This window comes from Fluviibacterium sp. S390 (assembly GCF_049800695.1).
Classification (GTDB): Bacteria; Pseudomonadota; Alphaproteobacteria; order Rhodobacterales; family Rhodobacteraceae; genus Meridianimarinicoccus.
On record NZ_JBNAFN010000015.1, the window covers coordinates 1 to 111,720 of the forward strand.

At 64.5% G+C, this 111,720-nt stretch carries 106 protein-coding genes, 2 tRNA genes, 1 rRNA gene and 1 pseudogene (1 of these 110 only partly in view); 63 read left to right on the forward strand and 47 right to left on the reverse strand.

Going from position 1 to position 111,720, the window contains the following annotated elements; translation table 11 throughout:
• Window positions 1-125: 125 nt before the first annotated feature.
• Window positions 126-293 (reverse strand): annotated as a pseudogene (locus tag ACP15K_RS12585) (transposase); the annotation flags it as partial.
• A 182-nt stretch (window positions 294-475) separates the two neighbouring features.
• Here ACP15K_RS12585 and ACP15K_RS12590 point away from each other — a divergent pair.
• The 4 genes from ACP15K_RS12590 (at window position 476) to ACP15K_RS12605 (ending at window position 3,930) form a co-directional block, all read left to right on the forward strand.
• Window positions 476-1,504, forward strand: a complete 1,029-nt coding sequence (locus ACP15K_RS12590) for an endonuclease/exonuclease/phosphatase family protein (protein WP_424990676.1) — start codon at window positions 476-478, stop codon at window positions 1,502-1,504.
• Window positions 1,505-1,636: 132 nt separating this feature from the next.
• Complete coding sequence (gene leuB / locus ACP15K_RS12595) at window positions 1,637-2,740, forward strand: 3-isopropylmalate dehydrogenase (RefSeq protein ID WP_424990677.1); 1,104 nt, start codon at window positions 1,637-1,639, stop codon at window positions 2,738-2,740.
• Between the two features lie 78 nt (window positions 2,741-2,818).
• Complete coding sequence (locus ACP15K_RS12600) at window positions 2,819-3,787, forward strand: DMT family transporter (RefSeq protein WP_226926066.1); 969 nt, start codon at window positions 2,819-2,821, stop codon at window positions 3,785-3,787.
• Between the two features lie 66 nt (window positions 3,788-3,853).
• Window positions 3,854-3,930, forward strand: a tRNA-Pro gene (locus tag ACP15K_RS12605).
• A gap of 264 nt (window positions 3,931-4,194) precedes the next feature.
• Here the strand turns inward: ACP15K_RS12605 and ACP15K_RS12610 are convergent.
• Window positions 4,195-4,773: a cupin domain-containing protein gene (locus ACP15K_RS12610; protein ID WP_193143123.1), complete on the reverse strand. Its 579-nt coding sequence runs from the start codon at window positions 4,771-4,773 to the stop codon at window positions 4,195-4,197.
• A gap of 85 nt (window positions 4,774-4,858) precedes the next feature.
• Here ACP15K_RS12610 and gabT point away from each other — a divergent pair, with 85 nt between their 5' ends.
• From gabT to ACP15K_RS12630, 4 genes are all read left to right on the forward strand, one after another.
• Window positions 4,859-6,199, forward strand: coding sequence for a 4-aminobutyrate--2-oxoglutarate transaminase (gene gabT, locus ACP15K_RS12615; protein WP_226926068.1), 1,341 nt, complete (start codon window positions 4,859-4,861; stop codon window positions 6,197-6,199).
• A gap of 13 nt (window positions 6,200-6,212) precedes the next feature.
• Window positions 6,213-7,427 (forward strand): acyl-CoA dehydrogenase, encoded by a 1,215-nt coding sequence (locus ACP15K_RS12620; protein ID WP_193143125.1) that lies wholly within the window; start codon window positions 6,213-6,215, stop codon window positions 7,425-7,427.
• Window positions 7,428-7,513: 86 nt separating this feature from the next.
• The gene (gene buk / locus ACP15K_RS12625) at window positions 7,514-8,617 is read left to right on the forward strand and encodes a butyrate kinase (RefSeq protein WP_424990678.1); all 1,104 of its coding nucleotides are present in this window, start codon (window positions 7,514-7,516) and stop codon (window positions 8,615-8,617) included.
• The gene (locus ACP15K_RS12630) at window positions 8,617-9,522 is read left to right on the forward strand and encodes a phosphate acyltransferase (RefSeq protein ID WP_424990679.1); all 906 of its coding nucleotides are present in this window, start codon (window positions 8,617-8,619) and stop codon (window positions 9,520-9,522) included. The genes buk and ACP15K_RS12630 overlap by 1 nt, the downstream gene beginning before the upstream one ends.
• A gap of 78 nt (window positions 9,523-9,600) precedes the next feature.
• On the opposite strand, the gene ACP15K_RS12635 is transcribed toward ACP15K_RS12630, so the two are convergent.
• Window positions 9,601-10,455 (reverse strand): carbon-nitrogen hydrolase family protein, encoded by an 855-nt coding sequence (locus ACP15K_RS12635; protein ID WP_193143128.1) that lies wholly within the window; start codon window positions 10,453-10,455, stop codon window positions 9,601-9,603.
• Between the two features lie 46 nt (window positions 10,456-10,501).
• On the reverse strand, window positions 10,502-11,590 hold the full coding sequence (locus ACP15K_RS12640; RefSeq protein ID WP_193143129.1) for a C45 family autoproteolytic acyltransferase/hydolase: 1,089 nt from the start codon (window positions 11,588-11,590) through the stop codon (window positions 10,502-10,504).
• A 134-nt stretch (window positions 11,591-11,724) separates the two neighbouring features.
• Between ACP15K_RS12640 and ACP15K_RS12645 the strand changes: the two genes are divergently transcribed.
• Window positions 11,725-12,060: a hypothetical protein gene (locus ACP15K_RS12645; protein ID WP_193143130.1), complete on the forward strand. Its 336-nt coding sequence runs from the start codon at window positions 11,725-11,727 to the stop codon at window positions 12,058-12,060.
• Window positions 12,061-12,133: 73 nt separating this feature from the next.
• Here the strand turns inward: ACP15K_RS12645 and ACP15K_RS12650 are convergent, their stop codons facing one another.
• The gene (locus ACP15K_RS12650) at window positions 12,134-13,588 is read right to left on the reverse strand and encodes a biotin carboxylase (RefSeq protein ID WP_193143131.1); all 1,455 of its coding nucleotides are present in this window, start codon (window positions 13,586-13,588) and stop codon (window positions 12,134-12,136) included.
• Window positions 13,589-13,928: 340 nt separating this feature from the next.
• Here ACP15K_RS12650 and ACP15K_RS12655 point away from each other — a divergent pair, with 340 nt between their 5' ends.
• From ACP15K_RS12655 to ACP15K_RS12665, 3 genes are read left to right on the forward strand one after another with little or no spacing between them, the layout of a single operon-like run.
• Complete coding sequence (locus ACP15K_RS12655; RefSeq protein WP_424990680.1) at window positions 13,929-14,951, forward strand: TRAP transporter substrate-binding protein; 1,023 nt, start codon at window positions 13,929-13,931, stop codon at window positions 14,949-14,951.
• A complete protein-coding gene (locus tag ACP15K_RS12660; RefSeq protein WP_193143133.1) occupies window positions 14,951-15,571 on the forward strand; it encodes a TRAP transporter small permease subunit in 621 nt (206 codons plus the stop codon). Before ACP15K_RS12655 ends, ACP15K_RS12660 begins: the two co-directional genes overlap by 1 nt.
• A gap of 41 nt (window positions 15,572-15,612) precedes the next feature.
• The gene (locus ACP15K_RS12665; protein ID WP_193143134.1) at window positions 15,613-16,926 is read left to right on the forward strand and encodes a TRAP transporter large permease; all 1,314 of its coding nucleotides are present in this window, start codon (window positions 15,613-15,615) and stop codon (window positions 16,924-16,926) included.
• 62 nt (window positions 16,927-16,988) lie between these two features.
• Here ACP15K_RS12665 and ACP15K_RS12670 read toward each other — a convergent pair whose 3' ends face one another.
• From ACP15K_RS12670 to ACP15K_RS12700, 7 genes are all read right to left on the reverse strand, one after another.
• Window positions 16,989-17,666, reverse strand: coding sequence for a type 1 glutamine amidotransferase (locus ACP15K_RS12670; RefSeq protein ID WP_424990681.1), 678 nt, complete (start codon window positions 17,664-17,666; stop codon window positions 16,989-16,991).
• A 68-nt stretch (window positions 17,667-17,734) separates the two neighbouring features.
• A complete protein-coding gene (locus ACP15K_RS12675) occupies window positions 17,735-18,538 on the reverse strand; it encodes an ABC transporter permease subunit (RefSeq protein ID WP_193143136.1) in 804 nt (267 codons plus the stop codon).
• On the reverse strand, window positions 18,538-19,443 hold the full coding sequence (locus ACP15K_RS12680; RefSeq protein WP_226926089.1) for an ABC transporter permease subunit: 906 nt from the start codon (window positions 19,441-19,443) through the stop codon (window positions 18,538-18,540). Before ACP15K_RS12680 ends, ACP15K_RS12675 begins: the two co-directional genes overlap by 1 nt.
• Before the next feature lie 47 nt (window positions 19,444-19,490).
• Window positions 19,491-20,627, reverse strand: coding sequence for an ABC transporter ATP-binding protein (locus tag ACP15K_RS12685; protein ID WP_193143138.1), 1,137 nt, complete (start codon window positions 20,625-20,627; stop codon window positions 19,491-19,493).
• A gap of 66 nt (window positions 20,628-20,693) precedes the next feature.
• The gene (locus ACP15K_RS12690; protein ID WP_424990682.1) at window positions 20,694-21,776 is read right to left on the reverse strand and encodes a polyamine ABC transporter substrate-binding protein; all 1,083 of its coding nucleotides are present in this window, start codon (window positions 21,774-21,776) and stop codon (window positions 20,694-20,696) included.
• A gap of 36 nt (window positions 21,777-21,812) precedes the next feature.
• Complete coding sequence (locus tag ACP15K_RS12695) at window positions 21,813-23,123, reverse strand: NAD(P)/FAD-dependent oxidoreductase (protein WP_193143140.1); 1,311 nt, start codon at window positions 23,121-23,123, stop codon at window positions 21,813-21,815.
• On the reverse strand, window positions 23,123-24,457 hold the full coding sequence (locus ACP15K_RS12700) for a glutamine synthetase family protein (protein WP_424990683.1): 1,335 nt from the start codon (window positions 24,455-24,457) through the stop codon (window positions 23,123-23,125). The genes ACP15K_RS12695 and ACP15K_RS12700 overlap by 1 nt, the downstream gene beginning before the upstream one ends.
• Before the next feature lie 142 nt (window positions 24,458-24,599).
• Between ACP15K_RS12700 and ACP15K_RS12705 the strand changes: the two genes are divergently transcribed.
• Both ACP15K_RS12705 and ACP15K_RS12710 read left to right on the forward strand, forming a co-directional pair.
• Window positions 24,600-25,307, forward strand: a complete 708-nt coding sequence (locus ACP15K_RS12705; RefSeq protein ID WP_193143142.1) for a GntR family transcriptional regulator — start codon at window positions 24,600-24,602, stop codon at window positions 25,305-25,307.
• Window positions 25,308-25,452: 145 nt separating this feature from the next.
• Window positions 25,453-26,958 carry an aldehyde dehydrogenase gene (locus tag ACP15K_RS12710; protein ID WP_394355484.1) on the forward strand — a complete coding sequence of 502 codons (1,506 nt, stop codon included), beginning with the start codon at window positions 25,453-25,455 and terminating at the stop codon, window positions 26,956-26,958.
• 101 nt (window positions 26,959-27,059) lie between these two features.
• On the opposite strand, the gene ACP15K_RS12715 is transcribed toward ACP15K_RS12710, so the two are convergent.
• Genes ACP15K_RS12715 through ACP15K_RS12745 form a run of 7 tightly spaced genes read right to left on the reverse strand, consistent with a single transcriptional unit; the run spans window position 27,060 to window position 35,616 of the window.
• A complete protein-coding gene (locus ACP15K_RS12715; protein ID WP_319022498.1) occupies window positions 27,060-28,235 on the reverse strand; it encodes an ABC transporter substrate-binding protein in 1,176 nt (391 codons plus the stop codon).
• Window positions 28,236-28,246: 11 nt separating this feature from the next.
• A complete protein-coding gene (locus ACP15K_RS12720) occupies window positions 28,247-29,311 on the reverse strand; it encodes a branched-chain amino acid ABC transporter permease (RefSeq protein ID WP_193143143.1) in 1,065 nt (354 codons plus the stop codon).
• A gap of 1 nt (window position 29,312) precedes the next feature.
• Window positions 29,313-30,227, reverse strand: coding sequence for a branched-chain amino acid ABC transporter permease (locus ACP15K_RS12725; protein ID WP_193143144.1), 915 nt, complete (start codon window positions 30,225-30,227; stop codon window positions 29,313-29,315).
• Complete coding sequence (locus ACP15K_RS12730; RefSeq protein ID WP_193143145.1) at window positions 30,224-30,964, reverse strand: ABC transporter ATP-binding protein; 741 nt, start codon at window positions 30,962-30,964, stop codon at window positions 30,224-30,226. Before ACP15K_RS12730 ends, ACP15K_RS12725 begins: the two co-directional genes overlap by 4 nt.
• Complete coding sequence (locus ACP15K_RS12735; RefSeq protein ID WP_319022499.1) at window positions 30,964-31,668, reverse strand: ABC transporter ATP-binding protein; 705 nt, start codon at window positions 31,666-31,668, stop codon at window positions 30,964-30,966. Before ACP15K_RS12735 ends, ACP15K_RS12730 begins: the two co-directional genes overlap by 1 nt.
• A gap of 48 nt (window positions 31,669-31,716) precedes the next feature.
• A complete protein-coding gene (locus tag ACP15K_RS12740; protein ID WP_193143147.1) occupies window positions 31,717-33,837 on the reverse strand; it encodes a hydantoinase/oxoprolinase family protein in 2,121 nt (706 codons plus the stop codon).
• A gap of 27 nt (window positions 33,838-33,864) precedes the next feature.
• A complete protein-coding gene (locus ACP15K_RS12745) occupies window positions 33,865-35,616 on the reverse strand; it encodes a hydantoinase B/oxoprolinase family protein (RefSeq protein ID WP_193143148.1) in 1,752 nt (583 codons plus the stop codon).
• Between the two features lie 273 nt (window positions 35,617-35,889).
• Between ACP15K_RS12745 and ACP15K_RS12750 the strand changes: the two genes are divergently transcribed.
• Window positions 35,890-36,852, forward strand: coding sequence for a helix-turn-helix domain-containing protein (locus ACP15K_RS12750; protein WP_193143149.1), 963 nt, complete (start codon window positions 35,890-35,892; stop codon window positions 36,850-36,852).
• Window positions 36,853-36,948: 96 nt separating this feature from the next.
• Here ACP15K_RS12750 and ACP15K_RS12755 read toward each other — a convergent pair whose 3' ends face one another.
• Complete coding sequence (locus ACP15K_RS12755; RefSeq protein ID WP_193143150.1) at window positions 36,949-37,449, reverse strand: L,D-transpeptidase family protein; 501 nt, start codon at window positions 37,447-37,449, stop codon at window positions 36,949-36,951.
• The gene (ribA, locus tag ACP15K_RS12760; RefSeq protein WP_319022500.1) at window positions 37,446-38,537 is read right to left on the reverse strand and encodes a GTP cyclohydrolase II; all 1,092 of its coding nucleotides are present in this window, start codon (window positions 38,535-38,537) and stop codon (window positions 37,446-37,448) included. The genes ACP15K_RS12755 and ribA overlap by 4 nt, the downstream gene beginning before the upstream one ends.
• A 143-nt stretch (window positions 38,538-38,680) precedes the next feature.
• Here ribA and ACP15K_RS12765 point away from each other — a divergent pair, with 143 nt between their 5' ends.
• Together ACP15K_RS12765 and ACP15K_RS12770 are read left to right on the forward strand one after the other, a co-directional pair.
• On the forward strand, window positions 38,681-39,367 hold the full coding sequence (locus tag ACP15K_RS12765) for a response regulator transcription factor (protein WP_193143152.1): 687 nt from the start codon (window positions 38,681-38,683) through the stop codon (window positions 39,365-39,367).
• Window positions 39,368-39,484: 117 nt separating this feature from the next.
• Window positions 39,485-40,324, forward strand: a complete 840-nt coding sequence (locus tag ACP15K_RS12770; RefSeq protein ID WP_424990684.1) for a hypothetical protein — start codon at window positions 39,485-39,487, stop codon at window positions 40,322-40,324.
• 3 nt (window positions 40,325-40,327) lie between these two features.
• Here ACP15K_RS12770 and ACP15K_RS12775 read toward each other — a convergent pair whose 3' ends face one another.
• On the reverse strand, window positions 40,328-41,047 hold the full coding sequence (locus tag ACP15K_RS12775) for a lysophospholipid acyltransferase family protein (RefSeq protein WP_424990685.1): 720 nt from the start codon (window positions 41,045-41,047) through the stop codon (window positions 40,328-40,330).
• 192 nt (window positions 41,048-41,239) lie between these two features.
• Here ACP15K_RS12775 and ACP15K_RS12780 point away from each other — a divergent pair, with 192 nt between their 5' ends.
• The 4 genes from ACP15K_RS12780 to ACP15K_RS12795 all read left to right on the forward strand — a co-directional run bounded on the left by ACP15K_RS12780 (window position 41,240) and on the right by ACP15K_RS12795 (window position 43,867).
• Window positions 41,240-42,028 carry an exodeoxyribonuclease III gene (locus ACP15K_RS12780; protein WP_193143155.1) on the forward strand — a complete coding sequence of 263 codons (789 nt, stop codon included), beginning with the start codon at window positions 41,240-41,242 and terminating at the stop codon, window positions 42,026-42,028.
• Between the two features lie 73 nt (window positions 42,029-42,101).
• A complete protein-coding gene (locus tag ACP15K_RS12785; protein ID WP_424990686.1) occupies window positions 42,102-43,019 on the forward strand; it encodes a tetratricopeptide repeat protein in 918 nt (305 codons plus the stop codon).
• 27 nt (window positions 43,020-43,046) lie between these two features.
• Entirely contained in the window at window positions 43,047-43,691 is a 645-nt protein-coding gene (locus ACP15K_RS12790; protein WP_193143157.1) for an LON peptidase substrate-binding domain-containing protein, read from the forward strand.
• Window positions 43,688-43,867 carry a Trm112 family protein gene (locus ACP15K_RS12795; RefSeq protein ID WP_193143158.1) on the forward strand — a complete coding sequence of 60 codons (180 nt, stop codon included), beginning with the start codon at window positions 43,688-43,690 and terminating at the stop codon, window positions 43,865-43,867. Before ACP15K_RS12790 ends, ACP15K_RS12795 begins: the two co-directional genes overlap by 4 nt.
• 166 nt (window positions 43,868-44,033) lie before the next feature.
• Here ACP15K_RS12795 and ACP15K_RS12800 read toward each other — a convergent pair whose 3' ends face one another.
• The gene (locus ACP15K_RS12800) at window positions 44,034-45,260 is read right to left on the reverse strand and encodes an FAD-dependent monooxygenase (protein ID WP_424990687.1); all 1,227 of its coding nucleotides are present in this window, start codon (window positions 45,258-45,260) and stop codon (window positions 44,034-44,036) included.
• Between the two features lie 166 nt (window positions 45,261-45,426).
• Here ACP15K_RS12800 and ACP15K_RS12805 point away from each other — a divergent pair, with 166 nt between their 5' ends.
• The 3 genes from ACP15K_RS12805 (at window position 45,427) to ACP15K_RS12815 (ending at window position 50,257) form a co-directional block, all read left to right on the forward strand.
• Window positions 45,427-46,617, forward strand: a complete 1,191-nt coding sequence (locus ACP15K_RS12805; RefSeq protein ID WP_424990688.1) for an aminotransferase class I/II-fold pyridoxal phosphate-dependent enzyme — start codon at window positions 45,427-45,429, stop codon at window positions 46,615-46,617.
• A 2-nt stretch (window positions 46,618-46,619) separates the two neighbouring features.
• Entirely contained in the window at window positions 46,620-49,442 is a 2,823-nt protein-coding gene (locus tag ACP15K_RS12810) for a DNA translocase FtsK (RefSeq protein ID WP_424990689.1), read from the forward strand.
• A gap of 209 nt (window positions 49,443-49,651) precedes the next feature.
• Window positions 49,652-50,257, forward strand: coding sequence for a LolA family protein (locus ACP15K_RS12815; RefSeq protein ID WP_424990690.1), 606 nt, complete (start codon window positions 49,652-49,654; stop codon window positions 50,255-50,257).
• A 15-nt stretch (window positions 50,258-50,272) separates the two neighbouring features.
• Here the strand turns inward: ACP15K_RS12815 and ACP15K_RS12820 are convergent, their stop codons facing one another.
• Window positions 50,273-50,851, reverse strand: coding sequence for a transglycosylase SLT domain-containing protein (locus ACP15K_RS12820; RefSeq protein ID WP_424990691.1), 579 nt, complete (start codon window positions 50,849-50,851; stop codon window positions 50,273-50,275).
• Between the two features lie 269 nt (window positions 50,852-51,120).
• On the opposite strand from ACP15K_RS12820, the gene hspQ reads away from it, so the two are divergent.
• Window positions 51,121-51,447, forward strand: coding sequence for a heat shock protein HspQ (gene hspQ, locus ACP15K_RS12825; RefSeq protein WP_193143164.1), 327 nt, complete (start codon window positions 51,121-51,123; stop codon window positions 51,445-51,447).
• Window positions 51,448-51,475: 28 nt separating this feature from the next.
• Here hspQ and ACP15K_RS12830 read toward each other — a convergent pair whose 3' ends face one another.
• The 3 genes from ACP15K_RS12830 to ACP15K_RS12840 are packed head-to-tail and all read right to left on the reverse strand — an operon-like array spanning window position 51,476 to window position 53,918.
• A complete protein-coding gene (locus ACP15K_RS12830) occupies window positions 51,476-53,056 on the reverse strand; it encodes a gamma-glutamyltransferase family protein (protein ID WP_424990692.1) in 1,581 nt (526 codons plus the stop codon).
• 24 nt (window positions 53,057-53,080) lie between these two features.
• Window positions 53,081-53,557: an ATP-binding protein gene (locus tag ACP15K_RS12835; protein WP_193143166.1), complete on the reverse strand. Its 477-nt coding sequence runs from the start codon at window positions 53,555-53,557 to the stop codon at window positions 53,081-53,083.
• Between the two features lie 16 nt (window positions 53,558-53,573).
• Entirely contained in the window at window positions 53,574-53,918 is a 345-nt protein-coding gene (locus tag ACP15K_RS12840) for an STAS domain-containing protein (protein WP_193143167.1), read from the reverse strand.
• A gap of 102 nt (window positions 53,919-54,020) precedes the next feature.
• Here ACP15K_RS12840 and ACP15K_RS12845 point away from each other — a divergent pair, with 102 nt between their 5' ends.
• The 4 genes from ACP15K_RS12845 (at window position 54,021) to ACP15K_RS12860 (ending at window position 56,648) form a co-directional block, all read left to right on the forward strand.
• Window positions 54,021-55,199 carry a thiolase family protein gene (locus ACP15K_RS12845; RefSeq protein WP_424990693.1) on the forward strand — a complete coding sequence of 393 codons (1,179 nt, stop codon included), beginning with the start codon at window positions 54,021-54,023 and terminating at the stop codon, window positions 55,197-55,199.
• A gap of 3 nt (window positions 55,200-55,202) precedes the next feature.
• A complete protein-coding gene (locus tag ACP15K_RS12850) occupies window positions 55,203-55,655 on the forward strand; it encodes a GAF domain-containing protein (RefSeq protein ID WP_193143169.1) in 453 nt (150 codons plus the stop codon).
• Complete coding sequence (locus ACP15K_RS12855; protein WP_424990719.1) at window positions 55,655-56,302, forward strand: pseudouridine synthase; 648 nt, start codon at window positions 55,655-55,657, stop codon at window positions 56,300-56,302. Before ACP15K_RS12850 ends, ACP15K_RS12855 begins: the two co-directional genes overlap by 1 nt.
• 124 nt (window positions 56,303-56,426) lie before the next feature.
• Window positions 56,427-56,648: a DUF1127 domain-containing protein gene (locus ACP15K_RS12860; protein WP_193143170.1), complete on the forward strand. Its 222-nt coding sequence runs from the start codon at window positions 56,427-56,429 to the stop codon at window positions 56,646-56,648.
• A 72-nt stretch (window positions 56,649-56,720) separates the two neighbouring features.
• Here the strand turns inward: ACP15K_RS12860 and ACP15K_RS12865 are convergent, their stop codons facing one another.
• Entirely contained in the window at window positions 56,721-57,374 is a 654-nt protein-coding gene (locus ACP15K_RS12865) for a peroxiredoxin (protein WP_424990694.1), read from the reverse strand.
• A gap of 134 nt (window positions 57,375-57,508) precedes the next feature.
• Window positions 57,509-58,300, reverse strand: coding sequence for a glycosyltransferase family 25 protein (locus ACP15K_RS12870; protein ID WP_193143172.1), 792 nt, complete (start codon window positions 58,298-58,300; stop codon window positions 57,509-57,511).
• On the opposite strand from ACP15K_RS12870, the gene ACP15K_RS12875 reads away from it, so the two are divergent.
• On the forward strand, window positions 58,217-58,471 hold the full coding sequence (locus ACP15K_RS12875) for a hypothetical protein (protein WP_193143227.1): 255 nt from the start codon (window positions 58,217-58,219) through the stop codon (window positions 58,469-58,471). The genes ACP15K_RS12870 and ACP15K_RS12875 overlap by 84 nt on opposite strands.
• Here the strand turns inward: ACP15K_RS12875 and pnp are convergent.
• The 6 genes from pnp to rbfA all read right to left on the reverse strand — a co-directional run bounded on the left by pnp (window position 58,429) and on the right by rbfA (window position 64,284).
• Window positions 58,429-60,561 carry a polyribonucleotide nucleotidyltransferase gene (gene pnp, locus ACP15K_RS12880; RefSeq protein WP_193143173.1) on the reverse strand — a complete coding sequence of 711 codons (2,133 nt, stop codon included), beginning with the start codon at window positions 60,559-60,561 and terminating at the stop codon, window positions 58,429-58,431. The genes ACP15K_RS12875 and pnp overlap by 43 nt on opposite strands.
• A gap of 183 nt (window positions 60,562-60,744) precedes the next feature.
• Window positions 60,745-61,014 (reverse strand): 30S ribosomal protein S15, encoded by a 270-nt coding sequence (rpsO, locus tag ACP15K_RS12885; protein WP_193143174.1) that lies wholly within the window; start codon window positions 61,012-61,014, stop codon window positions 60,745-60,747.
• A 390-nt stretch (window positions 61,015-61,404) separates the two neighbouring features.
• Window positions 61,405-61,920: a DUF1643 domain-containing protein gene (locus tag ACP15K_RS12890; RefSeq protein ID WP_424990695.1), complete on the reverse strand. Its 516-nt coding sequence runs from the start codon at window positions 61,918-61,920 to the stop codon at window positions 61,405-61,407.
• A gap of 41 nt (window positions 61,921-61,961) precedes the next feature.
• Complete coding sequence (locus tag ACP15K_RS12895) at window positions 61,962-62,819, reverse strand: DUF2189 domain-containing protein (RefSeq protein ID WP_424990696.1); 858 nt, start codon at window positions 62,817-62,819, stop codon at window positions 61,962-61,964.
• Window positions 62,820-62,969: 150 nt separating this feature from the next.
• Window positions 62,970-63,875: a tRNA pseudouridine(55) synthase TruB gene (gene truB / locus ACP15K_RS12900; RefSeq protein ID WP_193143177.1), complete on the reverse strand. Its 906-nt coding sequence runs from the start codon at window positions 63,873-63,875 to the stop codon at window positions 62,970-62,972.
• 4 nt (window positions 63,876-63,879) lie between these two features.
• Window positions 63,880-64,284: a 30S ribosome-binding factor RbfA gene (gene rbfA / locus ACP15K_RS12905; RefSeq protein WP_193143178.1), complete on the reverse strand. Its 405-nt coding sequence runs from the start codon at window positions 64,282-64,284 to the stop codon at window positions 63,880-63,882.
• A gap of 102 nt (window positions 64,285-64,386) precedes the next feature.
• On the opposite strand from rbfA, the gene dapB reads away from it, so the two are divergent.
• Entirely contained in the window at window positions 64,387-65,199 is an 813-nt protein-coding gene (gene dapB, locus ACP15K_RS12910) for a 4-hydroxy-tetrahydrodipicolinate reductase (RefSeq protein WP_424990697.1), read from the forward strand.
• 48 nt (window positions 65,200-65,247) lie between these two features.
• Complete coding sequence (locus tag ACP15K_RS12915; protein WP_424990698.1) at window positions 65,248-65,610, forward strand: dihydrodipicolinate reductase; 363 nt, start codon at window positions 65,248-65,250, stop codon at window positions 65,608-65,610.
• A gap of 171 nt (window positions 65,611-65,781) precedes the next feature.
• Here the strand turns inward: ACP15K_RS12915 and ACP15K_RS12920 are convergent, their stop codons facing one another.
• Window positions 65,782-65,964 carry a DUF1674 domain-containing protein gene (locus tag ACP15K_RS12920; protein WP_424990699.1) on the reverse strand — a complete coding sequence of 61 codons (183 nt, stop codon included), beginning with the start codon at window positions 65,962-65,964 and terminating at the stop codon, window positions 65,782-65,784.
• A 77-nt stretch (window positions 65,965-66,041) separates the two neighbouring features.
• On the opposite strand from ACP15K_RS12920, the gene ACP15K_RS12925 reads away from it, so the two are divergent.
• The 9 genes from ACP15K_RS12925 (at window position 66,042) to ACP15K_RS12965 (ending at window position 77,676) form a co-directional block, all read left to right on the forward strand.
• Entirely contained in the window at window positions 66,042-67,346 is a 1,305-nt protein-coding gene (locus ACP15K_RS12925) for an RsmB/NOP family class I SAM-dependent RNA methyltransferase (protein WP_424990700.1), read from the forward strand.
• Window positions 67,347-67,420: 74 nt separating this feature from the next.
• A complete protein-coding gene (locus ACP15K_RS12930; protein ID WP_424990701.1) occupies window positions 67,421-69,160 on the forward strand; it encodes a heparinase II/III family protein in 1,740 nt (579 codons plus the stop codon).
• 13 nt (window positions 69,161-69,173) lie between these two features.
• Window positions 69,174-70,763, forward strand: coding sequence for a bifunctional phosphoribosylaminoimidazolecarboxamide formyltransferase/IMP cyclohydrolase (purH, locus tag ACP15K_RS12935; RefSeq protein WP_193143184.1), 1,590 nt, complete (start codon window positions 69,174-69,176; stop codon window positions 70,761-70,763).
• Window positions 70,764-70,767: 4 nt separating this feature from the next.
• Window positions 70,768-71,235: a signal peptidase II gene (gene lspA / locus ACP15K_RS12940; RefSeq protein WP_193143185.1), complete on the forward strand. Its 468-nt coding sequence runs from the start codon at window positions 70,768-70,770 to the stop codon at window positions 71,233-71,235.
• Window positions 71,236-71,293: 58 nt separating this feature from the next.
• On the forward strand, window positions 71,294-71,818 hold the full coding sequence (locus ACP15K_RS12945; RefSeq protein ID WP_424990702.1) for a DUF3035 domain-containing protein: 525 nt from the start codon (window positions 71,294-71,296) through the stop codon (window positions 71,816-71,818).
• 79 nt (window positions 71,819-71,897) lie between these two features.
• On the forward strand, window positions 71,898-73,259 hold the full coding sequence (locus tag ACP15K_RS12950) for a M16 family metallopeptidase (RefSeq protein ID WP_424990703.1): 1,362 nt from the start codon (window positions 71,898-71,900) through the stop codon (window positions 73,257-73,259).
• Window positions 73,256-74,569: a M16 family metallopeptidase gene (locus tag ACP15K_RS12955; protein WP_424990704.1), complete on the forward strand. Its 1,314-nt coding sequence runs from the start codon at window positions 73,256-73,258 to the stop codon at window positions 74,567-74,569. Before ACP15K_RS12950 ends, ACP15K_RS12955 begins: the two co-directional genes overlap by 4 nt.
• Before the next feature lie 42 nt (window positions 74,570-74,611).
• On the forward strand, window positions 74,612-76,486 hold the full coding sequence (gene mutL, locus ACP15K_RS12960) for a DNA mismatch repair endonuclease MutL (protein WP_424990705.1): 1,875 nt from the start codon (window positions 74,612-74,614) through the stop codon (window positions 76,484-76,486).
• Entirely contained in the window at window positions 76,486-77,676 is a 1,191-nt protein-coding gene (locus ACP15K_RS12965; protein WP_424990706.1) for a DNA recombination protein RmuC, read from the forward strand. Before mutL ends, ACP15K_RS12965 begins: the two co-directional genes overlap by 1 nt.
• A gap of 3 nt (window positions 77,677-77,679) precedes the next feature.
• Here the strand turns inward: ACP15K_RS12965 and ACP15K_RS12970 are convergent, their stop codons facing one another.
• From ACP15K_RS12970 to ACP15K_RS12980, 3 genes are read right to left on the reverse strand one after another with little or no spacing between them, the layout of a single operon-like run.
• A complete protein-coding gene (locus tag ACP15K_RS12970; RefSeq protein WP_193143190.1) occupies window positions 77,680-78,615 on the reverse strand; it encodes an AEC family transporter in 936 nt (311 codons plus the stop codon).
• A 42-nt stretch (window positions 78,616-78,657) separates the two neighbouring features.
• Window positions 78,658-79,299 carry a ChrR family anti-sigma-E factor gene (locus ACP15K_RS12975; RefSeq protein WP_424990707.1) on the reverse strand — a complete coding sequence of 214 codons (642 nt, stop codon included), beginning with the start codon at window positions 79,297-79,299 and terminating at the stop codon, window positions 78,658-78,660.
• Between the two features lie 9 nt (window positions 79,300-79,308).
• Window positions 79,309-79,815, reverse strand: coding sequence for a sigma-70 family RNA polymerase sigma factor (locus ACP15K_RS12980; protein WP_193143225.1), 507 nt, complete (start codon window positions 79,813-79,815; stop codon window positions 79,309-79,311).
• A gap of 256 nt (window positions 79,816-80,071) precedes the next feature.
• Between ACP15K_RS12980 and ACP15K_RS12985 the strand changes: the two genes are divergently transcribed.
• The 7 genes from ACP15K_RS12985 (at window position 80,072) to fdhF (ending at window position 88,005) form a co-directional block, all read left to right on the forward strand.
• Window positions 80,072-81,364, forward strand: a complete 1,293-nt coding sequence (locus ACP15K_RS12985; RefSeq protein WP_424990708.1) for an NAD(P)/FAD-dependent oxidoreductase — start codon at window positions 80,072-80,074, stop codon at window positions 81,362-81,364.
• Entirely contained in the window at window positions 81,361-82,116 is a 756-nt protein-coding gene (locus tag ACP15K_RS12990) for a DUF1365 domain-containing protein (protein ID WP_193143193.1), read from the forward strand. Before ACP15K_RS12985 ends, ACP15K_RS12990 begins: the two co-directional genes overlap by 4 nt.
• Window positions 82,113-83,360: an MFS transporter gene (locus ACP15K_RS12995; protein WP_424990709.1), complete on the forward strand. Its 1,248-nt coding sequence runs from the start codon at window positions 82,113-82,115 to the stop codon at window positions 83,358-83,360. The genes ACP15K_RS12990 and ACP15K_RS12995 overlap by 4 nt, the downstream gene beginning before the upstream one ends.
• The gene (locus ACP15K_RS13000) at window positions 83,357-83,938 is read left to right on the forward strand and encodes a DUF3833 domain-containing protein (RefSeq protein WP_193143195.1); all 582 of its coding nucleotides are present in this window, start codon (window positions 83,357-83,359) and stop codon (window positions 83,936-83,938) included. Before ACP15K_RS12995 ends, ACP15K_RS13000 begins: the two co-directional genes overlap by 4 nt.
• Window positions 83,935-84,678 carry an SDR family NAD(P)-dependent oxidoreductase gene (locus tag ACP15K_RS13005; protein ID WP_193143196.1) on the forward strand — a complete coding sequence of 248 codons (744 nt, stop codon included), beginning with the start codon at window positions 83,935-83,937 and terminating at the stop codon, window positions 84,676-84,678. Before ACP15K_RS13000 ends, ACP15K_RS13005 begins: the two co-directional genes overlap by 4 nt.
• A gap of 78 nt (window positions 84,679-84,756) precedes the next feature.
• Window positions 84,757-85,122 (forward strand): DUF3775 domain-containing protein, encoded by a 366-nt coding sequence (locus tag ACP15K_RS13010; protein ID WP_193143197.1) that lies wholly within the window; start codon window positions 84,757-84,759, stop codon window positions 85,120-85,122.
• A 108-nt stretch (window positions 85,123-85,230) separates the two neighbouring features.
• Window positions 85,231-88,005: a formate dehydrogenase subunit alpha gene (gene fdhF, locus ACP15K_RS13015; protein WP_424990710.1), complete on the forward strand. Its 2,775-nt coding sequence runs from the start codon at window positions 85,231-85,233 to the stop codon at window positions 88,003-88,005.
• A 12-nt stretch (window positions 88,006-88,017) separates the two neighbouring features.
• On the opposite strand, the gene ACP15K_RS13020 is transcribed toward fdhF, so the two are convergent.
• Window positions 88,018-88,179 carry a hypothetical protein gene (locus ACP15K_RS13020; RefSeq protein WP_424990711.1) on the reverse strand — a complete coding sequence of 54 codons (162 nt, stop codon included), beginning with the start codon at window positions 88,177-88,179 and terminating at the stop codon, window positions 88,018-88,020.
• Window positions 88,180-88,345: 166 nt separating this feature from the next.
• Between ACP15K_RS13020 and ACP15K_RS13025 the strand changes: the two genes are divergently transcribed.
• The 9 genes from ACP15K_RS13025 (at window position 88,346) to ACP15K_RS13065 (ending at window position 97,722) form a co-directional block, all read left to right on the forward strand.
• A complete protein-coding gene (locus ACP15K_RS13025) occupies window positions 88,346-90,319 on the forward strand; it encodes an AMP-binding protein (RefSeq protein ID WP_424990712.1) in 1,974 nt (657 codons plus the stop codon).
• On the forward strand, window positions 90,316-91,137 hold the full coding sequence (locus ACP15K_RS13030; protein ID WP_424990713.1) for an ABC transporter ATP-binding protein: 822 nt from the start codon (window positions 90,316-90,318) through the stop codon (window positions 91,135-91,137). Before ACP15K_RS13025 ends, ACP15K_RS13030 begins: the two co-directional genes overlap by 4 nt.
• A 101-nt stretch (window positions 91,138-91,238) precedes the next feature.
• Window positions 91,239-92,225, forward strand: a complete 987-nt coding sequence (locus ACP15K_RS13035) for a branched-chain amino acid ABC transporter permease (protein ID WP_193143201.1) — start codon at window positions 91,239-91,241, stop codon at window positions 92,223-92,225.
• Window positions 92,226-92,363: 138 nt separating this feature from the next.
• Complete coding sequence (locus tag ACP15K_RS13040) at window positions 92,364-92,612, forward strand: hypothetical protein (protein WP_193143202.1); 249 nt, start codon at window positions 92,364-92,366, stop codon at window positions 92,610-92,612.
• A 299-nt stretch (window positions 92,613-92,911) separates the two neighbouring features.
• Entirely contained in the window at window positions 92,912-93,988 is a 1,077-nt protein-coding gene (locus tag ACP15K_RS13045) for a branched-chain amino acid ABC transporter permease (protein ID WP_193143203.1), read from the forward strand.
• Window positions 93,989-94,052: 64 nt separating this feature from the next.
• Window positions 94,053-95,330, forward strand: coding sequence for an ABC transporter substrate-binding protein (locus ACP15K_RS13050; protein WP_193143204.1), 1,278 nt, complete (start codon window positions 94,053-94,055; stop codon window positions 95,328-95,330).
• Window positions 95,331-95,433: 103 nt separating this feature from the next.
• Entirely contained in the window at window positions 95,434-96,261 is an 828-nt protein-coding gene (locus tag ACP15K_RS13055) for an ABC transporter ATP-binding protein (protein WP_193143205.1), read from the forward strand.
• Between the two features lie 17 nt (window positions 96,262-96,278).
• Window positions 96,279-96,482 carry a GDCCVxC domain-containing (seleno)protein gene (locus ACP15K_RS13060; RefSeq protein ID WP_424990720.1) on the forward strand — a complete coding sequence of 68 codons (204 nt, stop codon included), beginning with the start codon at window positions 96,279-96,281 and terminating at the stop codon, window positions 96,480-96,482.
• A 13-nt stretch (window positions 96,483-96,495) separates the two neighbouring features.
• Window positions 96,496-97,722, forward strand: coding sequence for a phenylacetate--CoA ligase family protein (locus ACP15K_RS13065; protein WP_193143206.1), 1,227 nt, complete (start codon window positions 96,496-96,498; stop codon window positions 97,720-97,722).
• A gap of 65 nt (window positions 97,723-97,787) precedes the next feature.
• Here the strand turns inward: ACP15K_RS13065 and ykgO are convergent, their stop codons facing one another.
• Entirely contained in the window at window positions 97,788-97,913 is a 126-nt protein-coding gene (gene ykgO / locus ACP15K_RS13070; protein WP_133343857.1) for a type B 50S ribosomal protein L36, read from the reverse strand.
• Between the two features lie 70 nt (window positions 97,914-97,983).
• Window positions 97,984-98,058, reverse strand: a tRNA-Val gene (locus ACP15K_RS13075).
• A gap of 136 nt (window positions 98,059-98,194) precedes the next feature.
• Between ACP15K_RS13075 and ACP15K_RS13080 the strand changes: the two genes are divergently transcribed.
• A complete protein-coding gene (locus ACP15K_RS13080) occupies window positions 98,195-99,049 on the forward strand; it encodes an N-formylglutamate amidohydrolase (RefSeq protein ID WP_319022502.1) in 855 nt (284 codons plus the stop codon).
• 4 nt (window positions 99,050-99,053) lie between these two features.
• Here ACP15K_RS13080 and ACP15K_RS13085 read toward each other — a convergent pair whose 3' ends face one another.
• The 3 genes from ACP15K_RS13085 to pyrF form a co-directional block, all read right to left on the reverse strand.
• Complete coding sequence (locus ACP15K_RS13085) at window positions 99,054-99,692, reverse strand: hypothetical protein (RefSeq protein WP_424990714.1); 639 nt, start codon at window positions 99,690-99,692, stop codon at window positions 99,054-99,056.
• A 9-nt stretch (window positions 99,693-99,701) separates the two neighbouring features.
• Complete coding sequence (locus ACP15K_RS13090) at window positions 99,702-100,958, reverse strand: DNA polymerase IV (RefSeq protein ID WP_424990715.1); 1,257 nt, start codon at window positions 100,956-100,958, stop codon at window positions 99,702-99,704.
• Window positions 100,959-101,298: 340 nt separating this feature from the next.
• Window positions 101,299-101,994 (reverse strand): orotidine-5'-phosphate decarboxylase, encoded by a 696-nt coding sequence (pyrF, locus tag ACP15K_RS13095; protein ID WP_193143210.1) that lies wholly within the window; start codon window positions 101,992-101,994, stop codon window positions 101,299-101,301.
• Window positions 101,995-102,184: 190 nt separating this feature from the next.
• On the opposite strand from pyrF, the gene clpB reads away from it, so the two are divergent.
• Complete coding sequence (gene clpB, locus ACP15K_RS13100) at window positions 102,185-104,800, forward strand: ATP-dependent chaperone ClpB (RefSeq protein WP_193143211.1); 2,616 nt, start codon at window positions 102,185-102,187, stop codon at window positions 104,798-104,800.
• Between the two features lie 54 nt (window positions 104,801-104,854).
• Here the strand turns inward: clpB and ACP15K_RS13105 are convergent, their stop codons facing one another.
• Window positions 104,855-105,340 carry a fasciclin domain-containing protein gene (locus ACP15K_RS13105; protein WP_424990716.1) on the reverse strand — a complete coding sequence of 162 codons (486 nt, stop codon included), beginning with the start codon at window positions 105,338-105,340 and terminating at the stop codon, window positions 104,855-104,857.
• Window positions 105,341-105,626: 286 nt separating this feature from the next.
• Between ACP15K_RS13105 and ACP15K_RS13110 the strand changes: the two genes are divergently transcribed.
• From ACP15K_RS13110 to msrQ, 3 genes are all read left to right on the forward strand, one after another.
• Window positions 105,627-107,120 carry an FMN-binding glutamate synthase family protein gene (locus ACP15K_RS13110; RefSeq protein ID WP_424990717.1) on the forward strand — a complete coding sequence of 498 codons (1,494 nt, stop codon included), beginning with the start codon at window positions 105,627-105,629 and terminating at the stop codon, window positions 107,118-107,120.
• Window positions 107,121-107,205: 85 nt separating this feature from the next.
• Entirely contained in the window at window positions 107,206-108,117 is a 912-nt protein-coding gene (msrP, locus tag ACP15K_RS13115) for a protein-methionine-sulfoxide reductase catalytic subunit MsrP (protein ID WP_193143214.1), read from the forward strand.
• 79 nt (window positions 108,118-108,196) lie between these two features.
• Window positions 108,197-108,805, forward strand: coding sequence for a protein-methionine-sulfoxide reductase heme-binding subunit MsrQ (gene msrQ / locus ACP15K_RS13120; RefSeq protein WP_193143226.1), 609 nt, complete (start codon window positions 108,197-108,199; stop codon window positions 108,803-108,805).
• On the opposite strand, the gene ACP15K_RS13125 is transcribed toward msrQ, so the two are convergent.
• Window positions 108,802-110,205: an arylsulfotransferase family protein gene (locus ACP15K_RS13125; protein ID WP_424990718.1), complete on the reverse strand. Its 1,404-nt coding sequence runs from the start codon at window positions 110,203-110,205 to the stop codon at window positions 108,802-108,804. The genes msrQ and ACP15K_RS13125 overlap by 4 nt on opposite strands.
• A 772-nt stretch (window positions 110,206-110,977) precedes the next feature.
• On the opposite strand from ACP15K_RS13125, the gene ACP15K_RS13130 reads away from it, so the two are divergent.
• Window positions 110,978-111,720: ribosomal RNA gene (locus ACP15K_RS13130) — 16S ribosomal RNA — on the forward strand (it continues 723 nt past the right edge of the window).

Here is a 111,720-nt window from a genome sequence, read left to right on the forward strand (position 1 = left end):
GCCCCATCAGAACTTCAACCTGCCGTAACTTCACGACAATCTCTTCTGGCTTAGGTCTCTTGATCGCCATACTTGGTCCTCCGCTTTCCTAACTATAGGGGCGGACCACTTCAAAGGGGGAGGCTCATCCGCGCCATCAGACTGGCATCCATAGCGCCATACTTTGAGCGCCACTTGTAGAAGCTTGCGCTGCTCATCCCATGCTCGCGGCAAAGATCAGCAACCGGCACGCCGTTCTCTGCCTGCTTCAGGATCGCCATGATCTGCGCGTCGCTGTACTTCGATTTCTTCATCAGAATCTCCTCTTTGATCTTCGAGAAAATTCTACTTCCGCACACCCCTAATTTTCGGGGGGATTACCGATGCACTCCCTGCTTTCACGGCCTGTTAACCCGCCCTGATGCTCCCTGTCGGCATGGCGCACGTTCTTTTCCTTTGCCTGATGTTGTGGGCCGGCTTGGCCGGGGCCGCGCCTTTGCGTGTAGCCATTTTCACGGTCGAGCTGGATCGTGACGGGCCGGGGGTGTTGCTGCGCGATATTCGAAAGGACGATGCGCAGGTTCTGGCCGTGGCCGGGGTCATCGCGGCGGCGGATCCGGATGTAATTCTGTTGACGCGCTTTGACTGGGATTTCGAAGGCCGGGCGCTGACGGCTTTTGCCGAGGTTCTGGCGCGATCCGGGGCGTCCTATCCGCATCGCTTCGCCCCGCGGCCCAACACGGGCTGGCTGTCGGGGGTGGACCTGAACGGCGATGGGCGTGTGCGGCTGCCCGAAGACGGGCAGGGCTGGGGGCGCTTTGCGGGTCACAAGGGCATGGCGTTGTTGTCGAAATGGCCGATCCTGACCGACCATGCCCGTGATTTTTCCGGTCTGCTCTGGGCTGATCTGCCCGGGGCAACCTTGCCGAAAACCGCCACGGGAGCGCCGTTCCTGTCGTCCGAGGCGCTGGCGACGCAGCGGTTGTCCACCACGGGCCATTGGGCGGTGCCGGTGGACACGCCAGAGGGCAAGGTGACCCTGCTGGTCTGGCACGCCACGCCGCCGGTGTTCGACGGGCCCGAGGATCGCAATGGGCTGCGCAACCGCGATGAGGCCCGTGTCTGGTCTTTGCTGATGGGCGGGCAGATTGACGGAGAGCCCCCGCCCGACGCGCCCTTCGTGTTGTTGGGCAATGCCAATCTGGACCCGCAGGCTGGGGACGGGCATCGCGCCGCGATGGCCGAGCTGCTGGCACATCCGGCCCTGCAAGACCCGCGCCCAACCAGTGCGGGCGCTGCGGCAGAGGGGCGGGCCAGCGATACGGTGGCCTGGGATCAGGCCGGAGAACCCGGCAACATGCGCGTCGACTATGTGCTTCCGCAGGCAGGGCTGGAGGTCTCTGGCGCCGGTGTGCTCTGGCCGGTGCAGGGCGATCCGGCGCGCGCGCTGTTGGGCAAGGACGGGCGTGGGGCCAGTCGGCACCGGCTGGTCTGGGTCGACCTGGTGCTTCGGGCCGGATCCTGACGCGGCCTCGATCCGTTCCATCCCCAAGCCTGTCTGACGCGCTCCCAAGGCCAGGGCTGCACCGCGCGCCACCTTGACCCTTCCCCGAGGGCGGGCTACGCCCCCGCGCAAGTCTTTCAAGGAGATGCCCCCATGACGAACCCCTCCCTGCTCATCCTGCCCGGCGACGGGATCGGTCCGGAAGTTATGGCCGAGGTCCGCCGCATCATCGACTGGTTCGGTGACAAGCGCGGCCTGACCATCGATGTGTCCGAGGATCTGGTGGGCGGGGCGGCCTTTGACAAGCACGGTGTGCCGCTGACCGACGAGACCATGCAGAAGGCGCAAGAGGTGGACGCGGTTCTGCTGGGCGCCGTCGGTGGCCCCAAGTACGACGACCTGGATTTCAGCGTGAAGCCCGAGCGCGGCCTGCTGCGCCTGCGCAAGGAAATGGATCTGTTCGCCAACCTGCGCCCGGCCCAGTGCTTTGACGCACTGGCCGATTTCTCGTCGCTGAAGAAAGACGTGGTGGCCGGTCTGGATATCATGATCGTGCGCGAACTGACCTCGGGCATCTATTTCGGCGAGCCGCGCGGCATCATCACCGAGGGCAACGAGCGTGTGGGCATCAACACCCAACGCTACACCGAAAGCGAGATCGACCGGGTGGCGCGCTCGGCCTTCGAACTGGCCATGAAGCGCGACAGGAAGCTGTGCTCGATGGAAAAGGCCAACGTGATGGAATCGGGCATCCTGTGGCGCGAAGTCGTCACCAAGGTGGGCCGGGATTATCCCGAGGTCGAGCTGTCGCACATGTACGCCGATGCCGGCGCCATGCAGCTGTGCCGCTGGCCCAAGCAATTCGACGTGATCGTCACCGACAACCTGTTCGGCGACCTGCTGTCAGATGCCGCCGCGATGCTGACCGGCTCGCTGGGGATGCTGCCCTCAGCCAGCCTTGGCGCACCGATGGCCAATGGCCGCCCCAAGGCGATGTACGAACCGGTACATGGCTCGGCCCCGGACATCACCGGGCAGGGCAAGGCCAACCCCATCGCCTGCGTGCTGAGCTTCGCCATGGCGCTGCGCTACAGTTTCGATCAGGGGGCCGAGGCCGACCGCCTTGAAGCCGCCATCGAGCAGGTGCTGGCCGACGGCGTGCGCACCGCCGATCTTCTGGGCGAAGAGGGCGTGACACCGGTCACGACCAGCGAGATGGGCAGCGCGATTCTGGCAGCGCTGGACGCATCGCTTTGAAATTCCACGGCGCGGGTTCTTGATCCGCGCCGTTGACAGCGCTAACGGTTGAGGCATCCCCGTATAGGATGCCCCAAGATGCTTCGTTCCCTGTCCGCCAACGCGCAAGGCGCCGTTATCGCGCTTGCGGCGTTTGCCGTTTTTTCCGTCCATGATGTGCTGGTCAAGCTGCTGGGTGGCACCTATGCGCCTGTTCAAGTGCTGTTCTTCACGGTGCTGTTCAGTTTTCCCCTGTTCACGCTGGTCCTGATCCAGAAACAACGCAGCGGATCCCTGCGCCCGCACAGACCATTGTGGACCGGGCTGCGGACCGTCAGCGTGGCCATTACTGGTCTGTCGGCCTTCACCGCCTTTTCCCTGCTGCCGCTGACCCAGGTTTACGCGATCCTGTTCTCGATGCCGCTGTTGATCACCCTGATGTCGATCCCGGTACTGGGCGAAAGGGTCGGCATCCATCGCGGCGCGGCGGTTCTGGTCGGCCTGTGCGGGGTTCTGATCGTGCTGCGTCCGGGGACAGAGCCCCTGTCGCTGGGGCATCTGGCGGCGCTTCTGGCGGCGGTCTGCGGCTCGTTCGCCTCGGTGATCGTGCGCAAGATCGGCCAAGAGGAACGCAGCGCGGTGCTGCTGCTGTACCCGCTGTTGACCAATCTCGTGGTGATGGGGCTGGCGCTGCCGTTCTATTATACCCCGATGCCGGTGGCGGACCTTGGTGTGCTGGCGGCCATCGCGGCGCTGTCCCTGACCGGCACCGGGCTGATGATTCTGGCCTATCGCACCGGTGAAGCCGCCGTGGTTGCCCCGATGCAGTATTCCCAGATCGTGCTGGCGACCCTGTTTGGTTGGGCCCTGTTCAATGAAACCCCGGATCTGGGCACCATCATCGGCGCTTCGATCGTGATCGCCTCGGGGGCCTATGTGGTCTGGCGCGAAAGCGGGGTGCGCGACGACGGCAATCAGCCCGTGCTGCGCACACGGTCGCGCGTCGAAACCGGCGCAGCGCCCCGTGTCAGCGCGCTGATGAACGAGCGGCGAAATCCCGAGGATTGAGCGATTTCCTGTCGCTTCCCCCCTTGCAAAACTTGGTCAAAGTCAATATTGCCGCCGCTACACGGTCGGAGTGTAGCTCAGCCTGGTAGAGCACTGTCTTCGGGAGGCAGGGGTCGGAGGTTCGAATCCTCTCACTCCGACCATGTAAACAATCACTTACAAGTCATTTCCCACGAACCGCTTTGGCGCGGACTGTCTGCGCGCGTTCGGATTGTCTTGGGGGTGGTATCCTGTGCGGGCGGTGGCGACATTAGACGCCGACTCAAGCCGTATCGCACATGCTGCCGGGCGATTCAGGATATTTGTGGCCGTTCCGAAAACGACGACGGTCCGCCGGGTCGAGCACGGCGCATCGCCGCCGGTCCCCGCCCCGGCAGCAGCGCGACGCGGACCGGGGCGTCAGGCCATCAAAGATAGGGCGGGGTGCAGGCGGAAATCACGGTCGCGGCACGGTCGCCGATATTGCGAAACCGGTGCGGCTCCTGCGAGTTGAAGAGATAGGAATCCCCGGCCTTGAGAACTGCCACCCGGTCGCCCACCGTCAACTCGATTTCGCCCGACACGACGATGCCGCCTTCAGTGGACACATGTTCCAGCATGTCCTCGCCGGTGTCGGCCCCCGGCTCATAGGTCTCGTGCAGAATCTGAAGATTGTGTGCGCGGGCGTCCCCGACCTGCTTCAACGAGACCTTGCCTTCCAGCCCCTGCGCTTCGGAATAGATGCGCGAGGTCAGATCGCGCAACTGCTGCGGCGTGAAGAAAATATCAGTGTCCGGCGCATCTTCCGGCTCAAAAAATTCGGACATTCCAATGCTCAGGCCGCCCAATATCTTGCGCAACGATGCAACGGATGGGCTGCTCTTGTTCGTCTCGATCATCGAGATCTGCCCATGGGGCACGCCGGCCACATCTGCTAGCTGACGTTGCGAAAGGTCGTGCCGAAGGCGAAGTTCCTTCAGCCGCGCGCCGACGTCAAAATCGTTCATCTGAGCCTCCTTGGTCGGTTCCTGCCTACACAACATGGCGATTATGCTCAATATAGTAAAATTATGTTGCTCAATATTATGAGCGATGGTAAGCGTACCCCCGAAATCAATAAGGAGCGCAACTGTGGACAAGAACGAAGAACTCAAGGCGCGTCGTGATCTCGCGGTTGCCAATGGGGTGGCGACGCGCGGAATCTATGCCGCACGCGCTCAGAATGCCGAGCTTTGGGACGTTGAGGGCAAGCGCTATATCGACTTTGCCGCCGGAATCGCCGTGAACAACACCGGCCACCGTCATCCCAAGGTGATGGCAGCCGTGGCGGCCCAGTCCGAGGCCTTCACGCACACCTGTTTCCATGTCTCGCCCTACGAGACCTATATCCGTCTGGCCGAGCGCCTGAACCAGGCCACGCCCGGCGATTTCGCCAAGAAGACGATGCTGGTCACCACCGGTGCGGAAGCCGTCGAGAATGCCATCAAGATGGCGCGGGCCTATACCGGACGGTCCGGTGTGATTGCCTTTGCAGGCGCGTTCCATGGGCGGACGCTGATGGGTATGGCGCTGACTGGCAAGGTCGCGCCCTACAAGCGGGCGTTTGGCGCCATGCCCCCCGAGGTCTATCACGCCGCGTTCCCGAACGAATTCCACGGTGTCACCACCGAGATGAGCCTGGCGCATCTTGACCAGATGTTCCGGTCGACCATCGACCCCGAGCGCGTGGCGGCCATCATCGTCGAGCCGGTGCAAGGCGAGGGCGGGTTTGTCGTCGCGCCGCCCGAGTTCCTGCGGGCCCTGCGTGAAATCGCCGACCGGTACGGCATCGTGCTGATCGCCGATGAAGTCCAGGCCGGCATGGCGCGCACCGGCAAGCTGTTTGCCTTTGAACATTCGGGCGTCGAGGCGGATCTGGTGACCATGGCGAAGGGTCTGGCCGGGGGCTTCCCGCTGTCGGCCGTGACCGGGCGCGCCGAGATTCTCGATGCGGCACCTGTGGGTGGCATTGGCGGCACCTATGCGGGCAACCCGCTGGGGATTGCGGCCGCGAACGCGGTGCTTGATGTCATCGAAGAGGAAAACCTCTGCGCCCGTGCACTGGAAATCGGCGACAAGATCAAGGCACGCCTGATCGCACTGTCCGAGCGTCAGGGCATGGAGGCCATCGGCGAGGTGCGCGGGCTTGGGGCAATGGTCGCCTTCGAACTGGTCACCGACCGTGACAGCAGGTCGCCCGACCCGGCCCTGACCCTGGCAATCATCGCCGAAGCCGAGGCACGCGGCCTGATCCTTCTGCCTTGCGGGACGCGCGCCAACGTTGTCCGCCTTCTGCCGCCGCTGACCACGCCCGATGCGCAGGTCGACGAGGCGCTCGATATCATCGAATCCGCTTTCGAGGCGGCAATCTCCAAAACCGCCGCAGCTGCCTGAAGGGACCACGAGCATGGCCAAAGACCTGAAAGCCAAGAACTCCCCGGGACTGTCTCGGTTTGATTGGGAAGATGCCTTCCGGCTGGAAGACCAGCTCTCGGAAGAGGAAAGGATGCTGCGCGATGCTGCGCGCAGCTACGCACAGGAAAAGCTTCAGCCCCGCGTGATCGAAGCCTACCGCGAAGAGCGGACAGAGCCCGAGATCTTTCGCGAAATGGGGGACATGGGCCTTCTGGGCGTCACCATCCCCGAAGAATACGGCGGGCTGGGGTCGTCCTATGTCGCCTACGGGTTGATTGCGCGCGAAGTCGAGCGGGTCGATTCCGGCTATCGGTCGATGATGTCTGTGCAGTCGTCGCTGGTGATGTACCCGATCTATGCCTACGGTTCGGAAGAGCAGCGCAAGAAATACCTGCCAAAGCTGGCATCGGGTGAATACATCGGCTGTTTCGGTCTGACCGAACCCGACGCCGGATCGGACCCCGGCGGCATGAAGACCCGCGCCACCAAGACCGAAAACGGCTATGTGCTGAACGGCACCAAGATGTGGATCTCGAATGCACCGATTGCCGATGTTTTTGTCGTCTGGGCCAAGTCCGACGCGCATGACGGCAAGATCCGGGGTTTCGTGCTCGACAAGGGCACGCCGGGCCTCTCGGCGCCGAAGATCGGTGGCAAGCTCAGCCTGCGCGCGTCGATCACCGGCGAGATCGTGATGAAGGATGTCGAGGTTGGCGAGGACGCCCTGTTGCCCGATGTCGAAGGTCTGAAGGGGCCGTTCGGATGCCTTAACCGCGCGCGCTATGGCATTTCCTGGGGTGTTCTGGGGGCCGCCGAAGCCTGTTGGCATGGCGCGCGCCAGTACGGTCTGGACCGCAAGCAGTTCGACCGGCCGCTGGCACAGACCCAGCTTTTCCAGAAAAAGCTGGCCGACATGATGACCGAAATCTCGCTTGGTTTGCAGGCCAGCCTGCGGGTCGGTCGTCTGATGGACGAGGGCAAGGCCGCGCCCGAGATGATCTCGCTTGTCAAACGCAACAACTGTGGCAAGGCGCTGGATATCGCGCGGGCCGCACGCGACATGCACGGTGGCAATGGTATCCACGAAGAGTTCCAGGTGATGCGTCATGCGATGAACCTGGAGACCGTGAACACCTATGAAGGCACCCATGATGTCCATGCGTTGATCCTTGGACGCGCGATTACCGGGTTGCAGGCCTTCTACTGAACGCGCAGCCGCAGGATGTGCCCGTCCTTTGCGGGCGCATCCTGCGCAGCGTTTGACATCCCAATTGCTTTCGCGAGGCCAATGCCATGGCGAATGACGCAATTCTTGCGATCAATCCGGGGACAACCACGACCCGCTGCGCGCTGTACGGTGTCACCGGGGACGGTCTGCGGCTGATCGCCGAACAGAATCTGGACCACGACGAAGGCCAGATGGCCGGCTTTGCCGGCATTCCCGACCAGTTGGATTACCGCGATTCCTGTGTGTCGGCGTTCCTGTCCGATACGCTCGATGCGCATCGGTTGGTGGCGACAGCCGGGCGGGGGGGCATGCTGACCCCGGTGCCTTCCGGCGTGATCGCGGTGAACGACGCGCTTGTCGATTTCGCCCTGCACCGTCCGGTCTATCACCACGCCAGCAACCTTGGCGCGCCGCTCGCCAACCGGATCGCGCAGAGGCACGGCATCCCGGCCTATATCGTCGACCCGGTCAGCGTGGACGAACTGCCGCCCGTGGCACGGGTGTCGGGGGTCGAGGATCTGCCGCGATTCAGTTTCGTTCATGCGCTGAACATCCGGGCCTGCGCCCGCAGGCTGGCCGATGACCTTGGCAAACCCTTCGAGGCGCTGCGCGTGGTCGTGGCGCATCTGGGAGCCGGGTTTTCCATCGCCGCGCTGATCGATGGCAGGATCGTTGACAGTTCCAACCGGATGGAGGTTTCGCCCTTCTCGCCCGAGCGCGCGGGGGGCTTACCGCCCTTGCCGCTGATCGAGCTGTGCTTTTCCGGCAAATATAGCAAGACAGAGCTTCTGGCGAAACTCTATGGCCGCGGCGGGGTCTACGGCTATCTCGGCACCAAGGACATGCGCAAGGTCGAGACGATGATCGCCGAAGGCGACACGCGGGCGGAATTGATCCACGACGCCATGCTCTACCAGACGGCCAAGGCCATCGGTGCCATGGCCGCCGTTGCCGATTTCAATCTCGATGGCATCATCCTGACCGGCGGGCTGGCCAACAGTTCGCGCGTCGTCGACGGCCTGACCCGCAAGGTTGCGCGGATTGCTCCGGTGCACGTGCATGCGGGCAGCAACGAATGCCTTGCGCTGGCCGAGGGGGCCTTTCGGGCCCTGTCGGGAACCGAAACGCCGATGCAATGGCCGATTGAACCGCGGGCAGACGTCGCGTGATGCCGGTGCGAAGCTTTGCGGACATGCGCGCGCAAGTGCGGGCGCGGGGGGCCGTGCGCCTTGCCGTGGCCGGGGGCAACCATCCCAGCATCGTCGCGGCACTTGTCCGGGCGATAAAGGATGGGCTGGTCTCTGCCGTCGAGGTCACGGGCGACAGCGCGGCGATCATGGATGCCATCCCGGCGCCCCTGCGTGCGGCGGTCACGTGCCACGAGGCCGGTGACCCCAAGGCCTGTGCCGACGGCGCTGTTGCGGCAGTGCGGGACGGTCGGGCCGATATCCTGATGAAGGGGCATGTGGACAGCACCGCCTATCTTCGCGCCATCGTTGACCGAGACACCGGTATTCGTGCGGGTGGCGTTCTGTCCAATGTCACAGTTGCGGCAATGCCGAGCTATCCCAAACTGATCGCGGCGACGGACAACGGCATTCTGCCGGCGCCCGATCTGGCCCAGAAACGGCAGATCATTCTGAACACCGCGCCGCTGTTTCGCGGGCTGGGGATAGATCCGGTCAAGGTCGCGGCCCTTGCGGCAACCGAGAAGGTTTCGGACAGGCTTCCAGCCACGGTCGATGCCGCCGCGCTGGCAAGCGAGAGCACGTCAGGTGCGCTGCCGGGGTTCGTGGTAGACGGCCCCTTCGGATACGATGTGGCCGTCAGCCGTGATGCAGCACGGGTCAAGGGCTTGGCGGGGTCCACGGTTGCGGGGGACGTGGACCTGCTGTTGTTCCCCAATATCGACGCGGCCAATTCGGTTGCGAAGGCCTGGAAATTCCACGGTCAGGCCGAGACCGGCTCGATCGTGCTTGGGGCTCGGGTGCCGGTGCTGCTGAACTCGCGCGCGGACAGCGCTGATCGCCGGATAAATGCGCTGCTTCTGGCCATGGTCTGCAAAGGCGCGTGATACCTGCCGATCCGCGGGCAGAGATTGCCTGTATCCAAATACGTGGGGCAGGGCGGGGCAGTCTGCCCCGCCGTTGGGTCAATGGCCAGGCCGACCCGGTTTGACCAGGGGGCCGAGGCTTTCCAGATAGCCTTTGTCGAACCCCGGTTCATAGACCGGGAACTTGACCTGGTTGTCGCGGAAACTCTTCAGCGGCTGGCCCATTCTCAAGACACCTTCACGGCGCTGACGGCGGACCAGTTCGAAATCAACCTCGATGGGGATCATCTCTTCCATCACGTTGCCGCGGTGCAGGATCTGTCCGGCGGGATCGATCACCATCGAATAACCGTTGCCTCCCGCCACAAGCCCGTTGATGTGGAAGATATAGCTTTGGAACATCGCGGCGGAGCCTTGCGCGATGGCAAGGTCGGCCGGACGGTCGACAAAGCTGGCCAGTACCGGGTTGATGATAACTTCGGCACCCATCGCAGTCAGCGTCCGGGTCACCTCGGGGAACCAGAGGTCATAGCAGATCGACACACCGAACCGGCCCGCGCCGGGCACGTCGAAGACGCAGAACTCGGTGCCGGGTGTGACGTCCTGTTCATAGGGCGTGAACGGGAACATCTTGCGATACCGGGTGACCACTTCCCCTGCCGGGTTGAACACCGGGGTGGTGTTGAAGATCTGGTCGCCGTTCTTTTCGAAATAGCTGCCGGGCACCAGCCAGCAATCGAACTTGCGGGCAAGCTCGGCCATCTCGGTTTCGATGGATCCGCCCATGGGCTGGGCTGCGGGCTTTGACGGGCCGTGCGGCGCAAGTTCGCTGAACACGACCATCTGAACCCAGGGATAAAGGTGGAACAGAACCTCCATGCGCTTGCGCATTTCGGCAATGTTGTTGTGCATGGTTATCGACATCTGGATGCCGGCAATCGAAAAACGGGACATGAGGTCTCCTGTTTGACTGGATCAATCTGCTGATCGGCTTTTGGGATCAGGCTGGCTTGTTCTGGTGCAGCTGGGGCAAGCCGAAGCCCAGCCGCCGGGCGGGTTCACCGGACCCTGCTTGTGTCGCGTCGGCCGTGACGGAAACGGTTCTTGAGCCATCTGCCGTGAATGCCACAACCCGCTCGCCGGGGGTCACGGCACCAAGGCCGTGGTGTTCGCCCGAGCCATCCATCCAGTGCAGCGAAAGCCGCTGCTGGGCGGGGCGATAGGCGGCGGTATAGACGGTTCCAAAACCGCGGTCATAGCGGGTGCTGGCCAGTGGCCGGCTGAGAAATTCCTGCAACAGCCGGTCGGCGGTCAGCTTGCGGTCGTCCAGCAGTCTTTCAAGATGATCCGACCGGCCCTTGGTGTTGGAAAACCTGCCATGCTGGGGCCACTCGACGCCCAACTGGTGGTTTGTCGTGTAGGGGGTGGCGGTCACGATCGCCGGGCGGTCCGGTGCCAGATAGACCGTCGCGAAATTGCCCCGCGCGTCCGCCACAGTGACATTGTAGGACATATGCGACGGCACGGCGCGCAAGGCCTCGACCGCCTGTTGCACGTCGACACACATCTCAAGGATGTAGCGGATGATGATGGGGATGCCAAAACCCGCGGCCCTGACCGTCCGGCCGCCGAAGGTCAGCGACGCGGCAAGCCCGGCATCGTTCATCCCATCCGCCAGACCGGAAATTCCGTCGACCATCCCGGCCACCCGACGCCCGCGCCAGTTGGTCGACAGCAGGGTCGATTCATTCAACTGGGGATCAAGGTCGTAGTTGCGGATCAGCAGTGGCCCGTCGTCGTCGACAAGTACGGCCTGAGAGCAGTTCACCAGGTAACGCGGCGGCGACCAGAAGCTCAGGAACCGGGCCGCCTCGTCATCGCCGTCACAGACATCGACCCAGGTGTCCCACAGGCGTTCGAACTCCGGCATGTGGCGGCGCAGCGACAGGCGGGCATCCCGCAGATCAGTCGTATGGGTGCCGCGCCGCTTGCGCAGCCACTTGGACCAACCCGGCCAACCATGGTTGAAAACCTGGCGCAGCGCCGGACCGGGACGGTCTTCGACAAGGCTTCGAAATCTGAGTTGCATGATGGGTCCGCGTGCTCTTCCTTGAGTGCAGTGCCTGCGACGTGCAAGACATTCCCATTCCCGTCAGGGGAGGAGAGCACCATGGCGCATGGTGTGAATATTGACTTTCACCTGCATTTTGTCAAGATCCGCCCATGTTGAAGTCGCCTACGCCCACTGGTGTCATTCGTCAAAGCGATATTCCAGGCTTGATCGATTCCCAGAGAATTACACAGTATCCGACCGTAGTTCGGGTGCGCCGGACCAAGCAGGGCGGCGGCTTTGGGGATCAGGACCGTAACCCCTATACTTGGACAGTGTTTTTCCTGGTCGACGGGCTTTGGATGTCGCTGGAAAGTGCGCGTGGCATGCCGCTTGAATGGGGCAGCCTGGACCGGCTTGAGATCTGGCTGCGCGGCAAGGGGTTTGCGTTTTTCTGGGTCCGGAACGATATCGACCTGGTCGGGGAGCCAAACGGCGACGCTGAATAGTCCCATGTTGTGCTGAATACGGCACAGTCGAGGGGTCAGGAGGCGCTGAAAACGCCTCCTGAGAGATGTCAGATCAGAACCATTTGCCGGCGGTCATGTCGGCCGGCATGGTCACTTCGGTCTCGGCGGTCAGCGGAACGCTCTTGAACTGGGCCTTGATCGCCTTGTTCCAGTTCTTGGCCCGATCCAGAAGTTCGCGATCGTCCGATTGCATCCGCCCGCGCGCCAGGATGCAGCCAAGGTCGGCACCGTGATAGCAGTACTCGCCCTCGCCATAGACCCGCAGGTAGAAGGCTTCGTGTTCGTCGCCCAACGCATTGATGTTGTGGCCGGCCCGCACGAATTCGATCTCGCCGTTTTCATCCATGCTCCAGATGCCCGAACGGGGCGCCTGGGTGATCAACTCCACCTTGTCCTCGGTCTGTTTCAGGATCAGCTGGGTCCAGAAATCGTAGTCGTTCCAGCGGCTCTGCACTTCTTCAATGTCGATCTCATAGTCGACATCCATGAATTCCAGCAGGTGGAACAGGAACATCGGACAACCGCCATAAGTCGAGGTGATCAGGTTGGTCGGCGGGGAGGCTCCTGAAATCCGCGGGTTGATTTCACCCAGGTAAACTTCGTTGGTGTCGGTATCGAGCAGGAAGTCGGTGCAGAAAACGCCCTTGTAGCCTTCCTGATAAAGCTGATCGCCCAACTTGCGCGCCATTTCGCGCACCTTGTCCGGCACGCCGTCCGGCAGGATCGCGGGCGAGATGTCGTTGCCGCACCAGCCGCCCTTGTAGGGGGTGATTTCCTCGAAACCGGTGATGTCGGTCATCACTGGCCCGACCAGCGTGCCGTGCCGTGTGGCGCAGGCCTCGATGGTGCCGGGCAGGTGGTTGATGCGTTTCATCACCTTCAGCTCTTCGCCGATGATCTTGCTGGAGAACTTGTCCCACTCCGCCTCGGACTTGATGAAGAAGGTCGTCCGCCCGCTGTCGCCATAGGGGGTCTGCACCACGAGATCCGAGCCCAGCTTTGCCCCTTCGGCCAGCTTGCTCAGTTCCTCATAGCTGTCGGCCCGCCCCATGACGTTGGGCGCGCTTTCAACCCCGGCTTCGTTGCCGATGCGGGTGGTTTCGATCTTGCTGTCCAGCCGGTGCCGCAACTCGTTTGAGGGCAGCGCGATTTTCAGGCCGACATCCTTGCACAGTTCTTCGGTCTTCTCGTCGAACATCACGAATGCCGCCAGACCGGGCGGGCGTTCCTTCACCCGCGCACGAAACTCCGGGTGATCGACCAGATAGTTGGCCACGTCTTCCATCGACTGGAATACCGGGGCGTCCGCCACGTTCGGGACGAACACCCGGGGATGCTGGCCGTCGAAGACGTCGAAGAAGTTGACGAACTCCAGCCCACCGACCCATTGATCCAGACCCATAAGGTTGAACGGCGTTGGCATGACGACGTAGATCGGCGTCTTGTTCCGCCTCAGATAGCGGTAAATTTCGGTAAGCCCGGTTAGTTTCTCGCTTTGGTCGGCCATCTTGGGCGCTCTCCCGATGTTGTGTTCTTGGTTGTTGCTCGGGGTTCGTGACGCTTCCCCGGTTGCCGCTTGGTTTGGACGAGTCCCACCCAGGAGTCGCCTTTTGGTTGCCGCGAACAGGGCAAGTGACTTCTGCCACAAGTCCTGCAAACCCTTCTTATGCGAAATTATCGGCATGATCACAGCCGGTTATTAACATTATTATTGCTCACAGTATAGTCCATGATGTAAGGAGGTTTTCAAGCCTTGGAGGCCGTCGAGGCCAGGGTTGGAGAATGAGACCTGTTGGCGTTGCAACAAGGGTCTTGCGAAGGCAAAGTAAACCTAAAGGAACAATGGTATGACAAGCATCCCTTTCACACGCCGACTTGCGATGGCCGCCATGACCGGTGCACTGGCGCTGACATCGATGGCGACGGTTGCGTCGGCTGATACGACACGGCTGAGGTTTCATACGTTCTATGGCACCGAGATCGATCCGATCCTGAAGAAGTTCCGCGACACCGTCAAAGAAAATTCCGGGGGCGACCTGCGAATTCAGACATTCCACGGCGGCGAGCTTGTCGCCAGCGACCAGTTGCTGGAAGCCGCCAAGAAGGGATCGATCGACATCGCCCATGGTCACGGCGGCTATTGGTCCGGCCAGGTGGACATCGGCAACATCGAAGCCGGTCTGCCCGGTGGCTGGACGAGCCTCGACGAAGCCCGCGCGTTCTTTGACAGCGAGCCGGTGGATGCCCTGCTGACCGCGGCCTATGACGAGGCCGGCGTCGTCTATCTGGGCAAGGGCTATGGCCACGACTACGATCTGCTGACCAAGGAGCCGGTCACCTCGCTCGACGATCTGAAGACGCGCAAGATCCGCGCCACGTCGAATGTTGCGAAGGTTCTTGAGTACTTCGAGATCCCGACCGTCTACCTGCCCGCGGGCGAGCTTTACATCGGCATGTCGACCGGCGTGATCGACGGTGCCATCTACGGCGGCCCCATCGAATACGAGCAGCTCAAGCTGAACGAGACCGCGAAACACTATACCCGTCTCAACATGCTGATGCCGGGCTGGACCGAAACCTTCCTTGCCAACAAGGAAAAGTGGGACGGCCTGTCGGACGAGCACAAGGCGATCATGGAAGAAGCGATTGCCCAGTTCGCCGCAGACATCACCGGCTGGCTGGCCGAGGGCAACCAGTCCGTGGTCGACAAGGGCGACGTCTTCGAATTCGCGGTCCTTCCGGATGAGGATTCCAAGCAGCTGACGGTTGCAGCACAGGCGGTCTGGCAGGAAGAAGCCGAACGGTCCGCGCGCAACGCCGAGCTGATCGACCTTCTGGTTGCGAACGCCAAGGCGCAAGGGCGTCTCTGATGGCCTGGGTGACAAGATATCTTGTCGCCCAGGATGGCCTGTCCGAATTCGTCGGGCGGGCCATTTCCTGGCTTACGCTGGGGATGATCGGGGTTCTCGTCATCGAGATCGTGTTTCGGTACTTTCTCGATTCCCCGACCCTCTGGGCGCATGAAACCAGCACCATGCTGTATGGCGGTTTCTGCATGCTGGCCGGCGCCTATACCCTGCGCCACCGTGGCCATGTCCGCAGCGAGGTGATCTGGGGGGCATTGCCCAAGCGGGGCCAGGCGATCTGCGATGTCGTGATCTTTTCGACCGGTGCCGTCGTTCTGGTGATGTTCCTGAAGCTGGCCATTGGCTTTGCCGCCGAAAGCTGGGCTGTTCGCGAATACTCCAACAAGAGCATGTGGCAACCGCCGCTGTATCCGATCAAGACGGTGATCCCGATCGCTGTCGGACTGGTCTTGCTGCAGAACATGGCCGAATTGCTGCGGGCCGTTTTGACCGCGCTCGGCATCGAGTATGACGATCCGCGCGAACGCGAGTTCGAAAGCGACATTGATCCGGAACTTCTGCCCACCATTCTGGATGCCGATGTCACCGAGGCCGTGGACACCTCCAAGCCCAATGACCGCTGATCATGCGCGTGCATCCCGCGGCTGCTCTTAAGGACCTGTAAATGGAAAATCTGGATCCGCTCGCCATTACGGGCATCATGTTCGCATCCATGCTGGGGTTGATGGCGCTTGGCGCGCCGCTGGCCTGGGCGCTGACCATCTGCGGCATCGGAAGCGCCATGGCGATCTTTGGCGACGGGGGGCTTGATCTTCTGATCTCGTCGACCTTCAGCGCCATGGACAACTTCCTGCTGGTGGCGCTGCCGCTGTTCATCTTCATGGGGCTGGTCCTGCAACGGTCAGGCATCACCGACGATCTGTTCGAGATGATCCACAAGCTGATGGGCCGGTTGCCCGGCGGGCTTGGCATCGGGACGGTCATCATCTGTGCCCTGATCGCCGCGATGGCCGGGGTCTCGGGCGCGGCGACGGTCAGCCTGGGCATCATCGCCCTGCCTGCGATGCTCAATCGCGGCTATGACAAACGTCTGGTCACCGGCACGATCATGGCCGGCGGCGCGCTTGGCTTTCTGATCCCGCCCAGCGTCCTGATGATCATCTACGCCTTTCTCAGCCGCGATTCCGTCGGCAAGCTGTTCGCTGCCGGGCTGATGCCGGGACTGATGCTGGCGGGGATCTACATCGCCTACATCCTGATCCGCTGCCGCATCAATCCGTCGCTCGGCCCCCCGGCCGAAGAACAGTTCACGGCGATGGAGAAGTTCAAATCCCTGCGCTTCCTGATCGCGCCGGGGCTTCTGATCTTCACGGTTCTGGGGTGCATCATCGGCGGTATCACTTCGCCCTCCGAAGCCTCTGCCATCGGTGCCTTCGGGTCGCTGGTGATTGCCGCGATCCAGGGCCGGTTAAGCTGGGACACCCTGCGCTATGTCATGCTGTCCACGACCAAGCTGATGGGCATGCTGATGTGGATCACCATTGCCGCCGTGTTCTTTTCCAAGATCTACGTCGGTGTCGGTGCGGGCATGGTCGTCGGAGAGTTGATCGAGGATTACGCGCTGTCGCCGAACCTGGTCATCCTGTCGATGCTGCTGGCCTACTTCGTCCTGGGCATGTTCCTGGATGATTTCGCCATCGTGTTCATCACCGTGCCGCTGTTCGTGCCGATCGTCCGCGATCTGGGTTTTGACACCACATGGTTCGCGGTGCTCTTCATCCTGAGCATGCAGTCGGCCTATCTGACGCCGCCGTTCGGCTACAACCTCTTCTACATGAGGTCGGTGGCGCCAAAGGATGTGACGATCATCGACATCTACTGGGCGGCCATACCCTTTGTCGGATTGCAGATCCTGGGCCTGGCGCTGGTCTTCATGTTTCCGCAGATCGCGCTTTGGCTTCCAAGCGTCCTGTTCTGAGGAATGTCTGAAACGCAAAGGGCGCGCCACTGGCGCGCCCTTTGTCGTTTTCGGGAACTGGTTTACCGGTCAAGCTTGAAGAACGCCTCGAACTTGTCGGCAAGATCGCCAGAGGTCAGCGGAGCGTTGACACGGGCCATCGCCGCCTCGGCAATATGCTCTGGCAACACCGACCGGCGGGCCGCCATCAGATCGGTCAGAAACTCTGCCGTGAATTCCGGATGCGGCTGAACGGTCAGCGCCTTGTTCCCATAGGCCAGCATCGCGTTGGCACAAAAATCCGAGGATCCGATGACCTCTGCCCCCTCGGGCAGTTCCGTCACCTGATCCTGATGCCACGCCATGACGCAATCCGTCGTGCCCGCTGCACCGGCATACTCGGTCGGACCGACGGACCAGCCGCCCGCGAACTTCTCGACCTTGCCGCCCAGGGCTTGCGCCAGGATCTGATGCCCGAAGCACACGCCGACAATCGGCACTCCGGCGGCAAATGCCCGGCGCAGGAAATCCTCCAGCGGCGGGATCCAGTCATGGCCCTCGTAGGTGCCGAATTTCGACCCGGTGATCAGCCAGCCGTCAGCATCTGTCACCGCATCCGGAAAGACGCCGTCCAGCACCGGATAGGTCACGAACTCGAACCCGCGACCATCCAGCAACCGCTTGAACAGGTCGTCGTAGTCGCCGTGCCTGGCGCGAAGTTCTTCCGGCGTCCGACCGGTCTGCAAAATCCCAATCTTCATCCCTGCGTCCTTGATCTCTGCCAATGCAGGCAGTCGTGATGTGATGAGTGTCTGACCCGCAGCGCGGGTCAGAGACGTCGCTTGCTTCGGCTCATCTGCAAGGCCGACACGATGATCCCCAGCGACACAAGCCCGATAATGACCGTGGCCAGCGCGTTGACATCGGGGCTGACCCCAAGCCGCACCTTGGAGAATATGACCATCGGCAAGGTCGAGGCACCGGGGCCGGAGACGAAGCTTGCAACCACCAGGTCGTCCAGGCTGAGCGTGAAGGCCAGCAGCCAGGCCGAGACCAGCGCCGGGGCGATCACCGGCAGGGTAACGTCGAAGAAGACCCGCACCGGTTTGGCGCCCAGATCCTGCGCCGCCTCTTCGATGGACATGTCCATGTCCACCAGCCGCGACTGGATGACAACGGCCGCATAGGCCGCCCCGAAGGTGGAATGGGCGATGATGATCGTCATGATGCCACGGTTGCCCGGCCAGCCGATCAGCCCCTGCATGGCAACGAACAGCAGCAGCAGCGACAGGCCGATGATCACCTCGGGCATGACCAGCGGTGCGGTGATCATCATGCTGAGCAGCGACTTGGTGCGGAACTTCGCGAACCGGATCAGCACGAAGGATGCAACGGTTCCGATGGTCACCGCCAGCGACGCCGAGACGAATGCAATCTTGGCACTGACCCACGCGGCTTCAAGGATCTGCGGATCGCGGAGGAGTTCGCCGTACCACTTGGTCGAGAACCCGCCCCAGACCGTCACCAGCTTGCTTTCGTTGAAGCTGAAGATCACCAGCGACAGGATCGGCGCGTAAAGAAAGACAAAGCCGAGGACGCCGGTGATCTTGAGGAATTTGGACCTGCGCTGCATCAGCTTGCTCCTTCATCTGCGGATTGCGCCTTGCGCAGCAACATGATCGGGATCACCAGCACGAAAAGCATGACAATGGCCACCGCCGAGGCAATCGGCCAATCCCGGTTGGAGAAGAATTCGTCCCAGAGCACCCGGCCGATCATCAGCGTGTCGGGTCCGCCCAGAAGCGCCGGGATCACGAATTCGCCGACGGCGGGAATGAAGACCAGCATGCAGCCGGCAATGATCCCGCTGGCGGACAGCGGCAGCGTCACAGTCAGGAACGTGGTGGCAGGCCGCGCGCCAAGGTCTGCCGAGGCTTCCAGATAGGATTGGTCCAGCTTCACCAGGTTGGCGTAAAGCGGCAGGATCATGAACGGCAGGTAGCTGTAGACGATGCCGATATAGACCGCGAAATCGGTCTGCAGCATGATCAGCGGCTCGTCGATGATGCCGGTCCACATCAGGAAATTGTTGATGATGCCGTTGGCCTTGAGAAACCCGATCCAAGCGTAGACCCGCAACAGGAACGAGGTCCAGAATGGCAGCACCACCAGCATCAGCAGCAGGTTGCGCTGGTTTTCCGGCGAACGCGCGATCAGATAGGCCATGGGATAGCCGATCAGCAGCGCGATGAAGGTCGAGATCCCGGCGATCTTGATCGATTCGATATAGGCCGACAGGTAAAGCGGGTCTTCCAGCAGGAACAGGTAGTTGCCGAAGTTCAGGTTGACCGAAAGAACGCCGTCCACCCATTCCCAGACCGGCAGGTACGGCGGTCTGGCGATGGCGGCTTCCGACAGGGAAATCTTGGCGACCACTAGGAACGGGATGAGGAAGAACAGCAGCAGCCAGAGCGTCGGGATCGCGATGACCAGCCCACGTCCGCCCAGGCCCAGCCGTTCCAGCACGCGGCCGATCATCGGGCCGCCGGGCAACCGGCTGCTGGGGCCGGTATCGGGGGCCGCGCTCATGACGCCACCACGACGCCGGCATCGTCGGCCCAGCCGACGAAGACCCTGTCATCCCAGGTCAGGTCGTCGTTGTCGCGGGTCAGGTTCGATTGGGTCACGCGGACCCGTTTGCCGCTGTCCAGGCGCACCTGAAACACCGATGAGTTGCCCATGTAGGCAATCTCGTCGATGGTGCCGGTCACCTTGTTGCGCAGGTCGCTGAGGTTGGATTTGCTGATCCGTACCTTCTCGGGGCGCACGGCAACGGCAAGTTTCTGACCTTCAACACCGCTGATGCCATGCGGCACAAAGATGTCGGCACCCAGCTCCTTTGACGAAATGACCACGTGGTCCTTGCCGTCCTCGATCACCCGTCCGTCGAAGATGTTCACCGACCCGATGAAATCGGCCACGAAACGCGATTGCGGGTATTCGTAGATCTCGTGCGGGGTGCCGGTCTGAACGATCTGGCCTGCGGTCATGACGCCGATGCGGCTTGAAAGCGTCATCGCCTCTTCCTGATCGTGGGTGACCACGACGAAGGTGACGCCAAGGCTTTCCTGGATCTTGATCAATTCGAACTGGGTTTCCTCGCGCAGCTTCTTGTCCAGCGCGCCCAGAGGTTCGTCCAGCATCAGCAGCTTGGGTTTCTTGACCAGCGACCGGGCCAGTGCCACCCGCTGACGCTGACCACCGGACAGTTGGTGCGGCTTGCGGGCCGCGAACTGGTCCATTTGCACCAGGGACAGCATGTCTGTCACGCGCGTGGCGATCTCGTTTTTCGGCAGGCCGTCGCGTTTCAGTCCATAGGCGATGTTCTTTTCCACCGTCATGTGCGGGAACAGCGCGTAGGACTGGAACATCATGTTGGTGGGGCGGGCATACGGCGGGATGCCGGCCTGATCCTGGCCGTCGACAATGATCTGGCCGGATGTGGGGGTTTCAAACCCCGACAGCATCCGCAGAAGCGTGGACTTGCCGCAGCCGGACCCGCCCAGAAGGCAGAAGATCTCGCCCTTGTAGATATCGAGCGAGACGTTGTCGACGGCCGTGAAGGCGCCGAACTTCTTGGTGACATTCTTGATCTGCAGGAATGGCGTCGCGTTGGGATCGGCCCAAGGCTTCACGTCGGTGGTCGGTCGGCCTTCAGACATGGCAGCCCCCTTGGAATTCTGAAATGAGGTGCCGGAGCCCGGTATGGCAAGCTCCGGCAGATGGCATCACTTGCCGGTCTTGATCGTCGTCCAGGCGCGGGTCAGCGACCGGTCATAGCGCGACGAATGCGGCTTGACCGAGAACAGCTTGGCCCGGATGGCATCCGGAGGATAGATGCCGGGATCGTTCTTCACGTCGTCGATCACGAACTCGGTCGCTGCCGTGTTGGGGTTGGCGTAGTAGACGTAGTTGGTGATGTCCGCCACGATCTTCGGCTCGAGGATGAAGTTGATGAACTTCAGCGCATTCTCGGGGTTGGGGGCATCGTCCGGGATCGCCATCATGTCGAACCCGACCTGACCGCCCTCGGCGGGAATCGCGTAGGTCAGGTTGATCCCCTGACCGGCTTCGTTGGCGCGGTCGCGGGCTTGCAGTACATCGCCGGAATAGCCGACCGTAACGCAGATATCACCATTGGCCAGGTCGTTGATATACTGCGACGAATGGAAATAGCGGATGTGCGGGCGCACCGACAGCAACAGTTCGGTGGCCTGTTTCAGATCGCCGCTGTCTTCGGAATTCGGGTCAAGGCCGAGATAGTGCAGCGCGGGCGCCATGATCTCGGACGGGCTGTCCAGAACCGCAATCCCGCAATCGGCCAGCTTGGCGGCGGTGTCCGGGTCGAAGACCATGTCCCAGCTGCCGATCTTATCGGCGTCGATGCGCGATGACACCTCGTCGATGTTGTAGCCCAGACCCACGGTGTACATCATGTACGGCACGCCATAGGTGTTGTCCGGATCGTTGACGGCGATGATCTCCAGGATCTTCGGATCGAGGTTGCCGTAGTTGCTGAGCGCCGCCTTGTCGATTTCCGCATAGACACCGGCCTGCGCCTGACGCGCCAGGAATTCGACCGACGGCACCACGACGTCATAGCCGCTGGAGCCGGTCAGCATCTTGGCTTCCAGAACCTCGTTGCTGTCATAGACATCGTAGTTCACCTTGATGCCGGTCGCGGCTTCGAAGTTCGCGATGGTGTCTTCGGCGACATAGTCCGACCAGTGATAGACGTTAAGCTCGCCTTCCGCCAAGGCCGCGCTGGCGGTCAGGGCAAGTGCAGAGCACGTGATTGCAAGGTTCTTCATAGGTTTCCTCCCTGGAATTCTGAAGATTTCGGTGTCTTAAAGTCCCAACTTGTCGCGCGCCGCGTACCACCACGATCCGACCATCGAATAGGGAACGCGGAACATGCGCCCGCCGGGGAAAGGATACCATGGCACGTTCTCGAAGACGTCGAAACGGGTCAGGTCGCCGTCGATGGCTTCGGACAGGATGCGCCCGAACGTGTGCGATCCGGTGACACCGTGGCCGGAATAGCCATGTGCGAAATAGGTGTTGGCACCGATCCGGCCCATCTGCGGCACGCGGCTGAAGGACAGCGCGAAGTTGCCGCTCCAGGCATAGTCGATCTTCACACCCTTCAGTTGCGGGAACACCTTGTCCATGTTGCCACGCAGTTTGGCTTCGATATCGCGCGGGTCGCTGCCGCCATAGACCGTGCCGCCGCCGAAAAGCAGCCGCTTGTCGCCGGACAGGCGATAGTAATCCAGGATATAGCGGATATCCTCGACACAGACGTCGGTCGGGATCAGCGCATTGGCGCGGTCCTCGCCCAGCGGTTCGGTCGCCATTACCTGCGTTGACACCGGCATCACACGCGATGTCAGCGTCGGGACCACATGGCCGAGATATGCATTGCCACACAGCACCAGCGTCTTGCAGGTCATCGTGCCCTTGGCGGTTGTCACCACAGGCCGGGCGGCCTCGGTATCGACATCCGTGACCGGGGACATCTCGTAGATCGTGCCGCCCAGCTTTTCAAAGGCCGCCGCTTCGCCCAGGGCCAGGTTCAGCGGGTGCATGTGACCCCCGGAATGGTCGATCAGTCCGCCGGCATAAAGGTCGGAATCGATGTGCTTGCGCAGTTGATCCTTGTCCAGCATCTCCTGGTTCTTGATGCCGTAGCTGGCCCAGAGGTTCATCCGGTCTTCCAGCTCGCGCATATGCGCCTTGGTCAGGCCGGTGAAGATGTTGCCATCTTTCAGATCGCATTGGATGTCATAGGTCTTGACCCGCTCGCGGATAATCTCGCCGCCTTCCTGCACCAGACCGGCGACAAAGGTGGCGGTGTCCTGACCATAGCGTTTCTTGATCGTTTGCAGGCTGGCGTTCAGCCCGTTGACGATCTGGCCGCCATTGCGCCCCGACGCGCCCCAGCCGACGCGGGCGCCTTCGATGATCGCGACCTTGTAGCCTTTTTCAACAAGGTGAAGGCCGGTCGACAGCCCGCTGTAGCCCGCGCCGATGATGCAGACGTCGATCTCGTTGCTGCCGGACAGTTCCGGGCGGTCGGGCGAGGCATTGGCCGACGCCGCGTAGTAGCTTGTGGTATGGCTGCCGTCGCCGGCATAGGGGTGCGCCATCGCGTTCATCACACGACCTCCAGATAAGAGTGAATTTCAAAGTCGGTTACATGGCGCGCGAACCGCTGGAGTTCCTGCGCCTTGCATTCCACCAGCATTTTCTGAAGCCGCTTGGAAAAGACCTGGGGCACGTGCTGCCCGCGCTTGAAGGCATCAATCGCACTGGCCCAGTCCAGCGGCAGATACGGCAGATCGCGCTGGTAGACATCGCCGACGATCGGGTCGGCGGGGACCATCTTCTGTTCGATCCCAACAAGCGCGCCGCCAAGAACGCTGGTCAGCATGAGATAGGGGTTGGCGTCCGCGCCCGCGACCCGGTGTTCGATCCGGCGCGCCTTGTGGTTGCCGCCGGGAATACGGATCGCCGCGGTGCGGTTCTCATAGCCCCAAGCGACGCTGGTCGGCGCATGCGCCCCCGGCATCAGGCGACGAAACGAATTCTCGTGCGGTGCGAAGGTCAGGCTGTTTTCCTGCATCGTCGCCAGCAGACCGGCAACGGCATTCAGCATCACGTCGGTGCCCTCTTCGCCGCCGTTGTCAAAGACGTTCTCGCCGGCCTCGTTCACCAGCGAGAAATGCACATGCATGCCGCTGCCGGCCCGGTTGCCATAGGGTTTGGCCATGAAGGTCGCCGCAAAGCCGTGCTTGCGGGCGACGCCGCGCACCAGCCGCTTGAACAGGATCGCATCATCCGCCGCGCGCAGCGGGTCGGCGACATGCATGAGGTTGATCTCGAACTGCCCGGCGCCGTTTTCCGAGATCGCCGCATCGGCGGGAATGCCCTGGGCCGCGCAGGCGTCATAGACATCGTTCAGAAAGCCGTCGAAATGCTGCAACTCGTCGATGGACAGGACGCCATCGGAATCCAGCCGTTTGCCGGTGACCGGCGACAGCGGCGCTTCGGGGCGGTCGCTTGTGGGATCACAGAGATAGAATTCCAGTTCGGTGGCCACCACGGGCGTCAGCCCCAGGGCCTTGTAGCGGTCGACCACGTTCCCCAGCGCGCGGCGGGGATCACCCGCAAACGGCGTGCCGTCCTCTTGCCGCATCCACAGCATCGCCATCGCGGTCGGGCGGTCGGTCCATGTGATCGGCAGAAGGTCACGCCCGGTGAAGTCGCACAGGCCATCGCTGTCGCCGGTTTCGAAGACCAGTTCGCTGCCCTCGATATCCTCGCCCCAGATATCCACGCCGGTGACCGACAGCGGCATCCGGATGCTGCCGTCGATGACCTTGTCGGCCTGATCCACCGGAACCCGTTTGCCGCGCAGGGTGCCGTTCAGATCGCAGACGCAGGCAAAGATCGACTCGATCTCGGGGCGTTCTGCCAGCCATTGGGTCATGTCTTGGTTTGGCATCTTCGGTCCTCGGCGATGGGGCGGGTAATTTGTGATATCATTTATATCTTTTAGATTTCCTTTAGGCCTTGTGTCAACTTTTTTTTCAAATACTATCACAATATGGAATTTCTAAGTGGATAGGGTCATGACCAAGCACCGACAACTGGACGTCCCCGAAATTCCCATGCGGGACGATCTCACCATCCAGGAACATGTCTATGAACGCCTGCGGTATGCGATCATGGTCGGCGCGTTTCCTCCGGGAACCAATCTGACCATGCGCGGCCTGGCCGAAGCGATGGGGCTCAGCCCGACGCCGATCCGCGAGGCGGTGCGTCGGCTGAGTTCGGAACACGCCATCGAAGTGCTGCAGAATCGACGGATGACGGTGCCGGAGATGACGCTAGGACGCTTCGAGGAATTGCTGGCCCTGCGGGTTGCGCTGGAAGTCCACGCGGCAGAGCGATCCCTTCCCTATGTATCTAACATTATTATAGAAAATATGGAATCCATCGACCTGGAGATGGATGCCGCCCTGACCCGAAACGACCTCGACCGGCTGACGATCCTGAACCAGGACTTCCACAGGGCGCTCTACATGACCAACCCGCACCAGGTGTCGATGCCGGTCATCGAAAGTGTGTGGTTGCAGATGGGACCGTTTCAGCGGCAGGTCATCGAGAACGTCAAGGACTACTACAAGGTGGACCGCCACAAGGAGATCCTGGACGCTCTTCGGGCGCGCGATGTGGCGGCACTTGTGATCGCCACCGAAAGCGACATCCGTGAAGGCATGAGCCGCAGCGGGCGCCAGCAACTGACTCAATCCCACCCGGATGGCCACGCGGCCTGATCCAGCGGTGCGGTCGATCGTCGGGTGATTATGCTGCGGTTGCACGGTATATCGCGGCGATACGACGGGGCAGCGTACAGATGCTTGACTTTTTGTGATATCATTAGAATATACGAGATATCATAAAGCTTGAAAGGAGTCGCCCGTGTCTGACCTGTCAAAGATCGACTGGCACGAGAAAGCCGCAGCCCTCAGCATCCGCGGGCAAATGCTGATCGACGGCCAACTGGTGGATGCCGCTTCGGGCAAGACCTTCGCTTCGATCAGCCCGATCGATGGCCGGCACCTCGCGGACGTGGCGTGCGGCGATGTCGAGGATGTCGACAAGGCGGTGTCAGCCGCCCGACGGGCTTTCGAAGATGGCCGCTGGTCCGCGCGTCCGCCGGCCGAGCGCAAGCTGACGCTGCGCCGGTTTGCCGACCTGCTGCGGGCGCACCGCGATGAACTGGCGCTTCTGGAAACCATCGACATGGGCAAGCCGATCGCCGACAGCACCACGATCGATACCCGCGCCGTCGCCAATTGCTTCGACTGGTACGGAGAGGCGATCGACAAGATCTATGATGAGATCGCCCCAACCGCACCGGGCACTGTCGCCATGGTGACCAAGGAACCGCTGGGCGTCGTGGCTGCGGTTGTACCGTGGAACTTCCCGATGGTCATGGCCGCGTGGAAAGTCGCGCCCGCGCTGGCGACCGGGAACTCGGTGATCCTGAAACCGGCCGAACAGTCGTCGCTGTCGGCCATCCGGCTGGCGGAACTGGCGCTGGAAGCCGGCATCCCGCCCGGTGTGTTCAACGTCGTGACCGGCGACGGGCCGGCGGTGGGCCGCGCGCTGGGTCTGCACATGGATGTGGACGGCCTGTTCTTCACCGGCTCGACGCCGGTCGGCAAGTTCTTCATGGAATACTCGGCCCAGTCCAACCTTAAACGGCTTGGCCTGGAACTTGGCGGGAAAAGCCCGAACATCATCCTGTCGAGCTATCGCGACACGGTGCATGCGGCCACGACCTCGGCGCATTCGGCCTTCTTCAATCAGGGCGAGATGTGTACCTGCCCCAGCCGGCTGATTGTCGAACGCGCGATCCACGAGCAGGTCGTCGAAACCCTTGTCGAGATCGCCAAGAGCTATCAGCCGGGCGATCCGCTTGACCCGTCCACCAACATGGGGGCGATGGTGGACGCACGTCACACCGAACGTGTCCTGCAGTTTGTCGACTACGCGGCACAGGATGGTGCCGATCTGGCGACGGGTGGGGCGCGCGTGCGCCAGGAAACCGGTGGGTGCTATATCCAGCCGACGATCTTCGACAACGCGTCCAATGCCATGCGGATCGCGCAGGAGGAAATCTTCGGCCCCATGTTGACGGTGATCCCCGTCGACGGCGTTGACGAAGCCATCAAGGTCGCGAACGACAGTTGCTACGGGCTGGCCTCGGCGGTCTGGACCGACGATCTGTCGACGGCGCACAAGGTGTCGAAGGGCATTCGCGCCGGTCTGGTCTATGTCAACTGCTACGACTGCGATGACCTGACCACACCGTTCGGCGGCTTCAAGGAATCCGGCATCGGGCGGGACAAGTCGCTGCATGCGCTCGACAAGTACGTGGAACTGAAGACCACCTGGATGAACGTTGCCGGCCGGCCCTGAGGGCCGACCGACAACGAGGCTCGGTCTTTCGAGCTGGGGTGTTTTCTGGATGCAAGGGTGCGCGCGTCCCTCAAGGGACAGCGCGAACCCGTCGTGTCAACTCAGTTCCGACCCAGCAGAACGTCCAGCGGCACCGGTGTCGAGATCGTCCACTGGTCCACTTGCGCTGGGGCGCCATCAGTGATCTCGATGATCTGCATTTCCGCCGTGTTCTGGTGGTGAAGCTCGCTGCTGAACGACCGGGGTCCGAAGGCCGTCGGCTCGTTCTGCATCTTCTCAAGCTCTGCCGTGACCTCGGCGCCATCAAGCGTACCGGCCCGTTCCACGGCCTTGGCCCACAGGTCGATCAGGACGTAGCCCGGATAGGCATAGGAGCTTGAAGGCCGCGCGCCTGTCGCCTTTTCATAGGCGAGATTGAAGTCTTCGACTGCGGGGCGCGGATCGTCGCCATAGATCGAACCCTGGACCGGCACCACGAAGCCCGACAGATCCGGCGTTGCATCAAGCCAGTAGGAGCCATCGACCGCCGAGCCGTTGAGGATCAGCGAATTGATGCCTGCAGCCCGGATTTGGCGCACTGCCGAGGCCGCGCCGGGGATATAGGAGCACAGCATGATCACGTCCGGTTCGGTCGGCAGGGCCTTGATCCGGGTGATTTGGCTGGCAATCGAGGCGTCGTCGTTCTTGAAGGTGTCGCGCCCGACGATCTCGGTCCCGTCAAGCTGCGGGAACATCCAGTCAAAGCCGCTGCAGATGCCCTTGTTGTATTCGATGGTGGTGTCCAGCAGCACATAGCCGGTCTTGGCATCGCGCTTGGCGTTGCTCCATTCCGCCATGGTGGCGCCTTGCACCGCAGCCAGCACCGAGCCAGAGAAGGCCAGCGGGCCGACGCCCTGGATCCCGGCCTTCACATCCTCGGCACACAGGAAGAATGACACCATGCCCTCGGCTTCGGCCGAAAGGGCGGCGGGGGCGCCGAAATCATAGTCGCAGCTCACGACCATCATGTCGGCGCCGTCGTCGATCACCTGAAGCCCGGCCTTGGCCGATTGCTGTCGGTCGGTCTTCGTATCGGCCTCGACCCATTGGATCTGCCGCCCGAGCAGCCCGCCGTTGGCGTTGATCTCGTCGATCCGGATCTTGGCGGCGGTGGCCGCGGGTGTGTCGTAGGCTTCCATCCAGCCGGATTTCGCGATTGCGAAACCGATGGTGATGTCGTCGGCCATGGCGGGCAGCGCCAGGGCGGCGACAGCCGATGCAAGTGCAAGTCGTTTCACAGAGATTCTCCTCAGTTGGTGGATTTCGCCCCCACAAGGCGCGATTGACGAAGCCATTGCGGCTTCAATTTGAACTCCTTGCCCGCGGTCAGGCCGTTGGGCCGCACGATCAGAACGACGATCATTGCGATCCCGATCAGGATTTCCTGGCTCCCCGAGGGCAGCGCGAGTTGGGTTTCGTTGATGGAAATGCCCTGCTCGGCCCGCACCAGCAGTTCGATCAGGACCGACAGCAGCAACACACCGACCACGGCGCCCGACAGGCTACCGATGCCGCCGATCACCAGCATCGCCAGCGATATGAAGGTGATGCCAAGGTAGAAACTGTCGGGGTTGAGCACGCCGATGGAGTGGCCCAGCAGCGCGCCGGACACGCCGGTGAAAAAGCCCGAGATCACCAGTGACAGCAGCCGGTGGCGATACATGTTGATGCCGCTGGCCCGCGCGGCGACCTCGTCCTCGCGGGTGGCGCGAAGCGCCAGACCCGAGGCAGAGTTGGCATAGACGTTGGCCGCGACGATGGCAGCCACCGCCCAGCCCAGTGCCACCCAGTGATCGACATAGCGCGGCAGTCCGACGACAGAACTTGTCGCGCCCGTGACCCCTTCCCAGTTGGAATAGACAGTGTTGACGATGGCCAGGAAGGCGAAGGTCGCGATCGAGGCGGCAATGCCCGACAGCCGCAGGATCGCGGCGCCTGACAGAAGTGCGATGAATGCCGCCAAAAGCCCGCCCGCAATGGCCGCCGGCAAGACGTGCCATTGTGCCTGCATCAGCCATTCGGGCAGGTCGGGAAGAAACAGCGCCTTGGATTGCGGCTTCAGCGTCAGCCAGGCCGAACAATAGGCACCGATTGCCATATACCCGGCATGGCCGAAGCTGATCACGCCGGAGTTGCCGACGAAGATCCACAGCGAGACAACCAGCGTCACCCGAACCAGCGTTTCGGCAGCGGTGCGCGCCAGCGATCGGTCTCCGAAGACCGCGACCAGAACGACAAGCCCCACGAGCAGCACGGCAAGGATGAGCGGCGTGGAATAGGACGCCAGGCGGTTGGTTGCGTGTTGCGATCGCATGTCAGACCCTCGGTTTTGCAGATGCGGGAACGAACAGTCCTTGCGGGCGTACCAGCAGGCAGACGATCACCAGCGTGTAGAGAAAGGCGTCGCGGAAGGGCCGCGCTTCAAGCGGCAGCCAGGCCTGCAGCACCACCGAAACGATGCCCACCAGGAACCCCGCCGCCACCGCCCCCGGAAGCGAGCCAAGCCCGCCAAGGACCGTGGCGATGAAGGCCACCAGCATGATCTGGCCGCCCATCCGCACATCGGCCACGCCGGTCTGCGTCACCATGATCAGGGCCACGGCCGCGGCCAGTGCGCCGGACAGGGCAAAGGCACCGGTGATCACCCGGTTGGCCCGCACGCCCAGAAGCCGCGCCATGGTGAAATTCTCTGCCGCCGCGCGCATTTCCAGCCCGATCCGGGACTTCTTGAGCAACAGCGCCAAGCCGGTCACCACCAGCAGCGTCGACAGGATGACGATCAGTTGCAGCAGCGGCACGCTGGCCCCGGCGATATCGACCGGAGTATTCAGTCCCGGCCAGAGGCTGACCGCCTTGGGGCGTCCGCCGTAGGTGGCAAGCAGCGCGTTGCGGATCACGAACCCCAGCGCAAACGAGGCGATCATCATCGCCACCGGATCGGCCTTCCGCAAATGCCGGAAGACGACATATTCGCTGGCCACCGCAATGGCCGCGCCCAAGCCAAGGATCACCGGGATCAGGATCAGGGCCGGGGCCTTGCCCAGGAACATCACTGCCACCGCATCGGTCGATGGCACGATCAGCGCGAAAACGCAGAAGGCGATGTATTCGCCGTGGGCGAAGTTCACCAGTTTCATCACGCCGAAGATCAGCGCGATCCCCAGTGCGGCCATGGCGTACAAGCCGCCAAGCGAGGCGGCATCGAAGAAAAGCTGGGCCAGGTTGCTCATGTCGCGGTCTCCGTCTTTTCCGGGGATTGGCCGAAATAGGCTGCGGCCAGCGCGTCGCGATCGACCATGTCGGCGGCATTGCCTTCGCCCACGATCCGCCCGCCGCGCATCAGCACCATGCGTCCGCCCACCCGCGCGGCGCGCAGCGAGCTTTGCTCGACAATCAACAGCGTCAGACCGCGGTCCTCTTGCAGGGTGCAGAGCGTGTCATAGACCTGGTCCACGATCTTCGGCGCCAGCCCAAGGGACGGTTCGTCCACCATGATCAGCTTGGGGTTGGTCATCAGGGCGCGCCCGATGGCCAGCATCTGTTGCTGCCCGCCCGAAAGCGCCCCTGCCGCTGCGGCGCGCCGTTCGCCCAGGATCGGGAAGTTCGCATAGATTTCGGCGATGTCCTCTTCCACCGCCTCTGCATCGCGGCGCAGACCGGTCCCGACCCGCAGGTTTTCCTCGACGGTCAGGCTGCCGAAGATGTCGCGCCCCTCGGGCACCATGGATATTCCCAGCCGGGCGATGGCCTCGGGGGGGCGTCCGGTCAGCAGATCGCCGTCCAGTTCAATCCGGCCATGGCTTGTTGCCGCCGCGCCGCTGATGGCCTTGAGGAGAGACGACTTGCCAGCCCCGTTGGGGCCCGAGACAAAGACGCGCTCGCCTTCGTCCACATGCAGTGTCAGATCGTTGACCGCCGGCACCTTGCCATAGCGGACGGCGATATCGAAAACACCCAGCTTCGACATCACGCGGCCTCCTGATCGGCGCCGAAATACGCATCGCGCACTTTTTGGCTGGCGGTGATCACGTCGCGGTCACCCGTCTCGATCACCTGCCCGGCGTCGAGCACGTAGATATGTGAACTCACCGACAGGACCAGCCCGACATTGTGTTCGATCAGCAAGACCCCGGTGCCCAACTCGCCGGCCACCCGTGCGATCAGCGCGGCCAGATCCTCGGCTTCGGCCTCGGACATGCCCGCGGCAGGCTCGTCAAGCAGCAGAAAGGCCGGGCCGAACATCAGCGAGCGTGCGATGCCCACCCTGCGTTCATCGGTATAGGGCAGCCCGGCGGCGGGCTTCTCGGCCAGATCGGCCACGCCCATCCAGTTCAGCACCCGCATCGCCTCGACCTCCGAGGCGTGCCGGCTGTGCCCCAGCCCCACCCCGGTCACCGCAAGGTTGTCGAGCACGTCGAGGCCGGTGAACAGACGCCCGGCCTGGAAGGTCCGCGCCACTCCTTCGCGGCGCAGCTCATGTGCGGGATGCGCGGTAACATCCCGGTCCTCCAGCAGGATGCGCCCCTCGGTTGGCGGCTGGAACCCGGTCAGCACATTGACCAGCGTTGTCTTGCCGGCGCCGTTCGGGCCGATCAGCCCATGAACCGCGCCCGGGGTTACGGAAAGCGTCACATCGGTGAGGGCTTTGAACCCGCCGAATGCCACCGTCACCCCGGTCGCCGCCAGGGAGGAACCGTTGTTGCCGCCCGTCCGCACCGCTTACGCCTCGGCCATTTCTTCGGCGGAAGCCGCACGGGTTGCCGGCGCATCTGCCGTCAGGACATAGGTGCCGGTCTCGTGCAGGTTGACCGTCCAGCCCGGCTCAACGACAATCGTGGTGGTCACTTCCTCGATCACCGCAGGGCCTTGCAGCACATCCCCGGCGCCCAGTGCCGAGCCGTCGTAGACCGGCGTCTTGCGGGCCACGCCATCGGCGCTGAACACCATTTCGCGATGGGATTTTACGGCCGAGTCCGATCCGTTTCCTGCGCCGATGTGCATCCGCTCGGGCTTGTCGACCTTGCCGGTGATGGCGCTTTCGACGTTCACCACCTCGACCGCGTTGTGCGGCTCGTCATAGGTGTAAAGCTCCCGGTGACGCGCATGGAACGCGGTCTTGATGTCTTCCAGGGTGGCTTCGGTCACCGCGAAGGGGCCGATTTCCACCGTGCATTCATGCACCTGACCGACGTAACGCATGTCGAGCGTGCGGTGGATCGTGATGTCGCTTTCGCCGAACCCGTCACCGGCAAGATCCTCCCGTCCGCGCGTCTCAAGCCCGTTGAAGAGCCCGTCCAGCGTCTTCGCCGCCTCTGCACCCTGAAGCCGCAGGGGCGCAGGGGCCATGTAGTTGTACTTCACGTCCGAAATGATCTGCCCGTAGGCGCAAAGCCCCGAGGCGAGTTTGGAGATCAGCACCTTGGAAATGCCCATCTCGCGCGCCAGCGCCGTGATATGTGCGCCGGTTGCGCCGCCCGCCCCCATGAGCACGAAATCGCGCGGGTCATAGCCGCGTTCGACCGATACCCGCCGGATCGCGTTCACCATGTTGTTGTTGACGATGGTGAACATGCCGTAAGCGGCCGTTTCCACGCTGATCCCCAGCGGATCGGCCAGATGCGCCTTGATGGCCCCGCGCGCCTTTTCAAGATCAAGCGGCAACCGCCCGCCGACTAGGCCGTCGGCGTTCAGATAGCCCAACACAAGGTTGGCATCGGTCGTCGTCGGCCGGTCGCCCCCCTGGCCATAGCAGGCCGGGCCGGGTTCGGAACCGGCGGATTGCGGCCCCATCTGCATCAGACCCATCTCGTCGATCCACCCGATCGAGCCACCACCCGCGCCCAGGGTTTCCACCTGGATCATCGGAATGCCGATGCGGTAGCGCAGGAAGTCGATGTTCTTGTTGACGTTGGCCTTGCCGTCCTTGGTCAGCGTGATGTCAAACGACGTGCCGCCCATGTCGCAGGTGATGATGTTCTCATCGCCCCAGGGTTTCGCAACATCCAGCGCCGCCTGCGGTGCTGAAGCCGGGCCGGAGTTGATTGCGTATACCGACTGATCGGTCACCACCCTGCCAAGCGCCAGGCCGCCGTTCGACTGGAAATAGCGGACCGGGTGCTTCGATCCGAGTTCCTGGAAATAGGCGTCGATCGCTTCGACATAGCGTTGCAGGATCGGTGCCAGGTAGGCGTTCACGATGGCGGTCGAGGTGCGGGTGTATTCCCGCACCTGCGGATAAAGCTGGCTGCCCACGGTCAGACGCACATCCGGCATCATCTCGCGCACGATTTCGGCGGCACGCATTTCGTGCTCGGGGTGCAGCACCGACCAGACGAAACTGATCGCCACCGATTCCACGCCTTCGGCCAGGAAATAGCGGCAGGCATCACGCACATCGTCTTCGTTCATCGGTGTGCGCACCGATCCGTCCGAGATCACCCGCTCGCGGATTCCCTTCCGCAGGTGGCGCGGCACCAGCATTGTGGCGGGCGGATACTCGGGGTCGTAACGATACCCGTCTTCCTTGTGCCCCAGCCGGATTTCAATCGAATCCGCGTGACCCTGGGTGGCGATCAGGCCGGTCTTGGCCCCGGTATGGGTGATCAGCGCATTGAGACCCACGGTGGTCCCGTTGATGCAGAGATCCGAGTTCGACACGATCTCTTCGGCGCTCAGACCGGTTTCTTCCGCGATCAGGGCCAGCCCGTTGCGGATGGCCTTGGTGGGTTCGGTAGGGGTCGAGAGCACCTTGAAGATCTGCACCGCGCCACCCGACTCCGCGAGGATGAAATCGGTGAAAGTGCCGCCGGCGTCGATGCCCAGACGATATTTGCTACGCATGAGGATAATCCTTTTGTGTCAGAAGCTTCAGGCCGCCGAGCGGGCCTTGGCCGTGGCGGCTTCGTCCACGGTCAGCGTTTCGGGGTCGGCGATGACCACGCCGTAGTCGAGCCTTGCGCCCTCGATCGAGACGAGCCCGTTGCGGATATCGGACACCACCTTCTGCACCTCGCGTTCGAACGGGTTGCCATAGCCCCCGCCGCCGGGGTTGAGGTTGGCGGCCCGTTCGCCGGGGCGGATGGTTTCGATGACGTTGTCGGTGATGATCCGGGTCTCGCCCTCGCGGGTCAGTTCCAGACGGCCGACCTTCTTTTCGACCATCGCGGATTTCGCCCCGGCAGCGCCCATCGCCGGAATGCGGCGGCCTTCGCCGAATGTAATCAGCGTCATGTCGCGGTCGAGCGGTTCCACTTCCCAGCGGGTGCCGGATCCTCCGCGGAACTTTCCCGCGCCGCCGCTGTCGGTCATCAGGCCGTATTCATGGATGATGATGGGGTAGGAATGCTCCAGCATCTCGATATCGCCCGAGGTCAGGGCCCCGAAGCAGCACTCCGGTCCGCAGGCGTGCCAGCCGTCCTGGCTTGCCGTGGCGCCGGCGCCCGAGATGATCGAGGCCAGAACCATGGTCACGTATTCCTCGTCGTGGCGGGTGTCCCAACCGGCGATGTTGCATCCGTTCGCATGGCCCCAGGATGCCGACACCTTGTCCGGCGCGGCCTGTTCGAAGGCCAGCCGCACCGCGTCGGTCAGCGTTTCCATCGGTGTGGTGGTACAGTTCATGTGCGGCGCGGGGGGCTTGGCGTTGCACAGCGTGCCCCTTGGCCCCATGTCCACCGTCACGTTGCGGTAAAGCCCTTCGTTGTAGGGCGGCGGCAACTGCGCGAACATCATCAGCCCGAGGTAGACGCCAGAGTAGGAATTGCCCTCGTAGGAGTTGATGAAATAGGGGATCTGCGGCGGGCTTTCGATCTCGATATGGCAGGTCTCGCCCTTGATCGTGACCGTTGCGGTGATGTCGAAGTCGCCAAAGCCGTGGCCCGCGTCTTCCAGCACGGCCGTGCCCGAATAGGTCCCGTCCGGCACCTTGGCGATCAGGCCCGACATGTGACGGTTGGCCATCGACAGAAGCTCTTCGATGCAGTCCTGAACGACCTCCTTGCCGTATTTGTCCAGCAGGGCAATCAGGTTGCGCGCGCCGACCTGGCAGGCGCCGATCAGGGCGTTGAAATCGCCCTCCTGGTCGCGGCGCGCCCGCATGTTGGTCAGCAACAGGTTCAGAACGTCGTTGCGCGGCGCGCCCTTGTCCCAGATCTTCACCGGGGGAATGCGCAGGCCTTCGGCGAAAATTTCCTTGGCCTCGGGGTTGTAGCCCGCGGGAACCGGACCCCCGATGTCGGTCAGGTGGCCCTTGCAGACGGTCCAGAACACCAGTTCGCCGTGATAGAACACCGGGTAGTACATGCAGGTGTCGATGATGTGCGACCCGGCATAGTCGGGGTCGTTGTGCAGGATCAGGTCGCCTTCGTTGATGTCGCCTTCAAAGAACTTGTCGACCGCCTTCATCGCCGGAATGAGCGATCCCAGGTGGATCGGAATGTCCTGACCCTGCAGGATCATTTCGGGCGTGTGGTTGAACAGCGCCGTCGAATAATCGTGCGCCAGGTTGAAGACCGAGCTGCGCGCGGTCTTTTCAAGCGCCATCGTCATCTCGCGCTGGGTGGTTTCAAGAACGCCTCTCACCACTGAAAGCGTGATCGGGTCGACTTGTCGTTCTGCCATGATTTCCGGTCCTCTGCTTGGGTGCAGACCGGCGCCATACGGGGGGGCAAACAGACCCTTCCGATCCGGCGCGCTCCTCCTGCACGTCGATCTGCCAAACAGGTTTGCCGGGATCGCGATTCCGGTCTTGACGATCCGCGCACAACGACTTGGCGCACGGCGCAGGAAAATTTGTCAGCCCGTGCAGGAAGAGTTGACGCAGAGCGCACAACGCCCGTTTTTCTTTTGGTCAACCGGGTTCCGTCACGTAAGAAGTCGAAGGGGGAGATTTTCATGACAGCTGCGTTCCGCTTTTCAACCGGCGCGACAGAGCCGCAGCATCGTTCCAGCAAATGGAACCAGGTGGTGTCGGAAGCCTATTTTCCGCTGGAACTGCAGTTCCGCGATCCGGTGCGATTCAACGGCGAACTGGCCCGGGCCAGACTTGGCCATGTGGGCCTGTCCCGGCTGACCTCGGACCCGGCGAATTACGAGCGTCGCCGTTCGCACATTCGTGACGCACAGGATGAGGAATACCTCATCACCATGCCACGCGCCACGTCGGTCGAATTTCGGCAGTTGGGCCGTGACGTGCGCTGCGATCCCGGCGGCTTCATCATCGAACGCGGCGACGAACCCTATCGCTTTCTCTATGAACGGCCCAACGATCTTTATGTCCTGAAGGTCAGCCGCAAGGCGCTGGCCGAACGGGTGCGGCAGCCGGATCGATTCTGCGCCCGTGTGATCGACGCCACCACCGGAACGGCGGGTCTGTTTGCGACCATGGTCAGCCAGGCACAGAGCCAGATCGACGATCTGACACCGGATGCGCGCGAAACCATCGGCCGCCAGTTGCTGGAACTGCTGGGTCTTGCGCTCAACGACGCGTCGAACGCCTGTGAAAGCGGCTATTCCTCGGTGCGCGCCGCGCATATCGCGCGGGTCGAGAAATTCATCCGGGCCAACCTGAAAGACCCCAATCTTTCCCCGGATCGCATCGCCGATGCCTGCGGCATCTCAAAGCGCTACCTGCATGACCTGTTCAAGGACGTGAACGGCACGGTCAGCCAGCAGATCCGCGATCAGCGGCTGGTGGTGGCGCGTGACCGGCTTCAGGCGTCACGCGATCTGTCGATTTCCGAAGTTGCCTACCGGTTCGGTTTCGCCGACCAGGCGCAGTTCTCGCGGCTGTTCAAGGCCAAGTTCAAGACCACGCCGTCGGAGTTCCAGCGCAACGCCTTCCAGCATCCCGGTTGATCTCGCAGCCACGCGACCCATCCTTGCGCTGCAACGGCTTGTGACAAGCGGTTGCCGGGCCATGCGTTCGGAACGGATGTCGCGCTGCGAAGGCCGTCAGACCCCTTTGACGATCACCCGGCTGTTCGGGCGCAGGCGGGGCAACAGCCAGCGCAGATCATCGCGGGCAAAGGCCACGCAGCCCTCGGTCGGATGCCGGGGCTTGCGCCACTGGTGCAGGAAGATCGCCGAACCGTGCCCCGGCGTCGCCTCGGGCCAGTTCCAGTCGGTCAGCAGCACCGCATCATACAAGGGATCGGTGCGGCGCAGGCATTCATGGCTGGCGGCGTAGGGTGCGCGCACCAGCGTGTTGTAGGCCGCGTCGTGCAGGTCGTCCGACCACAGGTCGCCGGGCCGGATCGGGACGGCCCAGGCGGCGGGCCGGATCATCCGGTCCGGCCGGTAGAGCAGCCCGACAATGCGGTGTGTCCCGCGCGGCGTGGCGCCGTCGCCTTCGCGCTTGGCCGCGCTCAGCCCGCCCTTGCCGATGGCACAGGGCAGGCGGCGCCCGGCAAGTCGCGCGCCCCAGCGGGTAACGACCAGATCGTCAGGGTTCACAGAAGATGTCCGGATTTCGCGGCCTTGGTGTCCAGATAGGCGGCGTTATGGGCACCGCGTCCAACCTGCAACGGCACCCGCTCCACCACCGCGATGCCGCAGTTTTCCAGCATAGCCACCTTGCGCGGGTTGTTGGTCAGCAGCCGGGCCTGTTTGAACCCCAGACGTTTCAGCAGGGCGGCACCGATGCGGAAATCACGCTCGTCATCCTCGAACCCCAGCCGGTGATTGGCCTGCACCGTGTCGAACCCCTGGTCCTGAAGCGAATAGGCGCGCATCTTGTTGGCCAGCCCGATGCCGCGACCCTCCTGGTTCAGGTAGAGCAGCACGCCCGCGCCCTCGACCCCCATCTGCGCCAGCGCGCCGCGCAACTGCGGCCCGCAATCGCATTTCAGCGAGCCCAGAACATCGCCGGTGAAGCAGGCCGAATGCAGCCGCGCCAGCACCGGCTTGTCGCGGTCGGGCTTGCCGATCTCGATGGCGTAATGCTCCTCGCCGCCATCCTCGGGGCGGAAGATGTGCAACCGGCCAGCCTCGGCTGCCGCCATCGGCAGGCGGGCATGAACCACCGGATGCTGCGGGCTGCTTTCCAGCGCGGCTTGCGAAACCGCCGCCACCGGCAGGGCGGTCAGCCCGGCATTGGCGGCCAGCACGGCGGCGTGCTCCAGTTCCACCACCACGGCGGCGGGCAGAAGCTGAGCCTCCTTGCACAGGCGCAGGGCAGCGCGGGCGAAGGCGGCGTCCCCTTCGCGGCGGCTTTTCAGCGGGCCTTTCATCGGCATCGCCAGATCGTCGGCGGGATCGGCCAGCGCCTGGATCCAGTCCAGCCCCAGCGTTTCGGGCAACTCCACCCGCGCCAGATCGCCGTCATAGGCGCGGGCTTTCAGGGTCTCGGCCCGCCGCGCGGTCAGCGCCACGACCGGTGTTCCCAGCTTGCGCGCCGCCGAAAGCCGCGCGCCATTCAGGGTTTCGGCTGAAAGAACCAGCGCGCCAAGCCCATCGGGCTGTAACAATACGACCCCGACGCCCATACGCAAATCAGCCCGCGCACGGGCCATCAATTCCCGGCTATCTGGTGCCAGTGTCACGATAATTGTCCTTTGCCGCCGCTTCGGGGATCGGTTGAAACATGGCTCGCGGGGCGACACGTCCCTGTGAGACCAGTGTTGCATATCTTGTCGCAGAGGGGGCGGAGGCGCAACATGAGACCAAGACGAAGGAGGGCGACGCAATGGGCGTTTTGAAAAAGATCCTGCTGGTGGACGACGATGATGACCTGCGTGAGGCACTGTCCGAACAGCTTGTGATGACTGAAGAATTCGACGTGTTCGAAGCTGCCAACGGGCAGGAAGGCCTGAGCCGCGCCAAGGAAGCACCCTACGATCTTGTGATCCTGGACGTGGGTCTGCCGGACACCGACGGGCGCGAATTGTGCCGGGTGATGCGCAAGCAGGGGGTGAAATGCCCGGTGCTGATGCTCACCGGCCATGACAGCGATGCCGACACCATCCTGGGGCTGGATGCCGGGGCCAACGACTATGTGACCAAGCCGTTCAAGTTTCCGGTCCTTCTGGCCCGTATCCGCGCCCAGCTGCGTCAGCACGAGCAAAGCGAAGACGCGGTGTTCCAGTTGGGGCCGTACACCTTCAAGCCGTCGATGAAGATGCTGATCGACGAGACCGATCGCAAGATCCGTCTGACCGAGAAGGAAACCAACATTCTGAAATTCCTGTATCGCGCCACCGACGGCGTGGTCGCCCGTGATGTGCTGCTGCACGAGGTCTGGGGCTACAATGCCGGGGTGACGACGCATACGCTGGAAACCCACATCTACCGCCTGCGGCAGAAGATCGAACCCGACCCCTCGAACGCGCGGCTGCTGGTGACCGAAAGCGGTGGCTACCGGTTGGTGGCCTGATCCATCCCCGCGCCGGGGTTGCGGCGCACCTCCCTGAAAGACTGGCCCGGGGTGTTCCCGGGCCTTTTTTCGGGGCGGAAACAGTAACACCTAGGCGAAACCTGCGCCGGAGACGTCATGAACATCCTTGTCACGGGCGCCTCGGGCAATGTCGGGCGCGAGGTGGTTTGCCAATTGCAAGCGGCGGGCCATCAGGTGTTTGCCGGACAGCGGCAGCTCGCAAGGACGCGCCAAGATGGTGTCACGCCGGTTCAGGTCGATTTCGAAGCAGGCATCGGACCCGCCCCCGGATTTGACGCCATCTTCCTGATGCGGCCGCCGCATCTGACCGATCCGGATCTGTTCGAGACCTTCCTGCAACCGCACGACCGCAAGACCCGGGTCGTGTTCCTGTCGGTGCAGGGCGCGGGCGAGAAATCCTATCTGCCCCATGCCAAGATCGAAAAGCGTATTGCCGGGATGGGGTTCGACCATGTTTTCCTGCGCCCCAGCTATTTCATGGACAACCTGCTCACGACCCTTTGGCCAGAGCTGGAGAAGAACCGCCGCATCTATCTGCCCGCGGGCAGGCTGGAACTGGACTGGATCTCGGTCCGCGACGTCGCCACGGTGGCTGGTGCGGCGCTGACTGGGGCTGTTTCTGAACCCGCGATCACCATCTGTACTGGTCGAGCCACCGGGTTTGACGCGGTCTGCCAGACCCTCAATCGCGTTGCCGGGGCGCAGGTGTCCTATCAACCGGCCAGCTTGCCTGGCTTCGTGCGCTACAGCCGCAAGACCGGGATGGGCTGGCCCTTGATCGGGGTGATGCTGCTGCTGCATTTCCTGCCGAGGTTCGGCCGGCAGAGGCTGGACGATCCCGAACCGACGCAAGCTGTTCTGGGCCGCCCGCCGGAAACGCTGGAAGCGTTCGTGGCGCGTCACGAAAACCGGTTCGCCACCTTGCGCCAGGACTGACTGTCATCTGGGCTGGGGGCGCTTTTCCGACAGGCGCTGCGCGGCCCGTTCGCCAAGATCGGCGATCAGCGATGTCAGCCGCGCCTGCGCGTCGGCCATCTCTTCTTCACTCATCCGCTTGGGCGGGGTGAAACCGTCACCCACCGCCAGCACACCGCGCCCGAAGGGCAGGGGCACGACAAAGCGGTCCCATGTGCCCAGCCGAAACTTGCGCGTGACCTCATAAGTGCAGGGCGCGGCCTGTACCCCGGCCAGCCCGGCAATGACCAGCGCGCCGGGCTTGGCCTCTTCCGGCGGGCCGAAGGGGCCATCGACGGTGATGCCCAGCGACCGGCCCTTGCGCAGGCATTTGACCGCGTGCTTGATCGCGCCGGTGTTGTCGCCCGAGGTGGCCAGTTCGATCACCTCGACCCCGCGCTGGCGCAGGTTCTCGCTGGCAATCTGGGCATCGGCATGGCCCGAGGCCATCACCGTCAACGGATGATCGGACCAGTCGCGCAGGTAGGGGGTGAACACCAGCCGCGAGTGCCAGCAGCACAGCACACGAGGCACGCCGCGGGCGATGTCGGCCTCGTAGGATTCGAACCCCAGCTTCTGCCACCGCGTGGTGCGGAAGACGAAATTCACATAGGCCGAGAACAGCGATTGCAGCGCGCCCTGCACCCGGCGGCTTTTCTGAAAGCGGACTTCGAACCGCCGCCATTGCTTTTTCAGGTTGTTCACGGGGTCACCTCTGCGCTCCGCCTAGCCCATTGCGCGATTTCGTTCCAGTCCGGCGCGCCTGACGCGCTGCACCGCCGGGCCTGTGTGCGGGGCCGTGATGCAGGGTTGCAACAGGTGGCCGCGCTTTGTGGGGTTCCGCCCCGGCGATCAGGGCGTTATCTCTGCCCGGGTCTGAGCAACGGAGCGCTTCCCATGACCCTCACGCTGGCCACCTGGAACATCAACTCGGTGCGGCTGCGGGCCGGGCTGGTCGAGCGGCTGCTGACCGAGGAAGCCCCCGACGTGCTGTGCCTGCAGGAATGCAAGAGCCCGGTGGACAAGATCCCCGCCGAACGGTTCGCGGCACTGGGCTATGGCCACATGGTGGCGCGCGGGCAGAAGGGCTACAACGGCGTGGCGATCCTGTCGCGGCACCCGCTGGAGGACGCCGGTCACCGCGATTTCGTCGGCAAGGGTGATGCCCGCCACGTGGCCGCGCGGCTGGCCGATGGCACCGTGATCCACAACTTCTATGTGCCTGCGGGCGGCGATGTGGCGAACCGCGAGGTCAACGAGAAATTCGGTCACAAGCTGGATTTCCTGACCGAGATGCGCGACTGGTTCCACGCCGAAGCGCCGGCGCGGGCGATCCTCGTGGGCGATCTGAACATCGCCCCGCGCGAAGATGACGTCTGGTCCCACAAGAAGCTGCTGAAGGTGGTCAGCCACACGCCTGTCGAGGTCGACCAACTGGCCGAAACGCAGGACGCCGGCGCCTGGGTGGACATCACCCGCAAGGACATTCCAGACGGGCAGCTTTATTCGTGGTGGTCCTATCGCGCCAAGGATTGGGACGCGGCCGACAAGGGCCGGCGGCTGGATCACATCTGGGCCACCCCCGATTTGGCCAGCGCCGCCGGAAACTCCCGCATCCTGCGCCCGGTGCGCGGCTGGGAGCAGCCCAGCGACCACGCGCCGGTGCTGGCCAGCTTCGATCTTTGACGCTGCCGGGGGCTTGGTTGTGAAGTCGTGGCTGCGCATATATGCACGGAACAAATGATGACGGGGAAGAACGATGATTGAACTTGGAGGCGCGGCTGCACCGGCCGCAGAGGATCTGATCAAGGACAGCTCCGAGGCCACGTTCATGGCCGATGTTGTCGAAGCCAGCCAGACGGTGCCGGTGATCGTCGACTTCTGGGCGCCGTGGTGCGGGCCTTGCAAGACGCTGGGTCCGGCGCTGGAGGCCGAGGTCTCCGCTGCCAAGGGCGCGGTGAAGATGGTCAAGGTCAATGTCGACGAGAACCAGATGATCGCGGGGCAGTTGCGGGTGCAGTCGATCCCCACGGTCTACGCCTTCTGGCAGGGGCAGCCGGTCGACGGGTTCCAGGGCGCGGTGCCGCCCTCCGAGATCAAGGAATTCGTCAAGCGCGTCGCCGCCCATGGCAACGGCCCGGAAGAAGACGGCGGGCTGGCCGAAGCGGTCGAGGCTGCCGAGGAAATGCTGACGCAGGGTGCGGCGGTGGATGCGGCGCAGACCTTTGCCGCCATTCTGGGCGAAGACCCGGCCAATGCTGCCGCGCTTGGCGGGCTGGCCCGCGCCCATCTGGCCATGGGCGAGCTGGACCAGGCCGAGGCGCTGCTGAACAACGCCGCCGCCGAGATCGCCAACGCGCCCGAGGTCGAAGCCGCGCGGGCGCAACTGGACCTGGCGCGTCAGGCCGAGGATGCCGGCCCCGTGGCCGAGTTGCGGGCGCAGGTCGAGGCCAACCCCGACGACCATCAGGCGCGTTTCGATCTGGCCACGGCACTGCATGCCAATGGCGAGGTCGAGGAGGCCGTGACCGAACTGCTGGACCTGTTCCGCCGTGACCGCGAATGGAACGACGGTGCGGCCCGTGCGCAGTTGTTCACCATCTTCGACGCGTTGAAGCCCAATGATCCGGTCGTGCTGAATGGCCGCCGCAAGCTGTCGTCGATGATATTTGCCTGAGGCGCGTGCCGGGCTAAGATCACAGGCATGACATCGGTTGCAGACCTTCCGGGGACGATCCCGGTCTTTCCCTTGCCGGGGGCGTTGCTGTTGCCGCGCGCCCGGTTGCCCCTGCACATTTTCGAGCCGCGTTATCTGGCGATGCTGGACGATGCGTTGAAAACCGAGCATCGGCTGATCGGCATGGTGCAGCCGCGCGAGGGGCCGGGCAGCAACAGCCGGCATCTGCAATCCATCGGCTGTGCCGGGCGCGTGACCGGGTTTTCCGAAACCGAGGACGGGCGCTACATGATCACGCTCAGCGGCACCTGCCGGTTCCGCATCACGCGCGAGGTCAGCGGCTTCACCCCGTACCTGAAGGCCGATGTGTCGTGGGACGGATTCGACCGCGACCTCGGCCCGGAAGAGGAAGATCCGGGCTTTCACCGCCCGCCGTTCCTGACCCTGCTGGGGCGGTTCTTCGAGGCGCGCGGCCTGTCCACCGACTGGGACAGCCTGAAGGACGCCGACGATGAACTGCTGATCAACTCGCTGTCGATGCTGTGTCCGTTCGAGCCCGAGGACAAGCAGGCGCTGCTGGAAGCGCCGTCGCTGACCACCCGCCGCGAAACCCTTGTGACCCTGATCGAGTTCGCCCTGCTGGGCGGCACCCATGACGAGACAATGCAATGACCCCACCCGAATTCGACCGCCGCATGCTGGAAAGCCTCGTGTGCCCGGTGACCAATGCGCAACTGCAGTATGATGCCGAGCGGCAGGAGCTGGTGTCGCGCAGCGCCAACCTGGCCTATCCGATCCGCGGCGGCATCCCGGTGATGTTGCCCGACGAGGCGCGGGTGCTGGACTAGGCGCCTGCGGCGCCGGATTTCATGCCTCCGGCGGGAGTATTTTTGCCAAGAAGAATGAGTGCCGTCAGGTAAACGCTCCGGGGGGGCGTTTCTGGCGTGAACAGGCGGAGCCCCAGCCGTCTCGGAACTGCCCGGTCAGCCGAACAAGCGACCGTTTCCGGGCGGCTCAGACCGACTCGCCGCGCAGCAGGCGGGGGAGATTGCCGGTCAGGCCCGCGGCCTCGCGCATGAAGGCGCGGCGCAGCGGCGGCGTGGCGCCCACCAACCCCAGCCCCAGATCGCGGCCAAGTCGCAGCAGCGGGTTGTCGTTGGAAAACAGCCGGTTGAGCGTGTCGGTCGTGAAGGCCAACGCGGCGGTGTCGAAGCGGCGCCACTGGGCGTAGCGGTCCAGCACATCGGCGCGGCCAATGTCTTCGCCACGGCGGCGGGCCTCGGCCAGAACCTCGGCCAACGCCGCCACATCGCGCAGCCCGGCGTTGAAGCCCTGTCCGGCGATCGGATGCATGCCATGGGCGCTGTCGCCCACCAGAGCCAGACGGTGCGCGGTGAAATGGTCGGCCAGAACCAGGGTCAGCGGATAGGTGTAGCGGCGGCCCTCCAGCGCGATCTCGCCCAGGAAATCGCCGAATCTGGGCCGCAGCACCGACAGGTAGTTGGCATCGTTCAGCGCGTGAATGGCGGCGGCCTGTTCAGCGCTCTCGCTCCACACGATGGAAGACCGGTTCCCCTTCAGCGGCAGGATCGCCAGCGGGCCGGGTGGCATGAAGAACTGATGCGCGGTGCCGTTGTGGGGCTTTTCGTGGGAAATGGCGCAGACCAGCGCGGTCTGGCGATAATCGGTGACCTTGCGCGCGATCCCGGCGCGGGCGGCCACCGGACCAGTGCGCCCGTCGGCGCCCACCAGCAGATGCGCCTGCAATGCCTCGCCGCTGTCCAGCGTCACCTGCGCCAGCGGGCCATCGGTGGCCTGTTCGGTGACACGGGTGGCGGGCAGATGGGTGATGCCGGGGGTGGTTTCCAGTGCCGCCAGAAGGGCGCGGCGCAGGTGACGGTCTTCGACCATATGGCCCATGGGGCCTTCTTCCAGCTCACCGCAGTCGAAATGCAGTCCAAAGCGGGACGGGCCTTCCCCGGCGCGGCCATCGGTGACCTTGATGTGCAGCATCGGTTGCGCGTCACCGGCCAGCGGCGCCCAGAGATCGAGCGCCTTGAGCATCCGCACCGAGGCCAGCGCCAGCGCGTAGCTGCGGCCATCGAAATCCCGCTCGGTCTGGGTGTCCTTCGGCAGCGCGTCGATCACCGCCACGGTCAGGCCGGCGCGGGCCAGCGCCAGCGCAAGGGAGGCTCCGGTCAGGCTGCCGCCCACAATCACCGCATCGTAGATCCTGTTCATGGGCGAAATATGCGCTTTGTGGCGCGATTGTCCACGCCCGACCGGCCCTGCGTCCGGGCTGCGACACTGCGTCGGCCACCTGCGGCCTTTGACTGGACCCGAAAGCTGCTTCGCGGTAGGCTGATCGCAACGGGACGCCATGATCCCGGCTGAAATTCGAGGCTCCATGCAGTATCCAGACCGGTTTTCCGATCTGCCGCCATACGCGTTTCCGCGTTTGCGCGCGCTTCTCGACGCTCACCAACCGGGCGGCGATGTCCTGCACATGACCATCGGAGAGCCGAAACATCCGTTTCCGGCCTGGGTCAGTGACGTGATCGCCGAACATGCGGGCGACTTCGGGCGCTATCCGGTCAACGAAGGCATGCCCGAGCTGCTGACGGCGATCACCGATTGGCTGCAGCGCCGCTATGGGGTGGCGCGCGATCCCGAGGCGCATGTCATGGCCCTGAACGGCACGCGCGAGGGGCTGTACAACGCCGCGATGGCACTGTGCCCCGAGACAAAGAACGGCGCCCGTCCCGTGGTGCTGCTGCCCAATCCCTTCTACCAGGTCTATGCCGTGGCGGCCCTGTCGGTGGGCGCCGAACCGGTTCTGGTGCCCGCGCTGGCCGACACCGGCTTTCTGCCCGATTATTCTGCCCTGCCGGCGGAGGTCCTGGACCGCACCGCCATCGCCTATGTCTGCTCGCCGTCGAACCCACAGGGTGCGGTGGCCGACCGGGACTATTGGCGCAGCCTGCTAGCGCTGGCCGAAAAGCACGATTTCCGGGTCTTCGCCGACGAATGCTATTCCGAGATCTATACCGGCGCGCCGCCGCCCGGCGCGATGGAGGTGGCGGAAGCCGAAGGCACCGACCCCGAGCGTCTGGTGATCTTCCATTCCCTGTCCAAGCGGTCGAACCTGCCCGGTCTGCGGTCGGGCTTCGTTGCTTCCGGGCCTAAGAACATTGCCCGTATCCGCCAGTTGCGCGCCTATTCCGGGGCACCGCTGCCGCTGCCGCTGCAGCACGTCGCCGCGCGGGTCTGGGCGGATGAGGCGCATGTGGTGGAAAACCGCGCGCTTTATGCCGAGAAGTTCGCGCTGGCCGAAGACATCTTCCGCGATACGCCCGGCGTGACCATCCCCAAGGCCGGGTTCTTCCTGTGGCTGCCGGTCGAGGATGGCGAGGCCGCCGCCCTGAAGCTGTGGCGAGACACCGGCGTGCGCGTCCTGCCCGGTGCCTATCTTGGCCGCGACACCGGCGACGGCAATCCGGGCACCCCGTTCATTCGCGTGGCGCTGGTGGCGCCGAAAGACCAGACCGAAACCGGCCTGATCCGGCTGCGCAACTGCTTGTATTCTCAGGATAACTGACCATGGCATTTCAGACCCGTTCCCGCGACCCGCTGTTCGACCAGGCCACGCAAGCCGCCCTGGAACGCCGCGCGACCGAGCTTCTGGGCCTTGTCCTGCTGGCCGGGGCGGTGGTTCTGGCGCTGGCGCTTGGGTCATATGCACCGACCGATCCCAGTTTCCTGGGCACATCGGACGCGCCGCCGCAGAACTGGCTGGGGCTGTTCGGGGCCTATCTGGCGTCGCCGCTGAACGTGGTGCTGGGCAAAGGATCCTGGTCGATCCCGCTGGTGCTGGGCTTGTGGGGCGGGCGGTTCCTGCTGCATCAGGGCGAGGATCGGGCGCTGAGCCGGACGATCTTCGTGCCGATCCTCGTCGCTGCGGCCTCGGTCTATGCGGCGACCATGCCGCCGGGGGCGGGCTGGGTGCACAGCTTCGGGTTGGGCGGTCTGTTCGGCGATACGGTGCTGGGTGTGCTGATGGGGCTGTGGCCGGCATCGCTGTCCAGCGGGCTGATGACCTTTTCGGCCGCGCTGGGGCTGCTGCTGGTGGGGCTGGGCCTGTTCGCCTGCGGTTTCACCCGGACCGAACTGAAATCGCTGGGTCGCTTCATGTGGTTCGGGCTGCTCTATTCCTTCGACCGTCTGGTCAACGGGCTGGGCCGCGGGGCCGAGCGGACGCGGGACGGGGTTGTCAGCCGCCGCGCCCGCCGTGCCGAGGCGCGCGCTGCCCGAAAAGCCGCCGTCGAGGATGACGAGGATTTCGACCTTCTGGACGAGGATGACGAGGACGAGGCCCCGTCGCCGTCGATCCTGCCCAATGTGCCGTCGCTGGGCCTGCTGGCCCGCACCATCGGGCGTGACCAGCCGCGCCTGTGCACCGAACCGGTGGACGATCTGATCGAGGATCCCGACGCCGCCGAGTTGTTCGACGACGAGGACGACGAGGACGCGCCGGTCGATCATGCCCGCGTGCAGGCCAAGATCACCGATGCCATCCGCACCCGCCTGCGCAGCGATCGCGCCCGCGTGGCCGCCGAGAGCCGGACCCGGCAGGAGCCGATCCTGACCCGGCCCGAGCCCGAGGACCAGGTCGGCTCTCTGCCAAGCGAGGCCGAAGACGAAGACTATGGCTTTGACGCCGACATCGAGGCCTTCGAGGATCTGCCGGACATCGCGCCTGCGCCGATGCCCGGTCCGGCCCCGATCCCCAGGGTCGAAGCGCCCAAGGCCGTCGTGCAACATGCCGACGTCAGGCGCCCCGCCCTGTCGACCCGTGCGAAGGCCGAGGCCGAACCGCCGCTGCAATTCGACGAGGCCCCCGCCGCCGACTATGCGCCGCCGCCGCTGTCCCTGCTGCGCGATCCCGGCACCGTGGAGCGTCACTATCTCAGCGACGAGGCGCTGGAGGAAAACGCCCGGATGCTGGAAAACGTGCTGGAGGACTATGGCGTCAAGGGTGACATCGTCAGCGTCCGCCCCGGCCCGGTTGTCACCATGTACGAGTTGGAACCAGCGCCGGGCCTGAAGGCCAGCCGCGTCATCGGTCTGTCGGATGATATCGCGCGCTCCATGTCGGCGCTGTCGGCGCGGGTGTCCACGGTGCCCGGCCGTACCGTCATCGGCATCGAACTGCCCAACGACAAGCGCGAGATGGTGCTGCTGCGCGAGATCCTCTCGGCACGCGATTTCGGCGACAGCAAGCTGCGTCTGCCGCTGGCACTCGGCAAGGATATCGGCGGCGAAAGCGTGGTGGCCAACCTCTCGAAGATGCCGCACCTGCTGATTGCGGGCACCACCGGTTCGGGCAAATCGGTGGCCATCAACACCATGATCCTGTCGCTGCTTTACAAGCTGACCCCGGACGAATGCCGTTTGATCATGATCGACCCGAAGATGCTGGAACTCAGCGTCTACGACGGCATTCCGCATCTGCTCTCGCCGGTGGTCACCGATCCCAAGAAGGCCGTGGTCGCCCTGAAATGGGTGGTGGCCGAGATGGAAGATCGCTACCGCAAGATGTCCAAGATGGGCGTGCGCAACATCGAAGGCTACAACGGCAAGGTCCGCGCGACGCTGGCCAAGAACGAAATGTTCACCCGCACCGTGCAGACCGGGTTCGATGACGAAACCGGCGATCCGGTGTTCGAGACCGAGGAATTCGAACCCAAGACCCTGCCCTATATCGTCGTCATCGTCGACGAGATGGCCGACCTGATGATGGTCGCGGGCAAGGAGATCGAGGCCTGCATCCAGCGTCTGGCACAGATGGCGCGGGCCTCGGGCATCCACCTGATCATGGCCACGCAGCGGCCCTCGGTCGATGTCATCACCGGCACCATCAAGGCCAATTTCCCGACCCGCATTTCCTTCCAGGTCACCTCGAAGGTCGACAGCCGCACCATTCTGGGGGAGCAGGGGGCCGAGCAACTGCTGGGCATGGGCGACATGCTGTACATGGCGGGCGGCGCCAAGATCACCCGCGCCCATGGTCCCTTCGTGTCGGACGAAGAGGTCGAGGACGTGGTGAACCACCTCAAGACCTTCGGCCCGCCCGACTATGTGGGCGGCGTGGCCGATGGCCCGGATGACGAGCGTGCCGAGGACATCGACGCGGTGCTGGGTCTGAACACCGGCGGCAACACCGGCGGCGAGGATGCGCTTTATGACCAGGCAGTGCAGATCGTGATCCAGGATCGCAAGTGCTCCACCTCCTACATCCAGCGCAAACTGTCGATCGGCTACAACAAGGCCGCGCGCCTGGTGGAGCAGATGGAAGACAACGGCCTCGTCAGCCCCGCCAATCACGTGGGCAAGCGCGACGTGCTGGTGCCGGAGCAGAACTGACCGGACAGGCAGCGGCGCGGTGTGTGCCGCTGCCTGTCGGCGGATACCGTTTGCCCCTGAAGCACCCCTTTCGGAGCGTTTCCCAGACGACGCTCACTTTTTCTTGTCGAAAATACTCCCGCCGGAGGCAAGACTCCGTGAACACCCCCGCCCTTGCGCGCGGCGTCATCGGCACATAGCTGTTTCTCACCACAGGCCCGGAGATGCCCATGCCCCAGACCCGCCGCGGCTTTCTTGCCGCCACCACCGCCACGGCCCTGCTGGCCGCGCTGCCGGCCTGGGCCGAGAAAGCCTCGCTGACCGAGCTTTCGGCCTATCTCAACACCATCGGCACGGTGGAGACCCGGTTCACCCAGATCAACTCGGACGGCTCGCAAAGCACCGGGCGGCTGTTCATCAAGCGGCCGGGCCGGGCCCGGTTCGAGTACGATCCGCCGCTGGACGATACGCTGGTGGTGGCGGGCGGCGGATCCATCGGGATATTTGACGGGCGCGGCAGTGCCGAGGTCTACCCGCTGGCCACCACGCCGCTGAAGCTGATCCTCGATCGCAACATCGACCTGACCCGCATCCACATGGTCACCGGCCACGGCGAGCAGGATGGCCGCACGGTGGTGCAGGCGCAGGATCCCGAGCATCCGGAATACGGCCGCATCTACCTGTTCTTCGACCGCAATCCGATGCGCCTGTCGGAATGGCTGATCGTCTCGCAAACCGGCGAGCAGACACGCCTGAAGCTGCGACCCTTCGTGGAACATGACCGTCTGTCGGATCGCATGTTCTCGGTGCGTCTGGAGAAGGAAGCGCGGGGCTGAGCGCCCCGCCGTCCGTCAGATCTTGCCGCAGGCCTGAAGCTGCCGCTTGTAGGTTTCGGACCGCGTCTGCAACCCGTTGGCCACCCCGATCAGCCAGCTCTTGCTGCGGTAGGAGCCGCGCGCATAGCCGCCGTGACCTTCGTGGTAAGCGAGGTAGTTGTCGCGCACGTTGGTCTTGGAAATGCCCAGCTTCTGCTCGGTCCGGGTCATGTACCAGCCCATGAAATCGGTGGCGTCCTTGATGTTCTTGCGACTGGCGCCCGGGCGTCCGGCAGCGCGCTTGTAATCGTCCCAGGTGCCGTCCAACGCCTGCGCATAGCCAAAGGCCGAGGACTGGCGCCCCATGGGAATGACCCCAAGCGCATAGCGGTGCGGCGTGCGGGCATCGCCGTCGAACTTGCTCTCCTGGTAGATCACGGCCATCTGGACGTAGACCGGTACGCCCCATTTCTTCTCGGTGGCCTTGAAGGCTTTCAGATACTTGGGGCGCTGATCCACGATGCTGCAGGCATTGTTCAGGTTCTTGGGCGGGGATTTCCCCCCGCACGCGGCCAGAAAGCTCAGCAATATCAGCGCGGCAATTCGACTGCTCATGGTCGCCTCACGCGTTATGTTTTCTTACGTCTTAGCCCATTTCCCGCGCTGAGGAAATCACAATCCCACACTGTGTCCACGCGTCCCGCGCCCGGCCTTGCTTCGGCCCGGCAAACCGGGTATCAGCGCCTGTCCCGGACGAGGGGTCCCGGCGGAGCGGATGGCAGCATCGCGGTTCCGTGTTCACCTAATCCAGAAATCCAGACCCGCAGCCGATGGACTCACCCCCCCGGCAAAGGGTAAAAATGTCCGAGAAAGGTCGGAACCAGATGTTGAGAACGCAAGCGAAATACCGGCTCGGCCAGGTTGTCCGGCATCGCAAGCACCCGTTTCGCGGGGTCGTTTTCGATGTGGACGCGGTGTTTTCGAACACCGAGGAATGGTACGACTCGATTCCCGAAGACAACCGTCCCAACAAGGATCAGCCATTCTACCACTTGCTGGCCGAGAACGATCACAGCTATTACGTGGCCTATGTGTCCGAGCAGAACCTGCTGCCCGACATGACCGGCGAACCGGTGGAGCATCCCGACATCCCCGACATGTTCGGCGAGTTGCAGGACGGCGTCTATCCGCTGCAGACCAACCTGAACTGATCGCTGCCACGGGCGGGTTGCGCGCGGGTCAATACCCCAGCGCGCAGCCATCCTTGCGCGTGTCCGACGCGCCTTCCAGAACGCCGGTCTCGGGATCGATGCGAATGGCCTGCGCGCCGCCGATGGGCACCTCGGGGATCACCACCTTGTGGCCGCGCGCCGTCAGATCGGCGCGCACCGCATCGGAATAGCCGCGTTCGACCTTGAAGGTGCCGTCATCCCAGAAGCTGCGCGGTGCATCGATGGCGGTTTGCGGGACCATGCCGAAATCGACCATGTTGCTGACCATCCGCACATGCCCGTTGGGCTGATAGGCGCCCCCCATGACCCCGAAAGGCATCAGAACCCGGCCCTGCCGACGCAGCATCGCCGGGATGATGGTGTGCATCGGGCGTTTGCCCCCGGCGGCCTCGTTCGGGTGGCCGGGGGTCAGGGTGAACCCGGCGCCGCGATTGTGGAACAGGATGCCATGCTCGGGCGTGGCAATGCCCGCGCCGAAATCCTTGTAGATCGAATAGATCAGCGACACCGCCATGCGGTTCCGGTCGACGACGGTCAGATAGACGGTGTCACGGTGCACCGCCTCGGCCGCCAGCGCGGGGTCGGGCAGGGCGCGCTTGGGGTCGATCAGCGCGGCGAGTGATGCCGCCGTATCGGGCGACATCAGGTGATCAAGGCGGGTCATGTGATCGGGATCGGCCACAAAGCGGTTGCGGGCGTCATAGGCCAGTTTCACCGCCTCGGCCTCAAGATGCGCACGGTCGGCGCCGAACGGGTCCAGCGCGGTCAGATCGAACTGCGACAGGATGTTGGCCAGCAGCAGGGCGGTGATGCCGTGGCCGTTGGGCGGATGTTCCAACAGCTCCACGCCCTTGTAGGACCCGGCCAGCGGCGCGTGCCAGCTTGGTTCCGTGGCCGCGAAATCGTCCAGCGTGTGACAGCCGCCGGCGGCTTGGAGGGCACGCACCATTTCTTCGGCGGTGGCGCCGGTGTAGAACCCGTCGTGGCCTTCGCGGGCGATGCGGCGCAGGATCTCGGCCTGTCCGGGGGCGCGGAACATCTGGCCCCGGCGCGGCGCGTCCCCGTTCAGCGTAAAGTGTTGGCGCGCCGCCGCATCCAGATGCGGAATCCCGCGCGCCCAGTCGAAGGCCACGCGCGGGGCCACCGGGATGCCGGTCTCGGCGTAGTGAATGGCGGGGGCAAGCACCGCGTCCAGCGGGCGGGCGCCGAACCGCTCGGACAAGGCGCAAAGGGCAGCAACGGCCCCGGGGATGGTCACCGCCTGCGCCGAGCGGGGCGGCACGACAGTCGCACCGCTGTCGCGCAGCGCCTGGGCGTTCAACCCGGCAGGCGCACGGCCCGAGCCGTTGAGGGCGATCACGTCTTCCTGCCCGGCGGGCTTGACCAACGCGAACAGGTCGCCACCGATCCCGGTCATCTGCGGTTCAGCCAGCCCCAGAATGCCCGCCGCTGCGATGCTGGCGTCCACGGCATTGCCGCCTGCTTTCAGAACGTCGATGGCGACGGCCGCGGCCAGCGGGTGAGACGTGGCACAGATCCCGTTGTCGGCGAAGACCGATGACCGTCCCGGCATTTGGAAATCACGCATGAATGCTCCCTCGTTGTCGGAAGCTTAGGCCCTGTGGTGGGAGGGGCAAGGGGGGCCGGGTGGTGGCGTCGTGGCATCCACGGGAATGGTGCAGGTCAGGCGGTTCTGGCCGTCGCGGCTTTCATAGCACAGATCGCGGGTCAGCATCCGGATCAGCGACCAGCCAAAGCCGCCTTCGGGAAGATCCTCGACCGCGGCACCGGCCTGCAGCGGATTGCGGCCTTCCGGCAGCGCCCCGAGGATCGGGTGGCCACGGTCGCGAATGTCGATGCACAGGCCGCCTGTGGTCAGGGTCAGGCGCAGGTCGATGTGCCCGCCGGGCACGCCGCGATAGGCATGCTCCACCACATTGTTCAGCGCCTCGCCCAGGACCAGCAGCAAGCTGCCCATGGTGTCGGGCGCGGGCAAGGCCGTCAGAAGCTGGCATTCCAGATCGGTCAGTGCGGCGCTGACGCTTTCAAAGCTGGCCTCAAGCCGCTGTTCGACCAGTACCACGGGCATCCCCGCATCCGGTGGGTCATTCGGCGGGGCTGGCATCGCCAAGGCCCGTGGCGGTGGTGTCGTGGATGACAAAGACCGAATCCATGCGGGTCAGGCGGAACACCTTGTCCACCAGCGGCGACAGTGCCGCCAGTTCCAGCCGTTTGCCGCTGCCAAGCTGCTTCATCGCGGCGACGATGGCGCCAAGGCCGCTGCTGTCGATGAAGTTCACCTGTTCCAGATCCAGGATCACCCGCCCGTCCGCGTCCGCCGTCAGATCCCGCATCCTGTCCTTGAATTCGATGGCCACGGCCGCGTCGATCCGCGGATCGGCCGCGGTGATGACCACCACGTCCCCGTGGGTTTGCTTCGAAAGATCCATGTGCCACCTGCGATACTTGACGTTTTGACAGGCTAGGCAGCAGGTCTTACCAATCGGTTTCCGGGAGTCTTCACAGCCCCGGTCATCTGGGGAGGACAGCAAATGACCCACACATTGATCTGCGGTGCCCGGCGCACGGCGATGGGAGGCCTTCAGGGCGCCTTTGCCTCGGTCACGGCGGCAGAACTGGGCGGGGTGGCGATTCGCGCAGCACTGGACGACGCGGGCGCAAGCGCCGATTTGGTGGACGAACTGCTGATGGGCTGCGTGCTGCCCGCAGGGCAGGGTCAGGCCCCGGCGCGGCAGGCCGGGTTTCTGGGCGGTCTGGGCAAGGGCGTGCCCGCCACCACCCTGAACAAGATGTGCGGCTCGGGGATGAAAACGGTGATGATGGCGCATGACCAGATCGCCGGTGCCAGCGCAGGGATCGTTGTTGCGGGCGGCATGGAGAGCATGACGCAGGCGCCCTACCTTCTGGAAAAGATGCGCGGCGGGGCGCGGCTGGGGCACGGGCAGGTCATGGACAGCATGTTCCTTGACGGGCTGGAAGATGCCTATGACAAGGGCCGCCTGATGGGCACCTTTGCCGAGGATTGCGCAGAAGCCTTCCAGTTCACCCGCGAAAGCCAGGATGCCTATGCGTTGCGCTCGCTGGAACGCGCGGTGAAGGCCCAGTCCGATGGCACTTTCGAGGCCGAGATCGCGCCTGTAGAGGTCGCCGCGCGCAAGGGTGCCGTGGTGGTCGCGCAGGACGAACAGCCGGGCAACGCGCGGCCCGACAAGATCCCGCATCTGAAGCCTGCCTTTCGCGCAGGCGGCACGGTGACGGCGGCGAATTCCTCGTCGATCTCGGACGGGGCGGCGGCGCTGGTGCTGGCCTCGCAATCGCAGGCCGACCGGCATGCATTGAAGGTCCGGGCCGCGATCCGCGGCCATGCCAGCCACGCGCATGAGCCGGGACTGTTTCCCACCGCCCCGGTGCCTGCCGCGCGCAAGCTGCTGAAAAAGCTGGAATGGGAAGTCGATGATGTGGATCTGTGGGAGGTCAACGAGGCTTTCGCGGTTGTCCCCATGGCCTTCATGCGGGAAATGAACCTGTCGCCCGAAAAGGTCAACGTGCATGGCGGGGCCTGTGCGCTGGGGCACCCTATCGGTGCCTCGGGCGCGCGCATCCTGGTCACCCTGCTGAACGCGCTGGAACGGCGCGGGCTGCGGCGCGGGGTGGCGGCCATCTGTATCGGCGGCGGCGAAGGCACTGCCATCGCGATCGAGAGGGTCTGACCGGTGGCGCGCGTGGACTATGATACGCTGGCGAAGACCCTGGCGAGCCTGACCGGGGGCGAAACCGACGACGTGGCCCTGATGGCCACCTGCGCCTGCGAAATCCACTGGTCCGACAATCGCTTCGACTGGACCGGCTTCTATCGCGTGGTCGGCAAGAAGACCCTGAAGATCGGCCCCTATCAGGGCGGCCACGGTTGCCTTGAGATCCCGTTTTCGCGTGGGGTCTGCGGGGCTGCGGCGCGCACCGGCAAGGTGCAGATGGTGGACGATGTGGATGCCATTCCCGACCACATCGCCTGCGCGGCCTCAACCCGGTCTGAACTGGTGCTGCCGGTCTGGCGCAAGGGCAAGCTGCTGGGGGTGCTGGACATCGACAGCGATCAGCCCGCGGCCTTCACCGCCGAGGACTCCGAACGTCTGGCCGCCATCCTGACCGATGTCTTCGACCGGTGATTGACGCCAGCTACACCCCGCCCGACGGTCCCTTGCAGATCCTCCACGAAGATCACGAGGTGCTGCTCGTCGACAAGCCCTCGGGGCTGTTGTCGGTGCCGGGACGGGGCGAGCATCTGGCCGATTGCCTGCTGCGCCGGGTGCAGGCCGTGTTTCCCCAGGCGCTGCTGGTGCATCGGCTGGATCGGGACACCTCGGGGGTGATGGTCTTTGCCCTGACCCCGCACGCGCAGCGCCACCTTGGCCTGCAATTCGAGAAACGCCAGACCCGCAAGACCTATGTGGCCGAGGTCTGGGGCCGCCTGGCCGAGAAATCCGGCACGGTCGATCTGCCGCTGATCGTCGATTGGCCGAACCGGCCGCGGCAGATGGTGGATCACGACACCGGCAAACCGGCGCTGACCGAGTGGAAGGTGCTGATGCTGCGCGAGAACGGCACGCGGGTTCGACTGATGCCAAAGACCGGGCGCAGCCACCAGTTGCGGGTACACATGCTGGCGCTTGGCCATCCGATCCTGGGTGATCCCTTCTATGCGGAAGGACCGGCGCGCGATGCGCCGCGCCTGATGCTGCATTCGGAAAGCCTGCGGTTTCGCCACCCCGACGGCGGCCGCGGCGTGGCCATTCGCGCCCCGGCACCGTTCTGAGCCAAAGCCGTCATGCGGTGGACGCAGGTCGGCAATGCGCCAACTGACCGTGTAGACCTCGGCGGCCATGACTACTTGTCGCATCAGGGTGGAGGCCCGACGACTGCCTGACAGGAGTTTCCAAATGGCAACGACAACAGCGAACGGCATCGGCCACGTGCGAGCCCGTTCAACCCCGTCCCTCTGGACGCGTCTGGTTCATGGTCTGCTGACCATTGCCGACAACAACGAATACCTGGGACAGGTGCGCCGCCTGCAAGCCATGTCCGACAACCAGTTGGCCAAGCGCGGTCTGACCCGTGACAAGATCGTGGATCACGTGTTCCGCTACGGCTACTTCAACTGACGCCTTTTCCGTCTACCGTCCGGGGGCAGAGCCGCAAACACGGCTCGGCCCCCCGCCGCGTTTCAGGGGTGTTCAGCCCGGAAACTTGATGCGGCGCAGGTACGGGAAGATCTCTTCCACATCCCCGTATTTCGCTTTTGCGTCCTCGGTCGTGACCGAGGTCGGTACGATGACGTCCTGGCCCAGTTCCCAGTTGGCAGGCGTGGCCACGCCCAGCCCGGCAGACGCCTGCAGCGCATCCAGCGCACGCAGCACCTCGGCGAAGTTGCGGCCGACGGTCATCGGATAGGTCATCGACAGCTTGAGTTGCTTGTCCGGCCCGATGATGAATACCGAGCGTACGGTCTGGCTGTCCGCCGGCGTGCGGCCATCGGGCAGATAGGCGTCGGCGGGCAGCATGTCGAAGGCTTTCGACACCGCCAGCCCTTCGTCGGCGATGATCGGGAAGCTCACATCGGTGCCGGCATAGCTGGCAATATCGCCGATCCACTTCTTGTGATCCTCGACCCCATCCACCGACACGCCGATGACCTTGGTGCCGCGCTTGGCCCATTCGTCGCCCAGTTGCGCCACGGCGCCGAACTCGGTGGTGCAGACCGGGGTGAAATCCTTGGGGTGGCTGAACAGGATGGCCCAGCTGTCGCCGATCCAATCGTGGAAATTGATTTCGCCCTGGCTGGTCTGGGCGGTGAAATCGGGCACGGTGTCGTTGATGCGTAGGGACATGGGATTCTCCGGGGCTCGGTTCATGTACGTGTAGGTGACATGTAATTGCAGATGATCTGGATTTGTACCATTGGCCGTGGCTCTGGCCAGAGACATTTTTAGCGCAAGACGGGCGAAGCCCGTATGGGAATACGTCAGTTGTCTTTCGCAGCCCTGGCGATCTTCGCCAATCGCCGTTCCCCAAGCCCACGTCGCCACCTTGATCTTTGTCGAGATCGATAGCCGTACCATCCCTTGCGCGGACCCACGCCAACCTTCTGGATGTCAGCGGCCCCGATTTCGGTGTTGATCACGCTGGTGCCGACCGGGTGGACAAGTGGCGGGTCCGCAAACAGTCCACCTCCATGAACCGCCATGTCGGACCGCAGCCAATTGTCGACAGTTCCGGTGACAAGGCGGGCCTTGTTCAAGAACCGTTCGGCCCCTTCCCGCGACCACAGCAGGGCAAGGGTGGTCAGAGGAAAATCCGCACCAAGGAACAGACTTTGGCCATGAGGCAGGGTCAGAACCTGTCGCCGGGGCTGGTTCGCCTTCAGGGCATGACCCATATTGACAAGCCGCCAACCGGGGGCTGCGCCATTGCGCAACCCATCAACCGTTGCGGCAAGATCCTCGGCAAAGCTGTCGCCAAGCTGCAAGTCGTCTTCAAGGACCAGCCCGGCAAAAGCATTGCTATCAAGAAAACGCTCGGCACAGGTGCGATGTGACAGAAAGCATCCCACTTCGCCGCCGGTCAGGGTCCGTCCGAACCACAGGCGCGCCCGCAACGGGGAATAGCGGGGCAGTTCAGAGGCGGACTTGCCCCGGCCGTCAAAGGCCGGCGTGCGGCTGAATGGCAGACCTTGAGCGGCAAGCTGGCTGCGAGCGGTCGCCAGGCGATCTACGCTGCTGTCCAAATTGATGACTTGCGTGAAAACGTGTTTCATCGTGATCCAGTTCAAGAAAACTGGACCCAGTATCCCGGCGCTGCCATTTTCGTGCAACGCGGAATTGACACAAAAAAGCCCCGCGCGCCAAGGCGTGCGGGGCTTGATGTTTGTTTGACCGACCAGGATTATTCGGCGTCTTCCTTGGTGGCTTCCTCGCCGGTTTCCTGATCGACGACCTTCATCGACAGGCGAACCTTGCCGCGATCGTCAAAGCCCAGCAGCTTGACCCAGACTTCCTGGCCTTCCTTCAGCACATCCGACGGATGGTTCAGGCGGCGGTTCTCGATCTGGCTGACGTGCACCAGGCCGTCGCGCTTGCCGAAGAAGTTCACGAAGGCGCCGAAATCAACGATCTTCACGACCTTGCCCTTGTAGACCTTGCCTTCTTCCGGCTCTGCCACGATCGAATAGATCATGTCATAGGCCTTCTGGATGCTGTCGGCATTGGCCGAGGCGATCTTGATGACACCGTCGTCGTTGATGTCGACCTTGGCGCCGGACACTTCCACGATCTCGCGGATGACCTTGCCGCCCGAGCCGATCACTTCACGGATCTTGTCGGTGGGCACGGTCATGGTCTCGATGCGCGGGGCGTGCGCCGAGAATTCCTGACGGCCCGAGCTGAGCGCCTTGTTCATCTCGCCCAGGATGTGCAGACGGCCGTCCTTGGCTTGCGACAGGGCCTGCTCCATGATCTCGGGGGTGATGCCCGCGACCTTGATGTCCATCTGCAACGAGGTGATGCCGTTCTCGGTGCCTGCGACCTTGAAGTCCATGTCGCCGAGGTGATCCTCGTCGCCCAGAATGTCGGTCAGAACCGCGAACTGGCCATCGTCTTCCAGGATCAGGCCCATGGCGACACCGGCGACCGGTGCTTTCAGGGGCACGCCCGCATCCATCATCGACAACGAGCCACCGCAGACCGACGCCATCGACGAGGAGCCGTTCGATTCGGTGATCTCGGAGACCAGGCGGATGGTGTAGGGGAAGTCGGTGGCCGCCGGCAGAACCGCCTGCAGCGCCCGCCACGCCAGCTTGCCATGGCCGATTTCACGACGGCCCGGGCCGCTGACACGGCCAACTTCACCGACCGAATACGGCGGGAAGTTGTAGTGCAGCAGGAAGTTGGATTTGAAGTTGCCGTGCAGGGCGTCGATGAACTGTTCGTCATCGCCGGTGCCCAGCGTGGTCACCACCAGACCCTGGGTTTCGCCGCGGGTAAACAGGGCCGACCCGTGGGTGCGGGGCAGGATGCCCACTTCCGACACGATCGGGCGCACCTGATCGCGGGCACGACCGTCGATCCGGGCACCGCCCGAGATGATGTCGCCGCGCAGGATGCTGCTTTCCAGCTTCTTGAAGGCCGAGCCGAGGTTGCTGTCGTCCAGCTGTTCCTGGGTCAGCTTGCCGCGAATGGTCTCGCGCGCGGCGGAAATGGCGGCGGTCCGCTCCTGCTTGTCGGTCAGGGCGAAGGCGGCACGCATCTCGGTCTCGCCCGCGGCCTTCACGGCTGCGTAGAGATCGGAGTAGTCCGGCGGCGTGTAGTCGAAGGGATCCTTGGCGGCTTCCTCGGCCAGCGCGATGATCAGGTCGACCACCGGCTTGAGCGCCTCATGGCCGAACTTCACGGCGCCCAGCATTTCGGCTTCCGACAGTTCGTAGGCTTCCGATTCCACCATCATCACGGCGTCGCGGGTGCCGGCGACAACCAGGTCGAGCCGCTGCTCGGGGGTGTTGCGCAACTGGTCCATGTCGTCGATGGTCGGGTTCAGGATGTATTCGCCGTCCTCATAGCCGACGCGCGCCGCACCCACGGGGCCCATGAAGGGCACGCCCGAGATGGTCAGCGCGGCCGAGGCGGCGATCAGCGCCACGATGTCGGGATCATTGACCAGGTCGTGGCTGAGCACCGTGCACATGACCAGGACTTCGTGCTTGAAGCCGGGCACGAACAGCGGCCGCATCGGGCGGTCGATCAGGCGGGCCGTCAGGGTTTCTTTTTCGGTCGGGCGCGCTTCACGCTTGAAAAAGCCGCCGGGGATCTTGCCCGCGGCATAGTATTTTTCCTGGTAATGCACGGTCAGCGGGAAGAAACCCTGTCCGGGCTTTTCTTCCTTGGCGAAGGTCACGTTGGCCATGACGCTGGTTTCGCCCAGGGTGGCAATCACGCTGCCATCGGCCTGGCGGGCAACCTTGCCCGTTTCGAGCGTCAGGGTTTCTTCACCCCACTGCATGGATTTGGTTTTTACGTCGAACATTGTCGTTCCTAATGCTGACCGAGGGACCCTCCCCCGGCCTGGTTGCGTACAGGCTTGTGCCCGTGGCCCCGTCGTCAGTCTGGCATCCTGTCCCGTGGGGCCCGGCGGGAGAGTGCGTCTGGGCACGGCGCAGTGCCGTGGAAAACAAAAGAAAACGCGCCGAAGGCGCGTTTCCCGAAAAACTCAGCGGCGCAGGCCGAGGCGCTTGATCAGCTCCTGGTAGCGGGCGGCGTCTTTTTCATTCAGGTAGTCCAGCAGTTTGCGGCGCTGTGCCACCAGTTTCAGAAGGCCACGACGCGAGTGGTTGTCCTTCTTGTGAGTCTTGAAGTGCTCGGTGAGCGTGGTGATCCGCGAGGTGAGGATGGCAACCTGTACTTCGGGCGAACCGGTGTCGCCTTCCTTGGTTGCGAAGTCCTTCATGACGCGGGCTTTTTCTTCAACAGTAATCGACATCGGGGTCTCCTTGAACAAGAGGGTGAAGGCACAAGCCGGGATGTCGTCCAGCAGAGCCCATGGAGAGAGCACCCACCCGAACACCGGGCGGATGCGCGCGTATAGGGGAAAAGCCGGGCGTTGAAAAGGGGCAGCGTTGCCGGGCGGCGCCGCGCGCGGGCGCGCGGCACAACATGTGCCCCGCCCCCGGCTTGCGCCGCGAGCGGGGCGCCGCCCGTGGCCGCCGGACACCCCTGATCCGCGGCGGGCTTGTGGCAAGGGCGAGGGGCATTTGGCTGAGAGATCCGCAGCAGGTCTGCGGATCACGGCAAGCCTTGGGCAAGTCGGCCCCCGCCTCAAGGGCAAGCGGGCTGTGCCCGCGCGTGCCGCGCCCTTGACCCGGCGACCGACTCACCCCGGGGCGGGCCAGGGGATCAACGGCTGGGCGTAGGAGATGTAGAGCGGGTGTTTCGGGTGGCCCGCCTTGCTGAGGCCGAGGTGATGGGGCGCGACGCCGGTGGCGCGGATCAGCGATTCGACCGCCGGGCCGCGATCCAGATGCGCGCCGTGGGTGCCCCAGGCGCAGATCACCTTGTCTGCCCAGGTGCAGCCTTCGGCAATGGCGGTGTCATTGGACGGGCCCACCGGGTCGGCCTGCGCGCGCATCGCGCGCGGATCGGTGGCACGCCAGGCGAAGATATTGGTGACCTGGAAGGCGCCAAAGCCCAGGGCACGGGCGCGGCGCTCGCAGCGTTCGACAGTGGGGTCGTTCTGCACCTCGGTGGCGGTCGAAGGGTTCAGCATCACGAAAAGCGCCCGCGCGCCCTGTGGATCCCAGCTGCGGGTCAGGCTGTAGCGATAGCGTTCGCAGTCGGAATAGACGGCGGTAGAGGCGGCATCGCCTTTCAGGTGGCTGCGTTCTATCATGGGCCCGTCTTGCGCGATTGCCGGACGGGCCGCAAGACGGTCTAGCGCGGCGCGACGGCGCGACGATACAGGTGCCAGCTGGCATGGCCCAGCACCGGCATCACCACGATCAGCCCCAGAAACAGCGGCAGCGAGCCGATGACGAGGAGCCCTGCCACGATGGCGCCCCAGGCCAGCACCGGCCCCGGATTGGTGCGGGTGACGCGCCACGAGGTGACCAACGCCATCGGCAGGCCGGTGTTGCGATCTACCAGCAGCGGGACCGAGACCACCGCCAGCGCCAGCACCAGGGCCGCGAAGACCGCACCTATGGGGATGCCCAGAAGGATCATGCCCCAGCCGGCATTGGTGCCCAGAACCTGTGCCAGGAATCCGGCCTCGGACGGGGGTTGTGCGCCCAGCGTGACCTGCCAGATCATCCCGGCCACCAGCATCCAGATGACGAAAATCGCCATCAACAGCCCGCCAAGCGCCAGGATCGGCGCCATCGAGGGCGAGCGCAGGGGGGTGAGTGCATCGCTCCACCGAGTCGGTTCGCCAGCCTCGCGGCGGCGGCTGAGTTCATAGAGACCCGTGGCGGCCACCGGCCCGATCAGGGCAAAGCCCGACGCCATGGGGAACATGTAGGGCAGCAGTTCGGTGTTGACCGCGATCAGCACCAGCGCCACGCCGATCAGCGGATAGATCACCACCAGCGCCAGCACATCGCTGCGCAGGGCCATGAAATCCTCGAAGCCCGCGGCCAGCGCCGCCAGCAGATCGTCGAAGGTGATCTGGCGCACCTGTGGCGCCTCGGTTTCGCGTCCGCCCATGCGGCGGGTGGCTTCGGCCACGTGACTGCCGGCCGCGCTGGCGGCCTCGGCGGTCCATGTCAGTGGGTTTCCGATTGTCTTGACCATGTGCGTTCCTCCCGTGCGGGCCTGTGGGAACGTCGTCAGGTATAGGCCTGCGGCGGAGCGCGGCGAGACCCGGGCAGCCGCGTACTCTGCCCTCAGTCTAGCGCAATTGGCGGGACGCGGCGCTCACAGTGGCGCGAGCGGCGGGCAGGGTCACGTCAGGTTGAAGACCCGTGTGGGATGCAATTCCCCGGCGCGGTAGATGCCCACCGCCACGGGCTGACCGTTGCAGGACGCCCAGGCTTCCTCGCCATACTCTGCCCCCTGGTTGACGCGGCCGGGATTGCCATGGCGCAGGCGGGTGGCGGCTTCGGGGGGGCAGGGCAGTTCGGGCAGGTCGGCAAGGCCGGTTTCCAGCGGCAGCAGGAAGCGGTCAAGCGCGGGATCCTTTGCCTCGGCCTCGATCTGCGTCATCGACAGGCCGTCCTCGGCGTCGAAGGGGCCGGACCAGACCCGGCGCAGTTCGCGCACATGGCCCAGGCATCCCAATGCCTCGCCCAGGTCGCGGGCGATGGCGCGCACGTAGCCGCCCTTGCCGCAGACCATTTCCAGGGTGACGTGATCGGCATCCTCGCGGGCGACGCGGGTCAGGCTTTCGACGTAGAGCGGGCGCGCGGCCAGTTCCGGCGTGTCGCCGTCGCGGGCAAGTTTATAGGCGCGCTGGCCGTCGATCTTGACGGCGGAATATAGCGGCGGCACCTGCTGGATGTCGCCCACGAATTGCGCCAGCGCAGCGTCGATCTGGTCGTCATCGGGGCGCAGGTCCGAGGTCGCCAGCACCCGGCCTTCGGCATCGTCAGTGTCGGTGGATACCCCCAGCCGCACGGTGAAGCGATAGGCCTTCAGTGCATCGGTGATATAAGGCACGGTCTTGGTGGCCTCGCCCAGGGCCACGGCCAGAACGCCTGTGGCTTCGGGATCCAGCGTGCCCGCGTGCCCGGCCTTCTTGGCATCGAAGGCCCAGCGGACCTTGTTGACAACGGCATTGGAGGTGATCCCGGCGGGCTTGTCGATGACCAGCCAGCCCGAGACATCGCGTCCCTTCTTTCGGCGTGCCATGGTCTCAGTCGTCCGGCTTTTGCAGGTCGCGCTGGACCGTCTCGCTCGAAAACAGGCGGCGGGTATCGTCCATCCGGTCGAAGGTGTCATCCAGCCGGAACCGCAACTCGGGCGCGTATTTCAGGGTCAGACCCTTGGAGACCTGACGGCGCAGTTCATGCGTGTTGCGGCGCAGGGCCAGAAGCGCTTCTTCGGCATTCTCGCCACCCAGGGGCAGGACGAAGGCCGTGGCGATCTTCAGATCCGGCGAGGTGCGCACCTCGCCCACGGTGATCGACATGCGGTTCAGGTCGGGATCATGCACGTCGCCGCGCGCCAGCACATCCGACAGGGTGCGCCGGATCAGTTCGCCCACGCGCAATTGCCGCTGCGAGGGGCCGGCGCCATCATGATGCTTGTTTCGTGCCATCGGCGCTATCTAGGGGATCGGATCGGCTGCTGCAACAGGCTTTGCCAAGGGCGTCGGGGAAAGATAGGAGGGGCGGGACCATGAAAAGAAGGATGATGCGAGATGTCGGAAAGCTGCGCGATCGTGGTGATGGGCGTGTCGGGCCGGATGGGCCGGATGCTGGTGCAAACCGTGCAGGACAACCCAAAAACGCATCTGTCCGGCGCGGTGGAACGACCGGGCCATGACTGGATCGGCCGCGACCTGGGCGAAGCCATGGGCGGCGCGGCAACCGGCGTCGTAGTAACCGGCGATGCAGCGGCGGCGCTGGACAGAGCCGACGCGGTGATCGATTTCACCGCACCCGCGGCCACCGTTGCGCTGGCGCAATTGGCGGCTGACAAGGGTGTCGTTCATGTGATCGGCACCACCGGCATGACCGAGGCCGATATCGCCGCCGTGGACGCGGTGACCGACCGCGGTGTCGTGGTGCGCGCCGGCAACATGAGCCTGGGCGTGAACCTACTGGTTCAGCTGACCAGGCAGGTCGCCGCCGCGCTGGACGAAGATTACGACATCGAGGTGGTCGAGGGCCACCACCGGCACAAGGTCGATGCGCCTTCGGGTACGGCCCTGATGCTGGGACAGGCGGCCGCCGACGGGCGCGGCGTCGATCTGGAACAGGCCAGCGACCGGGGCCGGGACGGCATCACCGGTCCGCGCGAACGCGGCAAGATCGGCTTCCATGCCATTCGCGGCGGCGACATCATCGGTGAGCATGATGTGCTGTTCGCCGCCGATGGCGAGCGCATCACCCTGCGCCACGTAGCCTCGGACCGGTCGGTCTTTGCGCGCGGGGCCGTGAAGGCGGCGCTGTGGGGGCAGGGTAACGTGCCGGGCCACTATTCCATGCTGGATGTGCTCGGGCTGGGGTGATCCAGACAGGGCTTTGGCGCGTATCCCTTCAAAAGCAGGGAGCGTGCCATGCCATATCGTGTCTTCGCCTGGATCGCCGGGGTGAGTGTCAGCCTTGTCGCCACCGCCGCCGTGGCGGATTATTCCCGGATCACCGACAAGCGCACCTTTGCCGAGATGGTCGCGGGCCGGCAATTGACCCGCCTGGGCATCGAATTGACCGTGACGCCGGGCGGCGACATCCGGGGTTCGGCCTTCGGCAAGCAAGTCTCGGGGGCCTGGGAGTGGCAGAACGGCTATTTCTGCCGCGACCTGGTCTGGGGTGAGCGCGACCTGGGGTTCAACTGCCAGGAGGTTGCCCTGAAGGGCCGGGCGTTGAAGTTTACCTCGGACCGGGGCGCGGGGCCTTCGGCCAGTCTGACGTTGCGCTAGGACTTTCATGCCTCCGGCGGGAGTATTTCCGCCAAGAAGAATGAGCGCCGTCTTGGAAACGCTCCGGCGGAGCATTTGAGGCGCGAATAGGCGGAGCTCCAGCCGTCTTGCGGCCATGAGCGCCCATGCACCGTGCCAATGGAATCCACGGTGGATACGTTCAACCCACCGTCAGAAGTCGATGGCGATACCCTTTTTCTCCCAGTCGCCGTAGCGCACCGGTTCCGGGCCGTCGCGCCCGCCCAGTTCCGTGGGCAGGTCGGCCTGTCGGGCCTGTTTGCGGCGCTCTTCGGCTTCCTGCAGGGCGCGTTTGGCGGCCTCGGGCAGGGTGGTGTCGTGATCGGGATGGCTCATGGGGCCTCCTTGTGGCTGACCTGTGCCTGATATACGCCAGAGATCGACACGCTCAAGGGGGCCGGAGGGCGCAGGGGATGGCACAGGAAGATCGAAAGAGTGCCGCGCCGGGCGGTCAGGCGGCCCGCAAGGCGGCCGTGGGCCTGCTGGTGGCGGTTCTGGAAGAAGGCCAGTTGCTGGCCGCGGCGGTGGATGCCGCTGACGGACCGCTGGCCGGGCTGGCGCCCGACGACAAGGCGCGTGCGCAACGTCTGGCGAGCGAGACCCTGCGGCATCTGGGACCGGCGGATGCGGTTCTGAAATCCTTCGTGCGCAAACCCCCGCTCCCTGCGGCGCGGCACCTGTTGCGGCTGTCGGTGGTCGAATTGTGCCACATGGGCGCGGCGGCGCATGGGGTTGTGGATTCGGCGGTCAATCTGGCGGGCAGCGATCCGGCGACGGCGCGCGTTAAAGGGCTGGTCAACGCGGTGTTGCGCCGGGTGGCTGAGGACGGGCCGGAGATCTGGGCGCGGCAGCAGGCGCAACGGTTGCCGAACTGGCTGCGCGGACGGCTGCAATCGGCCTATGGCGGCAAAGTGACCGCCGCGATCGAGACCGCGCATGCCGCAGGGGCACCGCTGGACCTGACAGCGCGTGATGCCGCGGCGCTGGCCGAGACGCTTGGCGGCGACCTTCTGCCCACCGGATCGGTGCGCTTGTCAGGCTCGCGACAGGTTTCGGGCCTGCCGGGATATGATACGGGTGCCTTCTGGGTGCAGGATGCGGCGGCGGCGCTGCCGGCGCGGGTGCTGGCCGCGACGCCGGGTGAAACAGTGCTGGATCTGTGCGCGGCACCGGGCGGGAAGACCCTGCAACTGGCTGCCGCCGGGGCGTCGGTCACGGCGCTGGATGCCTCGGAAGCGCGGTTGCGTCGCTTGCATGACAACCTGCGCCGCACCGGGCTTGAAGCCAAGGTCGTGGTGGCCGATGCGCTGACCTGGAAGGGTGGGGCTTTTGACGCCGTGCTTCTGGATGCGCCCTGTTCGGCCACCGGCACCATCCGCCGCCATCCCGATCTGCCCTTCGTCAAGCAATCGTCGGACATCCGGGCGCTGGCGGCGTTGCAGCAGCAGATGCTGGATCGGGCGCTGGGCTGGGTGAAACCCGGCGGGCGGCTGGTCTATTGCACCTGTTCGCTGCTGCCCGAGGAGGGAGAGGATCAGATCGCCGGCCTGCTGGAGCGCACACCCGGCCTGTGGGTCGATCAGGACGCTTTGGCGGCCCTGCCCGGTATCGATCCGGCCTGGCTGGGGCCACTGGGATTGCGCCTGCGGCCGGATTTCTGGGCCGAACGCGGCGGCATGGACGGGTTCTTCATCACGCTGTTGCGTCGGGAGGCGTGAGGCCAATTGGGCGATGACAGGGCGCGCGCGCCTGCCTATGGTCCGGCTGATGCAGTGAAACGAACGGGGTTTTCATGGCGGGACTGGCCGGGGGCAAAGCCTATCGCGTGACCGGGATTGACCGGCTGCACGCCCGGCTGAGCGGGCCGATGCATCGCCGTCTGGCGCTGCGTGCCGATCCGGCCTGGGCGGTCTTTGGCCATGCCGCGCGGGGCGAGGCCCTGCTGGCCGGGCATTTCGGCCTTGGCGAACCCACCCCCCGACCGGGCGAACCCATCTGGGACATCCACTGCGACGACCCGCTGCGCGAACAGGGGCGGCAGGCGTTCCGCTGGCTGGACGATCTGGCGGCGCTGTCGGATCCGCAGGCGCAGCGTGTGGCCTGCCATTGGGTGCAGATCTGGCTGAACCGCTTCGGCAAGGGGCATGGACCCGGCTGGCACGTGGTGATCGCGGCAGAGCGGTTGAACCGGCTGCTGCGCTACATGACCTGGCTGGCCACCGGGATGGAGGCCGTTTCGTTGGCCGTTCTGGAGCGGACGGTCGCGCGCCACCAGCGGTTCGTGCAGCGGCGGTTGCGGCAGGTGCCGGGCGGCTTCGACGGGCTGCTGGCATGGACCCATCTGCTGACCGCAGGCGCCTGCCTGACGCAGTCCGAGGCGTTGCAGGCCAAGGCCAGCGCGGCGTTGGAGCCGTTGTGTGCCAAGCTGATCGATCCGGCGGGCGGCATTCCAACCCGCAACCCCGAGGTGCTGGCGGAGCTGTTCGTGGCGCTGGCCATGGCGGCGCGGGCGCTGGACCTGGCGGAATTGTCGCCGGGGCCGGAACATAGCGGCGCGTTGGCGCGGCTTGCGCCTGTGGTGCGCGGCTTGCGGCTGGGCACCGGCGGTCTGGCGCGGTTTCAGGGCGGCAGTGCGGGATGCGCGGTGACGCTGGATGCGGCGCTGTCGGTGATGCCGGGCGCGCGTGGTGCAGGTCCGGCGATGCCAATGGGGTATGCGCGAATGGCGCGCGGGCGCAGCATTGTCCTGGTCGATGTGGCGCCGCCGCCGCTGGCAGTGCCCGGCGCCGATCCTCATGCCGGGGCGCTGGGGTTCGAGATGACCTCGGGCCGGCGTCGCCTGATCGTCAATTGCGGTTCGGGTGCCGGGTTCGGGGCGGATTGGCACAGCGCGGCACGGCAAACCGCCTCGCACAGCACGCTGATCCTGGACGGCCAGTCCTCCTGTCCGCTGGAGCCCGTTGGGCGTGCGGCGCGGCGCGGCGCGGAACCGCCGGAAGATGTGGAAGTCGAATTGCATGGCGAGACGCCCGATGCGCACGTCGTGGCCGCGCACAACGGCTATGCACCAGGGTATGGGCTGATCCATGTGCGGCGGCTGGATCTGGACCTGTCGGGCGGCGTGCTGCGCGGCGAGGATCTGCTGAGCGCGGTCACCGAGACCGAGAAGCGGCGGTTTTCCGGGGCCCATGACGGGCGTGGCGTGCCCTACGCCTTGCGCTTTCACCTGCATCCAGAGGTCACCGCTCAGCAGGAGGACGGCGCCGGGCCGGTACATCTGGCGCTGCCGTCGGGGGAACGCTGGTGTTTCCGCGTCGAAGGCGCGCTGTCCTTGCGTCTTGACGCCAGCGTGTATCTGGACAACACCCGCGCCGAACCGCGTGCGAGCCGACAGATCGTTCTTGAGGGGCGGGCACGCGACTTTGCCACGACGATCCGATGGCGGCTTGAGAAAGAGGGCGACATGCCCGATTTTCTGCGCGAAAACCCGCGCGACGGGCTGCTGGACGACCCCGCACCGGGCCGAGCCTGAAAGGACCAAGACAATGACCGACCGCGCGCCGCTGCGCTCTGCGCTGCTTTCCGTTTCCGACAAGACAGGTCTGGTGGAGTTCGCCACCGCCCTGAATGCGCGAGGGGTCATGCTGCTGTCCACCGGCGGCACCGCCAAGGCCCTGCGAGCCGCCGGGCTGGAGGTCACCGATGTGGCCGAGGTCACTGGCTTTCCCGAGATGATGGACGGGCGCGTCAAGACCCTGCATCCGCGTGTGCATGGCGGCCTGCTGGCCCTGCGCGACAATGATGAACATCTGGAAGCGATGGAAAGCCACGGCATCGGCGCCATCGATCTGCTGGTGGTGAACCTCTATCCGTTCGAGGCCACGGTGGCCGCCGGGGCGGATTATGACACCTGCATCGAGAACATCGACATCGGCGGCCCGGCGATGATCCGCGCGGCGGCCAAGAACCACGCCTTCGTGTCGGTGGTGGTCGATCCGCAGGATTACGACGCCCTGCTGGCCGAAATGGAAGCCCATGATGGCGAGACCACCTATGGGTTCCGCCAGAAGCTGGCCCAGACCGCCTATGCCCGCACCGCCGCCTATGATGCGACCGTGTCAAGCTGGATGGCCGATGCCCTGGGCGAGCCCGCGCCGCGCCGCCGGGCCTTTGCCGGGACGCTGGCACAAACCCTGCGCTATGGCGAGAACCCGCATCAGGCGGCGGCCTTCTACACCGATGGCTCCAGCCGGCCCGGCGTGGCGACGGCGCGCCAGCATCAGGGCAAGGAACTGTCCTACAACAACATCAACGACACCGATGCGGCCTTCGAACTTGTGGCGGAATTCGATCCCGCCGAGGGGCCGGCCTGCGCCATCATCAAGCACGCCAACCCCTGCGGCGTGGCCCGTGGTGCGACGCTGGCCGAAGCCTATGGGCGGGCTTTCGATTGCGACCGGACCTCGGCCTTCGGCGGCATCATCGCGCTGAACCAGCCGATCGACGGGCCGACGGCCGAAGCCATTACCGAGATCTTCACGGAAGTGGTGATCGCGCCGGCGGCGGATGACGCGGCCATGAGTATTTTTGCCAAGAAGAAGAACCTGCGGCTGCTCACCACTGGCGGACTGCCGGACCTGACGGCGGCGGCGCAGACCTATCGGCAGGTCGCCGGCGGGATGCTGGTGCAGGACAAGGACATCGGGCGAATTTCGCGCGACGATCTGAAGATCGTCACCAAGCGGACACCTTCAGAGGCCGAACTGGCGGATCTGCTGTTTGCCTGGAAAGTGGCCAAGCACGTGAAGTCCAATGCCATCATCTATGTCAGGGATGGTGCCACGGTGGGCGTCGGTGCGGGCCAGATGAGCCGCGTGGACAGCACCCGGATCGCCGCGCGCAAGGCGCAGGACATGGCCGAGGCGATGGGGCTGGCCGCACCGCTGACGCAAGGCTCCGTGGTGGCCTCGGATGCGTTCTTCCCCTTTGCCGACGGGCTGATCACCGCCGCCGAGGCCGGTGCCACGGCGATCATCCAGCCCGGCGGCTCGATGCGCGACGACGAGGTCATCGCGGCGGCGGATGAGGCCGGGCTGGCGATGATCTTCACCGGCATGCGCCATTTTCGGCACTGAGCCGATGCGGGGACTGTGGAGCGCCGCGCTGCTGGTACTGATCCTGGACCAGGCGTCGAAATGGGCGGTGGTCTGGGGTCTGAACCTGAAGGATCGGCTGGTGATCGACGTGGCGCCGCCGTACCTGCGCTTTGTCATGGGCTGGAACGAGGGCATCAACTTTGGCCTGTTTTCCGGAGCCCCCGGTGCGGCGCGCTGGGTCCTGATCGCGCTGGCGCTGGCGATCTGCGCCTGGGTCATCCGTTTTGCCCGCGCCGACGGGCAGCGCCGGGTGCTTTGGGCCGCCGGTGCACTGGTGGGCGGGGCGCTTGGCAATGTGGTCGACCGGTTGCGTTTTGGCGCGGTGGCCGACTTTCTGAACATGTCGTGCTGCGGGATCAACAACCCTTTTGCCTTCAATCTGGCCGATGTGGCGGTTTTCGCGGGCGCCGCGGGGCTGGTTCTGTGGGCCCGTCCGGCAAACACCCCGTGACGCGGCTTCAAAGCTGCGCTAGAGAAGGGGCCGACCCGAGATCGGAGAGTTTGTCCAAGTGACGCCCCTGCGCCTGAGCCTGCTTGCCCTTGTCGTTCTGACCGCCTGCGGCAGCGACAACCCGGACCTGATGAATTTCGCCGCCAGCCGCACCGGCCCGGACGAATTTCTTGTGGCGCCGGCACGGCCGCTGGAAACACCGCCGGACCCGAAAGCCCTGCCCGCCCCGATTCTGGGCGCGCAGAACCGGGCCGATCCCACGCCCTTCGAGGATGCGGTGGTGGCGCTTGGCGGGTCCGCCAGTGCGTTGAAACGCGACAGCATTCCCGCCTCGGACGGCGGGCTGGTGCGCTATGCCGGGCGCTATGGCACCGATCCCTCCATCCGCAAGACCCTGGCCGACGAGGACCTGAAGTTCCGCCGGGACAACGATGGCCGCTTGCTGGAGCGCTGGTTCAACGTGAACGTCTACTACGACGCCTACAGCAGCATGTCGCTGGATCAGCAGGCCGAGATCGCGCGATTCCGCCGGATGGGGGTCGAAACCCCGTCGGCACCGCCGGCCGAGCTGAAACCGCGCTGATCCTGCTCACATCCTCGCGTGGTGGCTTGTACCGCGCGCGCCATGGCGTATCTGTTTGGAAACCCTGACAGGAGGCGTCATGATTTCTACCCTACGCAACATGTCGATCGCATTGGCCTGTGCCGTCGCCCTGCCCGTGGCGGCCGCCGAGGACGTGACCAGTTTCACGCTGGACAACGGCATGGAAGTGGTTGTCGTCGAGGATCACCGCTCTCCGGCCGTGGTGCACATGATCTGGTACAAGGTGGGCGCGGCGGATGAGACGCGCGGCATTTCCGGGGTCGCGCATCTGCTGGAACACCTGATGTTCAAGGGCACCGAAACCCGCGAACCGGGCGAATTCTCGGGCATCGTGCAGGCCAATGGTGGCTCCGAGAACGCGTTTACCTCGTGGGATTACACCGCCTATTTCCAGCGCGTGGCCGCAGACCTGCTGCCGCAGATGATGGAGATGGAGGCCGACCGCATGTCGAACCTGCGCCTGACCGAGGAGCAGACCGCGCCCGAGGTCAGCGTGGTGCTGGAGGAGCGCAACCAGCGCACCGATTCAAACCCGGCCGCGCTGTACCGCGAACAGGCGCGCGCGGCGCTGTACCTGAACCACCCCTACGGTCGGCCGATCATCGGCTGGCGGCACGAGGTGGCGGCCCTGGGGGCCGAGGCGGCGCTGGAGTTTTATGGAGAGCATTACGTGCCGAACAACGCGGTTCTGGTGGTGGCCGGCGATGTCACACCCGAACGTGTGCGTGACCTGGCCGAGGAATATTACGGCCCGATCCCGCCGAACCCGGAGCTGGCCCCGCGCGACCGCGTGACCGAGCCGCCCCATCTGGCCGCCCGGCGCCTGGTGTTCGAGGATCCGCGCATCGCGCAGCCCTATCTGACCCGTTCCTACCTGGCACCCGAACGCGACAGCGGCGATCAGAAGACGGCGGCGGCGCTGCTGTTGCTGGCCGATCTTCTGGGCGGCGCGCCGGCGACCTCGCATCTTGGGCAGGCGCTGCAATTCGGCAGCCAGCAGGCGGTCTATACCACGGCCCACTACCAGCCGACCTCGCTGGACGCGTCGTCCTTTTCCATTACCGTTGTTCCGGCGGACGGGGTGTCGCTGGAAGACGCCGAGGCGGCGCTGGATGCCGAGATCACGGCCTTTCTGGACGGTGGCGTCGATGCCGAACAACTGGCGCGGCTGAAGCGGCAATACGCGGCGGATGCGATCTATGCCATGGACAGCGTCAGGGGCCGGGCGCAGCAGATCGGGGCGGCGCTGACCTCGGGTCTGACGCTGGCCGATGTGGAGGCCTGGCCGGAGGTGATCCAGTCCGTCACCGAAGAAGACATCCTGGCCGCCGGACGCGCGGTGCTGGTGCCCGAGGGATCCGTCACCGGCTGGCTGCGCGCGCCGACGGATGCCGTGGACGTTGTGGAGGTGAGCCAATGAAACGCTTTGTAGCCGCTGTTGCCCTGTGGGTCGGGGCCGCGCTGCCCTTGCACGCCAGTGTCGAGATCACCGAGGTCACCACACCGGCAGGGTTCACCGTCTGGCTGGTCGAGGAACCGGCCATCCCGGCGGTGTCGCTGGAGATCCTGTTCAAGGGCGGCACTTCGCTGGATCAGCCGGGCAAGCGGGGCGCGACCTATCTGATGACCGCGATCCTTGAGGAAGGCGCGGGCGACCTGGATGCTTTGGGCTTCGCCCAGGCGCGCGACGATCTGGCGGCCAGTTTCGGCTTCGATGCCAGCGATGACTACGTGTCGGTCTCGGCCCGGTTCCTCAGCGACACCACCGATGAAGCCATGGCGCTGCTGTCCGACGCGCTGGCCGCTCCGCGGTTCGACGACGATGCGGTAGAACGCGTGCGGGCGCAGGTTCTGGTCGGGTTGCGTGGCGATGCCGAGGATCCCGACACCGTGGCCTCGACCGCCTTTTCCGAGATGACCTTCGGCGACCATCCCTATGGCACGCCGGGGGAGGGCACGATCGACACCGTCGCGGCCCTGACACGGGATGATCTGCTGGCCGCCCACAAGGGCGCGCTGGCGCAGGACCGGGTCTATATCGGTGCGGCCGGGGATATCTCGCCCGAGCGGTTGGCGCAGGTGGTCGATGACCTGATGGCACGGCTGCCGGAATCCGGAGCGGCCCTGCCGCCGCCAGTCACGCCAAACTTTCCCGGCGGCGTGCAGGTGGTGCCCTTCGATACCCCGCAATCGGTGATCACCTTCGCCCAGCCGGGGCTGGACCGCGACCATCCGGACTATTTCGCGGCCTATATCGCCAACCAGATCCTCGGCGGCAGCGGCTTCGAGGCCCGCCTGATGACCGAGGTGCGCGAAAAGCGCGGCCTGACCTATGGCATCTATTCCTACCTTCTGGGCAAGGATCAGGCTGACCTGCTGATCGGGCGCGCCTCAACCGCCAATGCGCGCGCCGCCGAAACCATCGAGGTGGTGCGGGCGGAATGGGAGCGCATGGCGACCGAAGGACCGACCGAGGCGGAAGTGGCGAAAGCCAAGACCTTCCTGATCGGCGGCTACCCGCTGCGGTTCGACGGCAACGCCGCCATCGCGGGGATCATGGTGGGGATGCAGGCCGGTGGCTTGCCCATCGACTATATCGCCACCCGCAACGACCGGATGGCCGCCGTCACGGTGGAGGACGTGCGCCGCGTGGCTGGAGAATTGCTTGATCCCCAGGTGCTGACCTTCCTGGTTGTGGGCCAGCCCGAGGGGTTGGAAGCTGGCAACTGAGCGGCTGGCAGAATCGTCGGGCTCCATGCTACAGATTGTGGTATGGAGCTTGCATTGCCCAACATACCGCGTGAATCGCCCCGGATCGCTCCTCTGGACGAGGCCGCGATCAACCGCATTGCCGCTGGCGAGGTGGTGGAGCGTCCGGCCTCGGCCGCCAAGGAGTTGGTCGAGAACGCGCTGGATGCGGGCGCGCGGCGGATCGAGGTGGCCTATGCCGACGGCGGCAAGACCCTGCTGCGGGTCAGCGACGACGGGCACGGCATCCGGGCCGAGGATCTGCCGCTGGCGCTGAGCCGACATGCCACGTCGAAGATCGACGGTTCCGACCTTCTGAACATCCATTCCTTCGGGTTCCGGGGCGAGGCGTTGGCCTCGCTGGGGGCTGTGGCGCGGCTGACCGTCACCTCGCGTCACGGCACGGAAGACGCCGCCGAAATCTCGGTGCGCGGCGGGGCGCCGGGACAGGTGCGGCCTGCGGCCCTGCGCAGCGGCACGCGGGTCGAATTGCGCGATCTGTTCCATGCCACCCCGGCGCGGCTGAAATTTCTGCGCTCGGATCGGGCCGAAACCCAGGCGCTTCTGGACACGCTGCGGCGGCTGGCCATGGCCGCGCCGCAGGTGGGGTTCGTGGTGCGCGACCTGTCGGGCGGGGGTGACGGGCGCGTGGTGCTGCGTGCCGACCCGGAAGCGGGCGAGGGGGCCGAGTCGCTGCTGGGCCGGTTGTCGCGGCTGATCGGCAAGGAGTTTGCCGAAAACGCGGTGCCGATCGCGGCCGAACGGGAAGACCACAACCTGTCGGGCTTCGCGGCGCTGCCCACCTATTCGCGCGGCGCGGCGGTGGCGCAATACCTGTTCGTCAATGGCCGTCCGGTGCGCGACAAGCTGCTGACCGGGGCGCTGCGGGCCGGGTATTCGGACCTGCTGAGCCGGGACCGGTTCCCGGCGGCGGCGCTGTTCGTGACTTGCGATCCGATGCGGGTGGATGTGAACGTGCACCCGGCCAAGGCCGAGGTGCGGTTCCGCGATCCGGGGCTGGTGCGCGGGTTGATCGTGTCGGGACTGCGCCATTGTCTGGCCGAGGCCGGGCATCGGGCCTCGACCACCGTGGCCGGGGCGACGCTTGGGGCGTTCCGCCCCGAGACCGGGGCGGCGGGTCCGGCGCGGGTCTATCAGATGGACCGTTCCGCCCCCGCCGCGCGGCAGATGGCGTACCAGGCCCAGGCGCCGCGGGCCGCCGTGGACGGCTTCGGCTTTGCCGAGGCGCCCTCGGCACGGGTGGAAGCGGAGCCGGCGTCTGGCGGCGCGGGCAATGCGGATGCGCCCGCCGTCGGCTATCTGGGCGCGGCGCGGGCGCAACTGCACGAGACCTATATCGTGGCGCAGACCGCCACCGGCATGGTGCTGGTCGATCAGCACGCCGCCCATGAGCGGTTGGTCTACGAACGGCTGAAGACCCAGCGCGCGGACCGCGGCGTCGCTTCGCAGGCCTTGCTGATCCCCGAGATCGTGGATCTTGGCCCCGACGACGCCGCCACCCTGCTGGCCGAGGCCGAGGCGCTGGACAACCTGGGCCTGAGCCTTGAGCCCTTCGGCCCCGGTGCCGTCGCGGTGCGCGCCACCCCGGCGCTGCTGGGTCCGGTCAACGCCGAGGCGCTGCTGCGCGACCTGCTGGACGAATTGCACGAAGGCGGCGCGGTAGGGACCGGCAACATCACCGCCCGCATCGACGCGGTGCTGTCGCGGATGGCCTGTCATGGCTCGGTGCGGGCCGGGCGGCGGATGCAGGCCGACGAGATGAACGCCCTGCTGCGCGAGATGGAGGCGACGCCGCATTCGGGCCAGTGCAACCATGGCCGCCCGACCTATGTGGAACTCAAGCTGGCCGATCTGGAACGGCTGTTCGGGCGCAGCTGATGCTGGCCTTCGACCTGCCGCATTCCCTGCCGGAGCTTCTGGCGGATCCGATGGCGATGCTGGCGCTGGCCGGCGCGGCGGTGCTGGGGCTGTTCCTGCTGCTGATCCTTGCCGCCCTGCGCGCGGCGGGGCGCACGGCCCGGATGATGCCGGAAGCGCTGCGCGAGATTTCGACCATGGGGCGCCGGGTCGAAGGGATATCGCAGGCCCAGCAGCAGCTATCGGGCGGGTTGAGCCATGTGGCCGAGGCGCAGGCGCGGGCGCAGGTGGTGACCCTGTCCACGGTCGAGCGGCGGCTGGAAGAAGTCACCAAGTCCATGGGCGACACGCTGCACGGCACCGCCACCCGCACCGCGCGGTCGCTGGGCGAGTTGCAGCAGCGGCTGGAAACCATCGACAAGGCGCAAACCAACATCGAGAAACTGTCAGGCGACGTGCTGGGCCTGCAGGACATCCTGTCGAACAAGCAGGCGCGCGGCGCTTTCGGCGAGATTCAGCTGCACGACATCGTCACCAAGGCGCTGCCCGCCGACAGCCACGGCTTTCAGGTGACCCTGTCCAACGGCAAGCGGGCCGATTGCGTGATCAACCTGCCGAACCCGCCGGGGCCGCTGGTGATCGACAGCAAGTTCCCGCTGGGCGACTATGAAGACCTGGTCAATGCCGACAGCGACCATGCAAAAACCGCTGCCGCGCGCAAGTTCAAGACCGCCGTCCGGGGCCATATCAGGGCCATCGCCGAACGCTATATCATCGAGGGCGAGACCGCCGAGGGCGCGCTGATGTTCGTGCCGTCGGAAGCGGTCTATTCGGAACTGCATGCCCGGTTTCCCGAGGTCGTGCGCGAAGGGTTCGACGCGCGGGTCTGGCTGGTGTCGCCCACCACCTGCATGGCCACGCTGAACACCCTGCGCGCAGTGCTGAAGGATGTGCGGATGCGCGAACAGGCCGGGGTGATCCGCAAGGAACTGGCCCTGCTGCACAAGGATGTGGAGCGGTTGAGTGCCCGAGTCGGCAATCTGGATCGGCATTTCGGTCAGGCCGCCAAGGATGTTGCCGACATCAAGATCTCGGCCGAAAAGGCCAGCCGCCGGGCGCAGCGCATGGATGCCTTCGATTTCGAGGATGCGACCGCGCCCGAGACCGCGCCGAAACCGGATGCGGAACCCCTGGCGGTGATCCGCTCCTGACCCTCAACCGCCCAGCAATCGCGCCACAAGGCTGAGCGTCACCGGAATGGTGACAAAGGACATGGCCGTCTGCAGGCTCATGATCGCGGCCATGGCGGCACTGTCGCCGCCCATCTGCCGCGCCAGCGTGTAGGACGATGTGGCCGTGGGCACCGCCGCATAGATCAGCGCCACGGTCATCTGAGTCTGGGTCAGCCCCATCAACAGGGACAGGCTGACCACCACCGTGGGAAACAGAAGAAATTTTCCCACGGCCGACAACAGGGTCAGCGGCACGGCGGCGGTCAACTGGCGTGCCTTCAGGCTGGCCCCGACGCTGAGCAGCATGATCGGCAGCGCGGCCGATCCCAGGATGCGGGTGGTTTCGTGCAGCACCGGCACCGCGGTCTGCCCGGTGGCGTTGGCCAGAAGCCCCGCCAGCACCGATAGAATCAAAGGGTTGGTGGCAAGATCGCGCACAATGCGGCGCAACAGGCCCGACTCGGATCGGTCGGCGTGTAACCCCACCATGCAGGGCACGATCACGAAACTGGTCACCGGGATATACATGGCCGAGGCCAGGGCGGCCAGCGCCAGCCCCTCGGCCCCCAGCAACTGCTCGGACGCCGCCAACGCGATAAAGGTGTTGTGGCGCGATGCCCCTTGCAGCAGCGAACTGGCCACCGGACCGGGCAGCTTCGCGGCCCGTGCCGCCAGCAGCCCGTAGATCACCGCAACGACGAAACCACCAAGGATCACAACCGCATAGGGGCCGACCATGGCCGGATCCAGATGCGCGGTTGACGTCTGGTGAAACAGCAGCGCCGGCATCAGCACCCAGTAGACGAGCTTGTCGTTCAGGGTCCAGAATTCGAAGCTGGGAATGCCCTTGCGCCGCAATACATTGCCCAGCACCAGCAGGGCAAAGATCGGCGCGATGGCAATGGCAATCGTCAGCATATGCCCGAGCTACGCCCGAAGGCGCAGCCGTGCAAGAGGTGTTCAGATCCGCAGGAAGGGCTGCGCCAGACGTGGCAGCAGCGAGGTGAACCGCAGTTTGGCGTCGGTCACCGCAAGGCAGATGCAGTCCTGCGGCCCGAAGGCGATCGGCGTGTGTTCGTCGGATTCGTCGGCGACCTCGATGTCGCCGCGATGGAATTCGCCGCCCTCGTCGCGATAGGCGCCTTGCAGGACAAGGGTCAGTTCGATCCCGTTGTGGCCGTGATCCGGCACCGCCGTGCCCGAGGGAATGTACAGCAGCCGCGCGGAGGCCTCGTCCGAGGTATTCAGGATCGCCTGTTTGACGCCCATGCCGACGCCGCGCCATTTCACCGCCTCCAGATCGCCGCCGATATAGTCCCGCAGCGGCGTCGGAAACAGGCCGTCGGGCCGGGGGGCGGCGGGCCTTGCGTCGGGCATCTTCCCGCCGATCAGAGCCAGGGTGGCCGAAAGGCAGTCGTCCGAGACAGTGGCTGTGGGCGCGGTGTCCAGCACCGCACCGCCCACGGCATCGAATGTTTCAAGTCGCGCGCGGCTTTCGTCGTCCAGCGATACGTGACTGGCCACGGCAAGGCTGAAGGCTTCGGACAGGACACCTGCCGAATATGCCATCAGGAACTTGTCTGGGATATGGTGTTGAACCATGGGCCTGGGTTACCTCATCTCGTGGCGCAGCTTCTCCAACGCCAATCTAATGCGCGATTTGATCGTGCCCAGTGGCAAACCCGTTTCCGCAGCGATCTCGCTGTGGGACAGGTCGCCAAAATAGGCGCGTTCGACCAGAAGGCGCTGTTTCTCGGGCAGGTCGGCAAGGGCCGCGGTCAGGCGGGCGCTTTCCTGCTGGATGACAAGGACCTCGGACTGTTCCGGTTCCGGCTCGGGACCCCAGGGCATGTCTTCCGGCTCGGGCCGGTTGAGCTTGCGCAGCAGGTCGATTTTGCGGTTCCGCGCGATCGTGAAGATCCACGTGGCCACGCTGGCGCGGGTCTCGTCGTATTGATGCGCCTTCTGCCACACGGTTGCCATCACCTCTTGAGTCACTTCCTCGGCCAGACTGTCGCTGGCGCCGGACTTGATCAGGAACCCCTTCACGCGCGGGGCAAAATGTCGGAACAACGCGACAAAGGCCGTCTGGTCCTGCGCGCTTCGGATGCGCGCCATACAGTCGACCCATTGCGTGTCCGGTCGGTCGTCTTCGGTCAAGCTGCTCTCACGACAGGTGTGCCATGCCCCGTTCGATATGGTGATCATATCGTCTAGCGACATATTCGGCCCGCAAGCAAGAGCATCTGTTCGTTAGACGCGCCAGCCCACGGGTCGGATCACTTATTTTCCGTTTCAGCGCACGGTTTTTCATCCAGCGGGCGCTGGCGCGCGTAGTAAGGGGCAAGTTCCTTCTGATTTCGGAGTTTCGCTAATGCCCTATGATCGTCTTCCCCATGCTGCCAAACGCATCGCTGTCATCGGGGGCGGCATCTCGGGGATGGGGGCGGCGCACGCCCTGGCGCGCGACCATCTGGTCACCCTGATCGAGGCCGAGCCCCGGCTGGGCGGCCACGCGCGCACGGTGCTGGCGGGCAAGCGTGGCGATCAGCCGGTGGACACCGGGTTCATCGTCTTCAACCACGCCACCTATCCCAACTTGCGGGCCTTGTTCGACGAACTGGATGTGCCCACCGCCGAGGCGCAGATGACCTTTGCCACCTCTGTGGATGGCGGCCGGTTCGAATATGCGCTGAACTCGCTCGACAGTGTCTTCGGGCAGCGCCGGAACATTGCCGATCCGCGGTACTGGGGCTTCCTGCGCGACATCGCCCGGTTCAATGCCAAGGCCGAGGCACTGGTCGAGGACGAAAAGATGACCATCGCCGGGCTGCTGGACAAGCTGGGCACCGGCGCGTGGTTCCGCGACTATTACATCCTGCCGTTCTCGGGGGCGATCTGGTCGACGCCGACCCATGGCATTCTGGAGTTTCCGGCGGCAGCCCTTGTGCGGTTCTTCCGCAATCACGCGCTGCTGTCCGCGACCGGGCAGCACCAGTGGTACACGGTGCGCGGCGGGTCTGTGGAATATGTGCGGCGGTTGCACGCCAGCATGACCGCGCGCGGCGTCGATATCCGCACCGGCACCAAGGTCACCGGCGTCACCCGCACCCCCTTTGGCGTGCAGGTCGCGACCGAGGGTCAGGGGTGGGAGGACTTCGACGAGGTTGTTCTGGCCACCCATTCCGACATCTCGCTGAAGCTGTTGCAGGATGCCGACCCGCAGGAACAGGCCGCGCTGTCGGCCATCCGTTACCAACCCAACACTGCGGTGCTGCATTCCGATGCCAGCCTGATGCCGCGGCGCAAACGCTGCTGGGCGGCGTGGAACTATACCGAAGCCGCAGGCGCGCGCCCCGATCGCATTTCGCTCAGCTACTGGATGAACGCGCTGCAACCGATTCCGAAAGACGATCCGCTGTTCGTCACCCTGAACCCCGTGCGCGACATTCGTGACGAGACCATCCACGACACCACCACTTTCCACCATCCGGTCTATGACGTGGGCGCGCTGGCCGCGCAGCAGGTGCTGAAGGCGCGCAACGGCCAGAACCGCACATGGTTCTGCGGCGCCTGGATGCGCAACGGCTTCCATGAAGACGGGCTGGCCTCGGCGCTGGACGTGGTCGCGGGGCTGCAGACGCCGCTGCAGATCGCGGCGGAATGAGGCATGTGGATCACATACCCGGGCTGACCTTCCATGGCCGCAAGGGAAAGGTGGAAAACGCCTTTCGCTACAGCGTGGACTATTGCCTTCTGGATCCCGCACAGGCGCAGGGCCCGGCGCTGTTTTCGCGCAATGGCCGCAACCTGACCGCGCTGCACGACCGTGATCATGGCGGCGCGCCGGGCGAAGGGCGTGGCGCGGACTGGGCGCGCGAGGTTCTGCAGGCCCATCAACTGGACAAGGCCGATGGCGACATCCTGCTGCTGGCCCAACCGCGCGTGCTGGGTCATGTGTTCAACCCGGTCAGCTTCTGGCTGTGTCACGGGCGCGACGGCAGCCTGCGCGCGGTGATCGCCGAGGTCACAAACACCTACGGCGACCGCCATTCCTATCTGTGTCACCACCCCGATCAGCGCCCAATTACCCGGCATGAACGACTGTCGGCGCAGAAGATCTTCCATGTCTCGCCGTTTCAGCCGGTCGCGGGCGACTACCGCTTCCGCTTCGACATTCGCGACGATCGATTGGGTATCTGGATCGATTACCGCCACGGCGACACCCAATTGATGGCCACGCTGACCGGACGGCGGAAGCGGCTGACCAATCGGGCGATCCTGTGGGCGGCGCTGCGGCGACCGCTGGGGTCGCGCCGGGTGCTGGGGCTGATCCACTGGCAGGCGCTGGTGCTGTGGTGGAAAGGCGCGCGTTGGCACGTGCGGCCCGAGCCGCCTGCGGACGAGGTCTCGCGATGAACACCGCCGTCGCAGCAACCCCGCGCCTGCTGCCCTGGGCGCTGTATGGTGCCATGCTGTCGGGGGCGGGGCTGCCGATCTATATCTATGCCCCCAAGTTCTTTGCCGACACCTATGGCACCAGCCTGTCAGCGCTGGCGGTCGTGCTGTTCGGGCTGCGGCTGCTGGACGTGGTGCAGGATCCTGCGCTTGGCTGGGTGTCCGAACGTCTGGGCGCGCGGCGGGGCGTGGCGATGGCCGCAGGCGCAGGCCTGCTGGCGCTGTCGATGCTGGGGCTGTTCGCGGTGGTGCCGCCCTTGCCGCCGCTGGTGTGGTTCGCGCTGACCGTCACCGGGCTGTTCTCGGCCTTCAGTTTCCTGACCATCGGGTTCTACGCGCAGGGTGTGCGTCGGGCTGAAAGCCTGCCCGGTGGGCATGTGCAACTGGCCGCGTGGCGCGAAAGCGGCGCGCTGGCGGGGGTCTGCACCGCCGCGGTCGCGCCCAGCCTGCTGACCGGGATGGTTGCGGCACCCTATGCCGTCTTTGCCTGGGGGTTTGTCGCGGTGGTGGCGCTGTCGGCGCTGGCCATGGCCCCGATGTGGGAGCAACAGGCCAACAGCGACAGCCCCCCGGTACCGCTGCGCCGCATCCTTTCGGACCATCCCGCCCGCCGCCTACTGCTGCTGGCGCTGGTCAACGCCGCGCCGCTGGCGGTCACCTCGACCCTGTTCCTGTTCTACGTCGAAAGCCGTCTCGGTGCGCCGGGGTGGGAGGGGCCGCTGCTGGTGCTGTTCTTTCTCTCTGCCGCTGCCTCGGCCCCCGGATGGGGCTGGCTGGCAGGCCTTTGGGGCGCGCGGCGCGCACTGCAGTTGGCCATGGGTCTGGCCATTGTCTCGTTCGCGGGAACCCTGACCCTTGGGGCGGGCGACGTGGCGCTGTTCGCCGTGATCTGCGTGGTGTCCGGGGCCAGTATCGGGGCCGACCTGACCCTGCTGCCCGCCCTGTTCGCGCGCCGGATGGCCACCGTCGCCCCCAACGGCGGGCAGGGCTTCGGCCTGTGGGCGCTGGTGACGAAACTCTGCCTGGCGCTGGCCGCGGTGGTGCTGCTGCCGCTGCTGGATGTGGTGGGCTTCCGGTCGGGGGCCGAAAACGACGCCACCGCACTGTGGACGCTGACCCTTGCCTACGGGCTTCTGCCCTGTGTTCTGAAACTTGTCGCGCTGGCGCTGCTGGCCGCGACCCCAATCGACGAGGTCCGTTCATGACCGATCTGGTATTTCTTCTGGCGGGGCTGGTGCTGGCGCTGGCCGCCGGTTTTCTGGTGCAAAGCCTGTGGTCGTTCCGCGCCCAGGCCCCCAGGGACTACGCCGGCACCCAGCCCCAATTGGACATCCGGCAAGCGCTGCAGGGGCCGATCCTGTGCGAAGGCGTGATCTATGGCCCCACGGGGCGGGTCACGTCGCGATTTGTCGCCGACATGCAGGGCGACTGGACCGGTCGCAGCGGCGTGCTGCGGGAATCTTTTCGCTATGACAATGGCAACCGGCAGGAGCGGGAATGGCGCCTGACGCTGGGCAACGATGGCAGCATCTCCGGCACGGCCCCTGATATTCTGGGCGAGGCCACGGGCCGCCAGTCCGGTGCCACGGTCTGCCTGAAGTATCGCATCCGCCTGCCCGAGACCGCCGGCGGCCATGTGCTGGACGTCATCGACTGGATGTATCTGGCCGAGAACGGCGCGATCATCAACCGCAGCCAGTTTCGCAAGTTCGGCATCAAGGTGGCCGAACTGGTGGCGACCATGCGGCCCCGGTCCGACCCACAGCAGATCGCCGCCGAATGACCCGCGACTGGACCGGAAAACGCTATTGGCTGGTGGGCGCGTCAGACGGGCTGGGCAAGGCCCTGGCGCAACGGATGAGTGCCGAGGGCGCCGAGCTCGTGCTGAGCGCCCGCAGCAAGGACGCGCTGGTCGAACTGGCCGACAGCCTGCCCGGCCCGGCCCGCGCCGTGCCCATGGATGTGACCGATGCGGAGTCGGTGGCCCAGGCCACGGCCGAGGTCGGCGAGATCGACGGGCTGGTCTTTCTGGCGGCCACCTATTGGCCGATGAAGGCCACCGACTGGGACACCGATCGGGCCGTCACCATGACCGACACCAATTATACCGGCGCGCTGCGTGTGGTCGGTGCGGTGCTGCCGCAGTTTCTGAAGCGGGACGCCGGTCACATCGTGCTGACGTCGTCCCTGTCGGCCTATCGCGGCTTGCCTGGTGCCATTGGCTATGGTCCGTCCAAGGCTGCGGTGATGTCGCTGGCCGAAAGCCTGTACCTGGACCTGGCGCGGACCGGCATCGCGGTGCAATTGATGAACCCCGGCTTCATCCGCACCCGGCTGACCGACAAGAACCAGTTTCACATGCCCTTCCGGATGGAGCCTGACGACGCCGCCGCGCGGATGCTGCGCCACATGGGCAGGACGCGGTTCTCGGCCAACTTTCCCTGGGGGTTCTCGCTGGTGTTCCGGCTCAGCCGGTTTCTGCCCGATGGTCTTTACAAACGGTTGTTCGCCGCCAAGACGTGATCCATTGTCCACTTGCGCTGGATCAAGGACCACGGCCTTAATCTGGCCCAAGGCTGTAGAGCAACCGCGGAGGGACCAATGCCAGAAATTCATGCGGATACGATCGCCCAGGTCATCCTCTTGGCGCGGGAAATGGGGGAAACCACCTCTGTCGGTGCCCACGACGGTCTGGCGGGCCGGTCGGGTCCGGCCGAGGCGGAATTGCGCGCCTTCATCGACGCGTTGACCGAGGATGAGAAATACAGCCTTGTGGCCGTCACATGGGTTGGCCGTGACAGTTTCAGCGCCGACGAATATGACGAGGCCTATGAAACGGCCAGCCGGGAAGACCCATCCACCACGGCAGCCTACCTGGTGGGCACCGACCTGCTGGCCGACTATCTGGAAAGCGGGCTTGAGGCCCTGGGCATCGACCCCGGTGATGCCGAACAGGATCTGATGTAGGCCCGCGTGCCGGCGGTTTGGCGGAAATTGCGCGCGCGGCGTCGCTTCGGGTTTCCGAGTCGGGGCCGATGCGCCTAGACTGTGTCTGACGACTGCAAGGGGCACAGCATGACCGGCACCATTCGTTTTACGCTAGACGGCACCGAAGTCGCGGCACGCGACGGGGAAACCCTGTGGGAGGTGGCGCAGCGTCACGGCAAGACCCTGCCGCATCTGTGCCACAAGCCCGCGCCGGGATATCGCCCGGATGGCAACTGTCGGGCCTGCATGGTGGCGATCGAGGGCGAGCGGACGCTGGCGGCCTCCTGCATCCGCACCCCGACCGAGGGCATGGTGGTCACCACCGCCGAACCGCGCGAAGCCCAGGCCCGCCGCATGGTGATGGAGCTTCTGGCCGCCGACCAGCCGCCGCGCGACGTTGCCCATGACGCGGGGGCGCATCTGTTCGACATGGCCGACGCCGTACAGGTCGACAGCAGCCGCTTTCCGCCCAAGCGCGCCGACCGTATCCCGCTGCTGGATGACAGCCACATCGCCATGGCGGTCAACCTGGATGCCTGCATCCAGTGCGGGCTTTGCGTGCGGGCGTGCCGCGAGGTGCAGGTCAACGATGTGATTGGCATGGCGGGCCGCGGCGCGGATGCCTATCCGGTTTTCGACATGGCCGACCCGATGGGGGCCTCGACCTGCGTGGCCTGCGGGGAATGCGTGCAGGCCTGTCCGACCGGGGCACTGATGCCCGCCGCCGTGCTGGATACGGCACAACGCGGCGACAGCCGGGACATTGACGCCGAGGTTGCCTCGATCTGTCCGTTCTGCGGCGTCGGCTGCCAGGTCTCGCTGAAGGTCAAGGACGACAAGGTGGTGCGCGTTGACGGGATCAACGGCCCGGCGAACGAAGGCCGTCTGTGCGTCAAGGGCCGCTTCGGCTTCGACTACATCCACCATCCGCACCGGTTGACCAAGCCGCTGATCCGCCGCGAGGATGCGCCGCCCAAGGGGCTGAACGTCGATCCCGGCAACCTGCTGACCCATTTCCGCGAAGCGACATGGGAGGAAGCGCTGGACGCCGCCGCCGGTGGCCTTGCGCGGCTGCGTGACGACAGCGGTCGCCGGGTTGCCGGCTTCGGGTCTGCCAAATGCACCAACGAGGAAGCCTATCTGTTCCAGAAGCTGATCCGGCAGGGCTTCGGCCATAACAACGTCGATCATTGCACCCGGCTGTGCCATGCGTCTTCGGTGGCGGCGCTGATGGAAAACGTCGGCTCGGGGGCGGTGACGGCCACGTTCAACCAGATCGAACACGCCGATGTGGCCATCGTCATCGGGGCCAACCCGGTCGAGAACCACCCGGTCGCGGCGACCTATTTCAAGCAGTTCACCAAGCGCGGTGGCAAGCTGATCGTCATGGATCCGCGCGGCGTGGGCCTGCGCCGGTTCTCGACCCACATGCTGCAGTTCAAACCCGGCACCGATGTGTCGATGCTGAATGCCATCATGCATGTGATCGTCGAGGAAGGGCTGTACGACCGCCAGTATATCGAGGCCTACACCGAGAACTGGGAAGCCGAGAAAGCGCATCTGAAAGCCTTTTCGCCCGAGGCGATGGAGCCCCATTGCGGCATCCCCGCCGAAACCCTGCGGCAGGTGGCACGCGATTTCGCCGGGGCCAGGGCAGCGATGATCTTCTGGGGCATGGGCGTGTCGCAGCACATCCACGGCACTGACAATTCGCGCTGCCTGATCTCGCTGGCGCTGATGTGCGGGCAGGTGGGGCGGCCCGGAACCGGGCTGCATCCGCTGCGCGGGCAGAACAACGTGCAGGGGGCATCGGACGCAGGTCTGATCCCCATGTTCCTGCCTGACTATCAGCCGGTCACGGACGACGGCGTGCGCGCGGCGTTCTCCGAGATCTGGGAGACGGGCGATTTTTCCGCCGAGAAGGGCCTGACGGTGACCGAGATCCTGGATGCCGTGCACGCGGGCGAAGTGCGGGGCATGTATATCCTGGGCGAAAATCCGGCCATGTCCGACCCGGATGTAGAACACGCCCGCGATGCGCTGGCCAAGCTGGAACATCTGGTGGTGCAGGACATTTTCCTGACCGAAACCGCGAATTACGCCGATGTGATCCTGCCCGCTGCGGCGTTCTATGAGAAAGACGGCACCGTCACCAACACCAACCGGCAGGTGCAGATGGGTCGTGCTGCCGTCACCCCGCCGGGTGAAGCGCGACCCGACTGGGCAATCACTGTGGCGCTGGCGCAGCGGCTGGGGCTGGACTGGTCCTATGACCATGTGTCCGAAGTCTTTGCCGAGATGACGCGCGGCATGAAAAGCCTCGACAACATCACCTGGCAGCGGCTGGAGGCCGAGGGGGCTGTCACCTATCCCAGCCTCTCGCCCGAGGATCCGGGGCAGGCGGTGGTCTTTGGCGACGGCTTCCCGCGCGCTGGCGGGCGGGCGCGCTTCACACCTGCCGCCATCGTGGCCCCGGCAGAATCGCCAGATGCTGAGTACCCGATGGTGCTGACCACCGGACGGCAACTGGAACACTGGCATACAGGTTCGATGACCCGCCGCGCCACGGTGCTGGACGCGGTGGAGCCCGAGGCCAATTGCTCGCTGCACCCGTCAACCCTGCGCAAACTGGGGGTGGAGCCGGGCGGGCTGGTGCGGCTGACCACGCGTCGCGGCAGCGTCACCGTCATGGCGCGGGCCGATCGCGCAGTCAGCCCCGACATGGTGTTCCTGCCGTTTGCCTATGTGGAAGCCGCCGCCAACATCCTGACAAACCCGGCGCTGGACCCCTACGGCAAGATCCCCGAGTTCAAATATGCGGCGGTGCGGGTGGAGAGGGCCGAAACGGTCGCGGCGCAATAGCCGCCCGCTGGGTCAAAGGCCCAGCATGGCTTTCACCGTGGGCAGGCCGACGGCAGCGGCCATGCCCACCACAACACCCGCCAAAACGCGGGGAATCACCCCGCCGATGGCCGGGGACAAAAGGCTGAGCGCGGCGCAGATCGCCGCATAGTAGGTCATCGCGATCGTATCCATACGGGATGATTAGCATGTCCCTGCGCGCCCGTGTCGCAAATTAAATAAACGAACGTTCAAAAAATCATTTGACCTGACGCCCAGAGCCGCGATTATGGGGTCAGAACTCGGGCCTGTCAGCCGGGCGGTCAACCCGGCACAGACCGGGATCAGGGAGGGATTAACTTTGGCATCAACTGCCCAGGCCGCCGGGGAACTGGCGTCCATTCCGCGTATTCTGGCCCGCAATGCGGCCCTCTATGGGGATCGCCCGGCCTATCGGGAAAAAGATCTCGGCATCTGGCAGGCCTGGACCTGGGCCGAGGCCGCTGCCGAAATCGAGGCGCTTGCGCTGGGGTTCATGACCCTTGGCGCGCAACCCGGTGACAAGATCGCCATCATCGGTCGCAACCGTCCGGCGCTGTACTGGGCGATGATTTCGGCGCAGATGGTCGGCGCGGTACCGGTGCCGCTGTACCAGGATGCGGTGGGCGACGAGATCGCCTTCGTTCTGGAGCATTGCGAAGCCCGTTTCGTCGTTGCCGGCGACCAGGAGCAGGTCGACAAGATGGTGGACGTGAAGGACAGCCTTCGCCACCTTGAGCACATCATCTATCTGGATCCGCGGGGCCTGCGGAAATACGACCACCAGCATCTGACCGCCTATACCGAGTTGCAGAACAAGGGCCGCGATGCTCGCGACGCGTTCCAGCCCGAGATCAAGCGCCGTACGGATGCTCTGGGCTATGACGACACCTGCGTGATGCTCTACACCTCGGGTACCACGGGGCGGCCCAAGGGCGTGGTCCTGTCAAACCGCAACATCATCGAAACCGCCAAGAATTCTGCCGAATTCGATCATCTGCGCCAGTCCGAAGAAATCCTTGCCTATCTGCCCATGGCCTGGGTCGGGGATTTCATCTTCTCGGTCGGGCAGGCGATGTGGTGCGGGTTCTGCGTGAACTGTCCCGAAAGCGCGGACACGATGATGACCGACATGCGCGAGATCGGGCCAACCTATTACTTCGCCCCGCCGCGGGTGTTCGAGGCCAAGCTGACCTCGGTCATGATCCGGATGGAGGACGCGGGCCGTTTCAAGCGCTGGCTGTTCAAGAAATACATGGCCGTGGCCCACCGCGTCGGCCCGGCAATTCTGGATGGCAAACCCGTGTCGGGCGGCGACCGGATGGCCTATCGGCTGGGCGAGATCTTTGTCTATGGCCCGCTGAAGAACACGCTGGGCCTGTCGCGGGTGCGCGTCGGCTACACGGCGGGCGAGGCCATCGGGCCGGAGATTTTCGACTTCTACCGCTCTCTTGGGATCAACCTGAAGCAATTGTACGGGCAGACCGAGGCTTCGGTTTTCATCACCCAGCAGCGCGACGGCGAGGTCTTCTCGGACACCGTCGGCACGCCGACACCGGGGGTCGAATTGCGCATCGACGATGCCACGCGCGAGGTCTTCTACCGCTCGCCGGGCGTTTTCGTGGAATACTATCGCAACGCGGAAAGCACCGCCTCGACCAAGGATGCCGAGGGCTGGGTGGCCACGGGGGACGCCGGGTTCATCGACCCCGAGTCCGGGCATCTGCGCATCATCGACCGCGCCAAGGACGTGGGCGAAATGGCCGATGGCCGCCTGTTCGCGCCGAAATACGTCGAGAACAAGCTGAAGTTCTATCCCGATATTCTGGAAGTGGTGGTCTTTGGCAATGGCCGCGACCGCTGCACCGCCTTCATCAACATCGACCTGACCGCCGTCGGCAACTGGGCCGAGCGCAACAACATCGCCTATGGCTCGTATCAGGAACTGGCCGGCCATCCCAAAGTGCTGGATACGATCCAGTCCCACGTGGAAGAGGTCAACGCCAGCCTTGCCAATGATGCCATGCTGTCGGGCTGCCAGATCCACAGATTCCTTGTGCTGCACAAGGAGTTGGATGCCGACGATGGTGAGTTGACCCGGACCCGCAAGGTGCGCCGGCGCATCATCGAAGAGAAATTCGCCGATCTGATCACGGGGCTTTACGACGGGTCCGAGAAAGTCTCGACCGTCACCGAAGTGACGTATGAGGATGGGCGCAAGGGCTCGATCAGCGCGACGCTGGAACTGCGCGACGCCAAGGTCTACCCGACAGAGAACAGGATGGCCGCCGAATGACCGCCTTTCCCGAAGAGAGCTTCGTCACCCCGGATGGCCGCACCATCGGTGGTGTGATGATGGAGATGCGCAACATCACCTTGCGGTTTGGCGGTGTGATCGCGATCAAGGACATCAGCTTTGACATCCGCGAGGGCGAGATCCGTGCCATCATCGGGCCGAACGGCGCCGGCAAGTCGTCGATGCTGAATGTGATCAGCGGGTTCTACAATCCGCAGGAAGGCGACGTGCTGTTCCACGGCAAGAAACGGCCGCCGATGCGCCCCTATCAGGTGGCGCGTCAGGGCATTGCCCGTACCTTCCAGAACATCGCGCTGTTCGACGGCATGTCGGTGCTGGACAACATCATGACCGGCCGGCTGACCCATATGAAAACCGGTCTGCTGGAGCAGGCGATCTGGTGGGGCAAGGCCGAGCGTGAAGAGGTCGCCAACCGCCGCAAGATCGAGGAAATCATTGACTTTCTTGAGATCGAACACATCCGCAAGACGCCGGTGGGCCGCCTGCCTTATGGCCTGAAGAAGCGGGTCGAATTGGCCCGCGCGCTGGCCGCCGAGCCGAAGATCCTGTTGCTGGACGAGCCCATGGCGGGCATGAACGTCGAGGAGAAGGAGGACATGTGCCGCTTCATCCTGGATGTGAACGACGAATTCGGCACCACCATCGCCCTGATCGAACACGACATGGGCGTGGTGATGGATTTGTCCGACCGGGTGGTGGTGATGGATTACGGCAAGAAGATCGGCGACGGCACCCCCGACGAGGTGCGCGCCAGCAAAGAGGTCATCGATGCCTACCTGGGGGTGGCCCATGACTGAGATCTGCCGCCCGAACGCCCGTTGGACATCGTCTGGAATCCGTCTGGCCGGTGTATTGCGACCGAAACACTTGGACATCCCCGCGAATGGAGGCCGTTCCCATGCCTGATCAGGTTCTTTTCGCCATGGAGGTCATGCTCAACGGCCTGATGGCCGGGGTCATGTACGCGCTCGTCGCGCTTGGCTTCGTGCTCATCTACAAGGCCTCGGGCATCTTCAACTATTCGCAGGGCGTGATGGCCCTGTTCGCCGCGCTGACGCTGGTCGGCATCCAGCAGGGACAGGTGCCATTCGCGCACCTCATCAACGCGGTCTTCGGCACCGAGATCCATCACTTCGGCTGGCACTTGCCCGCCATCGTGGCCATCATCCTGACCATCGGGGTGATGATCGGGCTCGCCATCCTGATCGAACACTTCGTGCTGAAACACCTGGTCAACCAGGAGCCGATCATCCTGTTCATGGCCACCATCGGGCTGGCCTATTTTCTGGAAGGGGTCGGCGACCTGATGTGGGGGTCGGACATCAAGAAGATGGATGTGGGGCTGCCGCAAGGCCTATCCGAGTTCATCGACACGACCACCTACAACTGGTTCGGCTACGGGTTCTTCATCGACCGGCTGGACATTGCCGCCACGATCATCGCCGCGATCCTCGTGGCCGGGCTGGTGGCCTTTTCGCAATACACCAAGCAGGGCCGGGCGCTGCGCGCGGTGGCCGACGATCACCAGGCAGCGCTGTCGGTGGGGATCTCGCTGCAGTTCATCTGGGTGCTGGTCTGGTCCATCGCCGGTTTCGTGGCGCTGGTCGCGGGCATCATGTGGGGCACGAAATCGGGGGTGCAGTTCTCGCTGTCGCTGATCGCGCTGAAGGCCCTGCCGGTGCTGATGCTGGGCGGCTTCACATCGATTCCCGGCGCCATCGTCGGCGGGTTGATCATCGGCGTCGGCGAGAAGCTGTTCGAGTTCATGATTGGCCCGCTTGTGGGCGGCGCCACCGAGAACTGGTTCGCCTATGTTCTGGCGCTTTTGTTCCTTGTTTTCAGGCCACAAGGCCTGTTCGGCGAAAAGATTATCGAGCGAGTATGACCATGTTGCTGGAAAATGCTGCAGCGCAGCAAAAATGCATGGCAGATATGCGCTTGACGCATGGGGGGCGAGTGGGGCAATCTCCGCCCGCAACGGAATGCCGCGTATTGGCGGCACAGTTGTCAAGGGATACATTGGATGAAGAAAATCTGGGCCATCGTCACGGTTGTCGGCTTCACGGCGTTCTGGACTTATGGGTTCATCGCGGCAGCTGGCGTGATGGGCGACCGGTCCACGCATCCGATCACTTTCGTCCTTTGCCTGCTGGGTCTCGGTGCCGGTCTGTTTGGCTGGGTCCAGATCATGCGCCTGTCGCCACGGATGCACGGGCGTCGCGCGGCGGCACGGGCGCGGCTGGAAGAGGAGTACCAGCAAGCCACGAGTTGACGTCTGCTGCGCGAGGAGGAGCGAGCGGCGGACATGTGATCGTAGTGCACGCGGTGCTTTCAGGCCCGCTGGCTGCGCACGATCAAACGGGTGGGACTTCCGGTGGAGGCTGGAAGTCCCATTCCCGTTTCCGGGGGGGCGTTCCGGCCCGATCCACCTGCTTTACCCCCGCAACAAACACCAAGAAAACCAATGCACATCAAGGGATTGACCTGAACCGTCGGCTTTGGCCGGTCGGGTCGTATCCCTGTTCCCGGACCGGGGCGCCGCGCCCCGCGGCGGCCTGAGGAGGAGCGGAGATGTTTTACCGTGAAGCGGGTGACTTCAAGACCAGCTATGTCGCCGACAACCAGACCTTTCCCATCGCCTTCGACCGCTACCGCTATTACGCGGTGCTGGCGGTGGCTTTCCTGGTGGTGCCGTTCATCGTCAACGACTATTGGGCCAACGCGGTCCTTCTGCCGTTCCTGATCTGGGCGATCGCGGCCATCGGGCTGAACATCCTGACCGGGTACTGCGGGCAGGTCAGCCTTGGCACCGGCGGCTTCATGGCCGTGGGCGCCTATGCCTGCTACAAGTTCATGACCGCGTTTCCGGATCTCAACATCGCGTTCTGCGTGCTGTTGGGCGGGGCGGTCACGGCTTTGGTGGGCGTGCTGTTCGGCCTGCCGAGCCTGCGAATCAAGGGCTTCTACCTGGCGGTGGCGACGCTGGCGGCGCAGTTCTTCCTGGTCTGGCTTTTCAACCGGGTGCCGTGGTTCTACAACTATTCCGCTTCGGGCCAGATCAGCGCGCCCGAGCGCACCGTCTTTGGCGTGCCGGTCACCGGTCCCAACACCAGCGCCTGGGCAACCTATCTGTTCTGCCTGGTGTTCCTGGTGGTGCTGGCCTGGCTGGCGCGCAACCTGACACGCGGCACCGTGGGCCGCACCTGGATGTCGATCCGCGACATGGATATCGCCGCCGAGATCATCGGGGTGAACCCGCTGCGCGCCAAGCTGACCGCCTTTGCCGCGTCGTCGTTCTTCGTGGGGATCGCCGGGGCGCTGTTCTTCTCGGTCTACCTGGGCGCGGTCGAGGTCGGCGAGGCTTTCGGCATCAACAAGTCGTTCCTGGTGCTGTTCATGATCATCATCGGCGGGCTGGGGTCGATCTTCGGATCGCTGGCCGGGGCCGCCTTCATGGTGCTGCTGCCGGTGCTGCTGAAAAACGTGCTGGTCGGCGGCTTCGGCTGGGACACGGCGCTGGCGGCGCATCTGGAACTGGTCATCGTCGGGGCGCTGATCATCGGCTTCCTGATCGCCGAGCCGCATGGGTTGGCCCGGCTGTGGGAGCTTGCAAAGGAAAAACTGCGGCTGTGGCCTTTCCCGCACTGAGGGGGCCCACCGCCCGTGCCGGTTGGAAGATCGGCACGGAACAAACAACAGGGAGGAAACTGACATGAAGAAATTGACAGCATTGGCGCTGATGGGCGCATTGGCGAGCGGTCCGGCGCTGGCGGATCTGGTGTTCCCGGATCTCAGCTATCGGACCGGACCCTACGCGGCGGGCGGCATTCCGTTCTCGGACGGATACCAGGACTATTTTGCCCTGGTGAACGCGCGCGACGGCGGCATCGGCGGCGCGCAGGCACGGGTCATCGAATGCGAGACCGGCTACAACACCGAAAAAGGTGTCGAATGCTACGAGGCGACCAAGGGCGAAGGCGCGTTGGTCTATCAGCCGCTGTCCACCGGCATCACCTACCAGCTGATCCCCAAGGTCACCGCCGATGGCATTCCGCTTCACACCATGGGCTACGGGCGCACCTCGGCGGCCAACGGCAAGGTGTTCAGCCATGTGTTCAACTATCCGGCGAACTATTGGGACGCGGCCAGTGTGGCCATCAGGTACCTGCTGAGCGAGAACGGCGACAGCCTGGACGGCAAGAAGATCGTGCTGCTGTACCACAACTCGGCCTATGGCAAGGAACCGATCCGCACCCTTGAGGAGCTGTCGAAGAAATACGGCTTCGATCTGACCACCATCGCCGTGGATCATCCCGGCCAGGAGCAGAAAAGCCAGTGGCTGCAGATTCGCCGCGAGCGTCCCGACTATGTCGTGATGTGGGGCTGGGGCGTGATGAACCAGGTTGCCGTTCAGGAAGCCGCCAACATCCGCTTCCCGATGGAAAACTTCATCGGCAACTGGTGGGCCGGCGCCGAGCATGACGTGACGCCGGCGGGCGAAGCGGCCAATGGCTACAAGGCGCTGAACATGAACAAGGTGGGCGATCTGCCGGTGTTCGCCGACATCAAGACCCATGTGCATGATGCCGGGATGGCGGCCGGGGACGGCTCCAACCTGGGATCGGTGCTGTATACCCGCGGCATGTACGCGGCGATGCTGGCCGTGGAAGCGGCCAAGACCGCGCAGGAACTTCACGGCACCGCCGACATCACCGCCGCGCAGATGCGGGACGGCATGGAAGCGCTGGAGATGACCGCGGCCAAGATGGAAGCCCTGGGCATGGCGGGCATCGGGCCGGAGTTCAGCGTGTCCTGCGAGAACCACGGCGGATCGGGCATGGGCATCGTCCAGCAATGGGACGCGAGCGCCAAGGTCTGGGTGCCGCTGACCGATTTCATCGCCCCCGAGGATGATGTGACCGGACCGCTGGTGATCGAGGACTCGGAGGCCTTTGCCGCCGAGAACAACATCGCGGCGCGCTGCGAGTAAATCCCTCTGCCCCGGCGGCGGCACTGGCTGCCGCCGGGGCGCATGAGTATTTTTGCCAAGAAGAAACAGGGGCCGCTGCGCCCCGGATCAGACGAGGATCGCCATGCTGGATGCCACTGCCGAGACCCGGGAGACGCTTCTGGAGGTCAACAACATCGAGGTGATCTACAACCATGTGATCCTGGTGCTGAAAGGGGTCAGCCTGAGCGTACCCAAGGGCGGCATCACCGCGCTGCTGGGCGGCAATGGGGCTGGCAAGACCACGACGCTGAAAGCGGTGTCGAACCTGCTGCATTCCGAGCGTGGCGAGGTCACCAAGGGCTCGATCCACTATCAGGGCGAGCGTGTGCAGGGGCTGGACCCCGCGACGCTGGTCAAGCGCGGCGTCATCCAGGTCATGGAAGGCCGCCATTGCTTCGAGCATCTGACGGTGGAGGAGAACCTGCTGACCGGCGCCTATACGCGGCGCGACGGCTCGGCCGCGATCAACAAGGATCTGGAGCTGGTCTATCACTACTTCCCGCGTCTGAAGGAGCGGCGACGGTCGCAGGCGGGCTATACCTCGGGCGGCGAGCAGCAGATGGTGGCCATGGGGCGGGCGATGATGGCGCGGCCCGCGTGCATCCTGCTGGACGAGCCGTCGATGGGGTTGGCGCCGCAGCTGGTGGAAGAGATCTTCGGCATCGTGAAGACGCTGAACGAGCAGGAGGGCGTGAGCTTCCTTCTGGCCGAACAGAACACCACGGTGGCGCTGCGCTATGCCCACTACGGCTATATCCTTGAGTCCGGACGCGTGGTGATGGACGGCCCGGCCAAGGAATTGCTGGAAAACCCGGATGTGAAGGAATTCTACCTCGGCGTTTCGGAAGAGGGCCGCAAGAGTTTCCGGGATGTGCGGTCCTACCGCCGCCGCAAGCGCTGGTTGAGCTGAGACCGGCGGTGTCTGAGATCCGGACTACGGCGCGGCTGACCTGCCCCGAGTGCGGGCAGGTGGAGGTGTTGACCATGCCGACCGACGCTTGCCAGTGGTTCCATGAATGCCGCAACTGCCGGACCGTGTTGCGCCCCTTGCCGGGGGATTGCTGCGTGTTCTGTTCCTATGCCGATGTGCCTTGCCCGCCGATTCAGGCCGGGTCGGGCTGCTGTTCCTGAGGGGAAGTGACCGATGACTGCATTCTACGATGACTGGGAAACCCGCAGCGCCGACGCGCGGGCAGGATCGATCGCCGAATGCCTGCCGGCCCAGATCGCAGCGGCGCGGGCACTGCCCGGATATGCCGAGAGCCTGGGCGGGGTGGCCGCCGAGGGGATCACCGATCTGGCCGCGCTGGCGCGCCTGCCGGTGCTGCGCAAGGCGGAACTGGGGGCCGCGCAGAAGGCGGCGCCCCCCTTTGGCGGGCTGGTACCCCATGCGGCATCAGGGTTTGCCCATGTCTTCCAGTCGCCGGGGCCCCTGTACGAGCCGGGCATGATCAGTCACGACTGGTGGCGGCTGGGCCGGTTCCTGCACGCTTGCGGCATCGGCGCGGGCGACATCGTGCAGAACTGTTTCGGCTATCATCTGACCCCGGCGGGGATGATCTTCGAAAATGGCGCGCGCGCCGTGGGGGCGGCGGTGATCCCAGCGGGCACCGGCCAGACCGAATTGCAGGCGCAGGCGGCCCATGACATCGGGGCCACGGCCTATGCCGGAACGCCCGACTACCTGAAGGTGATCCTGGACAAGGCCGACGAGATGGGGCTGGCCCTGAAGATCACCAAGGCAGCGGTATCGGGCGGCGCATTGTTTCCGGCCTTGCGGCAGGAGTACGCGGATCGCGGCATCACATGCCTGCAATGCTATGCCACTGCCGATCTGGGCAACATCGCGTATGAATCGCCGGCCATGGAAGGGCTGATCGTGGACGAGGGCGTGCTGGTCGAGATCGTCACCCCCGGCACCGGCGATCCGGTGCCCGAGGGCGAGGTGGGCGAGGTCGTGGTGACCTCGCTGAACCCCGACTACCCGTTGATCCGCTTTGCCACCGGCGATCTGTCGGCAGTATTGCCCGGGGTCTCGGCCTGCGGACGCACCAACCTGCGGATCAAGGGCTGGATGGGGCGTGCCGACCAGACCGCCAAGATCAAGGGCATGTTCGTGCGGCCCGAGCAGGTGGCCGCCCTTGTGGCCCGCCACCCGGAGGTGGCTCGCGCCCGCGTGACCGTCACCCGCGAAGGCGCTGCGGATGCCATGCTGGTGCAGCTTGAGACCGATGCCAATGATCCTGCCGCCTATGGCGACTCGGCGGCAGCGGTTCTGAAGCTGAAGGGACGGGTCGAACTGGTGGCGCCGGGTAGCCTGCCGCGGGACGGCAAGGTGATCGACGATCAGCGCGACTACGACCCCGCCTGAGTTGGGAGCAAGACACAAAAAAAGCCGCCCGAGGGCGGCTTTCGTCGTGTTCAGGTGCCCGGCAATCAGCCCTGGCGTGCCTTGAACCGTTTCTGGGTCTTGTTGATCACATAGACCCGGCCCTTGCGGCGCACAACACGGCAATCGCGGTGACGCTGCTTGAGCGAGCGAAGCGAGTTTCTGACCTTCATGGTCCTCTCCTATCCGTCGCGGCGCGTCCTTGCGCCTGTTGAACCTGACCTTGCCTGCGCAAGGAATGAATGGTGGGCGATACTGGGATCGAACCAGTGACCCCTTCGATGTCAACGAAGTGCTCTACCGCTGAGCTAATCACCCCTTCCCGCAGCTTCCATTGCGTCTGAAACGCCCCTTCCGCGCGGTGGTGCAGGGTCTATAGAAGGAGTCGGCGGAGGGTTCAAGGGGTATTGGAGGCTAAAAAAAATCGGCTATATGAGTGGGTCAAGAGATGCGAGTGCCTGTGCCCTACGACCTGATTATTCCCGATCCGGTGACCACTGCGGTGGTCTTTGCCTCGCCGCACAGCGGACGGGCCTATTCCGGGGCATTCCGGCGGCGGTCGGTGCTGAAGGGCAATGCGCTGCGGTCGTCGGAAGATGCCTATGTGGATCAGTTGATCGCGGCGGCACCCGAGATGGGGGCGCCTCTGCTGACGGCCCGCACCCCGCGTGCCTATGTGGATTTGAACCGCAGCATGGACGAGCTTGATTCGGCGGTGATCGAAGGGGTGCGGCGTCTGGCGCACAACCCGCGGGTCAGCTCCGGGCTGGGAGTGATTCCACGGGTGGTGGCGCAGGGCCAGGCGATCTATTCCGGCAAGCTGTCGATGGTCGAGGCGCAGACCCGGCTGGATCGGCACTGGCGGCCCTATCACGCGGCGCTGGCCGAATTGATGCGGGAGCAGACGGCGCGCTTCGGCAAGGCGATCCTGATCGACTGTCATTCGATGCCGCATGAGGCGATCACCACCGCCTCGGCGCGGCGGGTGGCGCCGCAGATCGTGCTGGGCGATCGGTTCGGGGCGGCGGCGGATGAGGACTTCGTGGATCGTCTGGAAAGCGCCTTTGTCGCCGAAGGGCTGCGGGTGGCGCGCAATGCGCCCTTCGCCGGGGCCTTCATTTCGCAGCGCTATGGCCGGCCGGCCTATGGCCAGCACGTGGTGCAGGTCGAGATCGACCGGGCGCTGTACATGGACGAGACACGAATGGTGCGCAGCAGCGGTTTTGCCGAGACCCGCCGGATCCTGACCCGCGTCATGGCCGAGGTTGTCAAATACGGCGCGCCCAAGGTGCCGTTGGCGGCAGAGTAGCCGCTTACTCCGGGTAGCGGATGCCGCGAAAGGCCGGGAAATCTGCATAGAGCGTCTGACGGGCGGTGCGGTCCAGCGGCGGTTCTGCGCCGGGCCGCAGCAGCAGGCCGCGCGGCGGGATGAACGACGCGATGCGGCCTTCGCGGTCTTCGCGCCATGTCAGGTTGAAAGCCGCCAGCCGGGGAAAGAACTGGATTGCCGAATAGGGCAGGTGGTCGTGCAGCCACCACGCCAGATGCCGCCAGTCGCGCCCCTGTTCATAGCGGTCGGCGAACCACGGGATCACGATGCAGGCGCAGGCGCCCATGCGGCCCCGGGCGTCGCGCCGGTCCCAGATGTGGTTGGCCGCGCTGGCGGCGTTGCGGGCGCAATTCAGCCCCTTTGCATTTCCAAAGGCGTTCAGATCGGCACCACGCAGGGCGGAACGGACATGCAGCGGCCCGAAGGTTTCGACCAGCGGATCCAGCAGATCGGTGCACAGCCGGGTTCCGGTGGCAATGGCAAGCTCGGGATCGTCGGGCAGGTTGGGGCGCAGGTGAATCGCGGCGATTTCGGAATACAGGAAATCGCGCATGAAAAAATGCCGCGACAGCCGGGTGCGTCCGAAGGTTTCCAGTGACGTGACGCTGCCGATCCTGCGCATGGGGTCAGCCTAGCGCAGGGCGCGGCCCTTGACGATAGCCTGCGGGCCAAAGCGTTTGCGGATGGCATCGGCGGCACGTTCGGCCTTTTCGCGGCGCGCGGCGTCCGGGTCCAGCAGGTCGGCGGTAGCCCCGGCCTGATCGGCGGGCACCAGATCGCTCAGGCCGACGCCGATCAGGCGGAACGGTCCGGCATCCCCGGCCCGGTCGTACAGCGCGCGGGCGTGGCGATACAGCGTGTCGGCCAGTTGCGTTGGTGCGCGCAGGGATTCGCGGCGGCTGAGCAGGGCGTGGTTGGCCCGCTTCAGCTTCAGGGTGACGACCCGGCCCGCATACTCCTTGGCCTTGGCGCGGTCGGCCACCTTTTCCGACAGCCGCCACAGGTGACCATCCAGGACCTCGGGATCGGCGGTGTCCTCGAAAAAGGTGGTTTCGTTGGAGATTGACTTGACCGGACGACGGGCCGAGATGGAACGTGCATCCTGCCCGCGCGCCAGATGCCAGAGCCGTTCGCCGAAGCCGCCAAAGCGGGCGTGCAGGTCGCGCCGATCCCAGCGGCGCAGATCCGCGAAGGTGCGGATGCCGGCCTTATCCAGTGCGGCCTGCGTGGCCTGCCCGACGCCCCAGATCAGCCGCACGGGCTGATGTTCCAGAAAATCCGCGGTCTCGGCCTTGCCGATCACCGAGAAACCGCGCGGCTTGTCCAGATCCGATGCCACCTTGGCCAGGAACTTGTTGTGGCTGAGACCGATGGAGCCGGTGATGCCGATCTCGTCCTGCATCCGCTTCACCAGGCCGGCCAGCACCACCGCCGGCGGCGCGCCGTGCAGTTTCTCGGTGCCGGTGAGGTCGAGAAACGCCTCGTCCAGCGACAGCGGCTCGACCGCCGGGGTCAGTGCCTCCATCATGTCGCGGATCTGGCGGCTGACGCGGGCATAGGTGGCCATGTCGCCGCGCACCACCACCGCCTCGGGGCAAAGCTTCAGAGCCTGGAACATCGGCATGGCCGAACGCACGCCCTTGATCCGGGCGATATAGCAGGCGGTGGAAACCACGCCGCGCTTGCCGCCGCCGATGATGACCGGCTTGTCGCGCAGATCCGGGTTGTCGCGTTTTTCAACGCTGGCATAGAAGGCGTCGCAGTCCATATGCGCCACCGAGAGCGAGAACAGCTCGGGGTGCGACAGCATTCGGGGCGATCCGCAAGTGCGGCAGCGCAGGGGCGCGCCGGGGGAGGTCGCCAGGCAATCTCGGCACAGGCAGGGCATGGGGCAGGCTTAGGCGGTTGGCCCGCGCCGGGCAAGCGGTGTGCGACGAACGAGAGCCGGGGGCGTTAACCTAAGGGCAAGAATTCCAGACCTTGAAGCGCAAGTTCGCTTGACCCAAAACTGCCGGTCGCGGCATGATCTCCATGGGCCGTGCCGGAAGGTGCGGCTCACGAATGTCAGAGGCCGGAGATCGGGCCGGGTCCCGCGCAAGCTTCTGATATCAAAACCATATATCTCAGGTACAGAATTAGTCGTTCGGGCCGCTGGACGGTGCATGCCCCTGTCATTGCGCGGTGCCTGTGGCGCGATCACGACGTGAGTATTTTCGCCAAAAAGAAACTCAGAGCGCGGCGAGTTCGGCCTGGATCGCCTGCGCTGCGGCGCGGGGGCTGTCGGCGGTCCAGATCGGGCGGCCCACCACGATGTGATCGGCGCCGTCGGTGATGGCGCTTGCCGGGGTGGCCACGCGTTTCTGATCGCCAAGCGCGCTGCCGGTGGGGCGCACGCCGGGGGTGACAATGAGTTTTCCAGAGGCTTCCGGCAGGGCGCGGATCAGGGCGGCCTCCTGCGGGGAGGCGATGACGCCATGGGCTCCGGCGGCGAGGGCGCGGGCGGCGCGTTCGGTGACGAGGTCGGGGATATCGCCTGATTGGATCATGCAGGCATCCAGGTCGCCGCGGTCGAGCGAGGTCAGGATGGTGACCGCGAGGATTTTCAGGTTGGATCCGGCCGCCCCTTCGCAAGCTGCGCGCACCACATGCGGATCGCCGTGCACGGTGAGGAAGTCGAGATCGAATTGCGCCAGACCGCGCACCGCGTTTTCCACCGTGGCGCCGATGTCGAACAGCTTCATGTCGAGAAAGATGCGCTTGCCGTGATCCTGTTTCAGCTCGTTGGCCAGGGCCAGTCCGCCGCCTGTCAGCATCCCCAGCCCGATCTTGTAGAAGCAGGCGGCATCGCCGATCTTCTGGGCCAGTTGCAGCCCGGACAGGGCGTTGGGAACGTCGAGGGCGACAATGAGGCGGTCATCGGTCATGGCGGGCTCCGGTGGTTTTCGGCGGTGATGGGACCGGGCAGGGCCAAGGTCAAGGCCCGGAACACCGGGAAAATGCGCGCGGACCCTTGAGCCGCGCGCCGACAATTCCCAAATTCAACGTGAGGCCCGACAGATCCCGTGCCGCCAAGCCGGGCGGGATTGCCAAGGGTGCTGAGAAAAGGAGAACACCATGAACCTTGAAAAGTTCACGGAGCGGTCGCGCGGCTTTCTGCAAGCGGCCCAGACGATTGCGATGCGCGAGGGGCATCAGAAACTTTCCCCCGAACATGTCCTGAAAGCCCTGCTGGATGACGAGGAAGGTCTTGCGGCCAACCTGATCAAACGTGCCGGGGGCGCGCCCGAGCGGGTGCGCGAGGCCACCGATCTGGCCCTGTCGAAGCTGCCCAAGGTCAGCGGCGATGCGGGGCAGGTCTATATGGATCAGCAGACCGCCAAGGTGCTGGACGAATCCGAGAAGATTGCCACCAAGGCCGGCGACAGCTTTGTGGCCGTGGAGCGCATTTTGACCGCGCTGGCGGTGGTGAAATCCAAGGCCAAGGAGGCACTGGATGCCGGGGCGGTCACCGCCATGGCGCTGAATTCGGCAATCAACGATCTGCGCAAGGGGCGCACGGCGGACAGTGCTTCGGCCGAGGATGGCTATGACGCGCTGAAGAAATACGCGCGGGATCTGACGCAGGCAGCGCGGGACGGCAAGATCGACCCGATCATCGGCCGCGACGAGGAAATCCGGCGCACCATGCAGGTGCTGAGCCGGCGGACCAAGAACAACCCGGTGCTGATCGGGGAACCCGGCGTCGGTAAAACGGCGATTGCCGAGGGGCTGGCCCTGCGCATCATCGACGGTGACGTGCCCGAGAGCCTGAAGAACAAGCGGCTGATGGCGCTGGACATGGGATCTTTGATCGCGGGCGCCAAGTATCGCGGTGAGTTCGAGGAGCGTCTGAAGGCGATCCTGAAGGAGATCGAGGCCGCGGCTGGCGAGATCGTGCTGTTCATCGACGAGATGCACACGCTGGTTGGCGCGGGCAAGGCGGATGGGGCGATGGATGCCAGCAACCTGCTGAAACCGGCGCTGGCGCGCGGGGAGCTTCACTGCGTCGGCGCGACCACGCTGGATGAATACCGCAAGCACGTCGAGAAGGACGCGGCCCTGGCCCGGCGGTTCCAGCCGGTGCTGGTCGAGGAGCCGACGGTGGAAGACACCGTGTCGATCCTGCGCGGCATCAAGGAGAAATACGAGCTGCACCACGGGGTGCGGATCAGCGACTCGGCCCTTGTGGCGGCGGCAACCCTGTCGCACCGCTATATCACCGACCGTTTCCTGCCGGACAAGGCCATCGACCTGGTCGATGAGGCCGCCAGCCGGTTGCGGATGGAAGTGGACAGCAAGCCCGAGGAACTGGACGCGCTGGATCGCCAGATCCTGCAGTTGCAGATCGAGGCCGAGGCCCTGAAGAAGGAAGACGACGCGGCGTCGAAAGACCGGCTGGAAAAGCTGGAAGCCGAGTTGGGCGACCTGATGCAGCGCTCTGCCGAGATGACGGCGCAATGGCAGGCCGAACGCGACAAGCTGGCCCAGGCCCGTGACATCAAGGAAAAGCTGGACCATGCCCGTGCCGAGCTGGATCAGGCCAAGCGCGAAGGCAACCTGGCCCGCGCCGGGGAGCTGTCCTATGGCGTGATCCCGGATCTGGAAAAGAGGCTGGCCTCTGCCGAGGAAGCCGAAAGCGACGTGATGGTCGAAGAGGCCGTGCGCCCTGAGCAGATCGCCGGTGTGGTGGAACGCTGGACCGGGATTCCGACCTCGAAGATGCTGGAAGGCGAGCGCGAGAAGTTGCTGCGCATGGAAGAGGAACTGGGCAAGCGGGTGATCGGCCAGCGCACGGCGGTGACCGCCGTGTCGAACGCCGTGCGCCGCGCGCGGGCGGGTCTGAACGACGAGAACCGGCCGCTGGGCTCGTTCCTGTTCCTCGGGCCGACCGGTGTCGGCAAGACCGAGCTGACCAAGGCCGTGGCCGAGTACCTGTTCGACGACGACAACGCCATGGTGCGCATCGACATGAGCGAGTTCATGGAGAAGCACGCGGTTGCCCGCCTGATCGGCGCGCCTCCGGGCTATGTCGGATATGACGAGGGCGGGGTTCTGACCGAAGCCGTGCGGCGGCGTCCGTACCAGGTGGTGCTGTTCGACGAGGTCGAGAAGGCGCATCCGGATGTGTTCAACGTGCTATTGCAGGTTCTGGATGACGGCGTGCTGACCGATGGTCAGGGCCGCACTGTGGACTTCAAGCAGACGTTGATCGTGCTGACGTCGAACCTGGGGTCGCAGGCGCTGAGCCAGCTGCCCGATGGGGCTGATGCAGCGCAGGCCAAGCGCGACGTGATGGATGCGGTGCGGGCACACTTCCGGCCCGAGTTCCTGAACCGTCTGGACGAGACGATCATCTTCGATCGCCTGAACCGCGAGGACATGGATGGCATCGTCGATATCCAGCTGTCGCGCCTGGAGAAACGTCTGGCGGCCCGCAAGCTGTCGGTCGAACTGGATGAGCCAGCGCACAAGTGGCTGGCCGACGAAGGCTATGATCCGGTGTTCGGGGCGCGTCCGCTGAAGCGCGTGATCCAGCGCGCCTTGCAGGATCAGTTGGCCGAGATGATCCTGGCCGGGGATGTGAAGGACGGCGACGTCATCACGGTTTCAGCCGGGGCCGACGGGTTGATCGTGGGCGACCGGATCAGCGCGTCGCAGCGGCCCAAGCCCGAGGATGCGGTGGTGCACTAGTCCCCCCGCAACTGGAAATATGGGGCGGCCTCTTCGGGGCCGCCCCTTTTCGTATCAGCCTTCGGGAATGATCACCTGGTCGACAACGTGGATCACGCCGTTGCTGGCTTCGATGTCGGCCTGGGTGACCATGGCGTCGTTGACCTTCACGCCATCGCGGCCATCGATGATCAACTCACCACCGTTGACGGTCTTGGCGCTGACGGTTTGATCTACCAGCTCCCCCGACATCACCTTGGCCGGCACCACGTGATAGGTCAGGATCGCCACCAGCTGATCCTTGTTTTCCGGCATCAGCAGGGTTTCGACAGTGCCATCGGGCAGGGCGGCAAAGGCCTCGTCGGTGGGGGCGAAGACGGTGAAGGGACCAGTGCCTTTCAGCGTGTCGACCAGACCCGCAGCCTGAACCGCTGCCACGAGGGTGTTGAAGCTGCCGGCTTCGACCGCCGTGTCCACGATGTCCTTGCTGTGGCCATCGGCGAAGGCCGGACCGGCGAAGAAGGCGGCGGCGGTCAGGGCGGTGAAAGTTCTGCGAAACATGAGTGTTCTCCATTGCTGCACAAGAAACGCGTCGTTGCGTTGGCACAGAGAGTAGGCAGGCGCGGACAAAAATCAGGCCGGTTGGCCGCGTGGAAGGATCTTGACGGCGGCCCCGGCGCGCCTAAGCCCGCGATCCTGGGATTTCCAGTCAACTCAAAGTGAGGGCTTGTGACGAAAAACCGGGGCGGTCTTCGGATTTCCTTTGTTCTTTACCGGCGATTGTGGCGCAATCGGTGGCAGCCAGACCGGGCGGCGGGCGCCGGGGCGGCCGAGAAGGATGAACCGGATGGAATTTGTAGAACGCGGGCTGAACTTTCTGGGGCTGTTGCTGGTACTGGGGCTTATGGTGGCGCTGGTGGTGGCGATCACCTTGTTCATCATCGACCGAGTGCAGACGCGTGACGCCATCCGCCGCAACTATCCGGTGCTGGGCCGCTTCCGGCATCTGTTCACCGCGCTGGGGGAATTCTTCCGGCAATATTTCTTTGCCATGGATCGCGAAGAACTGCCCTTCAACCGGGCGCAGCGCGACTGGATCTCGCGGGCGGCCTCGGGCAAGGGCAATACCATCGCCTTCGGATCGACCCGCAACCTTGAAGTGGTCGGCACGTCGATCTTCGTGAATTCGGCCTTCCCGCCGCTGGATGAGGAAGCCGCCCCGGCGGGGCCGCTGGTCATCGGACCGGGCGCGCGCAAGCCGTTCGAGGCGCCGTCGTTCTTCAATATCTCGGGCATGAGCTATGGCGCCATTTCCAAACCTGCGGTTCTGGCGCTGGCGCGGGGTGCCAAGGAGGCGGGCATCTGGATGAACACCGGCGAGGGTGGGGTGTCGCCCTATCACCTGAAATCGGGCTGTGATCTGGTTTATCAGATCGGCACCGCAAAATACGGCGTGCGCGATGTGGCGGGGCATCTGGACGATGGCAAGCTGGCCGCCATCGCGGCCCATGACAACATCCGCATGTTCGAGATCAAGCTCAGCCAGGGCGCCAAGCCGGGCAAGGGCGGTATCCTGCCGGCCGCCAAGATCACCCCCGAGATCGCCGAAATTCGCGGCATCCCGCTGAACGAAACCAGCTATTCGCCCAATCGCCACAAGGAAGTGCACAATTGGGACGACCTGCTGGATTTCATCGGCCATGTGCGCGAGGTCACGGGCAAGCCGGTGGGCGTCAAGATGTGCATCGGCTCGGTCGACGGGGTGCGGGAGTTCTTTTCGACCATCAACGCACGCGGCGCCGACAGTGCGCCGGATTTCATCACCATCGATGGCGGGGAGGGCGGCACCGGGGCCTCGCCCATGCCGCTGATGGATCTGGTGGGCATGCCCATTCGCGAGGCGCTGCCCCGCATGTCGGACATGCTGAACGAATACGGCCTGCGGGACCGCATCCGCCTGATCGCCAGTGCCAAGCTGGTCAATCCCGGCGATGTGGCCTGGGCGCTGGCGGCGGGGGCCGATTTCGTCACCTCGGCGCGTGGCTTCATGTTCGCGCTTGGCTGTATCCAGGCGCTGAAGTGCAACAAGAACACCTGCCCGACCGGGATCACCACCCATGACTTGCGCCTCCAGCAGGGGCTGGTGGTCGAGGACAAGTATCGCAAGGTGGCCAATTTCGCGACTTCGGTGATCAAGGAGGTCGAAGTCATCGCCCATTCGGTCGGGGTCGACGGGCCGCGCCAGTTGGGCCGGGGACATGTGCGGCTGGTGCAGCCCAACGGCCGGTCGCTGCGGATGAACGCGCTGTATCCCGAGCCCGAGCATGTCAGCCCGACCTGACACATTCCCAACGAAGCTGTGAGCAGGGTTGTCTTTGACCCCCCGGCCAAGCGGGTTAGGTTCCCGGTGATCAACGGAGGATCCGATGCGCCGCCACTCTCGCCGACTGACCTGGGCCGATGTCACACCCGAAGCCGATTTCCTCAACCGTCGGACCTTGCTGGCCGGCGCGGGGGTCCTTGGCCTGTCCGCGCTGGCGCGACCGCTGCATGCGGCCGGGGCGTTTTCCACCGACGAGACGCCCAACAGCTTCGAGGACATCACCCAGTACAACAATTTCTACGAGTTCGGATGGGACAAGACCGATCCGGCCCGCCATGCCGAGGCCCTGACCACCGATCCGTGGAGCGTCAAGATCGACGGTATGGTCGAGCGTCCGGGCACCTACGATCTGGGCGACCTGATGGCCGGGCTGACCATCGAGGAACGGATCTATCGTTTCCGTTGTGTCGAGGCCTGGTCGATGATTATCCCCTGGAACGGCTTCGAGTTGGGCGCCCTGCTGAACAAGGTCGGGGTGCAGCCCTCGGCGAAATACGTGGCTTTCGAGACCCTGTTCCGCCCCGAGGAAATGCGCGGCCAGCGGACATCGGCGCTGGACTGGCCCTATCGCGAGGGGCTGCGGCTGGACGAGGCCATGAACCCGCTGACCCTGATGGCCACGGGGCTGTACGGCAAGTCGCTGCCCAACCAGAACGGCGCGCCGTTGCGGCTGGTGGTGCCGTGGAAGTATGGCTTCAAGTCGATCAAGTCGATCGTGCGGATCACCCTGACGGATCAGGAACCGCCGACCACCTGGAACATGCTGCAGCCGCGCGAATACGGTTTCTATGCCAATGTGAACCCGCAAGTGGATCACCCGCGATGGAGCCAGGCCAGCGAACGCCGGGTTGGCGGCGGCCTGTTCGCCAAGAAGCAGCCCACCCTGATGTTCAATGGCTATGCCGACGATGTTGCGGGCCTGTATTCCGGCATGGATCTGGCGAAATTCTACTGACAGCAGATGCGCGCCCCGGCGCGACGTGCCAAGGGCTTGGGCCATGACTCAACGGATCACACCCGGCGCGAACGCACCGATGACGCCGCTTTGGGCGGCGGTGACCGATGCGCTGAACACGGCCTCCCGGCGGCTGCCGACGTGGCCGGTCTATCTGTTTGGGCTGCTGCCGATGCCGTGGTTCTTCTGGAAGGCCCTGAACGGCGAGATGGGCGTCAACCCGATCGAGGCGCTGGAACATCGCTATGGGCTTCTGGCGTTGCAATTCCTGGTGGCCGGGCTGGCCGTGACCCCCCTGCGGCGCATGCTGGGTGTGAACCTGATCCGCTTTCGCCGTGCCATCGGTCTGACGGCCTTCTTCTATGTGCTGGCGCATCTCAGCGTCTGGGCCCTGCTGGACGTGCAATCCCTGGCAGCGATCTGGAAGGACATCGTCAAACGGCCCTATATCACCATCGGCATGGCCGGGTTCCTGTGTCTTCTGCCGCTGGCGCTGACCTCGAACAACTGGAGCCTGCGCCGGTTGGGGCCGCTGCGCTGGCGCCGCCTGCACATGCTGACCTACCCGGCGGTGCTGTTGGGATCGGCGCATTTCGTGATGCTGGTGAAGGGCTGGCAGACCGAACCGATCCTCTATTTCGGGGCTATCGTCGGTCTGTTGATGCTGCGTCTGGTGCCGCGCCGCTAAGGCGCGGGGCAAGAGGCCGCCGCCAGAGCCGCCCGCGCCTGATCGCCAAGCGCCTTGGGTACATAGCGCGACCATGCCATGCGATAGGGCGTGCCCGCCGCATCCCGGTTCATGTATTGCCACGCCAGCGCGCGGTCAGGTCCAAAGACCAGCAGCCGGCCCGCGGTGTCTTCCTCCACGATCAGATGCCCGGACTCCGTCATGTCCGACAACCCGTTGGTGGTGGCCAGAACCACGGCCTCTTCCAGTGCTGATTGGTAGGGGCTGGTCACCGTGTCGCTTTCCAGATCATAGACCAGCACGTTGGAGGTGGTGTCGATATAAGCGCCGGCGCCCCGGTTGCGCACGTTGTTGTTGAACACCGAGATGGTGGTCGGCCCCAGGATATCCACGTCATGCTGGGCCATCCACGGTCCGCGCTTCATCCACAGGATTTCGTCGGTCGAGGGCCGGTACAGCAGGATCGCTGCGATATCCCGCGCACTGATAAGCAGATCGCCGGTTTTCCAATAGGGGCCGTCCGACAGAACGGGCTGGATATCGTTCAGGTGCAGCGGATCCTCGCGGTATTCTCCCATCTGGTAGACCATGTACTCATGGCCATGATCGATCAGAAGCTGCGTCAGCGACCGCGTGAACAGAATCTCTCCCTCGGGCGAGATCTGCACAAGCGTATCGTCGTGGAACTTCTCTGACAGGCCAAGCTCTGTCGGTTCGGTGAACCCCGGCGACCAGTAGTTGCCCTCGGCATCCCGGTTCAGCGAATGGTGCAGCATGATGTCGTCCTGCATCCAAAGCATGTCTCCGCAAGGGGACAGTCGCATCAGCGGCGAGGTCTGGCCATGCATCACCAGCGAGCCATCAGCCTCCAGCAGCGGGTGCATGGCGCGGAACCGGGCCGAGGACCAGAACGCATAGGGCACGATCTTCGACGTGCGCGGCAGCCCGGCGAACAGCGTTTCGGGCGCCGGCAGCCAGCGGTGCAGGACCGAGAAGTCGCTCAGGTCCACTAGTTCCACGACGGTCCGACCCAGATCGCCGTCGATCCGGCTGAACAGCAGATAGCCCGAGAGGGCCGTTCCGTCCGAAACCTGCGACCAGCCCGAAGGAATATCGGCCAGGCGTCGCGCGCTGCCGGCGTGAAAGGCCGAACCCGTTTCCATCGCGCTTTTCAGCACCTCGGGCAGATCGGCCACGAAATAGGCCGCATCGCCGATGGTGCCCCAGCGGGATGGCCGGTCAGGGTACTGGCGGGACACCGCTTCGCTTTTCACGATCTCGCCGAACAGGACGATGCCGGGCAGAACCAGAACAAGCAGCAGCAGCACCAGCCACACTTCCACCCGCTTGAACAGGACGCGCTCGAACCACATCGTCATCTCCTTCCGTCCCTTGGCCATGCGGCCGGGTATTCCGGCCGGGCCACTTGGACATGCCGTCAGGCCCGCCTTAGACGTGTCGCGATCTTTGCGAAGATCGGGCGGTGCAGCAACCCTTGTTCGGCTCTGCGATTGCGTTGTTTTTCTTGGATTCGCGGATATTGGTATTGTTTGTGTTTTGTTTGTTGGGTTTCCCTTTGGTCATTGGGTATCGCGGTACCGTTTGTGGTTTTGGTTTGGGTGTGTTCTGGTTTTGGCGGGGAGTGTTGCTGTGCGGGTGATGGATAGTATCCGTATGTTATTGTTTGTTTTTTCCGGGGATTTCCAGAAACCTTCATTTTCTTCAAAAAAGGGGTTGCGACTCTTTGAGAGTGGCTCTAGACACCCCTTCACCGACGGGGCGGCGACGCGCTGTTGGGGGGCTGGACGGGGTTGAGAGGCTTCGGAAGGTGACGACATTCAGGGACTGATCGAGCGGGTTGCGCGAGTAAGATTTGCGCCACCTGTTGGTTTTTGCCTCTGGGGGTCAGGGATTTGGGTTTTTGCCTTGTTCCGCGTTTTTTGACAATTGAGTATCTGAAGAGATATGTGGGCGGTTTGGTTCATTCGATGGATCAGCCTTCTGTATATCGCGCCACTAGGGATTTCGGTTCCGATGATGTGGTGTCAGCTTCACTGTTTGGCGGCTTCGTTTTCTTTGGAAACGATGCACGTTGAACAGAAGATGTCCCCTTTGAACAGGGGGACGATGTGCAGAGGTTCGAACGTCAAGGATAGCGTTGCAAGACGCTTTCAACTTGAGAGTTTGATCCTGGCTCAGAACGAACGCTGGCGGCAGGCCTAACACATGCAAGTCGAGCGATCCCTTCGGGGATAGCGGCGGACGGGTTAGTAACGCGTGGGAATATACCCAATGGTACGGAATAGCCTCTGGAAACGGAGATTAATACCGTATGTGCCCTTCGGGGGAAAGATTTATCGCCATTGGATTAGCCCGCGTTGGATTAGGTAGTTGGTGGGGTAATGGCCTACCAAGCCTACGATCCATAGCTGGTTTGAGAGGATGATCAGCAACACTGGGACTGAGACACGGCCCAGACTCCTACGGGAGGCAGCAGTGGGGAATCTTCGGCAATGGGCGCAAGCCTGACCGAGCCATGCCGCGTGAGCGATGAAGGCCTTAGGGTTGTAAAGCTCTTTCGCCAGGGATGATAATGACAGTACCTGGTAAAGAAACCCCGGCTAACTCCGTGCCAGCAGCCGCGGTAATACGGAGGGGGTTAGCGTTGTTCGGAATTACTGGGCGTAAAGCGTACGTAGGCGGATTGGAAAGTTGGGGGTGAAATCCCAGGGCTCAACCCTGGAACTGCCTCCAAAACTGCCAGTCTTGAGTTCGAGAGAGGTGAGTGGAACTCCGAGTGTAGAGGTGAAATTCGTAGATATTCGGAAGAACACCAGTGGCGAAGGCGGCTCACTGGCTCGATACTGACGCTGAGGTACGAAAGTGTGGGGAGCAAACAGGATTAGATACCCTGG

Excerpts from the sequence above, each read along its gene's own strand:
- leuB (WP_424990677.1), top strand. The coding sequence starts at position 1,637 with ATGACGAACCCCTCCCTGCTCATCCTGCCCGGCGACGGGATCGGTCCG.
- ACP15K_RS12600 (WP_226926066.1), top strand. The coding sequence starts at position 2,819 with ATGCTTCGTTCCCTGTCCGCCAACGCGCAAGGCGCCGTTATCGCGCTT.
- ACP15K_RS12610 (WP_193143123.1), bottom strand. The coding sequence starts at position 4,773 with ATGAACGATTTTGACGTCGGCGCGCGGCTGAAGGAACTTCGCCTTCGG.
- gabT (WP_226926068.1), top strand. The coding sequence starts at position 4,859 with ATGGTAAGCGTACCCCCGAAATCAATAAGGAGCGCAACTGTGGACAAG.
- ACP15K_RS12620 (WP_193143125.1), top strand. The coding sequence starts at position 6,213 with ATGGCCAAAGACCTGAAAGCCAAGAACTCCCCGGGACTGTCTCGGTTT.
- buk (WP_424990678.1), top strand. The coding sequence starts at position 7,514 with ATGGCGAATGACGCAATTCTTGCGATCAATCCGGGGACAACCACGACC.
- ACP15K_RS12630 (WP_424990679.1), top strand. The coding sequence starts at position 8,617 with ATGCCGGTGCGAAGCTTTGCGGACATGCGCGCGCAAGTGCGGGCGCGG.
- ACP15K_RS12635 (WP_193143128.1), bottom strand. The coding sequence starts at position 10,455 with ATGTCCCGTTTTTCGATTGCCGGCATCCAGATGTCGATAACCATGCAC.
- ACP15K_RS12640 (WP_193143129.1), bottom strand. The coding sequence starts at position 11,590 with ATGCAACTCAGATTTCGAAGCCTTGTCGAAGACCGTCCCGGTCCGGCG.
- ACP15K_RS12645 (WP_193143130.1), top strand. The coding sequence starts at position 11,725 with ATGTTGAAGTCGCCTACGCCCACTGGTGTCATTCGTCAAAGCGATATT.
- ACP15K_RS12650 (WP_193143131.1), bottom strand. The coding sequence starts at position 13,588 with ATGGCCGACCAAAGCGAGAAACTAACCGGGCTTACCGAAATTTACCGC.
- ACP15K_RS12655 (WP_424990680.1), top strand. The coding sequence starts at position 13,929 with ATGACAAGCATCCCTTTCACACGCCGACTTGCGATGGCCGCCATGACC.
- ACP15K_RS12660 (WP_193143133.1), top strand. The coding sequence starts at position 14,951 with ATGGCCTGGGTGACAAGATATCTTGTCGCCCAGGATGGCCTGTCCGAA.
- ACP15K_RS12665 (WP_193143134.1), top strand. The coding sequence starts at position 15,613 with ATGGAAAATCTGGATCCGCTCGCCATTACGGGCATCATGTTCGCATCC.
- ACP15K_RS12670 (WP_424990681.1), bottom strand. The coding sequence starts at position 17,666 with ATGAAGATTGGGATTTTGCAGACCGGTCGGACGCCGGAAGAACTTCGC.
- ACP15K_RS12675 (WP_193143136.1), bottom strand. The coding sequence starts at position 18,538 with ATGCAGCGCAGGTCCAAATTCCTCAAGATCACCGGCGTCCTCGGCTTT.
- ACP15K_RS12680 (WP_226926089.1), bottom strand. The coding sequence starts at position 19,443 with ATGATCGGCCGCGTGCTGGAACGGCTGGGCCTGGGCGGACGTGGGCTG.
- ACP15K_RS12685 (WP_193143138.1), bottom strand. The coding sequence starts at position 20,627 with ATGTCTGAAGGCCGACCGACCACCGACGTGAAGCCTTGGGCCGATCCC.
- ACP15K_RS12690 (WP_424990682.1), bottom strand. The coding sequence starts at position 21,776 with ATGAAGAACCTTGCAATCACGTGCTCTGCACTTGCCCTGACCGCCAGC.
- ACP15K_RS12695 (WP_193143140.1), bottom strand. The coding sequence starts at position 23,123 with ATGAACGCGATGGCGCACCCCTATGCCGGCGACGGCAGCCATACCACA.
- ACP15K_RS12700 (WP_424990683.1), bottom strand. The coding sequence starts at position 24,457 with ATGACCCAATGGCTGGCAGAACGCCCCGAGATCGAGTCGATCTTTGCC.
- ACP15K_RS12705 (WP_193143142.1), top strand. The coding sequence starts at position 24,600 with ATGACCAAGCACCGACAACTGGACGTCCCCGAAATTCCCATGCGGGAC.
- ACP15K_RS12720 (WP_193143143.1), bottom strand. The coding sequence starts at position 29,311 with ATGCGATCGCAACACGCAACCAACCGCCTGGCGTCCTATTCCACGCCG.
- ACP15K_RS12725 (WP_193143144.1), bottom strand. The coding sequence starts at position 30,227 with ATGAGCAACCTGGCCCAGCTTTTCTTCGATGCCGCCTCGCTTGGCGGC.
- ACP15K_RS12730 (WP_193143145.1), bottom strand. The coding sequence starts at position 30,964 with ATGTCGAAGCTGGGTGTTTTCGATATCGCCGTCCGCTATGGCAAGGTG.
- ACP15K_RS12740 (WP_193143147.1), bottom strand. The coding sequence starts at position 33,837 with ATGCGTAGCAAATATCGTCTGGGCATCGACGCCGGCGGCACTTTCACC.
- ACP15K_RS12745 (WP_193143148.1), bottom strand. The coding sequence starts at position 35,616 with ATGGCAGAACGACAAGTCGACCCGATCACGCTTTCAGTGGTGAGAGGC.
- ACP15K_RS12750 (WP_193143149.1), top strand. The coding sequence starts at position 35,890 with ATGACAGCTGCGTTCCGCTTTTCAACCGGCGCGACAGAGCCGCAGCAT.
- ACP15K_RS12765 (WP_193143152.1), top strand. The coding sequence starts at position 38,681 with ATGGGCGTTTTGAAAAAGATCCTGCTGGTGGACGACGATGATGACCTG.
- ACP15K_RS12770 (WP_424990684.1), top strand. The coding sequence starts at position 39,485 with ATGAACATCCTTGTCACGGGCGCCTCGGGCAATGTCGGGCGCGAGGTG.
- ACP15K_RS12780 (WP_193143155.1), top strand. The coding sequence starts at position 41,240 with ATGACCCTCACGCTGGCCACCTGGAACATCAACTCGGTGCGGCTGCGG.
- ACP15K_RS12785 (WP_424990686.1), top strand. The coding sequence starts at position 42,102 with ATGATTGAACTTGGAGGCGCGGCTGCACCGGCCGCAGAGGATCTGATC.
- ACP15K_RS12790 (WP_193143157.1), top strand. The coding sequence starts at position 43,047 with ATGACATCGGTTGCAGACCTTCCGGGGACGATCCCGGTCTTTCCCTTG.
- ACP15K_RS12795 (WP_193143158.1), top strand. The coding sequence starts at position 43,688 with ATGACCCCACCCGAATTCGACCGCCGCATGCTGGAAAGCCTCGTGTGC.
- ACP15K_RS12800 (WP_424990687.1), bottom strand. The coding sequence starts at position 45,260 with ATGAACAGGATCTACGATGCGGTGATTGTGGGCGGCAGCCTGACCGGA.
- ACP15K_RS12805 (WP_424990688.1), top strand. The coding sequence starts at position 45,427 with ATGCAGTATCCAGACCGGTTTTCCGATCTGCCGCCATACGCGTTTCCG.
- ACP15K_RS12810 (WP_424990689.1), top strand. The coding sequence starts at position 46,620 with ATGGCATTTCAGACCCGTTCCCGCGACCCGCTGTTCGACCAGGCCACG.
- ACP15K_RS12815 (WP_424990690.1), top strand. The coding sequence starts at position 49,652 with ATGCCCCAGACCCGCCGCGGCTTTCTTGCCGCCACCACCGCCACGGCC.
- ACP15K_RS12820 (WP_424990691.1), bottom strand. The coding sequence starts at position 50,851 with ATGAGCAGTCGAATTGCCGCGCTGATATTGCTGAGCTTTCTGGCCGCG.
- hspQ (WP_193143164.1), top strand. The coding sequence starts at position 51,121 with ATGTTGAGAACGCAAGCGAAATACCGGCTCGGCCAGGTTGTCCGGCAT.
- ACP15K_RS12830 (WP_424990692.1), bottom strand. The coding sequence starts at position 53,056 with ATGCGTGATTTCCAAATGCCGGGACGGTCATCGGTCTTCGCCGACAAC.
- ACP15K_RS12835 (WP_193143166.1), bottom strand. The coding sequence starts at position 53,557 with ATGCCCGTGGTACTGGTCGAACAGCGGCTTGAGGCCAGCTTTGAAAGC.
- ACP15K_RS12840 (WP_193143167.1), bottom strand. The coding sequence starts at position 53,918 with ATGGATCTTTCGAAGCAAACCCACGGGGACGTGGTGGTCATCACCGCG.
- ACP15K_RS12845 (WP_424990693.1), top strand. The coding sequence starts at position 54,021 with ATGACCCACACATTGATCTGCGGTGCCCGGCGCACGGCGATGGGAGGC.
- ACP15K_RS12860 (WP_193143170.1), top strand. The coding sequence starts at position 56,427 with ATGGCAACGACAACAGCGAACGGCATCGGCCACGTGCGAGCCCGTTCA.
- ACP15K_RS12865 (WP_424990694.1), bottom strand. The coding sequence starts at position 57,374 with ATGTCCCTACGCATCAACGACACCGTGCCCGATTTCACCGCCCAGACC.
- ACP15K_RS12870 (WP_193143172.1), bottom strand. The coding sequence starts at position 58,300 with ATGAAACACGTTTTCACGCAAGTCATCAATTTGGACAGCAGCGTAGAT.
- pnp (WP_193143173.1), bottom strand. The coding sequence starts at position 60,561 with ATGTTCGACGTAAAAACCAAATCCATGCAGTGGGGTGAAGAAACCCTG.
- rpsO (WP_193143174.1), bottom strand. The coding sequence starts at position 61,014 with ATGTCGATTACTGTTGAAGAAAAAGCCCGCGTCATGAAGGACTTCGCA.
- ACP15K_RS12890 (WP_424990695.1), bottom strand. The coding sequence starts at position 61,920 with ATGATAGAACGCAGCCACCTGAAAGGCGATGCCGCCTCTACCGCCGTC.
- ACP15K_RS12895 (WP_424990696.1), bottom strand. The coding sequence starts at position 62,819 with ATGGTCAAGACAATCGGAAACCCACTGACATGGACCGCCGAGGCCGCC.
- truB (WP_193143177.1), bottom strand. The coding sequence starts at position 63,875 with ATGGCACGCCGAAAGAAGGGACGCGATGTCTCGGGCTGGCTGGTCATC.
- rbfA (WP_193143178.1), bottom strand. The coding sequence starts at position 64,284 with ATGGCACGAAACAAGCATCATGATGGCGCCGGCCCCTCGCAGCGGCAA.
- dapB (WP_424990697.1), top strand. The coding sequence starts at position 64,387 with ATGTCGGAAAGCTGCGCGATCGTGGTGATGGGCGTGTCGGGCCGGATG.
- ACP15K_RS12915 (WP_424990698.1), top strand. The coding sequence starts at position 65,248 with ATGCCATATCGTGTCTTCGCCTGGATCGCCGGGGTGAGTGTCAGCCTT.
- ACP15K_RS12920 (WP_424990699.1), bottom strand. The coding sequence starts at position 65,964 with ATGAGCCATCCCGATCACGACACCACCCTGCCCGAGGCCGCCAAACGC.
- ACP15K_RS12925 (WP_424990700.1), top strand. The coding sequence starts at position 66,042 with ATGGCACAGGAAGATCGAAAGAGTGCCGCGCCGGGCGGTCAGGCGGCC.
- ACP15K_RS12930 (WP_424990701.1), top strand. The coding sequence starts at position 67,421 with ATGGCGGGACTGGCCGGGGGCAAAGCCTATCGCGTGACCGGGATTGAC.
- purH (WP_193143184.1), top strand. The coding sequence starts at position 69,174 with ATGACCGACCGCGCGCCGCTGCGCTCTGCGCTGCTTTCCGTTTCCGAC.
- lspA (WP_193143185.1), top strand. The coding sequence starts at position 70,768 with ATGCGGGGACTGTGGAGCGCCGCGCTGCTGGTACTGATCCTGGACCAG.
- ACP15K_RS12950 (WP_424990703.1), top strand. The coding sequence starts at position 71,898 with ATGATTTCTACCCTACGCAACATGTCGATCGCATTGGCCTGTGCCGTC.
- ACP15K_RS12955 (WP_424990704.1), top strand. The coding sequence starts at position 73,256 with ATGAAACGCTTTGTAGCCGCTGTTGCCCTGTGGGTCGGGGCCGCGCTG.
- mutL (WP_424990705.1), top strand. The coding sequence starts at position 74,612 with ATGGAGCTTGCATTGCCCAACATACCGCGTGAATCGCCCCGGATCGCT.
- ACP15K_RS12965 (WP_424990706.1), top strand. The coding sequence starts at position 76,486 with ATGCTGGCCTTCGACCTGCCGCATTCCCTGCCGGAGCTTCTGGCGGAT.
- ACP15K_RS12970 (WP_193143190.1), bottom strand. The coding sequence starts at position 78,615 with ATGCTGACGATTGCCATTGCCATCGCGCCGATCTTTGCCCTGCTGGTG.
- ACP15K_RS12975 (WP_424990707.1), bottom strand. The coding sequence starts at position 79,299 with ATGGTTCAACACCATATCCCAGACAAGTTCCTGATGGCATATTCGGCA.
- ACP15K_RS12980 (WP_193143225.1), bottom strand. The coding sequence starts at position 79,815 with ATGGCGCGCATCCGAAGCGCGCAGGACCAGACGGCCTTTGTCGCGTTG.
- ACP15K_RS12985 (WP_424990708.1), top strand. The coding sequence starts at position 80,072 with ATGCCCTATGATCGTCTTCCCCATGCTGCCAAACGCATCGCTGTCATC.
- ACP15K_RS12990 (WP_193143193.1), top strand. The coding sequence starts at position 81,361 with ATGAGGCATGTGGATCACATACCCGGGCTGACCTTCCATGGCCGCAAG.
- ACP15K_RS12995 (WP_424990709.1), top strand. The coding sequence starts at position 82,113 with ATGAACACCGCCGTCGCAGCAACCCCGCGCCTGCTGCCCTGGGCGCTG.
- ACP15K_RS13000 (WP_193143195.1), top strand. The coding sequence starts at position 83,357 with ATGACCGATCTGGTATTTCTTCTGGCGGGGCTGGTGCTGGCGCTGGCC.
- ACP15K_RS13005 (WP_193143196.1), top strand. The coding sequence starts at position 83,935 with ATGACCCGCGACTGGACCGGAAAACGCTATTGGCTGGTGGGCGCGTCA.
- ACP15K_RS13010 (WP_193143197.1), top strand. The coding sequence starts at position 84,757 with ATGCCAGAAATTCATGCGGATACGATCGCCCAGGTCATCCTCTTGGCG.
- fdhF (WP_424990710.1), top strand. The coding sequence starts at position 85,231 with ATGACCGGCACCATTCGTTTTACGCTAGACGGCACCGAAGTCGCGGCA.
- ACP15K_RS13020 (WP_424990711.1), bottom strand. The coding sequence starts at position 88,179 with ATGGATACGATCGCGATGACCTACTATGCGGCGATCTGCGCCGCGCTC.
- ACP15K_RS13030 (WP_424990713.1), top strand. The coding sequence starts at position 90,316 with ATGACCGCCTTTCCCGAAGAGAGCTTCGTCACCCCGGATGGCCGCACC.
- ACP15K_RS13035 (WP_193143201.1), top strand. The coding sequence starts at position 91,239 with ATGCCTGATCAGGTTCTTTTCGCCATGGAGGTCATGCTCAACGGCCTG.
- ACP15K_RS13040 (WP_193143202.1), top strand. The coding sequence starts at position 92,364 with ATGAAGAAAATCTGGGCCATCGTCACGGTTGTCGGCTTCACGGCGTTC.
- ACP15K_RS13045 (WP_193143203.1), top strand. The coding sequence starts at position 92,912 with ATGTTTTACCGTGAAGCGGGTGACTTCAAGACCAGCTATGTCGCCGAC.
- ACP15K_RS13050 (WP_193143204.1), top strand. The coding sequence starts at position 94,053 with ATGAAGAAATTGACAGCATTGGCGCTGATGGGCGCATTGGCGAGCGGT.
- ACP15K_RS13055 (WP_193143205.1), top strand. The coding sequence starts at position 95,434 with ATGCTGGATGCCACTGCCGAGACCCGGGAGACGCTTCTGGAGGTCAAC.
- ACP15K_RS13065 (WP_193143206.1), top strand. The coding sequence starts at position 96,496 with ATGACTGCATTCTACGATGACTGGGAAACCCGCAGCGCCGACGCGCGG.
- ykgO (WP_133343857.1), bottom strand. The coding sequence starts at position 97,913 with ATGAAGGTCAGAAACTCGCTTCGCTCGCTCAAGCAGCGTCACCGCGAT.
- ACP15K_RS13085 (WP_424990714.1), bottom strand. The coding sequence starts at position 99,692 with ATGCGCAGGATCGGCAGCGTCACGTCACTGGAAACCTTCGGACGCACC.
- ACP15K_RS13090 (WP_424990715.1), bottom strand. The coding sequence starts at position 100,958 with ATGCCCTGCCTGTGCCGAGATTGCCTGGCGACCTCCCCCGGCGCGCCC.
- pyrF (WP_193143210.1), bottom strand. The coding sequence starts at position 101,994 with ATGACCGATGACCGCCTCATTGTCGCCCTCGACGTTCCCAACGCCCTG.
- clpB (WP_193143211.1), top strand. The coding sequence starts at position 102,185 with ATGAACCTTGAAAAGTTCACGGAGCGGTCGCGCGGCTTTCTGCAAGCG.
- ACP15K_RS13105 (WP_424990716.1), bottom strand. The coding sequence starts at position 105,340 with ATGTTTCGCAGAACTTTCACCGCCCTGACCGCCGCCGCCTTCTTCGCC.
- ACP15K_RS13110 (WP_424990717.1), top strand. The coding sequence starts at position 105,627 with ATGGAATTTGTAGAACGCGGGCTGAACTTTCTGGGGCTGTTGCTGGTA.
- msrP (WP_193143214.1), top strand. The coding sequence starts at position 107,206 with ATGCGCCGCCACTCTCGCCGACTGACCTGGGCCGATGTCACACCCGAA.
- msrQ (WP_193143226.1), top strand. The coding sequence starts at position 108,197 with ATGACGCCGCTTTGGGCGGCGGTGACCGATGCGCTGAACACGGCCTCC.
- ACP15K_RS13125 (WP_424990718.1), bottom strand. The coding sequence starts at position 110,205 with ATGGCCAAGGGACGGAAGGAGATGACGATGTGGTTCGAGCGCGTCCTG.